The organism is Bradyrhizobium sp. 35 (assembly GCF_023073215.1).
Lineage (GTDB): Bacteria > Pseudomonadota > Alphaproteobacteria > Rhizobiales > Xanthobacteraceae > Bradyrhizobium > Bradyrhizobium canariense_D.
The window spans coordinates 682,880-782,502 of record NZ_JADPJC010000157.1 but is presented as its reverse complement, the minus strand read 5'-3'; the positions used below and the strand labels follow the sequence as shown (position 1 = coordinate 782,502).

The following is a 99,623-nucleotide window of genomic DNA, read 5'->3' as shown; positions in this document are numbered from 1 at the left end:
AAATTTCTCATTTAATGGCGGTCAATTTGGTTCCATTTGTAAGCCGACCGGGAACTGCTTTCGGTTTAAGCTTCACATGGATTTCGAATGCTTGCTCGCCGACCCCCGGGGCGCGGTAAAGCGAACGAGACTGCACGGGACGGCAGCACGAGATGCGAAGCTTCATGCGCGAGCATCGCAATGTCAGAAATCCCAGCCGAGGACTCCTCGCCGCCCTCCAGGGCACGTGCGTCGGCTACCGAGCGATAACCCAGCAGTTGGGTTGCGTCAGCGGTCTGGCTACGCGCCTCGCTCTAGGAGCGCGCCACCCTTGAGTCCCGCCGATGGTCTCACACTCTGGAACGTGGGCCCCCGGCGACAATGACGGCTGCCGCCCTCCATGAGGATGACCAGCATCACATTGAAAGCCAAATTCGCCGAAAGCCAAATTCGCCGCGTCACGGCGGGCGGACCTGGAGCGCGTCGGGTGCGTAAGTTAATAATCACGCGCGACGCATTGCGAGGCTGTTGCTTTCATGCCTCGTCTTCGCAGATAGGGCTGAGTTTGGCTCCAGTTGGCTCCCTGCGACTGTCGATCTACGCGAAGCAATGACCATCTCGCGGACGGAGTGCATCAGGGTAAAAGCCGTAAAATTCCGGGGTCGCCTCGCAAGGAGTGGCGCAAGAGCCTCCTTCTTCTTGATTTTCATGCATTAATCATTAAATGCGGCGTATAAATAAATAAATAGACTGGCGCTTTAATTTAAAATAGGCTCGATTTAATCGGGGAGTGGATGATCGTGACGCTTCTTGGCCACGGTGGTCGCTTCTGAAGTGGCGAATATTGCAAAATCAATAATTGCCAAACGTGGCGGCCAAGCACTGGCCACGATGGGCAAGGGGGATACCGCTAGATCTTTCGCGTAACTTGGCAGCAGTTGATGGAGCTGCGGTCGGCGGACCTATCGCCGTTCGAGCGAGCGCTACCAATTTGCGTGAATTGATTTTGCGGCGACGCTCTCTGCTCTGCATTGGCAGGCGAGGTTGCGAATGACGTGCACGCATTTTGTAGCAATGTTCACTCGGGCGCGGGAAATTTCGAATTCTTCTCCGTCAATTTTCGATTTTTCGATCCAGCCAAGTTTGCGGTTTGCAAACATGGCAGCTGTCGGGCGCTCGACCGTGCACACGACATTCGCTCGCAAGCTCGGAGCGGCTCTAGCCCTAAACAGGCTTGAGCGGCACGAAGCGCTGAGCAGGACGATAGGGATGCTGAGTAGCTCGGCATCTTTCTTCAGCAGCATAGGCAAGGCAACGGCCGATCATCCCCGCGCCATTGTGCAATTTGTGCCGGTCCGCGAATGCGGACGGCGCATCATCCAGAGGATTTAAGCTATGGCGACGCAGGCAACGGGCGGCGGCAGCACAGTTTCGTTCGGCAATACTCCGCAAGCCAACACGGACATTTTCTCGTTTGCGGAAGACGCCAGCAACATTCTCATCTTGAACGTGCTGGCAAATGATCTTGGGGGCGCGGCCAAGACGCTGTTCTCCCTGGACGATGGAATGAGCTCCTCCGCGTCCACCAAAAACTACGCACCAGCGGACTTACTGGTCAAAGATGTAGCGTACAGCAGCGATGCCGCCGGAATGGCCGCAACCGGTGACCGCAGCGCCCTCGGTGCACGCATCTGGATCGAAGCGGACGGCACCGTTCATTACGACAAGGGCGACATCAACGTTCAGCTTCAGGCGCTGGCGACCGGGCAAACGCTGACTGACACGTTCACCTACGCGATCCAGCTGGGCAATGGCACGCTCAGTTGGGCGACCGTGACACTCCAGTTCAATGGGGCAAACGACTCGGTCTTCATCACATCGAGTCCGCAGAGCGGCTCGGTGGTCGAAGACGCGAATGCCACACCCGATGTCTCGGATTCGCAGAGCGCGGCCGGCACTATCAGTTTCAACGACGCCGATCTCAACGACACGCATTCGGCCTCGTTCGCAGCAGCTTCTTCTAACACCACTTCACTCGGCACTTTCTCGCTCGACCCTGTCAACGAGGCGCCCAATGCCGCCAACGGCTCGGTGCAGTGGCACTATGCGCTTAACAATTCGGCCGCCCAGTATCTAGCCGCAGGTCAGAGCTTCACCGAGAGCTTCGTGGTGACCGTCAACGACGGCCACGGCTCGACGGCTACCCAGACGGTGACGGTGACCATCACCGGCACCAACGACAATGCGGTGATCACGGTTGGCGCCGGCAATAGCGCCAGCGGCGCGGTGACTGAGGACGCCCATCCGACCAGCGAGACGGCGAGCGGCACGCTGTCGTTCAGCGACGTCGACCTTTCCGACACCCACAGCGTCACCAGTGTGACTCCGTCGGCCGGGGCGCTCGGGATGCTGACGGCGTCGGTCACCACCGACGACTCGCACACCACCGGCACCGGCGGGGTGATCACCTGGAACTACTCGGTTGCCGACAGCGCGATCCAATATCTGGCGCAGGGCCAGACCAAGACCGAGACCTTCACGGTCCATCTGTTTGACGGCACCTCGACGGTCGACAAGATCGTCACCGTCACGATCACGGGCACCAACGACGCGCCGGTGATCACGAGCTCGGCGCAGGCCGGCTCGGTTCAGGAAGACACGACGCTGACGGCGACGGGTCAGGTGACGTCGAGCGACGTCGACCATGGCGCGACGGCGGCCTACAGCGGCGGCGCGACGGGGACGTATGGCAGCTTTGCGGTCAACGCCGCGACGGGTGTCTGGACCTACACGCTGGACAACGCCACCCACCAGGATCTGGCGGCGGGCGAGAGCCACACTGAAACCTTCACGGTTACCGTGACGGACGACAAGGGCGCGACCGCGACCCAGGACGTTGTGATCACGATCACGGGCACCAACGACGCGCCGGTGATCACGAGCTCGGCGCAGGCCGGCTCGGTTCAGGAAGACACGACGCTGACGGCGACGGGTCAGGTGACGTCGAGCGACGTCGACCATGGCGCGACGGCGGCCTACAGCGGCGGCGCGACGGGGACGTATGGCAGCTTTGCGGTCAACGCCGCGACGGGTGTCTGGACCTACACGCTGGACAACGCCACCCACCAGGATCTGGCGGCGGGCGAGAGCCACACTGAAACCTTCACGGTTACCGTGACGGACGACAAGGGCGCGACCGCGACCCAGGACGTTGTGATCACGATCACGGGCACCAACGACGCGCCGACGGTTACGGCGGGCGCGCAAAGCGTTCAGCTGGTCGAAAGTGGGGTTGGCACGGCGGGAACGGCGTCGGCCAGCATCACGCAGACCAAGGCCGATCCGGACACCGGCGACAGCGCGGTTTACGACAACACGGCGATGACCACCACGGGTGGCTGGGCGACCGGCGACGGCGGGGTGACCTACAGCAAGACCGGCATCTACGGCACGGCGACGCTGACCAGCGCGACCGGGCTGGTGAGCTACGCGCTCAACAACGCCGACCCCGACACCAATGCGTTGGCGGACGGCGCCAGCGTCAGTGACAACTTCACGGTCTACGTCAAGGACGGCAGCACTGGCACCGCCAGCACGGCGGTGAATTTCGCCATCACCGGCACCAACGACGCGCCGGTGGGCGTCGCTGGTCATACGCTGAACTACACGGAAAACCACGCCGCCACCGCGATCGACCCGGCGCTGACGGTGTCCGACGTCGACAACGCCAATCTCGTCTCGGCGACGGTGCAGATCACCGGCAATTACGTCAATGGCCAGGATGTGCTGGGCTTTACCAACCAGAACGGCATCACCGGATCGTTCAACGCGGCGACCGGGATGCTCACTTTGACCGGGTCATCCAGCGTCGCGAACTACCAGACCGCGCTGGACTCGGTGACCTACTTCAACACCAGCGACAACCCGTCGGGCCTGGCGCGCACTGTCACCATCATCACCAATGACGGGGCCGCCAACAGCGTGGCCGTGACCGACACCATCAATGTGACGCCGGTCAACGACGCGCCGGTGGGCGTCAACGACACCGGCTCGGCCACTGAGGCGGGCGGCACCAACAATGGCACCGCGGGCTCTAACGCTGCCGGCAATGTGCTGGCCAACGATACCGACGTCGACAACACCAACGCATCACTGGTGGTATCGGCGGTCCGCAACGGGGCGGTCGAAGGCTCCGGCTCGGTCGGCACGCTGGGCTCCGGCCTGGTGGGCGCACACGGCACGCTGACGCTCAACGCCAACGGCTCCTACACCTATCTTGTGAATGACAGCGACTCGGCAGTACAGGCGCTCAACAGCGGCCAGACCATTACCGACAGCTTCAATTATACTGTCAAGGACCCGGGCAATCTTACCGACACTGCGGTGCTCACGGTCACCATCAACGGCGCCAACGATGCGCCGGTGAATACGGTGCCCGGTACGCAGGAGGTGGTGCAAAATACCAACGTGACATTCAACGGCGCCAAACTCATCTCAATTTCCGACGTTGACGTAGGCGCTGGAACCGAGACGGTGACGCTGTCGGTCGCGCACGGCACGCTGACGCTGTCGGGTACCACCGGCCTCTCGTTCACCACCGGTGACGGTACGACCGACACCACCATGACCTTCTCCGGGACGGTGACGAACATCAACAACGCCTTAAATGGTCTTCTCTACAACCCTACTGACACGTTCGTCGGCGCCGATACTTTGACGATCACTACAACGGATCAGGGGGGATTGAGCGATAGCGACATCGTTACCATCAACGAGGAGAGCCCCAACCCGGGTACGCTGACGACGAGTTCGACCGACGTCATCTTCTACGCCAGCGGCACGAACACGCTAAATGGAACAAATTCGACCTTGAACGGTACAGATAACATCACAGGCGGAACCGGCACGGACACGCTTATCGTCACGGGTGGCGCCCCTGGACCATTCACATTTGGTAACGGTGTGGGAAACCTCTTTCTCACAAACTTTGAAGTTTTCAAATTAGTCGACACCAACAGCGGAAATCATACCGACAACGTAACATTCCTTTCGACTTTCCAAAATAATGGGACACTGACCGTCGATGCGACTGGTATCAGTGGCAATGGAAAGCTTAACTTGGATGCAAGCGCAGTCACGTCGGGAGGTTTTATCGTTATCGGCGGAGACAGTGATGACATTCTCAAGGCTGGCTCGGGCGACGACACTCTTACCGGCGGTTTTGGCAACGACACCCTTACCGGAGGCGCCGGCGCTGATAGGATGACCGGTGGAGGCGGTATCGACACGTTCATCGTCGACAGCACACAATCTCTCGGCACCGTTGGGGGCTCGGGAGATGTCGGTACAATTTCTGGCTATGACATAATCACCGATTTCGTTACGACCGGCGCCAATGACATCCTCAATCTGCCGGTCACCAACGTAACGGCCAATACCGCCGGCACTGACGGCGCTGACTCCACGTTGACCATTTCCGGTCAAACGGTGAAATCGCATGCCATCACGAGCGGCATCATCACATTCGATGACGCTAATGCCTTTGGGTCAGCACTGACCCTGACGTCTACCGCTAACGTCGCAGCGGTTGTGCAGTATCTCCACAACAACGACGTAGCGACTGGCACTGGCGCAGCGGTTGCGTTCGTGGCGAATATCGGAGGAACCGCTCATAGCTACGTTTTTGAGCAGGTCGGAATAGCTCAGAACGCCGCTAACGACATCTTGGTCGACCTTGTAGGGGTCACCTTGACTAACATCACCCAGGCCCATCTCGCTCCCGCTGGCATAGCCGGCGAAGCCATCAACCTTGGCCTGACAAATCCGGCGGATCACGTCGGCGCAGTGAGCGTGAGTATTACTGGTGTTCCTTCGGGGTGGACTCTGAGCGAAGGCACGGACAACGGGGATGGCACCTGGACCGTCCAGACCAATGACGTCTCGACACTCTCGATCACTGCCTCCGTCGGTTATGCAGGTGCGGTTTCGTTACATATGTCTCAGACCTGGAGCGACGGTAGCGGCGGTACCGGGCTCGCCATGGTTACCAACAACGTCGAAGCCTATGCGCCGGGATCGCCGATCTTCGCGCTCTCAGGCGACGACAACCTGACCGGCTCGAGCGGCCACGACATGTTCGTGTTCTCGCAGCCGATCGGTCATGACGTGATCTATAGCTTCGACGCCGCCTCGGATCAGATCGATCTGATCGGCTATGCCGAGTTCACAGGCTTTGGCGACATCCAGTCGCACATGGCCAACGACGCTGCCGGCAATGCGGTGATCACGCTCGCCGATGGTCAGTCGATCACGCTGAATGGCGTCGATGCCTCGTCGCTCACGGCAAGCGACTTTGTGTTCGATCAAGCGCCGGTCACGGAGAATGCCGGCCACATGGTGATCAGCGACGGTGCAATCCTGCCGCTCTCCGGCATCATCGACAATACCGGCACGATCGAGTTGAAATCTACCGGAAGCGGGACGGAGCTTGAGCTGATCGAACACGGCATCACGCTCCAAGGTCATGGGCAGGTCATTCTGTCCGACGATAGCGAGAACGTGATCACCGGAACGGTCTCCGACGTCACGCTGACGAACGTGGACAACACGATCTCCGGTGCCGGCCACCTCGGCGATGGGGTGATGGTGCTGGTCAATGAAGGCACGATCATCGCCACCGGCACCAATGCACTCGACATCGATACCGGAGCTAACGCCGTCACCAACCCCGGCACGCTCGAGGCAACCGGAACCGGTGGACTGGAGGTCCACAGCGACCTCATCAACACCGGCGTGTTGTGGGCCAATGGCGGCAACGTCACAATCGATGGCAATGTCAGCGGTAACGGAACGGCTCAGATTAGCGGTTCGGCCACACTCGAATTCGGAGCGGCCTCATCTGCGAATGTAGCGCTTGATGCCCAAGCGACCGGGACAATCGTGCTCCATGACTCCTTCGACTTTAGCGGGGTCGTGTCCGGATTTAACGGGGATGACCACCTGGATCTCCTCGATGTGGCATTCGGGGCCGGCACGACCGCGAGCTATGTCGCAAATCAGGCTGGTGCTGGAGGAACCCTGTCGGTGACCGACGGAGTCCATACCGCCAATATTACCCTGTTGGGCCAGTACGACCCCGCGGGCTTCCAAACCGAGGCAGACAAGAACACGGGAACGCTCATCAGCTACCACGACCATCTGGCCTGATGCGCTGCGGGGAAATGGGTCGCGGCGAATGTTGCGGCTCCGACTTTGGATTACGGTGTGATTTTGAAGAGGGGCGGATTTTCCGCTGATCTGTGTGAGTACTCCGTTCAAAAGACCCGACGAACTCCGGCGTTTGCTGCAAAGCTGCCGGGGCTATTTCGTCACTGCCGCGATCTTCAGCTTGGTGATCAATCTGCTTTACCTGGCCGGACCGCTCTACATGCTGCAGGTCTATGACCGGGTGATCGCAAGCGCCAGCGAGATCACGCTGCTGATGCTCACGATCGCGCTGTTGATGGCGTTGCTGGCGCTGGCAGGGCTGGATGCCGTACGCGCCCGCGTGCTGACCCGCGCCAGCATTCGCCTCGACCAGACGATCGCGGCGCGCGTGATGACGGCGATCATTCATCGCTCCGCTGGCGCCGGCGGCGCGCGCAGCCAGCTGCTGCGCGATTTCGACACCTTCCGCCAGTTCGTCACCGGCATGGGGATCCATGCGATCTTCGATCTGCCCTGGGCGCCGATCTACATTGCCGTGATTTTTGTGCTGCACCCGTTCCTGGGGGCGTTCGCATTGGGCTGCTCCATCCTGCTGATTCTTATGGCCCTGTTTAACGAGTGGCGGGTCAAGCTGCCGTTGACGGAGGCCGGCGAGGCGGCTTCCCGGAGCTATAGCTTTACCGAGATGAGCCTGCGCAATACCGAAGTGGTGCGGGCAATGGGCATGACCGAAGGGCTGCTGAGGCGTTGGGCCCGTGATCGCACCCGCATGCTTGAACGGCAGGTCTCTGCGAGCGATCGCGCCGCCACCATGCAGAGCATCATCCGTTTTCTGCGGCTTGCCATGCAGTCGATGATACTTGGCCTCGGCGCCTATCTCGTGATCGAGCGACTTGCAACCGTCGGCGCCATGTTCGCCGCGAGCATTCTGCTCGGAAGAGCCCTGCAGCCGGTAGAGCAGATCGTTGGATCCTGGCGCAATCTTGTATCTGCTCGTGGAGCATTCCTGCGCATCCGCGAGCTCTTGAAAGCCGATCCCCAACGGGAGGTCGGTTTGACGCTGCCGCGCCCGCAGGGCCGACTCTCGGTCGAGGGGCTCTCCTATGTGCCGCCGTTTGGTTCGAAGCCCATCCTGCGCGGGGTATCGTTCGCAATCGAGCCGGGCGAAGTACTGGGCATCATTGGTCCTTCGGGCGCCGGGAAATCCACGCTTTCGCGTCATCTGGTCGGTGTGCTTGCGCCATCTGCTGGCGCGGTGCGACTGGACGGGGCGGACGTCTCGAGCTGGATCAAGACGTCACTCGGCCAGCATATCGGTTATCTCCCCCAGGATATTGAGCTGTTTGCTGACACTGTTGCCGTCAACATCAGCCGATTCCAGGAGGGCGAAGACAGGGAGGTGATTCTGGCGGCGCGGATGGCGGACGTGCACGAGATGATCCTGCGCCTGCCGGATGGCTATGATACGCAGGTGGGAGAAGGCGGCGCCATACTCTCGGGCGGTTATCGTCAGCGTATTGGTCTTGCCCGCGCCATCTTCGCCAATCCGAGCCTTCTCGTGCTCGACGAGCCGAGCTCCAATCTCGACGCCGAAGGAGACGCCGCGCTCGCCGATTGCATTCTTCAACTCAAGAAGCGCGGCACGACGGTGGTGATTATCTCCCATCGGCCGGCCACCATCGGCGTGGCTGACAAGATCCTGGTGCTGCGTGAAGGCGTCGTCGAGATGTTCGGACCGCGCGCCGAGATCCTGGCCCGTCTGACGAGGCCCATACCGATCCACACGGTCCGCGAGACGACGGGTTAGGACATGGTCATGGCGCTGATGGAGTTTACAAGCCGGTCGAAACCACGCGCATTAGCGCCGAGCTCGACGACTGATCAACTCAGGGGCGGTGCACCGAGCGACTCGATTCGTCGCGTAGCACTCGCGGGATGGCTGATCATCGCCATCTTTTTCGGCGGATTCGGCACCTGGGCGCTGACGGCACCACTCAACGGCGCCGTGGTTGCAAATGCTATCGTAAAGGTCGACGGCAACCGCAAGAGCGTTCAGCACCTCGATGGCGGCATTGTCAGGGAACTGCATGTCCGAGAAGGGGAGCGGGTGCTGGCAGGCGACCTCCTGATCGTTTTGGACGATACGCAGGTCCGTGCCGAGTATGAGGTGCTCACACAACAATATGCCGTGCTTCGTGCAACGGAAGTACGGCTCCTGACGGAGCTCGATCATGGATCCGAGCTGGCCATGCCGGCCGATTTGAGGGCGCGCTCTGATGACCGCTACTTTAAGAGCGTATGGACCGGTCAGCTCAATCAGTTCGACAGTCGGCGAGCATCGCTTGACGGGCAACGAAGCGTCATTCGCGAGAAGATCAACCAGCTTGGGTCACAGATTGTGGGCGCCGAGGCACAGGTCAAGGCCTTCACCGATCAGATCAACTCGGTCCGCAACGAGGCAAAGGATCTTGCGCCGTTGGTCGAACGGGGCCTGATTGCGCGTCCGCGAATTCTCCAGCTGGAGCGGACGGCGTACGGTTTGGAAGGCCAGATTGCCGATACAAAAGCCGGTATCGCGAAGGCCCGACAGGCCATCGCCGAGCAAGAGCAGCAGATCGCCCAACTCGACAATGATCGGATGACAGATGTCACCAAGGACTTGCGTGACACGCAGGCCAGATTGCTCGAGGTCATTCCGAAGGCGTTGAGTGCAAAGTCGGTCCTGGGTCGCATGGAAATTCGGGCGCCCTATACCGGCCGGGTCGTGGGATTGACCGTGTTCGCCGTCGGCAGCGTCATCCAGCGCGGCGACAAGATCCTCGACATCGTACCGGCCGAGGACGCACTCACCATCGAAGCCCAGGTTGCGGTGGAGGACATCAGCGACGTACATCCCAATATGCGCGCCGAAGTCCATCTCACTGCCTACAAGCAGCGCATCGTCCCGATCATTCACGGCGACGTCATTCAGGTTTCGGCTGACCGCCTCACTGATCCCAAGACAAATGCGCCGTACTACACGGCCTTTGTCCGGATTGATCAGAGGGAGTTGGCGGACATGCCGAACATTCGCCTGTACCCTGGCATGCCGGCGACCGTTATGATCCCGACCGTCCAGCGAACCGCGTTTGATTACATCGTCGGGCCGCTCGCGATGTCATTCAATCAGTCGTTCCGGCAGAAGTAACCGGTCAAACAACGATGGACGAGGCAATCCAGTAGCGACGCCGAGCCGGACGACGAAGGATCAAATGGCCTCGTCCCGGAGGCCAACTTCGCTTGACGACGCAAATCGCTGCAAAAGCCAGAGGCCGAGGAGGTGCGGTGTGAGAGGCACGAGGCCATCAAGGCATTCATAGCGCTTACCGCACGGGCGATATCAACGGCTTACAGACGGCGCGCTAGGTCATCCGGCCGACCTCGCGAAATTTGATCCATGCACGCTGGTGTCGTCGCTGCATCCGCCGGACATATGCGAGTGGATTGAAAGGGTTGGATGCACTCCGACAGCTCATCGGCTTTGCATAAATATTGAATTTCCGAATAATCAAATTATACCGCTGGCCACCCGTAATAATCCGGTGATTCTTTAATGACTCTCAGCCAGCGCTCTGCCGAGGATTCCGATTGTTGGCCGGCTATCGTCTTTGTATTACGACGTTTTATCGATTTTTGGATTGTCACGACGGCGCGTTTTGCGGCGGTTAATTCAGGATGGCATTATATATTAAATATTGACGCTAATAAACATTTAATGGATAGTTTATCGCTGGCGGCCGGATATAATCCGCAGCCGCTGGAAGTTGCCGAGGTGTCTGCAAATTCATCTTGAAAGAAGGGATTCTTCCAATGTTGCAATATTACATCGAGACCAAGGAAGCGTTGAAGCGTCTGCGGACGGACCAGGATGGCGTGGTGTCATTCGAGTACATCATCGTCGCGGTTTGCATCGTTGGCGCAGTGGGTGCCGTGTTCGGTGGCGGAGCCGGTGGACAGATCGGGGCGGCGTTAACGACCGGGATCACCGCAATCACCACCGCTTTCACCACCGCGATCGCTGGTTGATACGGCCATCTTGGCGCCAGAGGGGGGCAATCCAAGCTGCCCCCCTCCCGCAGGAGTGCTCCCGCTAGTTTGCCTTCCACCTTTTTTGAACCGTGCATTTCATGAGTTGGATTGCTCCCACAGCCTCGACCCTGGAAATCCTGTTGTTGCTCTATGTCGCAACGATGGACGTTGCGACGCGCCTGATCCGAAACGAAATTTGTCTCGCGCTGGCGCTCCTCGGGATCGCCGGTCAGTTGCCTAGCCCGATTCAAGTCGCTGTGTCGCTGATCGCAGCCGCGATCCTCTTTCTGCTGCTTTTTGTCCTATACGCGCGCGGAGGAATTGGTGGCGGCGATGTCAAGCTGCTGGTTGCCCTGGCGGTTGGTCTCCCCCCGAGCGGCGTGATGCAGTTGCTAACGGTCACCGTGCTGGCCGGCGGCGTTCTTGCCTTGGGGCATCTGATGATGCGCCACCTGCCATATCCCAGGTTGGCACCCGCCGGATCGTCGCTCGTACGGCGGATCTACGCGATCGAGCGTTGGCGCCATTTGCGACACGCCCCGCTGCCTTACGGAGTTGCTATCGCATGTGGCGGTATCTGGACCATACTGAGCAAAGGATCGTGAAATGTCATCCGCGCTGCGTCTGTCGATCATCGTGGTGCTTTTGCTTGCAACCACAGCGTTCGGACTGATTGCCTATAGCATGAACCTGCCGAAGGCCACGCCTCCGGTCCCGGTACAGGTGACAGCGACGACCCTCGCGCCGGCGGCGCCGGCGACGGCCGGATACTTTATCGCGGTACGGCCGTTGCCGAGGGGGACGTTGGCCCGCGAAGAGGATTTCGCCGTGCGCGCGGTGCCGCCGGAGCGCGTTCCCCAGGGAGCTATCCTTGAAACCCCCGAGTCCAAGTCCGGACTTCCGGGGTCACTCATCCGCAACTTCGTCGAAGCGGGCAGTCTCATTACATTGCAGGATATCCTGCGTCCGCGGGATCGGGGTTTCCTCGCCAGTATCCTGGCGCCAGACAGCCGTGCCATCAGCATCAAGGTTGACGAGGAGGCCGGTGTCTCGGGCCTCATCAGGCCGGGCGATCACGTGGACGTCGTGTTGACCCAGGTTTTCGAGAAAGTCGATACCGCGCGTCGCGCCCTGAGCGAAACCGTTCTGCGCAATGTTCGAGTCATCGCGATTGATCAGGAGATCGTGCAGGGCGCGCGACCCATTAGCGGGATGGCAGGTAAGCAAACGCAGACTGTTTCACTGGAGCTTACGCAGGTCCAGGTCAAGAAAGTCACCGTCGCAAAGCAGCTCGGGACGCTCTCCTTGGCCGTACGCGCAGCAGTCGATCAGTGGGACAAGGCAGACACCGGCGCGATGTCGAGCTGTGATGTGTCGCCTGAACTTGCCCGCCAGTATGCAATTTCTGCACAGAGAACGGCAGTAGTCGTTCATTCAGGCGGTGAGGTCAAGCAATACACGGTCAGAAAGCAAGTGGAAGACGCTCTCGTCAGCTGCGATGGTGCATCGGATGCCGTAGGCCCGACTGCAACGGCGGTGGGTTACGATAACAGGTTGTCGGAGAAACGCTGATGAACATTGCCATAGCCACTCCGCCTGAAGAATCGACCTCAATCGTCACGCGTAACCGCATCGTCGGTTTCGTAAATGATGAGCTCAGCGCTGCGGCGTTGCGCAAGGGGCTCGAAGGCGCCAACCTCTCGATCAGGCGCGGCACGATCCGCAATGCCATACGGATGCTTGAAACCGACACCGACCTGTTTGCGCTGGTGGCAGACATCAGTGGCATCGATGATCCTTTTACTGAACTGGAAAGGCTGTCTGGCGTCTGTCCACCCGATGTCCGAGTAGCCGTGATCGGCGATAACAGGGAGATTACCTTCTACCGTGAGCTCCTGGAGCTCGGCTTGACGGAGTATCTGCCGCGGCCGCTCACGCGCGATATGGTGCTGGACAAGCTGCGCCCCAAGCTGCTCGGCGACGTGGCAGCCAACCACATCGATCGTGGCGGGCACGTGGTCTCGATCTGCGGGGCGCAGGGCGGCGCCGGCGCCACGAGCATCGCGATCAATCTGGCGCTGCAACTCGCCGAGACAACCAAGGCCAAAGTGGCGCTGCTTGATCTTCATTTGCAGGGCGGCGAGGCCGCCGTGATGCTGGGTGTTCGTCCCGGGCCGGGGCTGCGCATCGCTCTGGAAAATCCGATGCGGGCGGACACACTCTTCCTCGAGCGCGCGGCAATCGAAGTCAACGAAAGGGTTTGCTTGGTCTCGGCCGACGAGGACCTCGATGCGCAGCTCGAAATTACGGAAGCTGGCATACGACACGTGCTGGGTCTGCTGCGTCAACGGTTCAACTACATCGTCGTGGATGTACCCGTCCCGTTTCCGCCGTCGATCTATCCCGTGATTAAACTTTCCCGTCATGTGATGGTGCTGCTCGAATCCGAGGTGACCGGACTTCGCAATGCCCATGCGCTACGCGCCGCCGTGATCAACATCGCGGGCAAGGACCGGGTCTTTACCTTGCTCAACCGGGCCGGTCGTCCCGGGGGCCTGCCGAGGGCGGCGGTCGTCAAGGCGTTGGGTGCAGAGCCCGACATCGTCATTCCCGATCTCGGCAAGGGCATGACCGAGGCGCTCAATCTGGGCATTCCAGCTCTGAAGCACGTCAGAAAATTGCGGCGCCACCTGGCACCGATCGTACGGGAGATCAGCGGTGTCGCTGCTGAGCGGAGTGGCTGGTGGAGGAGGGTGCTCACAGCACATCTGCGATGAAAAAATTTGGTAGGCGTGAAGACGACGCACCAGCTCACATATCTTCATTGGCGACAAGCCTCCCTGCATCTGCGATGGGCTTGCCTTTGCCGCCGCTCAGCACGGCTGTATCCGCACCGAGCGTGCCGTCGCCCGCGCCAAGGCGCGACGAACCGCCGATCGACCAACCCATAATCCCGCCTTCGCTGCGCGAACGGGTAATTGAGCAGATCGAGCCATCGGTGGCCGCAACCGTCTCGCGGGAAGTTCTCCGGCGGCAGATTGAGGAGATCATCCATCAAATTGCCAACCAGGAACGGCTCGAGCTGTCGGGCCGTGAGCAGCTGCAGCTCGCAGACGAAATTGCCGACGACATGACGGGCTACGGGCCGCTCCGTCCGCTACTACTGGACCAATCGATCAACGATATCATGGTGAACGGTCCGAGTAATGTCTACGTGGAGCGAAACGGCAAGCTGGAACGAGTTGCGGTGCGATTCCGGGACAATGGTCACATTGCTTCCGTCGCTCAGAAGATTGCCGCGCAGGTTGGTCGGCGCGTCGACGAGTCCAGTCCGATGGTCGATTGTCGCCTGCTGGATGGCAGCCGGGTCAACATCATCCTCCCGCCGCTGGCGATCCATAGTCCGTGCATTTCCATCCGAAAATTTCCAAGCCGCCGTTTGGACATAGCCGGATTGATTGAAAACGGCTCAATGACCACGGCCATCGGACGTTTGCTGGAGATCGCCGCCCGCTCGCGGCTCAATGTTCTGGTCTCCGGCGGTACCGGATCCGGCAAGACGACGCTCCTGAACGCTATGAGCCAGTTCATCGATCACACCGAACGCATTGTCACGATCGAGGACGCGGCGGAGTTGCAGCTTCAGCAGCCGCACGTGATCAGCCTGGAGACCCGGCCCCCCAGCCTCGAGGGCACAGGGCAGGTGACACAGCGCGATTTGCTGGTGAATGCCCTGCGCATGCGTCCCGACCGGATCGTCGTTGGCGAGGTGCGCAGTGCCGAAGCATTCGACATGCTGCAGGCGATGAACACCGGCCATGATGGTTCGATCTCCACGGTACACGCGAACAGTACCCGGGATGCCCTGACCCGCATCGAAAACATGGTGCAGATGGGACAGGTCAATCTACCGTCGCGCGCCATTCGAAGTCAGATCGTCGCTGCGCTGGATCTCATTGTGCAGGTCGAACGCATGCGGGACGGACAGCGCCGCATCATTCAGATCAGCGAGGTGATCGGCCTTGAAGGGGAGGTGATCACCACCAATGACATCGCAGCCTTCGAGTATCAAGAGGAGGATGTGAACGGGCGGATATCGGGCAGCTATAAGTCCAACCTTGCAACTCCGAAGTTCAAAAGCCGTCTTGTCTATTTCGGGCTAGATGGTGCTTGGGCCGAGGCCATGAGGCAAGTATGATGCTGGAGTCCGTGATCGTCACTGTTCTGGCCCTCGCGATGTGTGCAGCAGCCATCTCGTTGTGGCTCGACGCTCGGGAAAGACGCATCAATCGCCAGTTGGCGATTGCTCTCCCAACGTCGCATCCGGCTAACCTACCATCCATTCGCCGCTTGGAGACCGGGTCCCAGGCTCAGTTTCTCAATCGGCTGTCCAATTACAATCCCGATATACCCTACGTGTTGCATCCGGCCTATGTGCTGCTCGCCGGTGCATTCGGAGCAGCAGCGATCCTTTATGCGAACAGCCAGCTGGGATATTCCCTGGTCTACGTGTCCATCGTCGCCGCAATCACGGCCATTATTGTGATACGAGGCCTGTTTGGATGGCAGAAACGTCGGTTCGCTCTTCAGCTTTTTCGACAGCTGCCTGACGCGATCCAGCTGGTGACAAGTACCGTGCGATCAGGCCTGCCTGTGCACGAGGCATTTCGGGCCCTCGCGCGCGATATGCCGCAGCCAACGGCTGGGCAGTTTGCCATCGTATGCAGCGAAGTGAATCTGGGTAGACCTCCAGAGGAAGCTGTCCAGGCTGTCTATCGGCGAACTCAGGTGGCGGAGTATGCGATCTTTGCGGTGACACTTGCCGTTCAGATGAAGTCCGGTGGCAGCCTGGCCGAGACCTTGCAGAACCTGGGAGACACTGTCAGGCAACGTGTTGCGCTGGCTGCTCGCGCCAAGGCACTGGCGGGAGAGGTGATCTTTTCCTCACGAGCGCTGACGGTCTCGCCATTGATTGCAGGTGGGGTCCTATACGCAGCCAATCCGCAAACCGTCGATCTGTTGTTCACCGATCCGGTCGGAAACAAGCTGCTGGTCTACGCAGTCGTTTCGGTGCTTGTTGGAGCCCTGGTGATAAGTTGGATGGTCAGAAGGGAAACAGCACTATGACCTCTGGTCTCAGTCTGGTGGCCCTCGCAGTCGTGGCTGGGACTGCGTCCTGCATGTTGATTATCCGCGAAATACACGTTCGTACATTGGACGCCCGGGTGTCGAACGCTGTGATGGGCGTTGCTGGCCAGTCTGCCCCCTTCCAGGATGTGACCGGTTGGTTTTCGTCACTCGGCATGCGGTATCGTCGCTTCTATGCTGAGGAAAATCTGGATCAGCTACGAACCATCCTTCAATCATCAGGTTTCAATCATCATCGAGCCTTGCCGACCTGGATCGGTGTCAAAGCCGTCAGCATGGCCCTCTGCCCGATCATCGCCGGGTGTGTCGCTCAGCTTTTCGGGAAGGCACTGCTGGATGTGCTGGTCTTCACACTTATTGGCGTGGCGATCGGCATTTTAGCGCCGCGATTGATACTGGCGGTGCTGAAGCGGCGGTTTGATGCCGCCATTCGACTGGGCACGCCGGATATGATCGATTTGCTGGTTGTGTGCAGCGAATCGGGAATGGGCCTGGAAAGCGGGCTGGCACGCGTAGCGCAAGAAATGCATGAGACCAATCCTGCTATAGCCCGGGTCATGAGCGGCCTTCTTGATGATCTCCGAATCCTGCCAAGGCGCAGCGACGCATTCGATAAACTGGGATCTACGTCGGATGGGCTCCGCCGGTTCGGACTCATGGTCGCCCAAAGCCTGCAATACGGAACGCCGGTGGGCCAGGCTCTGCGGAGTGTCGCTGTCGACCTCCGGCGCGAACGTATTACCAAGCTTGAAGAAAGAGCACACAAGTTGGGCGCCAAGCTGACTATTCCGATGGTGTTGTTCCTGCTTCCAGCCATGTTCGTCATTTTGGGAGGAAGTCCCATTCTGCACCTCGTGCGTGCGTTCGCCAGCTTCGGTAAGTAGCCATGAGCACGATTGCCCTGTCGAAAACCTCCTCTTACGATCGGACGATGCAACTGTTCGGCGGCATGTGGTTCATGTTGCTGGCGCTTGGCGTCGCCATCAAGATCGGATCGTCGGCTCATGATCCCTGGCCGTCGCTCCTGTCGAGTGTTTGCCTCGCTGTCTTCTACGTGCTCCTGGCGCTGTTGATCATCACGCGGCCTCCGGCGAAGGCGCAAGCGAACGGCCGTCTGCCAAGGATAGCGGCGTTCGTCGGTACCTACATGCCGTGGACGATCGCCTTCTTCGGCGAAACCGACAAGGCGTTACCAAACCTGGCGTCCACCGCGTGCGTGTTGATCGGCATGATCATGATGCTGGTCACCATCCGACATCTTGGCAGGTCGTTCAGTCTGGTGCCACAGGCGCGCAACGTGGTGCAAACGGGCCCGTATCGGTGGATCAAGCACCCGCTCTACCTTGCGGAGGAAATCGCCGTGTTGGGCGTGGTGCTGAGAAGCCCGACGCCGCTGACAGCGGCCTTGCTCGTCTTGCATATCGGCGTTCAGGTTTGCCGCATTTATTACGAAGAGGACCTGCTTCGTCGCAACTGCCCGGAATATTCCGGTTACGAAGCATCGCGCTGGAGAGTGGTCCCTTACGTTTGGTGAGTGCTGTTCCGGTCGGAGACCGGAAGGGTGAGTATCGGTGGAGGTCAACTCATGAGCCACAAGAAGTCGTTGATCGTGGATCAACGCGGCGCCGTCGGGCTTGAGGCCATGATCGTCTACATTTTCTTGGCGTCGTTCCTGCTTGTGCCGCTCGCCGACCTGGCTGCTGCGGGCTTCCAGTTTATCTCCGCATGGAGCGCATTGCGCTCCTTCGGGCAGTATGTGCAGTACGCTAATCCGCTCGCCCCTGACGGCACGGTGAGCTGGAAGACAGGGCTACAGACCACAGTCGCAGGTCATGCGATCAGCAACCTTCAGGTTTTGTGCGGCGACGCAGGGGCCACCTGTTCGCCGAGCAATCTTGCTTCTCCAAAGTACATTACATTTTCGACAACCGTCACTTTGGCCCCGCTTGGGGCACGCCCGCCTTTTGTGGGTTCGCTGCTGTGTCCGACCACCTGCACGTACACGCTGCGTCACTCAGAACGCTTCCAGTAGGGTGTTTCCATGCGTGATCTGCTCCGTTCCCAACGAGGTTCCGCCGCAGCAGCAACAGTCATCGCTCTCGTGCCGCTCATCGGAGTAGTCGCGATCGGGGCCGAGGCCGGATCGTGGTACGTCACCCGCCAGCACGCGCAGAACGCCGCGGACTCGGCGGCCTATTCGGGCGCATTGCGGCTTTCATGTACGATGGCGGGCGCGGCCTGCGAAACCCAGACAGTGGATTATCGCGGCAAGGAATTCGCGGCACAGAACGGGTTTTGCAACTACAGTCCCAACGACGCTACCGGCTATCCGGGGAGAAACTGTCCGACGAGCCTACCGACCAGAACCTCGCGGGCCGTGCAGATCGATATCGGCGATTACAATGCGGGCGCGTTCACAACGCCACCTGCAGGCACCGGCAATGCCGTTCGCGCCAGGGTCAGCCAGCAACAACCGGCGTACTTGGCGGCAGTGCTGGGTTTGACAACCGTCAACATCCCCGCCCAAGCGATTGCCATGGTTCAGCAGCCGACAAAGGCCTGCGTCCTGGCGCTTGGACCTGACTCAGGCGCGCTCAAGCTTGCTGGCAACCTCAGCAACAACGGAACCGGCTGCGCGCTGATGTCGGATAGCAGTATTCAACTTGCCAGCACTCCAACGTTCACCGGCTCGGGATGGGCAGTTTATGGTGTAAGTGGCTGCACCCCCACGGGCAGCTGCAGCAATGTCAGCGTGCCGCACAACTATTTCATGACGTACGCTAGCAATCCGCTCAGCAAACTGGACACCGCATCGTTTAACAGCAGGACGGGCAATACAAGTATGCCCTGCACCCTTCAGGCGGATGGGTGGAAGCATTGCGCGCCCAATAGCGCGGGGACTGGAGCTTACGGCAATTTCACGGTGCAGAATGGCGACAAGTACGTTTTGGATCCGGGAACATATTTCTTCTACAAAGCAAATATAAAGATGACCGGCGGACAACTGAAAGGCGCAGGCGTAACCCTCGTCTTGCTCGGAGACTCGCAGCTCACCATCAACGGGGGGACGGCTGATCTCTCCGCACCTGCCACTAACACCTTCTCCTCTGATCTAAATGGCGTCTTGATTGATGATCAGGCCCCGAGCAAGACCAGCAACAAGGTCACTATAAACGGCGGCGGCCAGGTTAGCCTGGGCGGGGCTATCTACTTTCCCAAGGTCGACGTTAGCTGGGCCGGTACGACTTCAAGTGCGAATACGACCTGTTCGCAAGTGATCGCCAAAACGATCGACATGAGCGGTGGCGGCTACCTCAGCACGCAAGGCTGTGCGCCGGCCACCATCATTTACACCCAAGTTGTCGCTTTGGTGCAATGATGAGAAAGCTCGACAATCGCGGTATCGCGCCCTTTGAATTCATCGTGGTGTTCGTGGCGCTTTTCACATTGATGTTCGTCATCTTCGATCTTGGGCGCTATGCCATCACGATGCAATCCTTGCGGACGCTTGCGAGTGCTGGCGCCCGTGCGGTCATGATCAGCTGCTATACGCCTGCCTTGCTTCAAAGCCCGCCGCAGTCGCCGGCCGGCTGCACCGGGGATCCCCTGTCCACCGCCGCCAAGAAGAACGCGGCTCCCTTCCTGTTTTTCGGAGGTCTGACGCCAACGCTGACCGTGGGGGCCAACAGCAACAGCTTGAGTGTTACAGCTTCCCAAGCAAAGTTTACGATGCTGATGCCCATATGGGGCACAGCGCTCAATGCGCCGAGCGCCTCCAACCAGATTCCCTTCTAGGGGCGAATATGGCAGCACGCCTGACATGTTTCGCCCGACAGCGCTACGTGGCCACGCCGTTCGGGCGTCCGCTTTTCGATCGGGATTAAGAAGTTGGTCGAGTTTGGTCAAACGCGCGGGTGCGGAATTTCACCAGAGGGATTTGCACTCGGCCAAGCGAATCTCCGAGCGTGCGACCGAATGTCCTTCGATAGCAAATGCCGCGACGCAAGCGCGCGCCAATTGCACTCGTGCGGCGGGATAGTTCCCCACAGCCAGTGGGAATGATGCGCGCTGGCAACATTGAAGAGTTTTCTTTCCGCTTGCGGCGGTGCGGTAAGTATCTCGTCTTGCAAGCTGCCTGCATCAGGGAGGATGATCTTGGAAACACGAAGTAACGAATTGTAGTGGGACAGATTGTAAGCTCTGCGACGTGGTGCGCAGAGGGGAAATGTTGAGGACGTCGAGCACGTAGATTTGCGGGAATCTTCGTGGATCGCAGTGGGGGACTCGGATGAGTGGCGATGGCGTTTCGGGTAACAAGGTCGGGAGGCTTCTCGCCTTCGGCGTGATGGGTCTGGGCGCGGCGCTCGCCTCGTCTGGGTTCGCTGACCGCGCGGCGGCTGCAGACCGGCGGGGCTCATCCGGCGGCGTCATCGTCAGCGAGATGAACGACGTCCAGCGGGTCAAGCTCGTCCTCAACAAGTCACGTACCTTCAAAGTCGACACGGCCTTTGCGACGATCGTGGCGGGCTCGTCTGACATCGTCGACGTGAAGTCGCTGAGCGATCACCTCATCTACGTGCAGGGCAAGCAGACCGGCACTACCAACGTCATCCTGTTCGACAGCTCGATGAAGCAGATCGGGATTCTCGACGTCGAGGTCGTGATCGATACCGGCAATCTGCAGCAGAACATCCGGACCAGCACCGGCGGGCAAGGTATCCGCGTGTCGGCTTCCGAGGGCCAGGTGGTGCTCAGCGGGGTCGCGGCCGACGCAGTTACGGCCGAGCGGGCCATGGCGATCGCCACCAGCACGGTCGCGAAAGGGGGGGTCGTCGTCAACGCGATGAGCGTCGCGGCCCCGCAACAGGTGATGCTCGAGGTGCGCTTCCTCGAGGTCAACCGAGAAGCCGGCCGCAACCTCGGTGTCAATCTTTATGCGGCCAATGCCAACGGCACGAACGTTGGTAACACCGGGCTGGGTCGTGTGACCGCCGCCGGTCGATCACCGATTGGTGGGATCAATACCGCCAACGGTCCTCTCGGTGCCGGGGGAGGGGATGTCGGCGCTCCCCCGACGGGTAGCCTTCCGGTACTAGGAACTCTGGGAACGCTCGCCGGTACAGCGGGGGGCATCGCGCCGGCCCCGTTCGGAAGCTTGTTGACCAGCATTGTCAGAACCAGCAGCGGCGGCTCGGTGGACCTATTGATCTCGGCGCTGGAAACCAAGGGGTTGGCACGCCGGCTGGCGGAGCCAAATCTGACCACGCTGTCCGGCGATGCCGCGCGCTTTCTTGCCGGCGGTGAGTTTCCGGTACCGATACCGACCCAGACAACAAACGGCTTTCCCACCATCACGATCGACTACAAGAAGTTCGGTGTTGAGCTCGCCTTCGTCCCCACTGTGCTCTCGCGCGGTGTGATCAATCTTCGGGTCGAGCCGTCGGTCAGCGAACTTGATTTCGCCAACGCGGTGACGATCCAGGGGACGACCGTTCCTGCGCTGACCCGTCGCGACGCGCGAACCACGGTGGAGTTGCGCGATGGCCAGAGCTTTGCCATCGCCGGCCTGTTGCAGACCCGCAATCGCCAGGACGTTTCGCAGTTACCTTGGATCGGTTCGGTGCCGGTGATTGGAAGCCTGTTCAGCAGCAAATCTTATCAGCAGGAAGAAACCGATCTGGTGATCATCGTGACGCCGCGCCTGGTCGCGCCGGCGGCGCCCGGTCAGCAATTGGCCTCGCCGCTCGACTCCCGCCTGCCGGCCAACGACGTCGATTTCTTCCTCAATGGTCAGATGGAAGTCCGCAAGCGTTACAATGACTACGTCAATTCCGGAGGCGAAGTGAAGGGACCGTATGGCCACATCATCGCGCCTGAAGTCCGGGCCCCCATCGTCGTCCCGGCCGCTAGTGCCGATCAGACGGTCGTCAAAACTCTAAACTAAAGGACGCGCGAGATGACGATCAGGCATCTGGTTCTGTTTGCGCCCATCCTGCTCGGGGGATGTTACGGCGTCGCCGGTCATGACGAGGTGGACCGCTACTTTCAGCGTTCCAACAGCATCACGATGACCGCCGGCGATGCCAAGCAGGTCAACGCCGTGACCCATACCATCCACCCATGGCCGCGATACGTGGGCGATCGCCGGATCGCGTATGACGCGCGACGTGTGGGCTCGGCCGTGACGCGCTACGGCAACCAGCAACAGCCGGTGGATCAGCTTCCCGATAACGGTGATCCGACGAAACTAATGGGCCAGCGCCCGCCCGTCACGCAGAATGTCAACGTAACTGGATTGGGAGCGGGAGCATCGTCGGGCATATCGGTGCCAGTCGGCGGGGCAGGGGGCAGGTAGCGGCTTTTGGTAGTTGAGTTCAGCGACGGGACATTGAGTGCGGTGCAGTGAGTCCGCTGGGCCGGGCGGGGGACAAAAAATTATGCGACGTGCCATTCTACTGCTGACCTGTTGCTGGCTGGCGCCAGGCCTTGCGGCATGTGACCAGACCACGAGGGTGGCTGCCGTCGTGGCTCCCGTAGACCCACCGGGTGGGGACCCGGTGCAGGAGCCGACCGACGTCAAGTACTACCCGTCGGACGAGCCTGTGCGGCTGGGGCTGGAGCATTACAATCGCGGCAGTTACGGGCTCTCACAGCGCTATTTCAAGGACGCCGTCGAGAAATCACCCAAGGACGTCACCGCCTGGATTGGTCTCGCAGCGAGCTACGACAAGCTGCGTCGTTTCGATCTGGCCGATCAGGCCTATGCGCAAGCGATCCGGCTGGGAGGCGAAACCGTTCAGATTCTGAATGACCAGGGATATTCGTACATGCTGCGCGGCAATCTGAATGCAGCGCGACGGAAATTCGAGAAGGCCTATTCACTCGACCCAGGTAATCCGGTCATCGCCAACAACCTCGAGCTTCTCAATGGCAGCCGGCGGTTCATTGAAAGACCACCAAACAACCAGCCATAAGCAATCGACCGGATACTGCGATCACGGCCAGTTCTCGTCAATTTGGCCCAATCACAGCATCAGCGTGACGGCTGCCGCTGCGGACGATGACAACAACGCCATTGCGAACGGTAAATCGTGCGCCGAGCAGTTTCCGCACCTTCTCCGTGATCGGAGAGGGAAACGGAACGGTGTCTCCCACGACGGGTTCGCCGACCTTGATCGTCGCAGTCGCGGAGCCTGCAACTGGTGCAGGCTTGATATAGTCTCGGATAAGCTGAATCTCTTCACGTGATAGGATGAGCGGAGCCTGGTCAGGACGGGTCTCCGACGGCGGCTTGGATGTTTCACTGCTTGCTTTTTCACGTATCTCATTGGTGCTTGCGATCTGATCGAGCCTGGCTACGCGTAGCTTGAGCGCGATGATGTCACGTTGCAGTGCTGCGATCTCCAATTTGCGCGCGTTGGCCTGCATGAAGACAATGATCGCGCAAACGCAGCCCACGACAAAGCCGACGCTCAGCAATGCGATCAACCACCGCTCAAAGTTTCCCATCGACCGTCCGGCCGTCCGGGGGAGTTGTTCGCGCTGGAGATGGCTCCGCCAGATGCGGCGTGCTCGGTGCATCCAGTCGGTAGAGCCCGTTACGCTTGCCGCCGGCCGGCCTGACCCAAAATGCGCGGGCGACGAGGCGGCTTCCTCTCGGGCCGGATCAACTAACGACGCCGTGTCGACTTGCTCAAGCTCTAGATCCTCGGGGACGCGATCCTCCGTAGTCAGATGAGCGGCAGGGTGGAAGGGATCCATCTGCTTATCGAGCCGGCCCATCTCCATTCTCCGTGGAGCCATCTATCAACTTCAGCAGTTCCGCCGACGCGGATAGAATAGGGTACCCGAAGATTGGATCAATCGGAACGAAAAAGGCGCCAGGCCGCGCCGTGAACCGTTCTGAGGATAGCTTCAGGAGATAGGGCACCAACAGATGCCAAGGTTCGCCCCGCGAATGCACGTTCCGACCACGCGGACCATAGACAGTGCAATGAGGCACCATGTCGTGCGACGAATGCCCAATTTCAGCTGGTTAAGCCCAGGGTGCGACCGGTACGTTATTGGTTGTTCTACCGCTGTGGCTGTCTCTTAATGAGCCGCTTTATCGGGTTCTTCAGACGCTTACGCCAAGGCGCTTGCATGCGTGATAGCGCGCGCCATGACTAAGCGAATCTGAAGGGCAGCTGCGTTGCTCGATCGATCGCTAGCTGCCCCCTTTTCATTTGGAAACACTAGCCAACCTACTGAAATTACTGGAGCGTGTTTCGACCATTTTTTCCAAATGCGCCTTGAAATCACTATATAATCGAGCAGGTTTTGATTCCGCCATTCGGAGGTTCGATCCCTCCCGCCCCAGCCAGCGCTTAGCTCTCGGCGCTTACTCGGTCGCTTCCATATGGTTTTGGTCCACGACCCGCAGCGTCCGTCGCACCATGCCCTCGACAATGACCGCCGATTCGCTTGGACGCAGATGGATCGCCGTGGACCTGAGCAGCCATGGCAACACCGCCTGCTCAAGCCGCTCTTCATATGCGTGGCGCATCATGTCGAATGCCATCAGGCCCGGACCCGCCAGGATGACATGGTGCGGCCGCAGCACGGATATCGTTGCTGCGACCGCCTCGGCGAGCGCGCGACCCGCCTGCAGGAATAGGTGCTCGAGACGCGGATCGCCGCCCAGCGCGCGCTCGCGCAACAGGGCCATCTGTCCCTCCGATGGCTGCTGCGAGTCTGCCGGCGGCAGATCGAGAAAGGTGCGGGCGTCGCGGTAGAGCGCGTAATCGGCAAGATAAGCCTCGATGCAGCCGCGCTGGCCGCAGCGGCATTGCGGCCCGTCCGGCGCCAGCTTGACATGGCCGATCTCGCTGCCGGCGCCCCAGCGTGCTTCACCATCGGCAACGACGCCCATCCCGATGCCGTGACCGACCATGATCGTGGCCGAGAGGCCTTGCGCCAATGCCGGTTCGGCGGCCGTGAGGGCGAGCGCGACCGCGACAGCGTCGTTCGCCATGACGACATCGACGCCGAACGCCTGACGTATCGGCGTCGCCAGATCGACTTCGGTGATCGACAGCGCGGGACTCCACAGTGTCGTGCCGGTGTCGACGTTCACGATGCCTTGCAGCGCAATCCCGATTCCCAACAGCCGATGGCGCGGCGTCGCCGCCGCATCGAGCAGCGCATTGATCTGCGCAATCACGAGATCGCGCAGCGCGCCTGCATCGAGCGCGCGCGTCGACAGTGCAAGTCGCGACTGCGCGACGCCGGAGCCCCGGAAATCCGCGATCAGCGTCTCGATCAGGTTCATGCGCACGGAGACCGCGGCGATGCGCCCGAACTCCGGATTCAGGGTCAGCAGCACGGCCGGCCGGCCGCGGCGGCGGCCATTCAGCCCGTCCGCATCTTCTTCCTCGCCGTCCTCGGACCACGGCGTTGCCGCCGTCTCGCTCTCACAGAGCAGCTCTTCTGCGATCAGCCGCGACGTCAGGCCGGAAACGGCCGGGAAGCTCAGCCCTGTACTCCGGGCGAGCGCCACGCGCGGCAGCGGCCCTTGGCGTCGCAAGACATCGACGAGACGGCCGCGGTTGGATTCACGGGCGGTGTTTGACACGCGTCTGGACGGCTCAATTTGGTCAACCATGCTGCCTCTTTAATTCATCAGGTAAATTTAATTGAGGGGATGGGATGCGTGTGTGACCGGAAAAGCACAATCGGATTCGGTTTTCAGCAGCCATATTTACTATTATCGTACCATCTGTACTATTTAGACTTGAAGAAGGGGCAAGTACATCCTGATCCGGCTGGTTTGCCCTGCGGCATTTGTTCGCGACGTAAATAAAAGATAGCGCATAAGCGCTGTGAAACCCCTGAACGGGGGTGACCCAAGGGAGGTGTACATGAACGAATCGCTGAAGAAACTAATGGTGTCGCTGTTTGCGACCGCAGCTGCGCTGGCCATCGCCACGGGGGCGGCGCAGGCCCAGCAGAAAAAGACCATCGCGCTGGTCACCAATGCCGCGGCCGATTTCTGGACGATCGCCGGCCGCGGGCTCGAAAAGGCTCAGAAGGAGCACCCGGAATACGACATCCAGTTGATCGTCACCAACGAAGCGACGGCGGCGGGCCAGCGGCGCGAGCTGGACGACCTGCTGGTGCGCGGCGTCGCCGGCATCTCCATCTCGGTCGACGATGCGCCGCACGCAACCGAAGAGCTCAACAAGGTTGCGGCCAAGACCGTGTTGATCACGACGGATAGCGACGCGCCGCAGAGCAAGCGTCTCGCCTATATCGGCACCGACAACGTCGCGGCCGGGCGCCAGGCAGGCGAGGAGATCAAGAAGGCGTTGCCGAACGGTGGCAAGATCGCGCTGTTCGTCGGCACGATGGACGCGGACAACGCCCGCGAGCGGGTGCAGGGTATCAAGGACGCGATCGCCGGCACCAAGGTCGAGCTGGTCGACGTGTTCACCGACCAGGTGGACTTCGCCAAGGCCAAGGCGAACATGGAGAACGTGCTGGTCAAATATCCCGACATCGCGCTTTTGTCCGGCCTCTGGAGCTACGAGACTCCGCTGATCTATGACGCAGTCAAGGCGGCTGGCAAGGCCGGCAAGGTGAAGATCGTCGGCTTCGACGAGGATCAGCGCACGCTGCGGGGAATATCCGACGGGACGATCGAGTCCACTGTCGTGCAGCAGCCGTACGAGTTCGGGTATCTCTCCGCCATCAACATCATCAAGACGCTGAACGGCGACAAGTCCTGGATTCCGGCTGATAGCAAGCTGATCGTGCCGACCCAGGTGGTCAGCAAGTCCAACGTTGCGGAGTTTACCGCTCATCTGAAGGAGCTGCTGAAGAAGTGACTTCAGCGTGCTTCACGGCCCGGCCGCCGCGGTGGCCGGGCTTTGGGCGGGAGGGAAGCGGAGAGATGGCAGAGACACTGCTGGAGCTCAGCGGGATCAGCAAGACCTATCCCGGGGTCAGGGCGCTCGACGACGTCAATCTGCGCGTCTATCGCGGCGAAGTGTTGGGTTTGATCGGCGAGAACGGCGCCGGCAAATCGACGCTGATGCGCGTGCTGGGTGGCGTGATCGCGCCGAGCGAAGGCGTGATCCGCATCGGCACCAGCGAGTATGCCCGAACCACGGTGACCGAGGCGACGCGGGCCGGCATCGCCTTCGTGCACCAGGAGCTGAACTTGTTCGAGAATCTCGACGTCGCAGCCAACGTGTTCATCGGGCGCGAGAAGCTGATGGGCGGGCCGCTGAAGCTGGTGGACAATGCCGAGATGCGTGCTCGGGTGACCCCGCTGCTGGAGCGGCTGGGTGCCGATTTCGCGCCGGATACGCTGGTCGAAGACCTCTCCATCGCCGAGCGGCAAATGGTGGAGATCGCCAAGGCGCTCTCGATCGACGCCCGCGTGATCATCATGGACGAGCCGACCTCCAGCCTGACGATCTCGGAGACCGAACGGCTGCTGGAGGTGATTGCCGATCTGAAGGCGCACGGCATTTCGGTGATCTATATCTCTCACCGGCTCGGAGAGATCATGACCTGCGCCGACCGCGTCGTGGTGCTGCGTGACGGTCGCACCGTGGGAGAACTGGCGCTGAACGAGCTAAGCCATGCCGCGATGATCCGGTTGATGATCGGTCGCGACCTCAAAGCGCTGCATACCCCGCCGAAACAGGCGCCGCAGCCGGGCGGCTGCGATATCGTCGGCGTCGTGACGTCAGCCTTTCCCGACCGGCAGGTTGATCTTTCCGTGCGGCATGGCGAGATCCTGGGACTGGCGGGGCTCGTGGGCGCTGGCCGCACTTCTCTTGCCCGCGCCGCCTTCGGCATTGACCCGCTGCTGGGCGGCGAGATCAGGATCGACAACGCACCGGTCGCTGTCGCATCGCCGCGCGACGCGATCAGCCAAGGCATCTATCTGGTGCCGGAGGACCGCAAGAAATCCGGGCTCGTGCTGGAGCTGCCGATCCGCGAGAACATGACGCTGGCGAGCCTGCTGGATCATGCGCGGATGTGGCTGGTCAGCGGCGCGGCCGAGCGCAAGGTCGCGAAACAGCAGGTGAGGCGCCTCTCCATCAAGGCGCCAAGCATCGATATGGAGGCCGTGACGCTCTCCGGCGGCAACCAGCAGAAGGTCGTGCTCGGCAAATGGCTGTCCATGCAGCCGCGCGTGATGTTCTTCGACGAGCCGACCCGCGGCATCGACGTCGGCGCCAAGGGCGAGATCTACGCGTTGATGCGCGAGCTTGCCGACCAGGGCGTCGCGATCGTGATGATCTCCTCGGACATGGAGGAGGTCATCGGCGTCTCCGACCGCGTGGCGGTCATGCATGAAGGCGGCGTCAGCGGCGTGCTCGAGCGGGAGCAGTTCAGCGAATACAACGTGTTGCGACTGGCCATGGGCCAGGCGCTGGAAACCGCGGAAGCGGCCGCGCCATGATCAGGAAAGAGCTCGGTCTGGCATTGCTGCTGGTGGTGATCGCCGCCATCACGGGCGCGATCAATCCCGCCTTCCTGTCGCTGGTGAACCTCTTGAACATGGCCAATCTGATCGGCCTCTTCGGTGTGTTCGCGCTCGGCGAGGGGCTCGTGATCATCACCGGCGGCATCGACCTGTCGCTCGGCTCGATGTTTGCGCTGCTCGGCGTCGTGTTCGTCGATCTTCTGACGACCTACCAGGTGCCGTGGCCCCTGGCGCTGCTGGCAGTGCTGCTGGGCGGGCTGGTGCTCGGCGGCATCCAGGGGTTCCTGATCACCCGCCTGAAGATGCAGCCCTTCATCGTGACGCTGTGTGGGTTGCTGATCTATCGCGGCGCCGCGCGCTATTACACGAGCGATTCGACCCGCGGCTTCGGTTACGGCGACGAGGCGGCGACACTGAGCAACATCGCCTCGGGCAATTTGGCGGGAATCCCGAACACCTTCATCCTCCTGATCATCCTTGCGCTGATCCTTGGCGTGCTGCTGCACCGCTCGGTCTACGGGCGCTGGCTTTATGCCGTCGGCAAGAACGAGGAGGCGGCACGCTTCTCGGGCATCAACACCAATATCGTGATCGCAACCGCCTATATCATCAGCGGCGGGCTCGCCGGAGTTTCGACGGTCTTGTTCGTGTTCTACACGAACTCGGTGTCGCCGAGCTCCTTCGGAAATTTCTACGAGCTCTACGCGATTGCGGCCGCCGTGCTGGGCGGGTGCAGCCTGCGCGGCGGCGAGGGTCCATTCTCGGTATCGTGCTGGGCACGGCGCTGCTGCAGGTGCTGCAGAACCTGGTGAATATCCTGGGCATCCCGAATTCGCTGAACTTCGCGGTGATGGGGACAGTCATTCTGATCGGCGTGTTGGCGGATCAGCAATTGCAGGCGCGACGGCGGCGCAAGCTGGCACTGGCCGGCGTCGCCCGCACTGCGCCGAAATCGACATTGGCGGAGCAAGTCCAGGGCACGTCACCGCGCGCCGCGGATGCATTGCCGGCGAGAACGGTTGATCGGGCATGACAGATCCACGCTCCAGTTGACACAAGGCTGCCTGGTCGGCGGCCGCTGGGGGAGGAGCGCGTTCCAGGCTCGAGGGCTTTGGGCAGGGGCGTGAGGCGAAACAAGTAAAGCCTGAGACGGCGGGAGGACGAGTAAAATGTTGCGCAGGTTTATGAACACCGCAGGGGTGTGCGGTGTGGGGATTGCTTTCTCATCGCTGTTTTGCGGTGGAGTGTATGCGGCCGACTTTTCGACGAAAGCTGCGCCTGTTCCTTATGCGGCTGACGATTTCTGGACGAGACCGTATCTGTTCGGCGATCTCGGCAGGACCAGGCTGAAGGAGCAGGGCATCGATATCGGCCTGACGCTCGGTAACGAATCGGTCGGCAATGTCTCCGGCGGAAGCAGGAATACCGCGGCCAACGCCGGCCAGTTGTGGTTCGGCGCGAAGCTGGACATGGGAAAACTCGCCGGCATCCCCGGCGGCACCGTCGGTCTCACGCTGGTCGACCGCTTCGGCAAAAATCTGAATACCGAAGCGGACATTCCCGCCCTGCAGCTGACCAACGAAGTGTTCGGCCGCGGCAATATTCTGCGCCTGACGCAGCTCTATTACTCGCAGAAGCTTTTCGATGACCGCCTTGAACTCAAGGGCGGCCGTCTTCCGGTCGGCTCCGACTTCTTCTTCGGCCTGTGCGAGTTCATCAACCTGACCTTCTGCGGCGGTCAGCCCGGCAACATCCAGGGCGGCTACATCTACAATTGGCCGGTGAGCCAGTGGGCCGGTGTCGTCCACTATAAGATCGCGCCGGAATTCACGGTGTCGGTCGGTGTCTACGATGCCAATCCGGGTTACCTGACGACGTCAGACCCGGGCGTCTACTTCTTGCCCGGCATTCCCGCCTCGAACCCCGCCAGTGGCGTGATGGTGCCGGTGGAGTTGGTCTGGACGCCGAAGGGGCCCTTGACCGGGACTTGGAGACTTGGCGGCTGGTACGACAGCGCCTCGTCCATTGATGGCGGTCTTCCGGGTGTTATCGGCACCATCCCGGGCGTCGGTGGTGTGCCCGATCAAAATATCAGCGATCAACGCGGCCGCTTCGGCGTCTACGAATCGATCCTGCAACGATTGACCGTTGACGGCCCGGGTGCGGTAGGCTGGTACACCTTCCTCAATACCACCGTCGCCGATCACCGGACCTCGTACCAGGATTACCAGATCGCCCTCGGGTTCAGGCATACCGGAACGTTCTCCTGGCGTCCCCAGGACGAAGTCGGCTTCGCGGTCGGCACGACGCACGTGAACACGGCTGCCCTCAGTCCGAACGCCGGCGGCAACGAAGTGCCGCTTGAAGTCTGGTACGGATGGCAGGCGACCGGCTGGCTGAACCTCAAGTTCGACGCTCAGTATGTCATCAATCCCGGTGGGCGCGGCTATAACGCGGCGGGCGTGAAGACCGACAACGCCGTGGTTCTTGGCATGCGCACCGAGGTCCACTTCTGACGGGACGCTCACCCGTCTGATGCGAAAGGTGGGGCATGCCCGTCCCACCGGAGCGCACGCAACGTGTGGCGGCTCCACTCAGCGGAGCCGCCCGGGACTTGGTTATCACCTATCCCTCGTATTGATCCGGTCCCATCGCCCAAGACGCCTGATCGTGACCGAACGCGTAATTGCGGTTGTTGATCGCCGGATTGCGATTGACCATCGGCCGCATGAACATCGGGTGGGTGGCGCTGCGCACCTCGTGCTCGACCGTGAACAGCGGCTTGCCGCTGTCGAGATCGACGATGTCGCAGAAGCGGTACTGGTACTGATTGTCCTCGCGCGAGATCAAATCGCGCGCCAGCAGCTTGCGGTAAGGGCCGGAAAAATCGGTGATGTACATCTGCACATGGTGGCCGTCATAGTCGCCTTGCGGCCGATCGGTCTCGCGAAACAACAGATGCTGGTCGCGGCCGGTCTTCACGGCGGCAACCGTACCGTCGCCGTTCCGTAACTCGGATGGCATGCCCATGATCTCGGGGTAGAAGGCGCAGATGCGAGCGGCCGATCCCACCGGCACGTCGAACTCGACATAGGGAACGCCGAGCGCGACACGGCCGAAGCGCGCGGCGTCGGGCTCGTAGCAGCGCAGGCGGTTGCCCCACGGACAAATCGCCTCGACATGGTCGTTATGCTCGGCGAAGGCGACCGCGGTGCCCTCGAGCTTTTTGGCGACCGACGCCAATCGCGCCAGCAGCGCCTCGCGGCCCGCGATGACGAGTCCGACATGACCGCGCAGCACCTGCGGCCGGCCGCTCGGCAAATGAAACTGGCTCCGTCCGGCGTTGATCCACATGTTGGTGTCGGACACCATCAGATACGGATCGCGGGTGAGCCCGAGACCTGCGACATAGAACAGCGTGGCGAGGCGCTGGTCCGGGACCTGGATGTTGACGTGCTCGAAATGGATCGCGTTGCCGAGATCTTCTTTGGATCGATCGAATTGTTGCGGCATGGACGGGGCTCTGATGGGGGAGGGACAGGTCCATACTAGAGCACAATTTCCGCCAGTCGAAATGATTCGCCGATCACATCTCGAGGGTGGGGCATGGCGTCCATTGCCACCTTGCCGCAAATGCCAATCCCTGTAAGCTGACAAAAAGCACAAAGGAAAGAGATCGATGGGAGGGGTTCTGGCGGGCGTCCGCGTTCTTGATTTCGGGCGCTATATCGCGGGGCCCTATTGCGCGACCTTGCTGGCCGAATTCGGCGCCGAGGTCATTCGCGTGGAGAAGCGCGACGGCAGCGAGGATCGTTTCGTGGCGCCGGTCGGCGAAACTGGCGAAGGCGCGCTGTTTCTTCAAGTCAACCGCAACAAGAAGTGCCTCACGCTCGATCCGATGAAGCCGGAAGGACAGGAGGTGATGCGCCGCCTGATTGCGACCGCGGACGTGGTCGTCGCCAATTTGCCGCCGCAGACCTTGCGCGCGATGAAGCTCGACTACGATTCGCTCAAGGCGATCAAGCCGGACATCATCCTGACGACGGCCACCGCGTTTGGCGGGCCGGGGCCATGGTCCGACCGTGTCGGCTTCGATGGTGTCGGCCAGGTCATGTCGGGCTCGGTGTACATGACGGGCGCCGGCGATCCACCCTACCGGGCCGCGGTCAACTGGGTCGATTTCGGGACCGCGCTACATTGCGCGTTCGGCACGCTCGCCGCACTGATCGAGCGCGGCAAATCCGGGCGCGGGCAGATCGTCGAGGGCGCGTTGCTCGCAACCGCCTTGTCCTTCACCAACGCGACGCTGATCGAGCAGGCCGTCATCAACGTCAATCGCGTGCCGACAGGCAATCTCGGCCAGACCGCGGCGCCCGCCGACATCTACCGCGCCAGGGACGGCTGGGTGCTGTGCCAGGTCACGGGGCATCCGCTGTTCAAGCGCTGGGCGAAACTGATGGGCGAGGAGGAGGTCTGGCTGAACGATCCGCGCTTTGCCGACGACATCAGCCGCGGCAACAATGGCCCTGTCATCAGCGAGCGCATGGCGCGCTGGTGCGCCGAGCGCACCACGCAGGAAGCCGTCGACACCCTGGGCAAGGCCATGATTCCGACCGGCCCCGTGCTGAGCCCGCAGCAGGCGCTGGATCATCCGCACGTCCGCGCCGCCGGATTCATGCAGGACGTCGACTATCCAGGTCTGCCGAAGCCCGCACCGGTGGCACGCGCCGCCGTCCGCCTGTCGGAAACGCCCGGCGAAATCGCGATTCGCGCGCCCACGCTCGGCGAGCATACCGATCTTATCCTGACCGAGCTCGGCTACGACAAGGCCGCGATCGCGGCGCTCCGGCAAGGCGGCATCGTCTAGCGGTGAACAACGGCACCTGCACGGCGGCTTGCCGTCGTGATCGCCGCGCTTTGCCGCACGTTGAGCAATTGCTTCAACGCCTGTGCATCGGCCGGCGCTGCGCTCTTCTGGTCGTTGTCGAAATAGACGTAGACGTCGCAGCCCTGCCGCTTCCAGGATTTGATGCGCCGCGCCCATTGCGCCAGCGTGGGTTTCGTATAGTGCCCGTGATAGCGCCCGCTGGGCCCGTGCCCGCGCACATAGACGAAATCCGCCGTGCGCTTCCATGGCGCGGGCGCGTCGTGATGATCGGACAGGCACAGCGAGATGTTCTCGTCGGCCAGCATCCGCAAGATGCGCGGCTGATACCAGCTCGGATGACGGAATTCGAAACTGTAACGCCGCTTCCGCGACAACAGCTTGAAGAAGCCGGCGAGGCGGTCCGCGTCGGCCTCGAATTGCGGCGGGAGCTGGAACAGGATCGGGCCGGCCTTGCCGCCGAGCCGTGAGATGCGATCCTCCAGCAGTTCGAGGCTGTTCACCGAGCGATCCGACAGGCGCTTCCAGTGCGTGATGAATTTCGAGGCCTTCCAGGCAAAGACGAAATCGCGGCCGGTCTGCTCCCGCCAACCCTCGACGGCCTCCGGCGTCGGGGTGCGGTAGAACACCCCGTTCAGCTCGGTGGTGTCGAACTGTCCGGCGTAGTAGCTCAGCTGCTGCTTCAGCGTCACGCCCTTGGGAAAGAACGGGCCTCGCCAGGAGGCGTAATGCCAGCCGGAAGTTCCGATCAGAACGCGCGCCATGTTCGACGTGTCCATCCATTGCGATTTGCCGGATGGGAACGTCCGTGCGGCCGATACGTTGCTCGTGAGCTTGATCAACGCAGGACCGGAACCGATGTACGCGCTGTTCGAAGGCAACAAGCAGATCGGCGATCCCTTTCCGACGGAGAAGGAGGTGTGGGAAGCCGCCTTGATCGAGGGGCTGGTAACCGACGTACCGGTCGCGGACGAGGAGGGCGGCCGCCTTCTGCCCGCCGGCTATCACGTCGCGCAGGTCGAGGAGACGTTCGAGCCGAAGCCCGGCTGGAAGTTGCCGCGCGAGATCTCGTGAGCGGGCCTAGTTCGAGGCCAGCGCCGCCTTGGCGACTTCCGCCATCCAGCTCGATGCCACCGGCAGGATCGCGTCGTTGAAATCATAGCGCGGGCCGTGCAGCTCGGCGCCATCCCGCAATTCGCCGTTGCCGATCCAGACGAAGGCGCCCGGACGCCGCGAGAGATAGTGGGCAAAATCCTCGCCGGCCATGCTGGGCGCGAGGTCGCGCCGCAACTCGGCCCGTACCTTGTCCGCCGCGAGGCGCGCGAGATCCGCTTCTGCCGGCGTGTTGATGACCACGCCGACGCCAATGACGATCTCGGGCGTGACCTTGACGCCGAAGCTCGTGGCAATCCCGGCGCAGATCTGTTCGATCCGCGCCAAAACGGTGTCCTTCACCGCATCGCGATGGTAACGCAGCGTGCCGCCGATCGAGACGCGTCCGGCGATTTGGTTGCGTGCCGTGCCGCCTTCGAGCGTGCAGAGCGAGAGCACGGCGGTGTCGAGCGGATCGACGCTGCGCGAGACGATCGATTGCAGCGCCACGATCAAATGGCCGGCCGCCATCACCGGATCGCGCGTCAGATGCGGCATGCCGGCGTGACCGGCATGGCCATCGATGGTGATGGTGATGCGCCCGCCGGAGGCCATGACGACGCCGTCATGGACCGCGATGGTGCCGGCGGCGAGCCCCGGCCAGTTGTGAAAGCCGAACACCCGTTGCATCGGAAAGCGGTCGAACAGCCCGGCCGCGACCATCGCGCGCGAGCCGCCATAACCTTCCTCGGCCGGCTGGAAGATGAAATCGACCGTCCCGCTCCAGCTGGTGTCGGCGGCGAGCAGCGCGGCCGCGCCGAGCAGCGAAGCGGTATGCCCGTCATGGCCGCAGGCATGCATCACACCGGGGTTTTGCGAAGCGTAAGCTAGCCCCGTATCTTCGGTGATCGGCAGCGCATCCATGTCGGCGCGCAGGCCGACGCGGCCCTGGGCGTGGCCGCGCGTCAGGGTCGCGACGATGCCGTGACCGCCGATGTTGGCCTCGAAGGAAATGCCGAGCTCGGTGAGCTTGCCCTGCACGAAGGCCGCGGTGGCTTTCTCCTGGAGCGACAGTTCGGGATGCGCATGCAAATGCCGGCGCCACGCGGTCAGTTTCTGGTGCAGCTCGGGGGTCAAGGCGGGAATCTCTCGGCTTGTGTGTCGGCGTCGACACCATAGCCGAATAACCGCAGCTTGCATCAAGCCTCAGCGAATGCCTCGCGTGCAGCAACGCGCTCCGTCTACGCCGACAGCTTCGCCAGCCCGTCCCAATCGAAGCTGATGCCGTGGCCGATACGGTCTGGCGCGAGCGCAAGCCCGTCCTGCAGCACCAGTGGATGCTCGATAAATTTGTCGAGCCCAAAACCGTGCGCCTCCAGATACGACCGGTTCGGGCAGGCCGCGAGCAGGTGCACGGTGACGTCATGCGCGCCATGGCTGGTGACGGGCAGGTTGAACGCCTCCGACAGCCGCGCGATCTTCATGAAGGCGGAGACGCCGCCGCAATTGGTGACGTCAGGCTCGGGATAGGACACCGCGCCCGCGACGATGTAGTTCTTGAACTCCCAAAGCGAACGTAAATTCTCGCCCGCCGCGATCGGCACGCCGCCGGCCTGCATGATGCGAGTGTGGCCCGCGACGTCGTCGGGAATGATCGGCTCCTCGAGCCAGGTGAGGTCATACGGTTGGAACGCGCGGGCGGCGCGGATCGCGTCCTCGACCGTCCATTTCATGTTGGCATCCACCATCAACGGAAAGCCGTCACCGAGATGCTGTCGCATCGCCGCGACCCGCGCCACATCCGATTTGAGATCGGGGCGGCCGGCCTTCATCTTGATGGCGCGAAAGCCCTTGCTGAGATTGCCGTCAGTCTGCGCGAGCAGTGCTTCGACGGAGAGATCGAGATCGATGCCGCCCGCATAACACGGCACGCGCGCGTCGAATCCGCCGAGCAACTGATACAGCGGCAATTGCGCGCGCCGCGCCTTCAAATCCCACAGCGCGATGTCGAGTGCCGAGAGCGCCAGCACCGCTGGCCCGCCGCGCCCGCCATAATGCAGTGCCCACCAGACCTGGTGCCAGATCGCCTCGGTATCATCGGCCTCGCGGCCTTCGACGAGCGGCGGGATCTCGCGCTTGAGGATGTCGGCGACGGCGCCGCCATTGCGTCCGACCGTGTAAGTGTAGCCGACCCCCTCGGCGCCATCGGCATCCCGGATGCGGCAGGTGATCAGCTCGAACGCCGCCATGTCGCCATGCATCGAGTCCGACAGCGTGACGGGAAGGGGAATCCGGTAGAATCCGGTCTCGATGGTCGAAATGCGCGGCATGCGGCCTCCCTGCGTTTTCTTTGCAGGCTAGGCCGACGCGCACCGCCCGGCAAGCGCGCGCCATGCAAGGCAGCTCACCGCATCGTCGCGAGCTGCACGGCCAGCGCGCAGGCGCGGTCGTATTCGTCGAGATTGATCCACTCGTCGATCGTGTGCACCTCGTTCTGGCCGGCGCCGAAGGTCACGGTCGGAACGCCGTGGCGGACCATCCAGTTGGCATCGAGGCCGCCATTGGCGGTGCGCACGTTCGGGGTGCCGCCGACGGCGGACACGGCCTCCACCGCGCGTCTGACGACAGGAAGGTTGTCCTTCATGCGGAACGGGAAATAGTCGGTCTCGGCCTTGAACTTGACCTTGCCGGACTTTCCTTGCGCGTTGGTGACTTTCTTGGCCGCCTTCTCGAACGCGGCCTTGTAGGCTTTCGTGATCTCCTTGAAGAACTTTCCGTCATGGCTGCGGCTTTCGCCGCGCACATGCACGTAGTCGGTGACGACGTTGGTGGCGTCGCCCGCAGGCCGCCCTTCGCCGCCGGTGACGGGGCCGACATTGCTGGTGCCTTGCTGCTTGCGCTTGACCACCTTGCCGAACCAGCCGCCGGCCTTCACATCGGCGAGCGCAAGCGCGAGGATCATGGTCGAGGAGATGCCGCGCTCCGGCGCGACGCCGGCATGCGAGGCGCGGCCGAAGATTTCCACGGTCCAGCGGTCGGCACCGACCGCGCCGATGACGACGTTGGAAGCCGAGCCGCCGTCATAGTTGAAGGCCATCACCGGCGAGCCGAGTTCGTCCAGCTTGACGTGGCGCGCGCCATAGAGCCCGCTCTCCTCGCGCACGCAGAACAGCAGCGTGATCGGCGGATGATCGAGTTGCTGCTTTTCGAGCTCGGCCGCCAGCGTCACCAGCACGCCGCAGCCGCAGCGATTGTCGCCGCCGAGCGCGGTCTTCGCATCATTGACGATCTTGCGACCCGACTTTTTCGGCTTGGCGCCGGCGCATAGCGGCACGGTATCCATGTGGGTCATGAACATGATGCGCGGCTGGTTGTGCAGCGCGCCGCGGCCGGGCAGGTCGACGATGAGGTTGCCGGTCTCGGTCGGCACCGGAATGCGGGTATTGGCGTCGTCGAGCCGGATCGCTTTCGCCGGCACGCCGCTCTCCTTCAGCGCAGCCGTGAGCTCACGCCCGATCGCGGCCTCCTGTCCGGTGACGCCCTCGACGGCGAGAAAGCGCAAGAGGCGGTCGGTGGCGGCTTTGGTGTCGACAGGCATGAGATGTCCCCTTGATGCAGGGCTCTACTCTATCGTCGGTCTTGGCGAGGTATAGACCAAAAAGATCAGCGCGCCGATGCCAAGCATGGCTGCCATGAAAAGCAGCACCGCCGGCAACCCTGCAAACGCCGCCACCGCACCGGTGATCGATTGCATCAGCGCCGCGCCGAGGAAGAAGGCGAGGTTGATCGCCGCGAGCGCCTTGCCCGCAACTTGGGCGTCGACCAGCTGCCGCGACATGCCGAACAGCAGCGGCTGTGCGGAAGTGGCAAGCCCGATGAGCACGAACAGCACGAGGTCGTATTGCGGCGGCATCACCGCAACACCAGACAACACGGAAATGGCATAGCGCGGGGCCCCTAACGCCATCAGCGCCAGCAGCAACGCCCCGACGAGGTGCGTTCCCGCCACCAGCGCGCGGCGGCGTCCCAGCCTGCGGTCGATCATGCCGATGACAAGCGGACCTGCGATCATGGCCAGCGTGAACGCGCCGAGCTGGTTGCCGGCCTCGACCCGCGACAATCCCTTGACCTGCATCAGCCACGGTCCGCCCCACAGGCCGCGCAGCACCAGCGAGGTCGCAAGCGACACCAGCGCCAGCGCGATCAGGCCGCGCAAGGGCCGCGACAGTCCGAGCCTGAGCACCTCGATCATCTGCGACAGCGGCGAGGACTCGTCCTTGTGCTCGGCCGGCTGGCTCGGCACCAGCAGGAACACCGCGAGCGCCACGGCGATGCCGCCGAGCGCCGAGATCCAGAACCCGGCGCGCCAGCCGCAAGTGTCGACCACGAAGGCGAGCGGACTCGACGACAACAGCATGCCGATATTGCCGATCGAGAGGATCGCGCCCGACCACAGCCCAAAGCGCGCGGCCGACAATTGCTTGGCCGCCAACGTCATCGGGCACATCAGCATGCCGGAGGTGGCAATGCCCAGCAGCCCCTGCCCGACGGCGAAGCTTTCGGGTCCCGTTGCGAACCCCGACGCGATGGCGCCGACCACGGTTCCCGCGAGCAGGCTCAGCGACACCGGCCGCACGCCAAAGCGGTCCATCGCCGCACCGACCGGGATCTGCGCGGCCGCAAACGCGAACGGGTAGACCGAGGTGAGGCTCGCCAGCGCTTGCGGTTCGATGCCGAAATCCGCCGCCATCAGGTCGAGGCTGACCGCCGGAATGGTGCGCAGCAAGGTCGAGAGCATGTGCCCGCAGGCCAGCGCAAGCAGCGCAAAGATCAGCGCGCGGGTGGCTCCCGCGTCGTGGGTGGCGGCGGTGGTCATGGGCGTTGCGTCCCGGCAAGGTTTCGGGTGGGGTTACATGATTGACGGGTGCATGCCAACATCGGGACCGCCATGGCCGCAATGTCGTGGATGCACAAGGCAACGGACGCGCAAGATCCTAAACGTGCAAGGCTAGTGACATCATGTATCTCGGCATCGACCTCGGCACCTCCGCCGTCAAAATCGTTCTGGTCGACGACGCGCAGCGCGTGGTGGCGAGCCGCAGCCGGTCACTGACGGTCTCCTCGCCGCGTCCCGGCCATTGCGAGCAGGACCCGGCACAGTGGATCGAGGCGACGTTCGCGACGCTGGACGCGCTGAAGGCGGATCACGCGCGCGAGCTGGCCGAGGTCGAGGGCATCGGCCTGTCCGGCCAGATGCACGGCGCGACGCTGCTCGACGCCAGCCACAGGCCGTTGCGGCCCTGCATTCTCTGGAATGACGGACGGTCCTTTGCGGAATGCGCCGAGCTGGAGCGGCGCTGGCCCGCCTTGCGGACCACGACAGGCAACAAGGCGATGCCGGGATTCACCGCGCCAAAATTGCTGTGGGTCGCCAGGCACGAACCGGAGATCTTCGCGGCGACAAAACTCGTGCTGCAACCAAAAGCCTATCTGCGCCTGGTGCTGACCGGCGAGGCGATCGAGGATGTCTCGGACGCCTCGGGTTCGCTGTGGCTCGATGTTAGCAGCCGCGATTGGTCGGATGAAGGACTCGCCGCGACCGCGCTATCGCGCCGGCAGATGCCCCGTCTGGTCGAGGGCTGCGCGCCGGCTGCACGGCTGCGGAGCGAGTTGGCGCAGCGCTGGGGCATGACCGGGCGGCCGATGATCGCGGGCGGGGCCGGCGACAATCCGGCGGGAGCCATCGGCATCGGCGCCATCAATCCCGGGGCAGCCTTCATTTCGCTCGGAACCTCCGGCGCATTGCTGGTGCCGACCGAGACGATCGCGGCCAATCCGGAGCGGGTCGTGCACACGTTCTGTCACGCCGTCCCCGACAGGTGGATTCAAGCCGGCGCGATCCTCTCGGCGGCATCGTGCCTGGCCTGGATCGCGCGGCTGTTGGGGATCCCTGAGACTGAGCTGCTGGCGCCGCTCGGGTTGCGCCCGCGGGCGCCGTCGCCGGTCAGCTTCCTGCCGTACCTCTCCGGCGAACGCACCCCGCACGATGACCCGACGTGCGCGGCATGCTCGATGGGATCAGTCACGCCACCGATCGTGACGCGATCGTGCAAGCCGTGCTCGAAGGCGTCGCCTTCGCGCTTGCGGATTGCCGGGACGTGCTGGCCGAGACCGGATTGGTGATCGCGGAGGCGGATGTCATCGGCGGCGGCTCACGGTCGCGGTTCTGGCTTTCGGTGCTGGCCAATGTCCTGAACGTGCCGGTGCATCGCTTTGCCGACGGCGAGACGGGCGCGGCGTTCGGTGCGGCGCGGCTTGGCCGCCTCGCCGTCACCGGTGAGGCGATCGACGCCGTCTGCACCGCGCCACAGCGCGTCGAGACCTTCGAGCCCGACGGCGCGCTTGCGCAGGCCTATGCCGAGCGGCTGCCGCAATGGCGCCGCCTGTACCGGCCGCGGCGCTGATCGCGATACGCGATGATGTGGCGAAGAAAAGGCATCACGCGCGGGATCGGTTCCGTCTGCAAAAGATAAAAGCAGCGCCGGACCGTTGGTCGGTATGCCGGAGGTATTGCCCTGCGCCACAACCTTTTGTTTAATGCTTGCGCGCGCGCCAGGGACCAACGAGACGCGGGTGAGATTGCGATGCCGCCGTCGGCGCATCGGGGAGGTGTGATGAGCGAGCCCATCCTCGAGATGCGCCGGGTCTCTAAATCGTTCTTCAGCATCAAGGCGCTGCGCGACGTCGACCTCACCGTCTACGCGGGCGAAATCCACGCTTTGATGGGCGAGAACGGCGCCGGCAAATCCACCCTGATGAAGATCCTGTCGGGCGCCTACCGGCCGGACCCGGGCAGCGAAATCCGCATCGACGGCCAGCCCGTGCAGATCAGCGGTCCGCTCGGCGGCCGCGCAGCCGGCATCGCGATCATCTATCAGGAACTCTCGCTCGCCCCCAACCTGAGCGTTGCGGAGAATATCTATCTCGGTCGCGAGGTCTCCCGCGGCGGCTTGCTGGCGCGCGAGGCGATGCAGGCCGGCGTCGGTCCGATCCTGGCGCGGCTCGGCGCGGATTTCACGCCGCAGACGCAGGTCGCCAATCTCTCGATGGGCCAGCGCCAACTGGTCGAGATCGCGCGCGCGCTGCACGCCCGCTCCAGGATCCTGATCATGGACGAGCCGACCACCGCGTTGTCGGCCGGTGAGAGCGAAAGGCTGTTCGCGCTGATCCGCCAGCTGCGCGCCGAAGGTCTCGCCATCATCTACATCTCGCATCGCATGGACGAGGTCTATGCGCTCGGCGACCGCGTCACGGTGCTGCGCGACGGCACGCTGGTCGGCTCGCTCGACAAGGCAGACATCCGTGCCGACACCATCGTCCGGATGATGGTGGGACGCGACGTCTCGTCCTTCTACAAGAAGGAGCATGATCCCAGGAACGATCCCAACGCGCGCTCGGGAGCTCCCGTGCTTGCGGCTGTCGATATCGCCGACGGCAGGCGCGTCAAGGGATGTTCGCTGACGGTGCATGCGGGCGAGGTGGTAGGGCTTGCCGGCCTGGTCGGCGCCGGCCGCACCGAGCTTGCGCACCTCATCATCGGCGCCGCGCCCATGATCTCCGGCCATGTCGAGATCGACGGGCGCGCGGCCTCCATCCGCACGCCCGGTGAGGCGCTGGACGCCGGCATTGCCTACCTCACCGAGGATAGGAAGGCGCTCGGCCTGTTCCTCGACATGTCCTGCCTCGACAACATCAATCTCGCGGTGCTCGGCCGCGATGCGAAATTCGGCGGCATTCTCGACCGCGACAAGGCCCGTGACCGCGCCAAGCGCGCGTTCGCGGGGCTCGGCATCCGCGCTGCGAATGTCGGTGTTCCCGCCGGCGGGCTCTCCGGCGGCAACCAGCAGAAAGTGCTGCTGTCGCGGCTGCTCGCGATCGGCCCGAAGATCCTGATCCTCGACGAGCCGACGCGCGGCGTCGACGTCGGCGCCAAGTCAGAGATCTATTCGATCATCGACAATCTCGCGAAGTCGGGCACCGCGGTTCTCGTCATCTCGTCCGACCTGCCCGAGATCATCGGCATCTGCGACCGCGTCATCGTGATGCGTGCAGGACATATCGCCGGGCAGATCCGGCGCGACGCGACATCGCCGCTCAATCAGGAGGAGATCATGGCCCTCGCCACCGGAACGGAGCAGCTCGATGCCTGAGAACGGCGCTTCCGCCAACACCGCCCCCGCCAAAGCCGTCCCCGTCGCGCCCGGTCTTGCCGCCGCGCAGGAGACGAAGCGGCAGCGGACGCGGATGATCATTCGCGCGGTCGGCATGCTGCCGGTGCTGCTGCTCTTGTGCATCGGCTTTCACGTGCTGTCGGACGGCCGCTTCTTCACCGGCCAGAACATCGGCATCGTGGTGCAGCAGTCCGCGGTCAATACCGTGCTGGCCGCAGGCATGACCTTCGTCATCCTCACCGGCGGCATCGACCTGTCGGTCGGCTCCATCTTGGCGGCGGCGGCGATGGCCGGGCTGATCATCTCCAAATTTCCCGATCTTGGGGCGCTGTGGTTGCCGGCCGCGGTGCTCACCGGCACCGTCTTCGGCATTCTCAACGGCGGCTTGATCGCGCTGTTGCGCCTGCCGCCCTTCATCGTCACGCTGGGATCGTTGACCGCCGTGCGCGGCGCGGCGCGCCTGCTCGGCGCCGACACCACGGTGTTCAATCCGTCGATCCCCTATGCCTTCATCGGCAACGGTGCTCTGACCCTCATTCCCGGCGTATTGTCGATTCCCTGGCTCTGGGTGATCGCGTTGCTGGTCATCCTGGTGTCGTGGCTGGTGCTCAAGCGCACCGTGCTCGGGGTGCACATCTACGCGGTCGGCGGCAATGAGAGCGCGGCGCGGCTCGCCGGCATCAAGGTCTGGGCCGTGTTGATTTTCGTCTACGGCGTGTCCGGCCTGCTCGCGGGCCTCGGCGGCGCGATGCAGGCAGCGCGCCTCTACGCCGCCAATGGCCTGCAGCTCGGCCAGTCCTATGAACTCGACGCCATCACCGCCGTGATCCTGGGCGGCACCTCCTTTGTCGGCGGCATCGGCTCGATCTGGGGAACGCTGGTCGGCGCGCTGATCATTGCCGTGTTGTCGAACGGCCTGATCCTGATCGGCGTGTCCGACGTCTGGCAATATGTGATCAAGGGTCTGGTCATCATCGGCGCGGTGGCGCTGGACCGCTATCGGCTGCAGGGCTCGGCTCGGACTTGAGAGCATGATCCGAAAAAGTGCGAAGCGGTTTTTCGAAAGGATCATGCTCAAACAAGGAGCATGAAAATGCAGCCGGCACCGCGCCGTCATGTTCATTCCGTCACGGCAACTGGTCGCCGCGCCGGAGCTTCAAACAGACCAGGGAGGAAGCCAATGTTGAAGTCGATCTCGCTTGCCGGCGCCGCGATGGCGCTCGTCCTGAGCTCCGCGCCGTCCTACGCCAAGGAGCTTAAGTCGATCGGCATTTCGCTGGGCTCGCTCGGCAATCCATTCTTCGTCGCGTTGTCGAAGGGCGCCGAGTTCGAGGCCAAGAAGACCAACCCCAACGTGAAGATCACGACGGTGGGCTTCGAATATGATCTCGGCAAGCAGGTCACCCAGATCGACAATTTCATCGCCGCCGGCGTCGACCTGATCCTGCTCAACCCTGGCGATCCCAAGGCGATCGGACCAGCGATCAAGAAGGCGCAGGCCGCCGGCATCGTCGTCGTTGCCGTCGACACCGCGGCCGAAGGCGCCGACGCCACGGTGACCACCAACAATGTCCAGGCCGGCGAGATCTCCTGCCAGTACATCGTCGACAAGCTGGGAGGCAAGGGCGACGTGATCATCGAGAACGGCCCGCAGGTCTCCGCGGTGATCGATCGCGTGGTCGGCTGCAAGAACGTGCTCGGCAAGAATCCCGGCATCAAGGTCCTGTCCAGCGACCAGGACGGCAAGGGCTCGCGCGAAGGCGGCCTCACGGTGGCGCAGGGCTATCTGACCCGCTTCGCCAAGATCGACGCCATCTTCGCCATCAACGACCCGCAGGCGATCGGAACCGACCTCGCCGCGCGCCAGCAGCAGCGCACCGGCATCGTCATCACCGCGGTCGACGGCGCCCCCGACATCGAAGCGGCCCTCAAGGACCCGCAGGCGACGCAGATTCAGGCCTCCGCCTCGCAGGACCCGTTCTTCATGGCCCGCCGCGCCGTGCAAGTCGGCGTCAGCATTCTCAACGGCCAGAAGCCGGCGTCCACGGTCGAGCTGCTGCCGTCGAAACTCGTGACGCGCGACAATGTCGGCGAGTACAAAGGCTGGACCTCGGATCGGTCGCAGTAGCGGGCGAGAGGCGGCCGGCGCCGGATGCGGCGCTGGTCGGCTCGCGTGGCACCAGCGGAAGATGTGGCAGCGATCCCTGCAGGATGGCCCCGTTCGCATATCACCAAAGCGGCCTGCGGAACCCGCAGGAGGTCCGGGTCTCCTTGGCGGCGCCGCGCATGCGGAAGGCGGTTTGCCAGCATTTTCGCGCGTAACTTAACGTATACTTTAGAGTCCACTGCCTATTGGAGGTTGCAGAGGATTCCCGATGACCTTGAGCCCTTCTTCCGCCGCCACAACGTTGGGTCGCCTAGCCCGGGACGAGCGCGGCAATATCGCCGTCATCTTCGCCATCGCCTTGTTGCCGGTCTTGTCATTCGTCGGCGCTGCGATCGACTACAGCCGCGCCGCCCACGCCCGCACCGCGATGCAGGGTGCGCTCGATTCGGCCGCGCTGATGGTCGCCAAGAACCTGTCCGATGGGAAGATCACGGCTGACCAGGTTCCGACCGCTGGCGCCGCTTACTTCGCCGCACTCTATACCCACACCGGCAGCCAGAACGTCAAGGCGTCCGCCACCTACACCGCCAACAATGGCGGCAAGGGATCGACGGTGACGATGGCGGCGTCGGGCGAAATCAAGAGCCAGTTCATGCAGATTGCCGGCTTTCCAACCCTCGACTTCAGCGTCGGCTCGACCTCGACCTGGGGGAACAACCTGCTGCGCATCGCGCTGGTGCTCGACAACACCGGTTCCATGGGGGCACCAAGATCAGCAACCTGAAGACCGCATCCAAGAACCTTGTCGACAAGCTCGGGGCGCTGGCGAAGACCCCGGGCGATGTCATGTTCTCCGTGATTCCGTTCGCGAGCGCCGTCAACGTCGGCATCGACAAGGTCTCGGCCACGTGGCTGCGCTGGGATCTATGGGACCCCAGGTCGGAGGATTCCTCCAGCAACTCCTATTGCAGCAGCGGACGGAGCTCCTGGTACACGATGGCGATGTGCAAGGGGCATGGCTACACCTGGAGCCATTCCGTAGGCTCGCCTTCAACTTCGAACTGGAACGGCTGTGTGACCGACCGCGATCAGAGCTACGACGTCTCCGACGCATTGCCATCGGCGCTGACAACGCAATTTGTCGCCGACCAAGACCCGTACTGCCCGGCCAAATTGCTGGCGCTGACCAGCACAGCCAGCACCGTCAAGAGCACCATCGACGCGATGTCGGCGAACGGCGGCACCAATCAGACCATCGGGCTGCACTGGGGCTGGCTGTCGCTGCTGCAGCAAGCGCCGCTGAACGCGCCGGCCGAGGACGTCAACAACGTGTACCAGCACGTGATCATCCTGTTCACCGACGGCCAGAACACGGTCAATCGGTGGAACGGCGACGGGTCCATGACCTCGTCCTCGACTGAACGCGGCAAGATCGACACGCGAATGGAGGCTCTGTGCACCGCCGTCAAGGCCAAGAACACGACCATCTACACGGTCCAGCTCGACGACGGCACCGGGGTGTCGCCCGTGCTTCCCAAATGTGCGAGCGGCTCGGCAAACTTCTTCATGCTGAGCAACCCCAGCGAAATCGACGCCGCCTTCACCCAGATCGGCACATCCATTTCCAAGCTGCGCGTTTCGAAGTAGCCCCACATATCCATTTTGCTTGATATTGGCCCGGGGAAGCAAAGGCTGAAACAGCAGGCAGAGCCCGCCAAGGGCGAAATCGCATCCTCACGTGAGCGCCAACGCGCGTCACATGTTGGCTCGGCGGCTGACCTTCGCGCGAGCGATCGTGACGTCCAGTTCGCGAGCTAGACCGGACCGTCTCTCATGCAAGAGCGGAATCGCAGTTTGACCCGAAGCGGACGTGAGCTCCCTCGGAGCCTACGGTCAGCCGATGATTCAATGCGAACACGCGTAGTCAGATTTGATGAGCAGTGCGGAACCCATCGAGCCCAGCACGCTGAAATTGTACAAGCAAGATTAAGCAATCTTTAGATGAGCACCAGATATTGATACTCCAGGAGGGGTCACGGATCCCAAACGATGCGATAGATGGACAGAGTGATGCGAAATGAAGGCTTTGTCTTTGCGGTCCTCAATGCTTATCGGTTCAGCGAGATTCTGCGCTTGTGGATCGCAATTGCGATTGTTGCAGCCGTTGACCTCGTATGGCTTCGCGCCGCTGGGATGACGATGGCTATCGATCCGACGCAAGCGATTGCGTTCTGTGCTGCTGCTCTTCTCTCCTTTGTTTACACGAGGTTGAGGCCGGATCGGCGTATCGCTGAGCTTGCCACGGCTTTGGCTCAGATCATTGCCTTTACGGTCGTGGGCGCGATCCTGAGTTATCTAACCATCACGGCAAAGTTTCCGTTGGTCGATTCCCAGCTGGCCGGTGTCGACACCCTGCTGAGACTGAATTGGCTGGCTTTCTTTGAGTGGGTTGAGGTCAGACCAATTATCAAAGCGGTCCTCGCAGTCGCGTATCACAGCTGTATGCTGCAGGTCGCCATCTTGTTGGTGTGGCTGAGTGCGTGCGGGCGATTTGAAAGGATGCGAGAGTTTGTTTGGCTGTTCGTAACATCGCTCCTCGTGATTCTTCCGATCTCATGGAGACTGCCGGCAGCGAGCGCATGGGTCTACTTTGGCGTCGTCGAACGCGTCGACGCGTATCATTTGATCGATTTCAACGCACTCCGAAGCGGCGAGATGACACGCATTTCGTTGACGCACGTGAATGGTCTGATCACATTTCCTTCGTTCCACGCTGCGCTGGCCACAATACTTATATACGTCAGCCGAGGCGTGAAGATGCTTTTCCCACTATACCTTGTCTTGAACTTGCTGATGCTTGCTGCAACACCTACTGTAGGCGGCCACTATTTCATCGATATCATCGCCGGTGCGGGCATCGTTCTCTGCCTCGCTTGCCTTCGACAGCTTCGCTGGGGCGTTTTGTTTGCGCGATGGAACACCTCGCCATCGCACGCGGCCGGATAGTCATCCACGCTCTGCAAGCGACAGAGCGATTTGTCTTGGCAGAGGTCATCAAACGACAAACAGATTGAAGTTCGCTTGTGGCCCGAAGGCGAAGGTCGCCATCGCCTGCGGTACACCGGAGCGGGGGCCAGCCGACATCGAGAACACGCGGGCAAACTGACCCGGAACGGACATCGCCAGGGTCTGGTCGATGTCGCCGGCGCGCCCGGTGTAGTGGCACCCCCATCCGGCCCGAAACTGATCTATCGCAGCGCCCGGCGTGGACCGCTTTGACCAACCATCGACATTGCATTGCCGAGAATTTTGGCTTTAGGCTTGGGCAACGTGTCAGGAGTTGCGCGCATGGGCGGGGACACAGGTAGCCTTTTCTTGTCGGGGGGCGGCGAGATGGGCGCTCTCACAAGAGCGTTTGACTGGTCAAAAACATCGCTCGGCTCGCCGGAAGCGTGGCCGCAAAGTCTTCGGGTCACGGTGCGGCTCGTTCTTACCTCACGCCACCCGATGTTCATTTGGTGGGGACCGGACCTCATCCAGTTCTATAACGATGCGTATCGCGAAACGATGGGTCCCGAGCGGCATCCGAGCGCCTTGGGCGCGGGCGGCCGTGAATGCTGGGATGAAATATGGGACATCATTGGTCCCCAGATTGAATACGTCATGGCAGGTAAGGGGGCGACGTGGCATGAGGATCAATTGGTGCCTGTAACCCGCCACGGTCGGCGCGAGGATGTCTGGTGGACGTACAGCTTCGGTCCAATTGACCTTGAAGATAAAGTCGGCGGCGTACTCGTTGTCTGTAAAGACGTCACCTCCGAGCACATGGCAAGGGAAGCCCTGAGGCTTATCAACGAAGAGCTAAAGCACCGGTTCAAGAACACCTTTGCTGTGCTTGGTGCTGTTGCCAGCCAAACATTTCGTGACGTATCGAGCCGCGCCGATCTTGAAAAGTATAAGGCACGACTTGCCGCGTTCGGACGAGCACACGCCTTGCTGACTGCGGCGAATTGGGCTGCTGCCCCACTTCGAGATGTCGTCAACACGGCCCTGAGCCCTTACAGAACAGGCGAAGGCCGGATTACGACGTCCGGTCCTCCGCTTGTTCTCAGATCGCAACAGGCTCTCGCCCTTTCCCTAGCGGTTCACGAGCTCGCCACCAATGCAGTAAAGTATGGCGCTCTGAGCGTGACAGGCGGCCGGGTGTCCATCGTGTGGTCAACCGAAGATCAGGCGGGTGATCAAAAATTCGTCTTCGTCTGGCAAGAATTCGGCGGTCCATCTGTGTCGGAGCCCGCCGATAAAGGCTTCGGTTCGCAACTCATTTCGGGGGCGCTGGAATACGACTTCAGAGGGTCGGTTGCGGTGTCCTATGAATCGACCGGACTCACTTGCCGCCTCACGGCTCCGCTCGAAAATCTGGAAATGTCACCACAATAGTGGGAGCTTTTACCCGACCCATGTTGACTGCCGCGAGGACGAGGAGCCCCTCACGGGCCCGCCGTCATGTCGTGTCCTGTCCCGTAGCTGACCTGCCGCGCGCAGCCGGTGGAGGACCGCTTGTGACCCATTGGAGACGTCCGCCGTATCAGCCCGGCGCTCATTTTTCGATGTGCCGCGACCCGTCCCAGTCGTTCGGAGGTGGTTCTGCTTTGAAGCTTCCGATGCGCTCGATTAGGGCCCTTGCAGGCCCGTCGTCGGGCATCGCTTCAAGCGACGCATTGAACGCAGCAAGCGCATCATCCCATCGCCGGTTGCGATAGTTCGAGAGCCCTTCCAGATACTTGTCCCGCAATACCAGTTGTTGTGGCGTGACATCAGCTCGGCTTCCGAGGATTTCAAAAACGGCCTCGAAACGAGTTTGACCCGCCACCACAATGCGATCGATCTCCCGCGCCTCAAGTGAAGTGCCCACGGCAGCAATAGTTCTTTCGGAAACGAGATTGCGGGTGCCGTACACCTTGTTCGCGCCTTCCAGCCGCGAGGCGAGGTTCACCACATCGCCCATGACGGTGTAGCTCATCATCACGTCGGAGCCGATGCTGCCGACCAGCGCCTCGCCGGTCGCGATCCCGATCCTTAGATCGCATTGCTTCATTGGAGTTGCGCGAACGCCAAGTAGCTCAGGAATCTCCTCGCGCAATTTTCCGATACGTTCGATCATTTCCAGGGAGGCGAGGCATGCAAGGCGGGCATGATCGGCCTCGTCGACGAAAGGTGGGCCCCAATAAGCCATGATGCCGTCGCCGATATACTTGTCGATGATCCCTCGGTTGTTCTGGATTGGTTCGGACATGACCGAAAGGCAGTGGTTCATGACCTTGACGAGACCTTGCGCGGTCACGCCTTCGCTAAGGCTGGTGAAGCCCTTCAAGTCGCAGAACAACACAGTCATCACCCGGCGCTGGCCTTCGGCGGCCGCCAAATTTGGGTGATCGATCAGCCTTCAACGACGCGCGGATCGATGTATTTTCCGAATGTTTCCTTGATCGTTGGTTGTTGCGCAAATGCACAATCATTCGATTGAAGGCGGCAGCCAGTTGTCCGATTTCGTCAGTCGCCCTTACATCGATTGATTGATCGAGCTGACCCGCTTCCACCGCGCGGGCACCTTCAAGCAATAGTCGGACAGAGCGAATGATGCCGCCGCTGACCAGATTGGCGAAGATCAATCGACGATCGCGGCAAGCAGCGTCACGATGGCCGAGGTCAGCGCCACCTGGGTCTTTTACGACCTCACTTTTGCGATAGCCCCCTCGCTGACGGTCAGCATACTCAATCGAATAGCACTGACCTTCTCATCCAGTCGTCGCGAACAGCGTCTGCTCGCGCAAGGCTGCGTCTCGCCGCTGGAAAGTCTCTCGCCTCAAGGTGTTAAAGTAGCTCTCTGGTCTCCTGCTTCAGCTGGCGGCGAGTATCGTCCAGATTTTCAATCCGGTTGTCGATGCGCGCCAGGGCTGCGTTGTCCGATGGTGTACTTGTGTCTTCAATGATCGAATTGATCAGTGTCCGCGCGGCTTGCGCTTCGCTTTCGACCTCGGCTCCCTTCTCGTTGTAGAGCTCCAAGCGGGCTCTATATCCGAGCACATCGGGCGGCTCCTGCATCTTCGCGATCACCATGCGGCGGAGCCCGAGGCCTCGTTCGAGCGATAGAGTATTGATCCGTGTCAGACGGGGCGTTGATAGGTGCGTAACGTGCAGAGAGCTCATCAAGCAGGTAGCCGACTCGCCTGACCATCGCGATCGATAGGACCGACGTCACGAGCATGAGGATGATCAGTCCGACAGCGATTGCTACAATTCGCTGCCGGATTGACTGCTTGATCGTCGATCCGGAGAATTTTTTCAGTCCGTTAAGAGCGAGGATCCGTTGTCTCGTGCTCCGTAGAGGCATATCCGACGTACTCACAGTCGAGCTTCCTTTCGGTCAGCCCCGTCAGGCGGTCCAACTCCATTCATTCTTCAGTCAGGCTGAAATCGAAAGTTTCGGCAGGCGGGTCTTGGTGAACAGCCCCGAACTGGCTCAGCGGCAACCTTATCGTCACCGAAGAGGAGTAAAGGTCTGTGAGTTCGAGTTTGAGCTGTTGGCCGGCTTCCATTTGAGCCGCCACCGTTGGTTCAATTCCACGTGCTGCGATGCAGATGTTGGTGAGACACCAGGTGAAAGGAACCTGGACAGGACTGCCTTGATCTACCGTCACCTTGACTCCCTGCTGCAGATTTGCCCCTTGCGGAACGAACAGCTGCAGGCGAGCGGGACCGTCAGCTCGTTCGATCAGATCGACACGGGCCACGATCTGATCGAGATCGTCCGTGGCGGTTGACGTCGATCGGCATATGTTGGTTCGATCGGATGAGGCGAAACAAAGCTTTTTCCAGGTTGAGAAATGGATGTTCTCAGGCAGCCGCAATCGTGGCGGCTTCGACGGAGGCTCCCGCTGGGCAGAAGGGCCGTTGACTGGCTGCCCAAGCGGCGGAGCGGTCGCTGAATGCTTCTCCAGAAATTGCGATACCAAGGGCGACCAGATCGGCACCGCGTCGGCGAAATCGATCATGAAGTGCCCGTCGGTCCCAAAGGACGGGAGCATACGATAATCGGCATTTCCGCCCGCTTCGACAAAGGCCTGATGCATCCTCATCGTCAATTCCGGACCGAAGTAGCTGTCGTTTTCCGCGTAGATCCAAAGCATCGGTACGCGTGCGGTGCGGCCGAATTCGCTGGTGGCGGCAACGAGCTTGTCGGGAGCACAATTGTTGTTGGGTTTGCCGTCAACTCGGCCTCCGCGTCCCGCTGCAAAGGTAATGATGGCCTGAACTGATGACGGGTTTAGGCTCCCAAGAGCAATCGAGCCCCATCCGCCGCCCGACTGGCCAACGACGATGACCTTACCCGGCTGGATCATCTTCTTCTTGCTCATGTAGTCGATGACCCACTCGTTCAGAGTGGCGATGGCGAGCCCGGGACCACGGAAGTTTGGGTTGTCGCAGCTACCGACGTGGGCAAAGACGGCTCCGTAGAGACCCTGATCTTTATCATCGAGACTGCTGGCCCCGTACCTGACGGGCGAGATGACCACATAACCGCGACGTGCAAACCAACGTGCCGCGTCCCGATACTCGATCGCCGGAAACATCGTCCGCTGGTTGGCTTCCAGCGAAATTCCATGGTTCATAACCACTAGCGGAAACGGACCATCTCCGACCGGCCGTACCAGGAAGGCAAGCACCGGCAGTGGAAACGGCAGCGCCCAAATTTCCTCTTGGATTACTTGTCCCGCAGTTCGGTCATCTGCCGCGGCTGGGGAATGGACTGCCGAGGGGAAAGCCAGCAAAAGAAGAATGGCCAGCAAGTGCTTCAGCATCTTCTTTCTCCGACGATCTGGTCTGGGTCTGACGCTAGGTCTCGGAGGCAGGAATCCGTTGATTTGGATCAAAGCGACCAACCGCAAGTTCCCGACGTCGTGCGGCTTAGTGGCCTAGCAAAAAAAGCGTCGTCGGAAACTCGGATGAGCGTGCACCGCCTTTCATGCGGCTCCTGGCTTTTTGACGGCCTTAGGGCCTGTTTCGAGCTTTAACCCCGCCGCCGCTATCGTCGTTGGTCTGCTTGTGGGCCTGAAGGCGAAGTATCCGGCACGCCGGCAGCTAGGGCCATAGCGGACATCGAGAATACGCGGGCAAATCGGTGCGAATGACCCGAAGCGGAGCACCTTGAAAGTGAGGTCAAGTCATGAATCCGGGCATGAAGCATCGGACGCGCGGATGGCCGTCTATGTAATGCCTCCAGACCATTGTACGGCCGAAGCGGTTTGGTTCTGTGACAACCGCACCGTCAGGTACGAGCACCCATTCGCCGTCGATGAGGACGCGGTAACGGCCCCGACTGGACTCCCAATCGGCATCGGACACTATGTATCCGTCGGCATCAGTACAGCACTTTCCAAATTCGCTCTGCAAGCTTTCAAACCAAGACTTCAGCGCAGAGTGGTCGTATCGGCCATCGTCGCGTGCAAGGACCGGCGTCAGTAGCAACGCTGAACCCAGCAACGATGCCGCAAGTTTCGCTGGAAACATCTGTTTGCCTCCGCGATATTCGCCGGCCGATCCGCTGGCTTGGTGCGGCTTAGGCTGGCAACCCGGTAACTAAATCCGTTGCAACTGCCGCTGACGATCGCTCGATGCTGTGATGGGACAGTTCATTCCCATCCCCACTGAGGTGAGTCCGGAAATTCGAGCGAAGGTTCAAATACGACAACGCTTCAACTAAAGGTCAGTGCAGCTGCTTCTTTGGCCTAGCCTGCCCTTAGCCGACCTCTGGGATGGCGCCGAGCTTGTCCGCTCATGACGGCGTAGCCGACCAAAGCCCTCACAGACTTAAGGAAATGACCCACGGTGCATGAGTCTGCACGGCATCTGTTGCGGATCTCCACAACCGCGTTCGTCAACGACGATTGCGATCTAGGGTGCGTCGCCTTTATGGCCTATTCGGCAACTCGCGACAGCTCCGCAAGGAGCTTCAACGCATCATTCAGCACGGCCCGATCCTGCGCTCGTTCAGCGGCCGCATCACCCGTGAATTCGCCATGCGTCCGCGCATTCTGATTTCCCTTCGGCGCGCCTGATCTCCGTGCGCCGCCGTGCATGCGGCAGCGAGACTTGCCGTGCACTGCAGGCGCGCGGCAGGCGAGGCCGCTGCGCGTCCCGGCGCCGCAGCGCGGGCTCGTCCACATCGCGCCGGTGTTGCGGATGTGATCGCCGCTCATGCATTGCTGCCCTGTCTGGATTCGGCCCGTTCGTATTCGCCGGCCTCACGCGGCGGGACCAGTCCTGCGGCTGCCGCAGCGTGCGGCTCCGCGACGATCATGCTGGCGTGCTGGGTCACGTTGCCCACGATCGCCCTGCCGCCGTCCTGCACCGACAAGTTCCGGACCGTGATCGCGCGCTCGCCGTTGTTGCGGTGGCGGCTGAGTGCCTCGATCTGGCTTGCGAAGGTGCGGGCCAGCCGGGTCAGCGCGCGTGTGAGGCTCTCCTGCTGCGGAATGTCGTCGGTGAGGGCGAGGCGGCAGGCAGAACGCATCGTTGCGGCGTGAACGGACACCATCTGCACTGCGAGCATGGCCTCGATCGAGTCCTTCGGCGCGATGCTCTTCACCAGCGAGATCATGAAGGCGAGATTGGCTTCATCGGGCTTCCGTCCGGTCACGCTGGCCTTCACCAATTGCTTGAGGAGACCATGCAGCGCGTCGCGGTCGGCGGCACCGAGCGCCTCGGCCAGCAGCCGTTCGCCGGCCTGGGGGTCGGCATGGCGGATCGCAATCCCCCGCTTGTAGAGCTTGATCCGCGGGCTCGCGTCGGGGCCGCTGCGATCGTTTGCCGCAACCGGCAGCGTGCTGTGGCGTTTGGCAGATGTCGTCATGTGCTGTGTCCTTTGCCCGCGCGGGCTCACTGCGCGCGACATCGATCGCTCGGCTTGCGCGCCTGTGGGATTTTCGGGATGTTGATGAAGGGCTTACGCGCAATCGCCGCGCGACGCCCCATGGTCGGGCGGCGTGGACGCTGACGATTGTTGCGATGATGCCATTCTGCCGGTGTTTTGCCCGACGTGTCAAACGAAGATTGCGAAGCGCGCAATCCTCGTTCGTGCAAATCCTCGTTCGTCCAAGTTCTTGATCTCGCAAGCGTCGGCTACTGTGCATGGGGTTGTTTTTGCGTTTTTTGTTTCGAACCGGCTCCGACCTGCCGCGCGACGGAATGCCGGCCCGCAAACGCGATTGCGAAATCCGCCGCGGCCGCTCATCATGATTCGCGAATGCGCCGCGACCTGCAAAAGCGGCGAGAACTTCTGGGGAGAGAACGAATGCAACGAACGCTTCGCCTGCTGGCGATCGTCGCCGGATTGTGCGTGACGACGGAGGCCTTCGCGCAAAAATATCCGGTGCGGCCGGTCAAGATCATGGTCGGCTTCAGCGCGGGCGGCCCGGTCGACGTCGTCGCGCGCATCGTCGCCGATCGGATGAGCAACAAGCTCGGACAAGCTTTCGTGGTCGAGAACCGCGCCGGCGCCAACGGCATGATCGCGGCCGAAGGCGTCGCGCGTGCGGAAGGCGACGGCTACACGATGCTGGCCTGCAACTCCTCCACCATCACGCTCAACAAGACGCTGTTCAAGGATATCCGCTACGACCCGGAAAAGGACTTCGCGCCGCTCACCACCGTCGTGTCGGCGCCGCTCGTGCTGGTGGTCAATCCGGAGAATTCCAAGACGGCCAACATCAACACCGTCGCGGATCTCGTCGCCGCGGCAAAGGCTGCGCCCGGCGCGCTTGCCTACGGCTCGGGCGGCAACGGCAACCTTGCCCATCTCGCCATGGAGCTGCTCAGCGAGAGGGCCGGCGTCAAGATGATCCACGTGCCCTATCGCGGTGGTGCTGCGTCCGAGGTCGGTATCCTCGCGCAGGAGGTCCTGGCAGTGTTCGATCCCTTGTCCGCCGTGCCGCTGGTGAAGGCCGGCAAGCTGCGCGCGCTCGCGGTGTCCTCCGCCGAGCGGCTGCCGGCGTTGCCTGATGTGCCGACCGTCGCGGAAGCCGGCTATCCCGGCTTCGACATCTCGTTCTGGGTCGGCTTCTTCATGCCGAAGGCAACCCCCGCGCCGACGCTCGAGATGCTGCACCGGGAGATCGTCGCCGCAGCCAACGATCCGCTGTTACGGGAGCGGCTGGAGACGCAGGGCGTCGTCAGCGTGCTGAGTTCGGCCGACTACGCCGCCAAGATCGCGAAGGAGATCAAGGAACTCGCCGAAGTGGTGGCGGCGGCGAACATCAAGGCGGAGTAGGGCGTCTGCTTGGCGTGCTGCCGGCCACCTCAGCCAGCCGCTCGAGCAGCGGGCGCTGTCCTGCGTTGATCTTCTCGTGCGCTGCTGCGAGCGTGAACCATTCGGCACGATCGACCTCCGGGAAGGTCTGACGTTTGCCGCTGCGTGGCGGCCATTCCATCTCGAATGTGTTGCTGCGAATGCTGCGCAAATCGACGTCGAACTCGGCCGCGAACGCGGTGACGATCTTGCCGCCGCGCTGCCTGACCTGGCCAAGCGAAGTCAGCGGCGTGGACAGCTCAAGCCCAAGCTCCTCGGCAAACTCCCGTCGCGCGGCGGTTTCTGCGTCTTCGTCTGCGTACTCGCCCTTCGGAATCGACCATGCCCCGAGGTCCTTGTTGCGCCAGAACGGTCCTCCGGGATGAACGAGCAGAACCTCGAGCTCCCCACGTTTGCGATAGGCAATGATCCCGGCGCTTTTCGATGGCATCGCAGGTTCCGTTCAGGCGGCGCATTCGGCCGGGAAAAAGTGGAACAGACGCTTTTAGCGCAGGTTAATAGCCAACGCTTTGACCGAACAAGGGAGTGAACCATGATCCGCCTGTTGGCAACGACCGCCTTAGGGCTGGTGCTGGCGAACGCCGCCTTTGCGCAATCGCCAAGCAGCAACACCAAGTCTGAGCAAACGCCGCAATCCCAGTCCAATTCCGCAGCTCCGTCCAACACGTCGCCGTCTGGCGCGGCACAAACACAGCAGTCGCGATCGCAGCCGCAGCAATCATCAACGCCCGGAGCGTCGACACAGAATACCCAGGCGACCACTCCGTCTTCCGGATCGGCCAATTCCGGCTCCGGGACCAACGCCACCAACAGCGCGGACACGTCCTCGCGGCCGCCCAGTGGTACGGCAAACTCCAACGCGGCCGGTAACCAGCCCGCCTCGCAGCAGAGCGCCAATCCGCCGGCGGCGAACTCGAACCAGACGCAGGATCGCTCCAACCCTCCGTCGAACAATACCAATCAGGCGCAGCAGGCGCCTGGTTCATCTGGTACCAACCAGGCCCAGCAATCGCCAAACACGCCGAGCAGCAATCAGGCGCAAGACCAGCGGACCGGTGCCAATTCACAGGCCGCCGCCCGCACTGACGTCAACCTCAACAAGCAGCAGGAGACCAAGATCAGCGCGTCCATCTCGCATCTCAACGTGCGGCCGCTGACCAGCGTCAATTTCTCGCTCAACGTCGGCACGGTGGTGCCGCGCGATGTCCAGCTATCGACGCTGCCACCCGATGTGGTCGAGATCGTGCCGCAATATCGCGGCTACAGCTTTGCGCTGGTGAAGGATGAAATCGTCGTGGTCGATCCGGCGACATACAAGATCGTAACCGTGCTGCCGTACTCGGGACAATCCACCGCGACAACGACGACCACGCGTGAGCGCAGCGCCAGCAAGTTTTCGGATCGCGATCGCGAAGTGATCCGCAAGCATGCGAAGACCCGCACCGAGGGACGGAGCGAACGACAGACCACCGGCAGCACCGCGCGGTCCGAAATCCATGTTGGTGACCGCGTTCCCGAGAGTGTCGAGGTCGAGGAATTCCCGAGCACCGTCTATCGGGACGCGCCCGACCTGCGCGAGTACCGCTACATCCACCGCGATACGCGGACCTATGTCGTCGAGCCCCGCGAACGCCGCATCATCGAGGAGATCGACTAGTTCGCGGCCACTGGAAGCCGCTCCATCGAGCGGCTTCCGGATTTGCGCATCAGCCCGAAGATCGTTCGCGCGCTGCAAAACGGATGGCGCGGGCCTTCGCGCTCTTTCCCGCCGCACGCGCGGCGATCATGCTGCGTGCCTTGCCGTGGGTGTTCTTCCGGATCAGAGACGCGAGCCGCTTGCGTGCGTGGCTGGCGGTCAATCGCGCCGCCAGTTGCTCGGCCTTGCGAATGATGGTGGCGACCGAGGGCGTCAGGTTCACCGGAACCCAGGCGACGTCCTTCGTCTTGGACAGGCTGCCGATGCCCTCGCAGGGTGCTTCGCGCGGCAGGTCGATCCGGATCGCGAGGGCTTCCGCGCGTTCGGTCCAGTCCTCGGCCCTGGTGCCGGTGATGATGCGGACATAGTCGCGTGTCTCACGCGGCAGCTCGCTCTCTTTGGCGAGCCATTTCTGGATTCGGCCGGGACCTGCGTTGTAGGCGGCTGCGGCAAGGCCGAGATTGCCGAAATCGTCGCGCAGCTTGCGCAGGAACTTGGCCGATGCCGGCAGCGCCTTCATCGCATCGAACGGATCATCTAGCCCGACCTCCGCTGCCGTTTCCGGCATGAACTGCGCGACGCCCTGCGCGCCGGCCTGGCTGACCTCGTTGGACTTGAAGCGGCTCTCCTGCCAGATCAAACGCGCGAAGAACGGCACGGGAATGCCGCTGGCTTCGGCAGCTCCGCGAAGCGCGTGGCAGAAGCGTTCCGTCGGCGAAACCGGCGCCTGCGCGACGGGTTCGACCGTATCCGGCGGCTCGGGGGTCTCCTCATAGGCCGCACGCGCATTGGCGAGCTCGAGGGCCTGCACGCTTGCAAGGAACAGCTCGACCACCGGAACAAGTGACGAGGCCTGAGTGTTTTGAAGAACGGCGTGATCGAAAGCTGATGGTTGGCGGGACGCCGACGGATCGAAGTCGCACATCAGAATCATGAACGCGGCGCACGCCGCGACGACAAATCGCATTGCTGGAGCAACCTCGAACTGTGGGTGAACGGCCAGCGATGCGCCGGCGATAAGGAGTTATTAACCGAGCGATTGCGGCAAAGCTGCGGTCTCGTCGGTTCCCACGGTGTTACTACGGTGTTCCGCGGGAAACTCTCTTCTCCGCGATTTTGCGGGGTGGGCGAATTGGGACGAGCGAGATGATGCGGTGGATGCTTGGCGCGGTGATTTCGCTGGCGGCGATCTCTTCGGCGCTTGCGCGCAATCTCGATGCGGCAGCGGTAAACGATGCTGCGCGTCCCGCAAAGCAACCTGCTAGCGACAAGCTCAACGCCGCGATCGTGAAGCTTCAGATTCTGCTCGACCGTGCGCGGTTCTCGCCCGGGGAGATCGACGGCAAGCTCGGAGAGAACGCGCAGAAGGCACTGAAAGCATTCGCCGAGCAGAACGGCGTTGCATCGGATAAAACGATCGCGCCCGAGCTTTGGGACAAGTTGAACGCCGCGAGCGAAGGCGCCGTCCTCGTCGAATACAAGATCACGGACGCGGATGTGAAGGGCCCGTTTCTGAAGGAGCTGCCCGGCAAGCTTGATGACATGAAGCCGCTGAAGGCGCTGAGCTACACCAGCCCGCTCGAAGGGCTTGCCGAGAAATTCCACATGAGCGCCGATCTGCTCAAGGCGCTCAACCCGGCCTTCGACAAGGTGGGAGCGACCATCGTCGTTGCAAACGTTCCGGCGCGGCGAGAGCTTCCGAACATCGCGCGGCTCGACGTCGACAAAAGGAACGGGACGCTGAAAGCATTCGACCAGGGCGCCACCCTGATCGCGTTCTATCCCGCGTCAATCGGAAGTCCGGATCGTCCGACGCCGAGCGGTACGCTCAAGGTCACCAGCACCCACGAGAATCCGGTTTATCACTACAACCCTGACTACAAGTTCAGAAGCGTCAAATCGAAACAGCCGTTCGATGTTCAGCCGGGCCCGAACAATCCGGTGGGAGCATACTGGATCGGCTTGTCCGCACAGGGGTACGGCATCCACGGAACGGCGGAGCCCGACAGGGTCAGCAAGTCCGCGTCGCATGGCTGCGTCAGGTTGACCAATCGGGACGTGCGCGCGCTGGGCGAGCACGTCAAGCGCGGCACACCGGTGGTCTTTCTGGATGCGCCGACGGACTCCTCGTCCGAGCAGCGGCGGAAGTCCGGCGGTAGGCGCGCCTCGAACTAGTCTTTGGGAAAGTCCTTGCGCATCGCGATTTCGGCGGCATCACCGGGCGACAGCACGGTCTGGTCGAACGCTGCTTGCCCTCGTCATGATATCGTAGAGCGAGATGCCCTTGATGGCTTGCCCATGAGCTCGCGGACGCAGTCGGCGAGCGTGCCGTTGTAGACGGGATAGGGCGGACCTCGATCCTTTTGCCTCTGGCCCTTCAGCGACGGTCACTTCTTCAGTTCGGCCGGCGCGTCATAGGCGACCGGCGATATCTCTTTGAACATGCGCTTGGCCCTGAAGGCGCGGGTAGCCCCGAAGCCTGGGGCCGCCCTGTAGACGCTCGTTGAAGAATTAGTTCAAATCAGCCGGCAACAAAAGCGAGCAGGGTGCCGTTCGCCTTGGCCGGCGGCACGCAGATCGCAGGTCCGCTGCGCACGGCTGCCGAACCAAGCGCCTTGTCGGTGGCAGCGAGATCGCCGCTGACAAGCACCAGGGCAGCGCCACCGCGTTCGGAAAGACCCGCGAGCGGCACGCCGGGATAACGTTTGCCGAGCTGCTCCAGCGTCAAGTAAACGAATTCGGCACGATCGCCACCGGAGGGCACGGTCACTGCGCCGTCGGCTTCAGCCTTCGGCTCGCGGTCGATCAGCTGTCCCAGATCCGCGGCTTCCTTCGCGGGCTCGGGCGTCGCGATCAATGTCTGCTTGATCCGCTTGGCCGCATTGGCGTGCTTCATCAGCTCGGGAATCCACACCGTCTCTGGCGTCTTGTGCTGGCAGGCAAAAATGCGCACGCCGCCGGGCGCTTCTGCGGTCGGCCACATGAAGGTGCGGAATTTCGCCGCCGAGATCGTGCCATCAGGCAGCGTCACGGGCCGTTCGAAATCGGTCGGGCCGATCGGCTCCAGGCCACGCGCGCGGATTTCCTCCGCGCCGGCGGTGGAATCGACCGCTGTGAAGGCGATGCGCTCGATGCCTTCGCCGCGCTGGTCGAGGAAGGCACGCGCCGGCGCGTTGTGCTCGGTCGCCGCGAGCACGCCGAGCAGCTCCATATAATCCGGGTCGAACATGATCGTGTAGTTGCCGGTGCCCATATGTGCGCTGTGGGTGCCGCGCGGCGAGATGGTGAAGCCGAGCTGCCGGTAGTTTTCGGCGGCTTTGTCGAGGTCCTGCACCATGACCACGGCGTGGTCGATACCGATGACGTTCTTGAGGGCCACTGTTCTTTCCCCGAGTGCAAACTGACTGGACCGCCGTCGGCGGCCGCAAATCCTGTCTACGCCGGATAGGCGGTCAAGTCATTTTCAAATCGGTGGGACATGCGGAAATTTCATTCCGTGAAGCGCGATATCTGACACTTGATGGCGTCAGCGCGCCTGCTCGATATAGGCGGCGAGGATGGCGCGCTCCTCGCTGGTCATTTCGGTGATGTTGCCCGGCGGCATTGCATTGGACCAGGCGGCGACGCGGCCGATCAGGCGGATGTTGCGATGGATGTGCTCGGGCGCGTCCAGCAATATGCCCTTCGGCGCGGTGACGATGCCGGCCCAGACCGGTTCGGCGGCGTGGCACATGCTGCAGCGGGACATCACGATCTCCTCGACATTGGCAAGCGTCGGCTGCGCCGACAGCGCGCTTGTCTTGACCTCGCGCGGGCCGGCCGCCGAGAGGAACAGGATCGCGATCACGCCGACCGCTGCGACGCCCCACACCCACCACGGCGATTTGCGCCCGGCGTGCCGCTCGTTGAAGAAATGGCGGATCACGGGGCCGAGCGCCAGGATGATTGCGACGATGATCCAGTTGAAGCGGGTGGCATAGAGCAGGGGATAGTGGTTGCTGATCATCAACACGACGACAGGCAGCGTCAGATAGTTGTTGTGGACCGAGCGCTCCTTGCTGGTCTTGCCGAGCTTCGGATCGGGCGCCTGCCCTGCGAGAAGGGCGGCTACGATCTTCTTCTGGTTCGGGATGATCAGCGCGAAGACGTTGGCAACCATGATGGTGCCGATGATCGCCCCGATCTGGTTGAAGGCACCGCGCCCGCTCAGCACGTGGGTGAAAGCATAGGTCAACGCGACCAGGAACAGATAGCCGCCGATCGCGAAGGGCAGCTCGCGCTGCGCCAGCCCGGTACGGCAGGCGCCTTCATAGAGCAGCCACGCCAGCGCGAGGCTGCAGAGGCTGAACAGGCCGGCCTGGAATGGCGTGAGATCGAGGATCGACTTGTCGACCAGGAACAAATCGGCCTCGAGATAATACACCACCACCATCAGCGCGAAGCCGGACAGCCAAGTGGTGTAGGCCTCCCATTTGAACCAGGTCAGCTCGTCCGGCATCTGCGCGGGCGCGACCAGATATTTCATGATCCGGTAGAAGCCGCCGCCATGGACCTGCCAGGCCTCGCCCTGGACGCCCTCCGGCAGCTTGCTGTCAGGCCTGAGGCTGAGGTCGAGGGCGATGAAATAGAAGGAACTGCCGATCCAGGCAATCGCGGCGACCACGTGCAGCCAGCGGAGCAGCAGGCTCGCCCATTCCGATATGATGGATCCCCACATGATCACCCCAACGGATGCGACTCCAATGCCGCAGCTTCATGACCGCTACCGGCGGTGCCGCCCTTACAATGTGTCGCACCGATCAGCCGCATTTTCCAGTACGATGGGCTGCGGCTGATGCACATCGTGCGGGCATGAGCTGACGTGGGATTCGGCAGGCATTTGACCTGTCGCAGAACGTTTGCGCGTCGATCGGCGTTGATGCGCAATACGTGAAGGCCGGGAGGAAACGATTTGAAGAACAGGATTTCATTCGCGGCGATGTCCGCGGGATGGCTGGCCGCGGTCGCGACCTGCGCACAGGCTGAGGCGGTGCTGCAAGGCAAGGACGCCTACGGCGATTGGCAGGCCGACAAGCCCGGCACGGTCAGGTTGATCCGGCCGCAGGATCTGGTCAGGCCCGGCGCCACGCGGTCGGTTGCGAGTTCGTCGCGCGTGGTGCCGCGCCCGTCGGAGGGGGCGCTTCAGGTTCCGGCCGGCTTCAAGATCGAGCTGTTCGCCGAGGGCCTGCGCGCCCCGCGCATCGTGCGCGTGGCGCCGAACGGCGATGTCTTCGTCGCCGAGACGCGCGCGGGCAACATCCGCGTGTTGCGCGCCGGCGATGGCGGCAAGGCCGCGACCAACGAGGTCTTCGCTGCCGGAATGAGGCAGCCGTTCGGCATCGCCTTCTTCCCGAACGGCGACAATCCGCAATGGGTCTACGTCGCCAACACCGACAGCGTCGTCCGCTTTCCCTATCAGGCCGGCGATCTCAAGGCGCGCGGCAAGGCGGAGACGATCGTGGCAAGCCCGCCCCATGACGGCGGTCATTCCACCCGCGACATCGTCTTTACGCCCGACAACAAGCGCATGCTGGTGTCGGTCGGCTCGCTCAGCAACGTCGCCGAGGGCATGGGCACGCCGCCAGGTGGCCTGGAAGCCTGGTCGAAGGCGCAACCGCTCGGCGCAGCCTGGGCGAGCGAAACCGAGCGCGCGACCGTGCTCGCCTTTACCCCCGAGGGCAAGGAGCGGAAGATCTACGCCACCGGCATCCGCAACTGTGTCGGTCTTGCGATCCAGCCGCAGACCGGGCTGCCCTGGTGCTCGACCAACGAGCGCGACGGGCTTGGCGACGATCTCGTGCCTGACTATGTGACGAGCGTGAAGGAGGGCGCGTTCTACGGCTGGCCGTGGTTCTATATCGGCGGCAACGAAGACCCGCGTCACGCCGGAGCGCGGCCGGACCTCAAGGACAAGGTGACGGTACCCGATGTGCTGGTGCAGCCGCACTCGGCCTCGCTCGGCATGACCTTCTATCAGGGCGCGCAGTTTCCGTCCGAATACCAGGGCGATGCTTTCGCGGCCGAGCACGGCTCCTGGAACCGGTCGAAGCGCACCGGCTACAAGGTGATCCGCATCCGGATGAAGGACGGCAAGCCGACCGGCGAGTACGAAGATTTCGTCACGGGGTTTGTGGTGAGCGATACCGAGGTGTGGGGGCGGCCGGTCGGAGTTGCCGTGGCGAAGGACGGATCGCTGCTGGTGTCGGAGGACGGCAACGGGACGATCTGGCGGGTGACAAGCGTGCCGCGATGAAGGTGTACCCTCGCCCCTTGCGGGAGAGGGTGGCTCGCCGCGCAGCGGCGGGACGAGTGAGGTTCTATCGGCGAACTCCTCTGCGTGTGCGGAGAGAAACCCCTCATCCGGCGCTTCGCGCCACCTTCTCCCGCAAGGGGAGAAGGAAGAGCAGCGTGCTTAGGATGTCTACCCCCGTCTCACACTCGCTCCGCCATCCACCGGCAACGTCACACCGGTGATGAAATTCGCCTCGTCCGAGGCCAGGAACAGCGCGGCATTCGCGACGTCCCACCCCGTGCCCATCTTCTTGCGCAGCGGCACCTTGCTGTCGCGCTCGGCTTCGACTTCGGCGCGGGTCTTGTGCCATTCGCGGGCCCGGGTGTCGACGGCCATCGGCGTGTTCATCAGGCCCGGCAGGATGACGTTGGCGCGGATGCCGTATTCCGCATTCTGGTAGGCGAGCTGTTCGGTGAAGGCGATCATCGCCGATTTCGTCGCCTTGTAGGCGACGTAAGGGTAGGTGGTGATCGCCGCCATCGAGGAGATGTTGATGATCACGCCGCTTCCTTGCGCGCGCATGATCGGGATCACCTCTTTCGCCGCCAGAATGCAGCTCTTCAGATTGATCGCGACGACGCGGTCGAACGCCTCCTCGGTGATTTGCAGCAGCTCGGCGTCGCCGCCGGACAGGCTGACGCCCACATTGTTGTGCAGCACGTCGATCCGGCCCCAGCGCGCCTGTGCCTCCGCGACCATTGCCTTGATGTCGGCAGACTTTGTGACGTCGGCCCTGAACGCCGCTGCCGTGCCATGCTGCGCGGCGATCATGGCGGCGGTTTCCTGCGCTGATTCCAGATGATGATCGACGCACAACACCTTGGCGCCCTCGCGCGCGAAGGTCAGCGCCGTGGCGCGGCCGTTGCCCATGCCTTCGCCCGGGCTCTGCCCGGCGCCCACAACGACCGCAACCTTGTCCTTCAAGCGCATGTTAGTTCACTCCCGGAATCGGGTACTGCTGGAGTACCTCTTTGTAATATGGCTCGTTGTCGATCTTCATGGTGGCGAGCACACGCACCACGCCGCAATAGAAGGCGATGGTCAGCACGAGGTCGACCATATGTTCGTCCGAGAGGTGCTGCTTGATCTCTGCAAAGGTCCCGTCCGAGATCGCGAGTTCGCGTACCATCTCGCGGGCACCTTTCAGGATCGCCTTGGCCTGTGGCTCGAGCGTCGAGGGCTTGCTCTCGGTCTCAGCCATCAGGCCGGCGATGTCATCATCGGTGACGCCGAACTCCCTGCCGATCTTCACGTGATGAGTGAACTCGTATTCCGACTTCTCCATCCAGCCGACCTGGAGGATCGCAAGCTCCCGCAGGCGCGGATCGAGCTTGCTCTTGAAGCGGATGTAGCCGCCGATGCCGTTGAAGGCGCGCGCCATATCCGGCGAATTGATCAGCAGCTTGTGCAGATTGGTGTTGTGCTTGAGCATGTCGCGATATTCGGGCGCGACCTGGTCGGCCTCGAGATAGGGCAGGCGAGCCATCCCTGATGTTCCTTTCAGTGTTCTTGTGATTCACGTTCGGGGGCTTGTAGCGTCACGCCGCCGTCGACCACCAGCACCTGGCCGGTGATGTAGCGCGCAAAATTGCTGAGCAGGAATTTGACGGCATGGCCGACGTCCCAGCCGGTGCCTTCCGTTTTCAGCAAGGATGCCTTTTCCCGCTGGACGCGAGCCTGCTCACTCATGCCGCGGGCATAGACCATCGGCGTGTACATCGGCCCGGGACAGATGCAGTTGACGCGGATGTTCTCGCGGCCGTGATCGACCGCCATCGCGCGGGTGAGACCGATGATGGCGGCCTTCGAGGTCGTATAGCTCGTGAGCCCGCGTGGCCGCAGCGCCGAGATCGAGGAGATGTTGACGATCGCACCGCCCTGCGCGGTCCGGATCATCGCAGGGATCGCGTGCTTGGAGAGCAGGAACATGCTCTCGACATTGACCTGCATGACGCGGCGATATTGCTCGGGCGCTTCGTCGACCACGCTGCCGCGGCTCCCGATGCCGACATTGTTGTCGAGGAAATCGAGCCGGCCCCAGCGGTCGAGCGCGGCTTCGACCAGTGTCTTGCAATCGCTCTCCCTGGTGACGTCACCGCCATGCGCCGCGGCCGTGCCGCCTTCGGCTGCGATCATCTCCACGGTGCGTTCGGCGAGCTTGAGATCGCGATCGGCCACCAGCACTTTGGCGCCGGCGCGAGCCAGTAGAATTGCGGCGGCGCGGCCGTTGCCTATGCCGTCGCCCGCAGCGCCCCCGCCGCTGACCAGCGCCACCTTGCCGGCGAGACCGGGATCGTCCTCGGGCCCCTGCATGTCGTTTCATCCCAAATATTTTCGTGCAGTCTAGCAATCGCGCGGAGCGGCGAGAAGGGCCGGCTCCCGCTTTCATGTCATTGACATCGCATGGAATTGCATGCCGCCGCGCGAGAAGGGCGAACGATCGACCCGCGCCGTTAGGAACCGACCTCACGCAATCGCGTTTGTTGCGGAGCCTTTCCCGCGCTAGGCTCTGTCCCGGGGCTTCCCAAACGCCAGTGGCTTGCCGATGAATCTGCTCGATCCACAAGGGCCTGTGGCTGCGGCCAACAGCACCATCCTGGTCGATTCCGTCTTCATCATGCTCGCGATCGTGGTGCCGACCATTTTCGCGATTTTGGCCTTTGCGTTCTGGTTTCGCGCCTCGAATCCCAAAGCAAAGTTTCAGCCCGACTTCGTCTATTCCGGGCGCGTCGAGATGGTGGTGTGGGCGATCCCCGCGCTCACCGTGATCCTGCTCGGCGGCGTCGCCTGGATCGGCTCGCACCAGCTCGATCCCGCGGCGCCCGTGCCCGGCACCGGCAGCCCGGTTCGCATCCAGGCCGTCTCGCTCGATTGGAAATGGCTCTTCATCTATCCGGACCAGCGCATCGCCACCGTCAATACGCTGACGGTGCCGGCAGGCGCCGAGCTGAATTTCCAGCTGACGTCCTCGAGCGTGATGAACACCTTCTTCATCCCGCAGCTCGGCAGCATGATCTACACCATGAACGGCATGGTGACGAAGCTGAACCTACGCGCCGACAACGAAGGCAAGCTGCAGGGACTGTCGGCGCATTTTTCCGGCGACGGATTTCCGGACATGATGTTCGACGTCAACGTGGTCTCGCCGCTCGCCTTTCCGGACTGGGTCGCGACCACGGCGAAGAGCGATGCCGTCCTCAATGAGGACAGCTACAAGAAGTTGATGCAGCAGGGCATCGAAAAAGGCAGGCCAAGCTACAGGCTCGACGATCCCCGACTGTTCGACCTGATCGCGACCCAGCACATTCCGCCAGGACCCGGTCCGGAGCTCGCATCCGAAGCAGGCCGGTCGCACAGTGGAGGCGATGATGCTCGGTAAGCTCGATTGGTCGGCCATTCCGTTCGATCAGCCGATACCGCTGATCGCAGGCGCCGTGGTGTTGGTCGGGATTCTCGGCGTGCTGGCCTGGGTCGTGGTGAAGGGGCATCTGCCCTATCTCTGGCACGAGTGGATCACCAGCGTCGACCACAAGCGGATCGGCGTGATGTACATCCTGCTGGCCTCGGTGATGCTGCTGCGCGGCGGCAGCGACGCCATCATGATGCGGATTCAGCAGGCGGTCGCCTACCAGTCGCAAGGCTATCTGCCGCCGGAGCACTACAACCAGATATTCTCCGCGCACGGCACCATCATGATCTTTTTCGTGGCGATGCCGTTCGTGATCGGACTGATGAATCTCATCGTGCCGCTCCAGCTTGGCGTACGAGATGTCGCTTTCCCGACGCTCAATTCGGTCGGCTTCTGGCTGACCGCGACCGGTGCGCTGCTGGTCAATCTCTCGCTCGTGATCGGCGAGTTCGCCCGCACCGGCTGGCTCGCCTTTCCGCCGCTGTCGGAACTGTCCTACTCGCCGGGCGTCGGCGTCGATTATTACGCATGGTCGCTGCAGATCTCCGGCGTCGGCACGTTGGTGGCCGGCATCAATCTCGTGACGACGGTGCTGAAGCTGCGCACCAAAGGCATGAACTATCTGCGCATGCCGATGTTCTGCTGGACCACACTGGCCTCGAACCTCCTGATCGTCGCGGCTTTCCCGATTTTGACCGCCACCCTCGCGATGCTGCTGCTCGACCGCTATCTCGGCTTCCACTTCTTTACCAATGAGGCCGGCGGGAATGTCATGATGTTCATGAACCTGATCTGGGCCTGGGGGCATCCCGAGGTCTACATCCTAGTTCTGCCGGCCTTCGGCATCTTCTCCGAGGTGGTCTCGACCTTCTCCGGCAAGGCGCTGTTTGGCTATCGCTCGATGGTGCTGGCGACCATGGCGATCTGCGTCATCTCCTTCATGGTCTGGCTGCATCACTTCTTCACGATGGGAGCGGGTCCCGACGTCAACGCTATCTTCGGCATTGCCAGCATGATCATCGCGATACCGACGGGAGTGAAGATCTACAACTGGCTGTTCACGATGTATGGCGGACGCATCCGCTTCGAGACGCCGATGCTGTGGTCGATAGGCTTCATGGTCACCTTCATCATCGGCGGATTGACGGGCGTGCTGGTCGCGGTGCCGCCGGCCGATTTCATTCTCCACAACAGCATGTTTCTGGTCGCGCACTTCCACAACGTCATCATCGGCGGCGTGCTGTTCGGCGCCTTCGCCGGCTTCGAGTACTGGTTCCCGAAGGCGTTCGGCTTTCGCCTCAACGACCGCTGGGGCAAGCTCGCATTCTGGTTCACTTTCCTCGGCTTCTACGTCACCTTCATCCCGCTCTACGTCGCCGGCATGCTGGGCATGACGCGGCGCATGCAGCACTATGACGTCGCGGCGTGGCGGCCATGGATGCTGGTTGCAGCGGTCGGCATGGCCGTGCTGACGATCGGCGTGATCTGCCAGATCGTGCAGCTCGTGGTCAGCATCCGCAACCGCGAGGCCCTGCGCGACCGCACTGGCGATCCCTGGGACGGCCGCTCGCTGGAATGGGCGACGTCGTCGCCGCCACCCGTTTTCAACTTCGCTTTCAATCCCGATGTGCGCGGCGAGGATGCCTATTGGGACATGAAGGCTCATGCCAAGCAGCAATCGCTCGATCATGATGCGCCCGAGTATCATGACATCGAGATGCCCAGGAACTCGCCGACCGGGTTCGTCTGCGCGTTCTTCGCCACCGTCATGGGCTTTGCGCTGATCTGGCACATCTGGTGGATGGTGATTTTGGGCGGTATCGGTGCGTTCGCGACATTCGTCGTGTTCGCCTGGCGCGACCATGACGAATACGTCATTCCGGCCGAGGAGGTCGCGGCGATAGACCGCGTCAACCTCGAGGAGCGGCGCAGCCTCGTCAGCATGGCGGGGACAGTCTGATGTCAATGACCGCGACCGCCGGCCGAGCGCACGCCGATCCCCATCACATCGGCCTCGTTATCGAGCATCCCGGGCCGGCGCCGAAGCGCATCGTGACCGCCTATGGCTTCTGGATCTTCCTGCTCTCCGACATCGTGATGTTCTCCTGCTTCTTTGCGGCCTACGCGGTGCTGGCCGACCAGACCGCCGGCGGCCCGAAGGGTTCGGAGATATTCGAGCCGCGAAACGTCGCGATCGAGACGGTCTGCCTGCTGCTGTCAAGCTTCACGTGTGGCATGGCGAGCATCGCGGCCGATGTGCGCAACCGGCTGTGGTTCTATCTCGGGATGGCCGTGACGTGTTTGCTCGGCCTCATCTTTCTGGTCATTGAGTTTCGCGAATTCGCTGATCTCGTTGCCCGCGGCTATGGCCCATCGCGCAGCGCTTTCCTGACCTCGTTCTTCTCCCTCGTCGGCTGCCATGGCCTCCACGTCTCCGCCGGCATATTGTGGCTGCTCACCATGATGGCCCAGGTCTTCGCAAAAGGTTTTCGTGCCGACGTGCTGCGCCGGATGATGTGCTTTGCGCTGTTCTGGCACGCGCTCGACATCGTCTGGGTCGGAGTTTTCTCCGTCGTCTATTTGCTTGGGAGTGGCGTATGAGCGATCAGACGCATATGCCGGCCGGCCATGATCTTGCGCCGGGCGATGAGGAGCAACACAGTGTCGGGACGCGCATCCTCGGCTACGTGGTCGGTCTTGTTCTCGCGTTGCTGCTGACGGCGACGTCGTTCTTAATCGCGGGCACGGATCTGGTCTGGCAGCCTTCGATTCCCGTCGCGCTGATCGTGCTGGCGATCGCGCAAATGGGCGTGCATCTCGTGTTCTTCCTGCACATCACCACCGGCCCCGATAATACCAACAACGTGCTGGCGCTCGCCTTCGGGCTGCTGGTGGTGTTCCTGGTGGTCGGTGGCACCGTCTGGATCATGGCGCATCTGAACGCGAACATGCCGGCCATGGATCAGATCATGCCGATGCGCCGCTAGCGCATTGTGCAAAAAAGAAGAGCCGCTTGTTGTGACAAGCGGCCCAAGCTAGGGAGGAAACGCCCGAGCAAAGCAATCGGGCCGGAGCCGGATTGCCGCTAAAGAAACGCTCGCGCAAAGCGCTCGCGTACGCTTACAAATGCAGCAACTCCCGATAGAGTTCAATTCCGGATGAATACTGTCTTCGGCTGCCGCTCACGGCTGCGTGATGAGCTTCGCTATTTTGGCCGCCGGCAATTGTAGGCCTTGCGGAAGCCCGCAGCCTGGGCGTCGTCCTCCGAGCAGAACCAGCGGTCCGGCTTGGTGGTCGCGGGGTAGCTCGGGCAGCCCCGTAAATGGTAGATGCCGATATTGCCGGTCACGCGCGCGCGCACCGCAAGCTTGCCCTTGATGCCACAGCTCGGCGGCATCGTCAGATCCTCGGGAAACAACACCGCGCGAATCTCCTTGTCGCGGTCGGCGCGGCAGGCGGCGCCCAGGAGCGCGCCGTCCTTCTTGCCGGTGCGGAATTCTTGCGGTGCAACAAAGCAGCCCTTCCAAATTCCGGCCGAGGTTGATTTCGCATCGGCCGCGGCCGACTTGACGTTCGCCTTGACCGGCTCGCGGGCGATGGCATAGCCCAGCTTGACGAGCTGCTCGTTCAAGCTGGTCTTGTCGCCTTCGGCCGTGCAGATCGCGCGGTGCCGCTTGCCAAAACTCTTTTCCGGTCCGACATCGTCGCAACGCACCGATCGCTTGCCAATCAGCTTGGCGAGCTGGTCGCGGGCCTCGACCCCGCAGGTCCAGGGATCGGCGTGGTCGTCGATGCAGACCTGGTCCAGCTCGGGTGCGTCGACGCCGTCGAGTCGGTAGGTGACGTCGCCGAGCTGGATGGCGTTGCCGTCGCGGACCGTCGCGGCGGCGGTCAGCGCCGAGGCGGGGCCGGAGGTGCCCAGAAATCCGGACAGGGCGAGAAAGCAAACGAACGCAAAAGCGCGGGCGTTGGCAAAGGATTTTCGGAAGGACATAAGGTCTCGCTATCGATGGCTCGTGCGCCTTGTTCCTAGCATCCGGATGTGGCGATACCAATGGTCTGCGCCCCGCGAAGTGCGACATTGGGGCCTCGTGGCTTTACTCGGCCGCAGCTCTGATCCTATCGTTCGCCGGCCTCGTGGAGCGGAGGCCGAATCGCCCGGGAAGCGGCGAAGGGAGGAAAAATTTGTGATGAATGACCCTGTGGACGTCCTGATCATCGGCGCCGGCGCTTCAGGCGCGGCGGTGGCATGGTCGCTGGCCGAGACCAAGATGCATATTCTCTGCCTGGAGCAGGGCGGCTGGATGAACCCGGCGGAATATCCCAGCACGGGCCGGGACTGGGAGGCCAAATTCTACGGCGAGTGGTCGTCAAGCCCCAACGTCCGCGGCCGGCCCGAGGACTATCCGATCAACGACGACAATTCGCCGATCAAGGTCGTCAACTACAATGCGGTCGGTGGCTCGACGGTGATGTACACCGCGCACTGGCCGCGGCTGCATCCCTCCGATTTCATGGTGAGGACGCTCGACGGCGTCGCCGACGACTGGCCGATCGATTACGACGCGCTGACCCCGTTCTTCGAAGAGAACGACCGGATGATGGGCACGTCTGGCCTGTCGGGCGACCCGCTCTCGCCGCTGACGCATCCGCCGATGCCGCCACAGCCGATGGGATTGTCGGGTGCGATCATCGGCAAGACCATGAACAAGCTTGGCTGGCACTGGTGGCCGTCGGATACGACGGTCGCGACCATGGACTACGAGGGCCGCGCGCGCTGCATCAATCTCGGCCATTGCACGCCGGCCTGCGCGCAAGGCGCCAAATCCTCGACCGACATCACCTATTGGCCGCATGCGGTCCGCGCCGGTGTCGAGCTGCGTACGCACTGCCGTGTGCGCGAGATTACCACCGACGAGAGCGGCATGGCCACCGGCGTGGTCTATTACGACAAGGACGGCGTCGAGCAGTTTCAGCCGGCGCATGTCGTTATCGTCGCCTGCAACGGAGTCGGCACGCCGCGGCTGCTGCTGAATTCGGCATCGAACCGCTTTCCGAACGGGCTTGCCAATTCGTCCGGCCTCGTCGGCAAGAACCTGATGTTCCATCCCTATGCGCAGATCTACGGCTATGTGAAGGAGCCGACCGATAGCAACCGCGCGCCGCCGACCTGCCTGTGGAGCAAGGAATGGTATGACACGGACCTGTCGCGCGGCTTCGTGCGCGGCTATGGCGTTCAGTTCGTGCGCGGCGCGGGGCCGGTGTTCGAGGCTATCGTGAGCGAGCAGAAGGGCATTCTGCCGTGGGGCGCCGATCATCACCGCGTCTTCCGCAAGCTCAACGGCCACCGGATCGGGTTTTCCGCGATCTGCGAGGACCTGCCGGAGGAGCATAACCAGGTCACGCTCGATCCGGTCTTGAAGGACAGCCACGGCATTCCCGCGCCGAAGATCGACTACACGATCAGCGAGAACAGCCGGAAGATGATGGAGCATGCGCTGGCGCGCGGGCGGGAGATTCTCGAAACCGCGGGGGCGAGCGACATCTGCGTCAACTCGCCGATCCCGTGGGGCGGCTGGCACCTGCTCGGCTCGGCACGCATGGGCACCGACCCCGAACGCTCCGTCGTCAACGAATGGGGCCGCTCGCACGATGTGAAGAACCTCTTCATCGTTGACGGCAGCATCTTCGTCACCTCAGGAGGCGTGAACCCAACGTCCACCATCCAGGCCCTCGCGCTCTACATCGCCGACCAGATGAAGCAGCGCCTCGCCAATCTCTTCGACTGAGGCCATCATGTCCGCAGACAACCAACTGACACGCGCCCAGCGCGACGACCTCCGAGCCATCGCCGCGATGATCGTTCCCGCCAGCGAAGAGTACAAGGTGCCCGGCGCCGACGATCCCGCGATCCAGGCTGACATGCTGGCGACGTTGGGACGGGACAGCAAACTGGTGGTGGCGGCGCTCGACCATCTGGCGCGGCTTGCTGGCCAACCGTTGGCCGAGCTCGATGCTGCCAGGCGCGATGCGGTGGCGCAGGAGTTTCGCAGGCATGGCGGCCCGGCTGCCGCGACGCTCGTCCGTGTGGTGCTGCAATGCTACTACCGCGACGACCGTGTGCTGGGCTCGCTCGGGATCGAGCCGCGCGCACCTTTTCCCAAGGGCCATGTGCTGCCGGATGGCGACTGGTCGCTGCTCGACCCGGTCAAGGCAAGGGCCGGCACGCTGCGACGGGCGCCCTAGCCACCTGGGCAGTCCAGCCTTGCGCCTTGGACGGGTCCCTTGCGCCTCACGGAGCAGGCCACCATCTGTGTGAGCCCCAAGGACTGTTGCCATGTTGGATTTTACCTCAGATATCGCCGATGACGGATCGTCATCGCGAGCGACAGCGGCTGTCCCGGGCAACGACCGGGCCCTGCTGGACGCCTATTCCAATGCCGTGATCGACGTGACCGACCGCGTTGGTCCCGCCGTCGTGCGCGTCGAGACCGGGCCAAAGGTGCCGAACGGCCGCGAGCGCGGCGGGCTCGGCTCGGGCATCGTGATCTCGCCGGACGGGCTCGTTCTCACCAATAGCCACGTGGTCGGCTCGTCGAAGGAGATCCGGCTGCGCGACGTCGAGGGCCATGTCGGCGACGCCCGGGTGCTCGGCGTCGATCCCGACACTGATCTTGCGCTGCTTCGCGCCAATGGCGTGAGGAACTTGCCCTATGCGGCGCTCGGCAACTCCAAGACCTTGCGGCGGGGCCAGCTCGTGATCGCGATCGGCAATCCGCTCGGCTTTGAATCGACCGTCACCGCCGGCGTGGTCTCGGCGCTCGGGCGTTCGATCCGCTCGGTCAGTGGCCGCACCATCGAGGACGTGATCCAGACCGACGCTGCGCTCAACCCCGGCAATTCCGGTGGCCCGCTGGTATCGTCGAATGCCGAGGTGATCGGCATCAACACCGCCATCATTAACGGCGCGCAAGGCATCTGCTTCGCGGTCGCCAGCAACACCGCGCAATTCGTGCTGTCGGAGATCATCCGCCACGGCTATGTCCGTCGCGCCTATATCGGCGTGGCCGGCCAGACCGCGCCGATCCCGCGGCGGCACGCGTTGCTGGCGGGTGTCGAGAACAAGATGGGCGCGCTGCTGGCGCAGATCGAGCCGGACGGGCCGGCGGCGAAGGCGGGCCTGTTGTCCGGCGATGTCGTCATCGGCCTCGACGGCGTCGAGATCAACGGCGTCGACGATCTGATCCGTGTGCTCGACCGCGACCGGATCGGCCGGCGGCTCGCCATGGACGTCCTGCGGCTCGGCCGTCTGCGGGCGATCGATATCGACCCGGTCGAGCGCAAGCCGGCCCGCTAGCGTGTGGGCGCCTAAGCGGGGTATGACGGTGTCATGCCTCGCTTCGGGAACCCCGCCGCATGATGCCGGCGCATGAGACCTACGATGTCATCGTCGTCGGCGCCGGTGCCGGTGGCATGACGGCCGCGGCCGTCGCCGCCGCCGAAGGCCTGCGCGTGTTGGTGATCGAGAAGACCGCTTTCGTCGGCGGCACCACCGCGTGGTCCGATGGCACGGTCTGGATTCCCGCCAATGCCAAGATGGAAGAGGCGGGGCTCTCCGATAGCGTAACGGACGCCGTGCAATATTTGTCGAGCACAGTGCCGGAGCCCGCCAATGCGGGCCTCCGCGCCGCTTTCCTCGCGCGCGGACCGGAGGCGGTCACCTATCTCGAAGCCAACACGCAAGTGCGGCTCCAGCCGGTGGAAGCGTGTCCGGACTATTATCCGGAGCGATTGGGCGCGACGCCGGGCGGGCGCGTGCTCGAGCCGGTCGTCTTCGACGGCACGCGGCTGGGGGCCGCATTCGCGCGGCTGCGCGCGCCGGTGCCGGAGTTCACGCTGTTCGGCGGGATGATGGTCAACCGCCTCGACATCCCGCATTTGCACCGGGCCGGAAGATCGCTGCGCTCGACTCTTCGCGCGGCGCGGCTGGTTTCGGAGCATGCGTGGCAGCGGCTGCGCGGCCCGCGCGGCACGACGCTGCAGCTTGGCAACGCACTCGCCGCACGGCTGTATGCCTCGCTGCTGGCCCGGCAGGTCGAGATCCTCTTCAGTGCGGACGTCGAAGGCCTGTCCACGCAGGGCGAGCGGGTCGGCGGGGTAATTATCCGTCATGGCTCGCGCGATCGCCTGATCGCCGCGCGGCGCGGTGTGGTGCTGGCGACCGGCGGCTTTTCGCACGACGCAACCTTGCGCAAGCGCTTCTTCCCACCCGCTGCCGGATTCATCTCGGCGACCCACCCGTCCGCCACGGGTGACGGGCTCCGCCTCGCGACTGTAACCGGCGCAGCGCTCAACACGGATGCGACGAGCCCGGCCTATTGGGTGCCGGCCTCGCTGTTCCGGCGTGCCGATGGAAGCCGTGGTGTTTTCCCGCATACAGCGACCGACCGCGCCAAGCCCGGCGTGATCGCGGTCAATGCGGCCGGCCGGCGCTTCGCCAACGAGGCGCTGTCCTACCACGAGTTCGTGCTCGCGATGCTGCGTGACGGTGACGGCGAATCGGACCGGCCGTTCTATCTGATCTGCGACCGTCCGTTCCTGTGGAGTTACGGCCTAGGCCGCATCATGCCGTTCACCCGCAATATCAGACGCTATGTGGCGAGCGGCGAGTTGGTCGAGGCCGCTGATATCGCGCAGGTCGCAGCGAAGATCGGCATCAAGCCGTCGATACTCGCGGCGACGATCGCAAACTACAATTCCGATGCGAAGGACGGCCGCGATCCCGAGTTCGGTCGCGGCAGCACCATCTCTCAGCGACACCTTGGTGATATCAGCCACAAGCCGAACCCTTGCGTCGCGCCCATCCTCTACGCGCCGTTCTTTGCGATGCGGATTTATCCGGCCGATCTCGGCACGGCGATCGGCATGAAGGTGGATGCCCAGGCGCGCGTATTGCGCGAGGACGGCACGCCGGTTGCGGGCCTCTACGCCTGCGGCAACGACATGGGCTCGATCATGAACGGCAATTGTCCCGGGCCGGGGATCGCGTTGGGACCGGCACTGACGTTCGGGTACATCGCAGGAAGGCATCTGGCGGAGGGGAGTGTGGCCGGGGCGAGTGCGGCCACAGCGTTGGTCTAGCCATTTCCACCGCTGTCATGCCCCGCGACCCGGCTACGCCAAGGCTTCGCCGAGGTCGAAGTCTGGGCGCGCCGAAGCTTTAGCGTAGGCGGCAGGCGGGACATCCAGTACGCCGCAGCCCATCGGACTAATCACAACCGCCTCGGAGTACTGGATCGCCCGCCTTTGCGGGCGATGACACCGAGAATGTAGCGCCAGTCTTCCGCTACTCCGCAGCCGCAGCAAAGCGGCTGTTCTCCAGTTCTGCTTCCAGCCGCGCCTTCTCCGCCGCCGCCAGTTTGATGTTGGCTTCCTTGACATGCCCGAAGCCGCGGATCGTCTCCGGCAGCCGCGCGAGCCTCGTCAGCAGCGGGATCTGCTCCGCTTTCAGCCCGGCGATGCGCTGATCGATCATGTCGAAATAATCCGCGACCAGCTTCCGCTCGGTGCGGCGCTCCTCGGTGCGGCCGAACGGGTCGAACGCGCCGCCACGCAGGAACTTCAGCCCGGCGAGGAGGCGGAAGGCGTGAATCATCCAGCCGCCGAATTCCTTCTTCTGGAGGTGTCCCGTCGTCTTGTCGCGCTGCGCGAAGATCGGCGGGGCCAGATAGAACTTCAGCTTGAAGTCGCCGTCGAATTTCTCCGAGACTTTCTTGGAGAAGCTGCCATCGGTGTAAAGCCGCGCGACTTCGTATTCGTCCTTATAGGACATCAGCTTGAACAGGTTTTTCGCGACAGCCTCGGTCAGCTCCGTGCTAGCAGGCGAGGTTGCTGCTTCCGCCTTGCGCACCTTGGCGACGGCGGCGAGGTAGCGATCGGCGTAGGCCCTGTCCTGATAGCCGGTCAAAAACTCCGCGCGCGTTGCGATGATGTCGTCGAGCGACTTTGTCGGCGCGGAGGTTCGGCTCCTGAATTGCAGCACGCTCCGCACCCGCGACATGTCGTGGGCGGCGAGGCGTCCCCAGGTGAAGGCGAGCTTGTTCATTTCGATCGCGGCGCCGTTGATCTCGATGGCGCGAAGCAGCGCTTCCAGCGACAGCGGGATTGCGCCCTTCTGGAAGGCGAAGCCGAGCATGAAGGGATTTGTCGCGATCGAATCGCCCATCAGTGCCGAGGCAATGCCGGTGGCATCGATGATGTCGAGGTTCTTGTCGCCGACGGCGTCGCGCAGCACGGTCTGCATCGTCCCCATCTCGAAATCGAGGTCGGGGTTTTGCACGAAGCTCGCGGTCGGCTGCAGGTCGGCGTTGATATACGCTTTCGTCGTTCCGCGCTCGGCGCGACTGAGCGCGGAGGGACCGGCCGAGACGATCATGTCGCAGCCGAGGATGACGTCGGCGCCGCCCGTCGTGATCCGGACCGCGGAGATGTCTTCCGGCTTCGCGGCGATGCGCACATGGCTCATCACCGCGCCGTTCTTCTGCGACAGGCCGGTGAAGTCCAGCGCCGAGCAGCCGCGGCCGTCGACATGGGCGGCCATGCCGAGCAGCGCGCCGATGGTGATGACGCCGGTGCCGCCGATGCCGGTGACGAGGATGTTGTAGGATGCGTCCAGCTCACGCGCGGGTGGCAGCGGCAGGTCGGCAAACAACTGGCCTGAATCCACCGCCGAGGTCTTGATCCGCTTGAGCGTGCCGCCGTGCACGGTGACGAAGCTCGGGCAAAAACCCTCGACGCAGGAGAAGTCCTTGTTGCAGTTCGACTGGTCGATCTGGCGCTTGCGGCCGAACTCGGTCTCCAGCGGCTGCACCGAGACGCAGTTCGACGCTTGCGAGCAATCGCCGCAACCTTCGCAGACGAGCTCGTTGATGAAAGCGCGCTTGGCGGGATCCGGATAGAGCCCGCGCTTGCGGCGGCGGCGCTTTTCCGCGGCGCAGGTCTGGTCGTAGATCACGACCGTAAGACCCTGGATGTCGCGCAGCTCGCGCTGCACGGCGTCGAGCTCGCGGCGATGATGGACGGTCGCGCCTTGCGGGAAGTAGTTGGTGTCAGGGTATTTGGTCGGATCGTCCGAGACGATCGCGAGCCGCTTGACGCCCTCGGCCCAGACCTGATGCGCGATCTGGGCGACGTTGAAGCCGCCCTCGGCCGGCTGGCCGCCGGTCATCGCGACGGCGTCGTTGTAGAGGATCTTGTAGGTGATGCTGATGCCGGCGGCCGATGCCGCGCGAAGGGCGAGCAGCCCGGAATGGGTGTAGGTGCCGTCGCCGAGATTCTGGAAAATGTGCTGCTCGGTCGTGAAGGGCGCTTGTCCTATCCAGTTCACGCCCTCGGCGCCCATATGCGAGATCAGATCGGTGCGGCGCGTCGGCATGCTCAGAGCCATGCCGTGGCAACCGATGCCGGCCATGGCTCGGCTTCCCTCGGGCACGCGCGTGGAGGTGTTGTGCGGGCAACCCGAGCAGAAGAACGGCGTGCGCGCGAGCTTGATTTGCCCGGAGGCCGGAACAGGAGTGTCGAAGGCCTCGAGCCGGGCGAGGCGCTGCTCCAGCACTGGGCTGTGGTGGCCGAGCTTGCGCAGCCGCGCCACCAGTGCGGATGCAACGATGGTCGGCGTCAGCTCGCCCTCGCTCGGCAATAGCGGCGCGCCGCGTTCGTCGCGCTTCCCGGTAACGGTTGGGCGCCTGGACGCATCGATATTGTAGAGGATGCGCATCAGCTGGTCTTCGATGAAACCGCGCTTCTCCTCGACCACCAGCACGTCCTGAAGCCCTTCGGCGAAGCGCTTGGCCCCGCTTTCTTCCAGCGGCCAGGTCATCGCGACCTTGTAGATGCGCAGGCCAAGGTCCTCCGCGTCCTTGTCGGAAATGCCCAGATCGGCCAGCGCCTGCCGCAGATCAAGATAAGCCTTACCGGTCGCGACGATGCCGAGCCGTGCCGGCCTGGAGTCGAGCACGATGCGGTCGAGCTGGTTGGCGCGCGCAAAGGCCTGCACCGCCGCCATCTTCGGGCCGAACAGGCGCCTCTCTGCGTCCAGCGGCGGATCGGGCCAGCGGATGTTGAGGCCGCCGGGCGGCATCTCGAAATCGTCGGGGAGCTTAATCTGGATGCGTTCGGGATCACTGTAGATCGACGCCGAACTCTCCACGGTTTCGCTGATCGCCTTGAAGCCGACCCAGCAGCCGGAGAAGCGCGACAGCGCAAAACCGTAAAGGCCGAGGTCGAGATAATCCTGCAGCGTCGCCGGGTTGATCACGGGGATCAGCGCCGCTGCGAAGACCTGCTCGCTCTGGTGTGCCAGTGTCGAGGATTGGCAGCCATGGTCGTCGCCGGCAAGCGCGAGTACGCCGCCATTCAGCGAGGTGCCGGCGGCATTCGCATGCTTGAGCGCGTCAACCGAGCGATCGACGCCGGGCCCCTTGCCGTACCAGATGCCGAACACGCCATCGACCTTGGCGCCGGGAAACAGGCCGACCTGCTGGCTGCCCCAGACGGCGGTCGCCGCTAGGTCCTCATTAAGGCCGGGGACGAAGGCAATGTCGTGCTGCTGGAGGTATGACTTCGCGCGCCACAGCGCGTGGTCGTACATGCCGAGCGGGGAGCCCCGATAGCCCGAGATGAAGCCGCCGGTGTTGAGGCCCTGAAGTCGATCGCGTTCGCGCTGCAACATGGGCAACCGGACCAGCGCCTGCGTGCCGGACAGGAAGATCCGCTTCGATTCGAGCCGGTATTTGTCGTCCAGCTCGACCTGCATCAGCGTCATTTCGGAAGTCCTCGTCTCTTGGTCGGCTCTTATTCGACTTGGGGTTTGCGCTGCGGGAGGGAGGAGCGGCTGCGCGACGCGAATTGTGACAGTCAAGGGCATGCACAGGCGAAGTCAATATCGCTGGCCGCATCCGTGGCGCTCCTGCTAGTCATGGCTTGCTTGCGGAGGACACCATGACGGCACAAGTGTTCGATACCGAGATCACGGAGACCGACGGCGCTCTGATCGGGCCGTGGCGTCAGCCGCGTCAGATGCTGCAATCCCAAACCTACGACGCGCACGCCTCGATCCACGACGACGCCACCGCGCAGAAGCTCGGCTTCAAGGGCGGCACCATCGAGGGCCCGACCCATTTCAGCCAGTTTGCTCCGCTCGGCGCGCGTTTGTGGGGACAGGTCTGGTTCGAGAGCGGCTGTCTCTCCGCGCATTACCGCAGCGTCTGTTACGAAGGCGAGGAGGTGCAGGCGATCCTGTCGAAGCCGCTGCCCGGCACCAGCCAGTGCCAGATCCAGATGGTCAAACGTGACGGCACCGAGGTGCTGCGTGGCACGGCCTCGGTCGGAGAACCGCAGGCCGCAACCGCGCTGGAGGCGCGTCTTGGCGAACTCAACCCGCTCACTGATCCCGTGATCCTGCGCGACGTGAAGGTGGCGCAGACGAGCCGGCGCCAGGCGGTGCGGATGGCGTTCGACCAGATCATGGGCGAGCTCTATCCGTTCTCGCTGCGGCAGAAGCTCGCCGTCATCACCGAGACCTCGCCGTATTATTCAGGCGCCGGCAATCCTTCTGCGAATCCGTGGGGCAGGGCGATCATCCCGATGGAGATGCTGAGCGTGCTGTTCCAGTACCGCTCCAAGGACGATCCTCTCCCGGCCAAGGGCCCGGCCGTCGGCCTGTTCGCCGACCAGGAGATCAGGCTGGTGAAGGGCCCGCTGTTTGTGGACGAGGACTACGAAGTCGAGCGCGAGGTCGTCGCGCTCTCCGGCAGCCGACGCACCGAGAGCGCCTGGGTGAAGACGCGCGTGTTCGACAAGACGAATTCGGTGGTGGCGACCATGCTGCTGAACATGGCGACGCTGAAGGATTCTTACGCGCCGTATGAGGAAGAATATCGACGGCTGTACGGAGATACTGCCCGGTAGAAGCGAGCTTCGTTGTCGCTCATCCTTTGGGCAAATGCACGTCGCAAAAGCCGCCGCACAGCGAATAAGCAGACCCCGGCTTTCCTCATAACATTCTGACGGCGCAGGAAATTTTCCCGCGCTGTCCGCCCGATTGCCATTGTACACAATGGCACGGCGCTTGCAGAACTCCGGGCAACGAGAGTTCTCGCGGGGGCCTTGAGTCATGTTGAACTCAACCAAGCCGACATTGGGTGTCATCATCGCCGAACCGGAGCCGGTCAAGCTCGACTGGTCGGCTACCGCGCTCCTCATCATCGACATGCAGCGCGACTTCATGGAGCCTGGCGGCTTCGGCGAGACGCTCGGCAACGACGTCAGCCAGCTCGCGCGCGCGGTGAAGCCGATCGGTGCGGTGCTGAAGGCCGCGCGGGAGACCGGCATGCTGGTGATCCACACGCGCGAGGGCCATCTGCCCGATCTCTCCGACGCGCCGCCGGCGAAAGTCGAGCGCGGCGCGCCATCGCTTCGCATCGGGGACCCCGGTCCTATGGGCCGCATTCTCATTCGCGGCGAGGCGGGCCACGACATCATCCCGGAGCTCTATCCGCTCGACAGCGAGATCGTGATCGACAAGCCCGGCAAGGGCGCGTTCTACGCCACCGAGCTCACCGACGTGCTGGAGAAATACGGCATCGAGAATCTGCTGGTGTGCGGCGTCACCACCGAGGTGTGCGTCAACACCACCGTGCGCGAGGCCAATGACCGCGGCTATCGCTGCATCGTCATCTCGGACGGCTGCGCATCCTACTTCCCCGAATTTCACGAGATGGGCTTGAAGATGATCAAGGCCCAGGGCGGCATCTTCGGCTGGGTTGCAAGCTCAGCCGCGGTTCTGGAGGCGATGAAGATTTCCACATCAGCGTAGGGGCATCACGATGAGCACAGGCACGACAGGGACGGCCGGCACCTCCGAGTTCAAGCCAGCACTATGGACACCGGGCGACTGGAACGCGTTTTTCGGCTTCGGCACCAACATCCTCGTCAACATGCTGGTGCTCACAGGCCTCTTGCGCTTCGTGCTGAAGATGCCCGACTCACTGGTGTTCGGCCGCATCCTTCCCGCACTCGGGTTGATGATGTGCCTTTCCACCTTCTACTACGCGTTCCTCGCCTATCGTCTGGCACAGAAGACCGGCCGCAACGACGTCTGTGCGTTACCGTCAGGCGTCAGCGTACCGCACATGTTCATCGTCACCTTCGTGATCATGCTGCCGATCACGATAAAGACCGGCGATCCGCTCAAGGGCTGGTCGGCGGGCCTGGTCTGGGTGTTCTTCCAGAGCTTCATCCTGATGATCGGCGGCTTCATCGCGCCGTTCATTCGAAAAATCACGCCGCGCGCGGCGCTGCTCGGTACGCTCGCCGGCGTATCCGTCACCTTCATCTCGATGCGGCCGGCGCTCGAAATGTACATGACGCCGCAGATCGGCCTGGTCTGCTTCGCCATCATTCTGGTGAGCTGGTTCGGTGGCGTGAAATATTGGCGCGGCATTCCCGCCGGTCTCGTCGCGATCGCGGTGGGCATGGTCATCGCATGGGGTTCGAACCTGTTCGGCCTCGGTCTCGGTGGACTGAGCGTCAAAGGCGTCGGTGATGCCTTTGCCAATTTCGGCTTCTCGGTGCCGATCCCGGCGGTAGGCTACGTCTTCTCCGGTTTCGAATTCCTCGGAATCATTCTGGTTACCGCCATTCCGTTCGGCATCTATGATCTCGTCGAGGCCATGGACAATGTCGAGAGCGCGGAGGCCGCCGGCGACGAATATCCGACCACGCGCGTGCTCACCGCCGACGGAATCGTCAGCCTGATTGGCTGCCTGATGGGCAATCCCTTCATCAACGCCGTCTATATCGGCCATCCCGGCTGGAAGGCGATGGGCGGCCGCATTGGTTACTCGGCTGCGACCGGCATCATGGTGGTGGTGCTGGCTTGGTTCGGCATCATCTCGGTGCTGCTGGCGCTGGTCCCGGTCGTCGCGATCTCGCCCATCCTGCTCTATATCGGCATGCTGATCGGCGCGCAGGCGTTCCAGACCACGCCGGTCAAGCACGCGCCCGCGATCGTGCTGGCGCTGACGCCGCATCTGGCCGCCTGGGCCAAGCTCCAGATCGACACCATGCTGGGCTCGACCATGAACGCGGCTGCGACCGTCGGCGGAATGGCCGCCGACAAGGCCGACGCGGTCAAGGCTGCGGCGATCGCAGCACTGCCTCAGCAGGGCGTGTTCTATCACGGACTCGAAGTGATGGGCGGCGGCTCCATCCTCGGCGGCCTGATCCTGGGTGCGATCGGTGTCTTCATCATCGAGCGCGACTTCGAGAAGGCCTCGGCGTTTGCGCTGGTTGGTGCGATCCTGACCTACTTCGGCTTCATGCACGGCGAAGCCGTCGGCATCGGCGGCGGCTTTGGCGTCACGCCCGCGGTCGCGTTCGCCTATGCCGTGATGGCCGCCGGTTTGTTCGCGGCCAGCCGGCTCGGCGCGAGCGAGTCCTACATGCCGCACGCGGACATGCACGCGGCACCGGCGGAGTAGCTACCCGCCCTTGACGGCACCCGCGGTGAGCCCGGCGACGATCTGTCGCTGGGCGAACACCGTGAGCAGCAGCACCGGAAGGGTGACGATCAGCGCGGCGGCCGCGAGCGGCCCCCAGCTCAATTGGTCGAACGAGATCATGTTGTAGACCGCGACTGGCAAGGTGCGTGTCTCGCGTCCGGCCAGCACGATGCCAAAGACAAAGTTGTTCCAGGAGAAGATCACGGCGAGAATGAAAGCGACCGCGATGCCAGGCTTGGCGATCGGCAGCGCGACATGGCGGAAGACCTGCCAGCGCGTGGCGCCGTCGATGAGGGCTGCTTCTTCCAGCTCCATTGGCGTCGTCTCGAAATAGCCGATCATAATCCAGATCACGATCGGCACCGTGACCACGAGGTGGATGATGATCTGCGGCACCAGCGTGCCGAGCAGTCCCAGCCACTGGAACATGAGAAACAGCGGGATCAGATAGGACAGGCCCGGCGTGATGCGGGCGATCAGGATCACGATCGCGGATTTATGCGCGGCCATGCGTGCGATGCCGTAGCCGGCGGGAACGCCGACGAGCAGGGCAAGCAGCGTCGCACTGCCGGTGACGATCAGGCTGTTGATGAAATAGGTCAGAAAGCGGTTGGAGGCGAGCACGTCGGCATAGTTTTTCCAGGCGACATGCTCGGGAAAGAACACCGGCGGGTATGCGGCGTTGTCGATCTCGAATTTGAGCGACAGCGACAGCATCCAGAGAAAGAACAGGATCGCCGGCGACACGATGAGGAACACCGAGAACCACAGGCCGATCTTGCCGATGATTTGCCTTGGACTCATGTGCCGCTCGCGATCTCGGTCCACAGCATGCGTTGGCGTGCATAAAGCATCACCGCCGCGAGCAGAACGATCAGCAGGAAGAACACGACCGCGATCGCCGAGCCGTAGCCGAGGTCGTAATAGGAGAAGGCGACGCTGTAGAGATAGATGTTGATCGTCTCCGACGCCGATCCCGGACCGCCCTGCGTGATCGCGAAAATGATGTCGAAGCTCTTCACGGCATCGATCATGCGGATCATGCCGGCGATGAACAGGAACGGCATGATCAGCGGCAGGGTGATGAAGCGGAACACCTGCCAGATGCTGGCGCCGTCGATCTGTGCACTTTCGTAAGGCTCGGTCGGGATCGCTGCCAGGCCGCCGAGTACGATCAGCATGACCAGCGGCGTCCATTGCCAGGTCTCGACCAGCACCAGCGAGGGAATGACGGTCGCGGGATGGAATACCCAGAGCTGCGCGGGGATTCCGACCAGTGACAGCAGATAGTTCAGTACGCCGAGCTGCGGGTGGAACATCATGGTCCAGACCAGCGCGATCGCCACCGGCGTCGCCATCATCGGCATGATGAAGACGCCGCGCAGAAAGCCGCGGCCAGGGAATTTCTGGTGAAACACTACGGCCGCAAACGTGCCGAGCACGAGCGGCAGCAGCACGGACAGTATGGTGTAGACCAGTGTGTGCCCGACGGCCTCGATGAAGCGGGGATCGCTCGTCAGCCGCAGATAATTGGACAAGCCAACGAAGGTGGTCGAGGAGCCGACCTTCCACTCGTTCAGGCTCATCCAGATCGTGAAGACCCACGGAAAGATGATGATCGCGATCACGACGACCAGCGCCGGGACCACGAACGGCCAGTAGGACGGCGGCCGCAACTCCTTCTCCGGCGCGGCATCAGACTGTGCCGCGCCCGGAGTCGATTGTGTCAACGCACTCACGCCTTCTCGCTACGCTCCAGGATCGGCCGGTACTGATCGTTGGCCTTCTTCAGCTCGGCGGCAGGATCGGCGCCGGACAAGGTCGCAGTGACCGCGGCGCCGACGATATCGCGGAATTCGGCGACGGGAATAACGACGGGCAGGCCCAGCTTGCTGATCTTGCCGGAATCGATCACCGATTGCAGCCATTCCTTGGTCTTGACGCCCTTCTGGACCTCGGGATCGCCAAGGATGGAGTTGCGGAACGGCACGCCGCCGCCGGCCTGCAGCAGCCGCGCGCCCTGGGTTTTCGAGACCACCCATTGGCAGAGCAGATAGGCGGCTTCCTTGTTCTTGCTCGCAGCGGCAACGCCGATGCCGTCGCCATAGGTCGAGGAATATTGGCCCTTGGGGCCGGCGGGCACGACGGTGTAGCCGACCTTGCCGACGACGCGCGAGGCGGCCGGGTCTTCCAACGGCGGCGCCCAGCCGACGCCGTCGATCCACATCGCGGATCGGCCTTGCGTGAACGAGGCCATCGACTCCATCCAGTTGAAGCCGGCGACGCCTGGAGGTGCCGATTTCGTCAGGAGCGTCTGATAGAGCTTGGTCGCCGCAATGGCTTCCGGACCGTCCGTCAGGATGTTGCCCTTGGCGTCGAGGAATTCCCCGCCATAGTTGAGGAAGAAGTTGCTCCACATCGCCATGTTGGCGTTGCGTAAGCCGCGCCCGACAAAGCCGTAGATCCCTTCCTTGGTATCGGTGAGCTTCTCGGCCGCCGCAGCCATCTCGTCGAGGGTCTTGGGAACGGTGACGCCCTTCTTCTCGAACAGCTCCTTGTTGTAGTAGAGGATGAAATAATCGACCGACCACGGCAGCGACAGCATCTGGCCCTTGTCGTTCCTGGCGTATTGCAGGCCGGCTGCCGAGAAGTCGCCCTCGACGAGATCGGCCGCGGTGAGCGCCGGGTCCTTCATGAAGGGCGTCAAGTCGGCGAGCCAGCCGGCCTTCTCGAATTGCCGCTTCTGCACATGGTAGCTGAGATGGACGACGTCGAAGCTCGGCCGTCCCGAGGTGAACTCGATCACCACCTTTTGGCGCTGCTGCTGCTCGGGAATCTGCTCCGCTTCGACCTGGATGCCGGTGAGTTCGGTGAACTCCTTCACGTATTTTTGCAGGTTGTCGCCGCGGGGCCCCTTGGCGAGGATCACCTCGAGCTTGGTCCCCGCGTATTTCTTCCAGTTCACCTCGGCACGCGCCGGCAATCCCGTCAGGCTGAGCGCGCCAGCTGCGGCAGTGCCCGTCAAGAGCGTACGACGCGAGATTTTGTGGTTGACCACTTGAGGTCCCTCCCTGTGACTCAATTTGGGCGGATACTAGCGGCCGTTCTGCTTCTGCCTAGTCCTAATCTGCGGAATTCAGGGCCGCACGGCCGGCGTCTCCATCGGCAAGCCATGCGCTCGCGACATCAGATAGAGTTCGAGCGCGACCAACTCGGGCGCGCCGAAATCATAGGCCTGGGCGCGGACACCCGTCATGCAACTGCGTAGCCGCCGCTCCAGCGATCCCAGCGTCTGCCATTCCAGGCGATAAAGCGGATAGCCGGTCGGCTGTCCTTGCGTGACCGGCGCGCCGGCAAGCCGCTTGTTGAAATTGTCGTCGTGGCAATTGGTGCAGGCAAGATTGAGCTGGCCTTCGCGCTGCATGAAGAGGGCGCGGCCCTGTTTGACGAATGGCTTCAGTTGCGGATCGTCGCCCGCGGTGATCGCGGTGCCGCGCGATTGGTGCGCGACGAAGGCGGACAGGGCCAGCAAATCGCGGCTCTCGTAGGGGAGCGGCCTCGCCTGCTGATGATTGCTGCGGCACAGATTGATGCGCTGGTCGAGCGTGACGGGGCGCGCCAGCGCCTTGTCGAAGGCCGGATAGCGCGCCGCGACGCCTTTCATGCTGCCGCGTGCATCGCCATGGCAATCCACGCAGGCCTTGTCGGCGCTGCCGGTCCTCTTCGTCCATAACGCCTCGCCGTCGAGCACGAACAGCATGCCGGGATTTGAGGTGTCGTCATCCTGCATCGCGCGCGTGTCGGGCCCCATGAACGAATAGCCGGAGCGGCGCGCGTCCGGCGGAATCTCGCCGGCGAGCAGGGCAGGGGCCGTGGCGAGGAACGCCGCGGCCGATATCGCGCGCCAAAAACTCATTCGACCGTGATCGACGCCGATGCGCTGGACAAATAGCCGTTGTCGCCGATCCATTCGAACTCGAACTTGCCGCTCTCCTTCGCGACCGTGAAGAACGACAGATAGGGATTGGCCGCGATCGCGGGGAAGAGATCGGCGCGAAAAATCTCGGTACCGTTGTAGCGGCACGTGAAGCTCGTGATGATGTCGCGCGGCACCAGCGCGCCGTCCGCCGTATGGCGGAAGCCGGTTTCCATGATGTGCGAGGTCAACGTGCGGATCTCGACGATTTCGCCGCGTCTGGCTTTCGCGGGAACGTTGATGAGCGCGGCCATCAGTTCATCTCCTCGGTGCAGGCGGCCAGCGTCACGACGATTTCCGTCGTGACCTGCCAGAACGTGTCGTCGGAAAGACGCGCGATCGCCACCACCTTCTGGGTATCCGCGAGCCGAATCCGGGTCGAGATCTGGGCGCGGCCGGAGGAGGGGCCGAGATGGAAGTTGCCGATGTTCGGCTGCGGGTTCTTCTCGTTGAAGACGTGGATGCTCTTGACGTAGTCGTCCGCCGTCATCGGGCTCGCGACGCTCACGGTCAGCGGCACCGTGTTGCCGTTCTCGACCAGCGGCGGAATGTCGAGCTTCACCTTGCCGGAGCGTACAGGTGCTTCGCCGACGACGTTGCGGATCGCGGCGGTGAGCATCGCCGGTGTCGCCTCGAGCGGCCGCAGCGTGACGATCGGGAGCGTCCCGGCGACCGTCACGCTTCCAGCAAGGTTCAGGAATTGTCGTCGCGTGGTCGGCATGAACAGTCCTAGTCCCGAAGCGTTGCAAGGAAAGCCACGATGTCCTCGATCTCGGCGGCGGACAAGATCGGTTTGCTGACGAAGTTTCGCCCGACCCGCACGAGGTGATCGGTGCGATAATAGGACGGCATGATGGTCTTTGGGTTGAAGCGCGCCGCATCGACCAGTCGAAGCCGCAACTGGCTCACCGTCCAGCGGTTCCCCGCACCCGAGAGGTCAGGCGCGAGGTCGCCCTGGAACCGGGTCTCCGGGAAGGGGCCGGAATGGCACAGGATGCAGGTCGTCGTGCGCGCGAGCACCAGCGCGCGCCCGCGCGCGGCATCGCCGGGCGCGCCGGTGAGCGATTCCGCGATGCCGTCGCCGGCGACGTTGTAGTGCCGGAGCTCCTCGGCCCCTGCATGGCAGGCGAAGGCGCAACTGGCGGCGATCAGCGCTGCGATATGGACCGATGTTCTAGCCAAAGGTGTCCGCCGTGATGGCTCGAAACCAGCGCTCGGCTTCAGTCGCCTCGCGGGCGCGCAATTCGCGCGGCGCATCGGCCGGGCTGGTCGCTCCGCCCTCGACCTCGGCGAAGATGTCGCCCCTGGGCTGGTAATTGCCCGCGAGTGAAAAGCCGTAGCCGGGTGCGACAATGTTGTAGCACACGCCTGTCAGTCGCGGCGTTTCTGGTGCGCGGCCGGCAAGGAGGTTCACGATCGCGGAAGCGCAGGCCTTGCCCTGTGCGCTTGCCGCGGATGCCGATTTGGGAATGCCCCCGCCGAGGCAGGCATCGCCGATGACGTGGATGTTCGGGACAAGTTTCGATTCGAAGGTAACGGGATCGATCGGGCACCAGCCGGTGGCATCCGCCGCGCCCGCGACCTCAGCGATGCGTCCGGCACGCTGCGGCGGGATGACGTTGGCGACGTCGGGGGTGTAATTGCCGAATTCGGTGACGATGGTCCTGGTCGCAGGATCGACCGAGGTCACGCGGCCGCCTTGCGACAGAGCGATGCGTTCGATCATGTCCCCGTAAAGCTCCTTCCACGCCTTCTCGAACAGCCGCTGCTGGGAGAAAGTGTCCTTGGCATCGAGAATCAAGACCTTTGAGCGCGGCTTCGTCGTTTTCAGGTAATGCGCGATCAGGCTGGCTCGCTCGTAAGGCGCCGGCGGACAGCGCGAGGGATTGGCGGGGATGGCAATGGCGACAGTGCCGCCGTCCGGCATGGCCTCCAGCTGCCCACGCAGCAATAGCGTCTGCGCACCGGCCTTCCAGGCATGCGGCATCTTTTCTGATGTGGCGTCGTCGTAGCCGGGCAGAGCCTCGAAATGGAAGTCGATGCCGGGAGAGAGGACGAGACGATCATAGGGCAGCGCAACGCCATCGGCCGTCACGACGCTGCGCAGCTGCGGCTCGATTGTGGTTACGGCTTGGCTGATCACCGTGACGCCTTCGGCGGCGACCTTGTCATAGCCAAACTGCTGCACGTCGATCTCGCGCAGACCCGCGATCACCTCGTTGCTGAACGGGCAGGAAGTGAAGACGGTACTGGGTTCGATCAGGATGACTTGCAAGTTTGCCTGCGCGCGCTTCAGCGCGCGGGCGCACGCCGCACCACCGAAGCCGCCGCCGACCACGACGACGCGGCCCGCCGATTGCGCGCGCAGGATCGTAGGGGCGGCGAATGATGTGGCCGCAGCGGCGATGCCGAGGACGGCATCCCGCCGTGTCACCGGCGCATTCATGAGTCTTGTCCGGAAAGTGTGCCGCGGCGGCGATTGCGGCCGCCGCGGCGTTTCTCAGGCGAAGGTGATGTTCTGGTCGCGCAGCGGCACCGAACGGATGCGTTTGCCCGTCGCCGCGAAGTACGCATTGAGCACCGCCGGCGCCGCGACGCCGATGGTCGGCTCGCCGACACCGCCCCAGAACCCGCCGCTCGGCACCATCACCGACTCCACCTTCGGCATCTCGTTGATGCGCATCGAATTGTAGGTGTCGAAGTTGGTCTGCTCGATCTTGCCGTCCTTGACGGTGCAGCCGCCGTAGAACAGCGCGGAGAGGCCATAGACGAAGGACCCCGCGATCTGCCGCTCCACCTGGGCCGGATTGACGACGTAGCCGGGATCGGTGGAGGCGACGATGCGATGCACCTTGATCTTGTTGCCGTCGGTCACCGAGATTTCGGCAGCGCCGGCGACATAGCTGCCATAGCCCATCACCTGCGCGATGCCGCGATAGATGCCCTGTGGCGCCGGAGTGCTCCAGCCGATCTTCTCGGCTACGGCATTGAGCACCGCCAGATGCTTGGGGTGATTGCCCATCAGCTTGCGGCGGAATTCGAGCGGGTCCTGGCCTGCGGCCTGGGCCAGCTCGTCCATGAAGCATTCCATGTAGATCGCGTTGTGATTGACGTTGACGCCGCGCCAGAAGCCCGGCGGAACGTGCGGGTTGCGCATCGCATGCTCGACCAGGAGGTTCGGCACGGAGTAACCGAACGCGGCTTCGCCGGACTGGGCGACGCCCTGGAATGCGGCCGGATCCATGCCGTTCTGCAGCGCTTCGGGGCGGAGCGAGAACAGGATCGATTGCCCGGACAGGCGGTAGTGCAGCGCGACCAGATTGTTGTCGGCATCGAACGCGCCGGTCATCTTGCACTGGGTGATCGGGTGATATCTGCCGTGCGCCATGTCCTCTTCGCGCGACCACAACAGCTTGATCGGCGTGCCCGGCATCTCCTTGGCGATCAAGACGGCCTGGCGGACATAGTCGGTCTGGCCGCGCCGGCCGAAGCCGCCGCCCGGCATCACCTTGTGCACGTCGCACTTCTCCGCCGGCAGGCCCGACGCTTCCAACGTGGCCGCGAAGGCTGCCTCGCCATTCTGCGTGCCGCACCAGACCTCGCATTTGTCCGCCGTGTAGAGCGCCGTGGCGTTCATTGGCTCCATGGTGGCGTGGTTCTGGTAGGGATAGCTGTAGACGGCCTCGATTTTTTTGGCGGCACCGGCAATCGCCGCCTTCGCGTCGCCGTTCTTGTTGCCGACATAGGCCGGCTGCCCGTTATCGAGGCCCTCGGTCAGCCATTTCGCGATCGACTCGCTCGAGACCTTGGCGTTGTCGCCCTCGTCCCAGACGATCGGCAGCGCCTCCAGTGCGGTCTTGGCGTGCCACCAGGTGTCGGCAACGACGGCGACCGCGGTGTCGCCGACCTTGACGACCTTCTTGACGCCTTTCATGCCGGTGATCTTGGCTTCGTCATAGCTTTTCAGCTTGCCGCCGAACACCGGGCAATCCTTGATCGCGGCGTTCAGCATGCCCGGCAGCTTGACATCGATGCCGTAGACCATGGTGCCGGTGGTCTTCTCGGCGGTGTCCAGCCGCTTCACGCCCTTGCCGATCAGCTTCCAGTCCTTGGGGTCCTTCAGCTTGACCTCGGCCGGCGGCGTCAGCTTGGCCGCGGCCTCGGCGACCTTGCCGTAGGTCGTGGTCTTGCCGGACGGCGTGTGGGTAATGACGCTGTTGGCGGCCGTGCATTCGGACGCCGGCACTTTCCACGCCTCGGCGGCGGCCTGGATCAGCATCACGCGTGCGGTGGCACCGCCCTTGCGGACATAGTCTTGCGAAGAGCGGATGCCGCGGCTGCCGCCGGTCGAGAAATCGCCCCAGACGCGCTTGCGGGCGACGCTCTGGCCCGGTGTCGGATATTCGGTCGAGACCTTCGACCAGTCGCATTCGAGTTCCTCGGCGACGAGCTGGGCAAGGCCGGTGAGGGAGCCCTGGCCCATTTCGGAGCGGGCGATGCGGATGACGACGGTGTCGTCGGGCCTGACCACGACCCAGGCGCCGATCTCCGGGGAGCCGTCGGCCGCGCGGACCACGGCGGGACCGCCGAAGGGGATATCGAGGCCGATTGCGAGACCTGCGCCGACCGCGGCGGTGCCGATGACGAAGGCACGGCGGTTCATCCTGGGAGAGACATGCTTGTTCATGTGGCGGCTCCTTACGCGCTTGCGATCGTGTGGATCGCTTCGCGCACCTGCTGGAAGGTGCCGCAGCGGCAGATATTGGTGATGGCCTCGTCGATGTCGGCGTCGGTCGGCTTCGGCTTCTCGCTCAGCAGCGCCGCCACCGCCATGATCATGCCGCTCTGGCAATAGCCGCATTGCGGAACGTCCTGGGCAATCCAGGCTTCCTGCACCTTGTGCAGCGCGTTGCCGGAGGCGAGCCCTTCGATGGTCGTGATCTTCTTGCCTGCGGCTTCGCCGACCGAAACCCCGCAGGAGCGGGTGGCGACGCCGTCGATGTGAACGGTGCAGGCGCCGCATTGTGCAATGCCGCAGCCATATTTGGTGCCGGTGAGGCCGGCATTCTCGCGGATCGCCCAGAGCAGGGGCGTATCCGGCTCGACGTCGAGCGTGAAGGTTTTTCCGTTGATTGTTAGGTTTGCCATCGCAGTCCCCTGATTGGCCCAATCCACCGACTGGACTCAGCGGCGCAATGTGTCCGGCAAATTGGAAACGTTCAAATCAATAGTCCGAGGGGTAACCGGCGGGGATTCCTTCCCCGGGCGCCCGCGGCACGGCTTGGAGCGACGTCTACTGGCTTCCGCGCCGACGCCCCCGGAACCGAGAGCGACAGTTTGTCCCTTTTGGCAGGGTGCAAGTCGAGAATGCTCTGCTACAGTGGAATCAGCCAAAAAGGGGTTCCATGAACGTACCGCAGCCTTGCAAAGTCCTGATGCTCTATCCGCTGTTCTCGGCAGAGTCCTTCTGGAGCTTTGGCGAATCCTGCAAAGTGTTGGGTGTGAAGCGGCCCGCGGCCCCTTTGGGGCTGATCACCGTTGCCGCGATGCTGCCCGAGAGCTGGACGGTCCGGCTGATCGATTGCAACACGGAATCCTTCAGCGACGAGGATCTTTCCTGGGCCGACGTCGTCTTCACCGGCGGAATGATGCCGCAGCAGGCCGACACGCTGCGCCTGATCGAAATTTGCCGTGCCGCGGGCAAGCCGGTGGTCGTGGGCGGTCCCGATCCCACCTCGAGCCCCCATATCTATGAGAGGGCCGACTTCCAGGTGCTCGGAGAGGCCGAAAGCGTTCTCCACGAATTCGTCGCGGCCTGGGACAGTGGCGCACGCTCCGGCGTCTTCATTGCGCCGAAATTCCAGGCCGACGTCACCAAGACGCCGGTTCCGCGCTTCGATCTGCTGAAGTTCGAGGACTACCTTTATCTCGGTGTGCAGTATTCCCGCGGCTGCCCGTTCACCTGCGAGTTCTGCGATATCATCGAGCTCTATGGCCGGGTGCCGCGAACCAAGACGAACGAGCAAATGCTGGTCGAGCTCGACAGGCTCTATGCCATGGGCTACCGCGGCCATCTCGACTTCGTCGACGACAATTTCATCGGCAACAAGAAGTCGTTGCGGCTGTTCCTGCCCCAGCTGGCCGAATGGCAACGTGCTCACGGCTATCCCTTTGAATTGTCGACTGAGGCCTCGGTCAATCTGGCCGACGATCCCGAGCTCCTGAACCTGATGGGCCAGGCGAATTTCTTCGCCATCTTCGTCGGTATCGAAAGTCCGGATCCGGCGACGCTGGTCGCCATGCGGAAGAAGCAGAACACGCGGCGCAACATCGCCGAGAGCATCCACAAGATCTACGCCGCGGGCATGCTCGTCACCGCGGGTTTCATCGTCGGCTTCGACAATGAGAAGCTCTCGATGGCGGATGCCATGATCGACTTCATCGAAGAGGCGGCGATCCCGGTCAGCATGGTCGGCCTGCTCTATGCCTTGCCGAACACGCAGCTGACGCGCCGCCTGGAGCGCGAAGGGCGGTTGCATCCGGGCCACGACCTGGCGCCGACCATCGGCGCGGATCAGTGCACCGCCGGGATCAACTTCGATCCGGTGCGTCCATTGCGCGACATTCTGACGGACTACAAGCGCGTGCTGGAGCACATCTACAGCCCGGCCGCCTATGCAAGGCGTATCGACCGACTGATGACGCTGCTCGACCGCTCTCGCCAGCGCCAGGAGCTCGCGGAAGGCGATATCCGTGCCCGGATCGGCGCGATGGAAACGGTGCACAAGGTGGTCACAGCCCTTCCCGAGGCGCGCGGGCCGCTGTGGCAGACCTTCATGAACTGCGCCAAGCGCGACACAACATCGGCGCGGATCGCCGTGCAGATGATCGCTGCCTATGCGCATCTCGGGCCGTTCTCGCGCAAGGTCATCGCTGCCATCGATGAGCGCCTCGCTGCGCTCGACGAGGAGACTGTCATTCCGGCCGCGACAGTCGAGGTGACGGCGGCCCGACATCTGGCTTGACCGTCTGCTCCACCGCCAGCCGCAAAAAGCTCATCACGCTGCCGAGTACGGCGAAGCCGGCGCCGAGTGCCAATGCCACGACTGCGCCGTCGTGACCGGCCAGCGAGAAGCAGAGCGCGGCCAGCGCCGCCCCTGTCGTCTGCCCCGTCAGGCGCGCGGTGGCGACGATGCCGGAGGCGCTGCCGCTGCGATGCGGCGGCGCGCTCGACATCACCGCTTTCATGTTCGGCGCCTGGAAGAAGCCGAATCCCATGCCGCAGATCACCATCCGCCAGATAATGTCGGGAATCGCAGGATTGGCCGGCAGCATCGCCAGCAGCGCCATGCCGAGGCCGAGCAGCACGAGCCCGATGCCGCCGAGCAATCCGACCGCGTGCCGGTCGGAGAGGCGCCCGGCGATCGGCGCCATGATGCCGACCACCAGCGGCCATGGCGTCATGAAGAAGCCGGTCTCGACCTGCGAACGCCCCAGCACGTCTTCGAAATAGAACGGCAGCGAGACGAAGGCGAGGCCCTGCACCGCGAACGAGCACACGGCCGTCGCGGCCGACAGCGCGAACATTGGCCGGCTGAACAGGTCGATCGGCAGCATCGGCGCCGGATGGTCGGCATGGCGGCGCGTCAGGATGAAGCCGAGCACCAGGGCCGTGACCAGCTCGATGCCCACGACAACCGGTGAGAGATTGTGCGCGGCACTGCCGATGCCCGTGATGAACAGCCCGAGACAGGCCGACGCCAAGGCCGCGCCGAGAAAGTCAAAGCCGTGATCGGCGCGCGGCGTCTTCGGCAGCATCGCAAATCCGATGCCGATCGCGACGAGGCCGAACGGGATGTTGACGGCGAACAGCCATGGCCACGGGCCGAGCGCGAGGATAGCGGAAGCGATCGAGGGACCAAAGGTGAAGGCGGTCGCGACCACCAGCGCGTTGTGGCCGAAGCCGCGGCCGAGCATCCGGCCGGGATAGACGAAGCGCACCAGCGCCGTGTTGACGCTCATGATGCCGCTCGCACCTAACCCTTGCAGCGTGCGCGCAACCAGCAGGCTCTCCAGCGACCAGGCCACCGCGCAGAACAGCGAGGCGATGGTGAACAGGATCAGGCCGCCGAGATAGATGCGCTGGTGCCCGACGATCTCGCCGAGTGCTCCCAACGGCAGCAACGTCGCCACCAGCGCGATCTGGTAGACGTTGACCACCCAGACCGATTGCTCCGGGCTCACATGCAGGTCGCCGGCAATGGCGGGCAGCGCGATGTTGGCGATCGCGGTGTCGAGCGACGCCATCGCCAGCGCGGTGAAGATCGCGGCAATGGCCCAGCGCCGCTGTGCGGCTGGAAGGCCGTCGGAAATGGTGTGGTCGGGCTCGCGCGCGCCGGCGGGTAACGTGATTGTCATTGCGTTAGCGCGTTGCTCCGGCGGCCGGCTCCAGGGGACTCGGCATGTACTACGGCGCGGCCGCCTTCCACAGGCATATGCTTGCATGCTGTGTATGCGCGAAGGCTGGGCGATGAACCTGCGCGCCGGCGTATGATCGCGCGAACTGCTGCAATGTCAGGGGACCGCCATGCACATCGTCGTTTTGCCCGGTGACGGCATCGGGCCCGAGATCACGGCCGCGACATCAGGCGTGTTGCGCGCGGCCTCCGAACGCTTCCAGCTCAATCTGCAGCTGGAGGAGCACGCGGTCGGGCATGCGAGCCTCAAACAATTTGGCACGACGGTGCGCCCCGAGCTGCTCGACATCGTCCGCGCCGCCGACGGCCTGATCCTCGGGCCGACCGCGACCTTCGACTTCAAGGACGAGGCCCATGGCGAGATCAACCCGTCGCGATATTTTCGCAAGAACCTCGACCTCTACGCCAATGTCAGGCCCGCACGCACCTATGCGGGGCGGTCCGGCCGGGTGGGCGATTTCGACCTCGTCGTGGTGCGCGAGAACACAGAAGGGTTTTACGCCGACCGCAACATGGAGCAGGGCAATGGCGAGATGCTGGTCACGCCTGACGTCGTGATCTCGCTGCGCCGGATCACGCGCCTGTGCTGCGAGCGCATCGCGCACGCGGCGTGCCGGCTGGCGATGAAGCGGCGCAAGCATCTCACCATCGTGCACAAGGCCAATGTGCTCAAGCTCGGTGACGGCATGTTCCTCGAGATCTGCCGCGAGACGGCGAAGGCCTATCCCGGCCTTGGGATCGACGACATCCTCATCGACGCCATGATGGCGCATGTGGTGCGCAACCCCGACCGCTTCGACGTCATCGTCGCCACCAACATGTTTGGCGACATCCTGTCCGATCTCACCGCCGAACTCTCCGGCAGCCTCGGTCTCGGCGGCTCGCTCAATGTCGGCGACAGCTTCGCCATGGCGCAGGCCGCGCATGGCTCGGCGCCTGACATAGCCGGACAGGATGTTGCCAATCCAGTCTCGCTGATCCTGTCCACGGCCCTGCTGCTCGGATGGCACGGCGAGAATAGCGGCGCGGTGCGCTACGAGGAAGCCGCACGTGCGATCGAGGCGGCGGTGGCAAAAGCGATCGGCGAGGGCAGGGCAACGCGCGATGTCGGCGGAAAGCTCGGCACGATCGCCGCGGGGGCGGCGATTGCGGAAATCCTGCAGGCCGGGTGAGTGGTTATGCGGGGCCTTGTTTTTTTTAAGGGCTCAAAACAAAAAAGCGCGAAAACAACCCCATGCACAGTAGAAGGCCCCTTGATTAATAAGGGATTTCCGAACCGCGCAGCGGCGGCATTCGCCGCTGCCATGACGTTGACCCGTCGGGCAAAACACTGGCAAAATGCGATCGTGGCGGAGATCGCGGCGTGAATGCATCGGTGGTGGCTGCGGGCAATTTCAGTGAGCTGACCTATGAAGTCTGAGAGGGGTGGCATCAATCTCGCGGCCAAACCAAGCGGAACGGGGTGCGTGGAATGCTCGGCTGCGGGCGGGTGGTGGTTTCACCTTCGCAGATGTGTCGAATGCGGTCACATCGGCTGCTGTGATGCGTCACCAAATCAGCACGCAACGAAACACAGCGCGGCGACAGGTCATCCGATCATCACGAGCTTCGAGCCGGGCGAACGATGGTTTTACGACTATCGCACGGGAGAGGCTTTCGCCGGCCCGAAGCTTCAAGGTCCTCACGCGCATCCGTTGGATCAGCCGGTGCCCGGACCGGACGGCGCGGTGCCTCCGGACTGGCAAACGCTGCTGCATGAGTAAGGCGGTAGGCCGTAGGATGGGTAGAGCACTTGCGAAACCCATCAGGTTCACGTCGTATGCTGTCGATGGGTTTCGCTGCGCTCTACCCATCCTACGAAGTCCAATCGGTTCTAGAACTGATACCTCCGCAACCCCCCATCCACCGGGATCACCGTGCCCGTGATGTAGCGCGCCACGGGTGATGCCAGGAACACCGCGAGCGCGGCGAGGTCTTCCGGCTCGCCCCAATAGCCGACCGGGATCTCTTCTTCCGCGAAGCGCTCGCGATAATCAGGCGCGTAGTTGCGGCGGATCTGTTCGCTCATGATGCGGCCGGGCGGGATGCAGTTGATGGTGATGCCGTGCTCGCCGATCTCGCGCGACAGGCCTTTGGCCCAGGCGTGCACGGCGGCTTTGGCGGCAAACGCGGCGTTGAGGCCTTCCGGCTCGGACTTGCCGGTGATGTTGACGATGCGGCCCCATTTGCGCTCGATCATCTGCGGCAGCAGCGCATGCGCGATGCGGCGGTAGCTGGTGAAATTCAGCGCGATCGCCTCGTCCCATTGGCTGTCAGGCGCATCGACGGGGAGGGGGCGGCTTCCGCCGGCATTGTTGATCAGGATGTCGACATGGCCGAGCTCTTTGAGCGCGAACGCCGAAATCTTCTCGGCCGCGTCCTTGGCCATCACGTCCTGCTCGAATGGCGTGATCAGACCGGAGCCGACTTCCGTTACCAGCTCGGCGAGCAGGTCGGTGCGCCGTGCCACGCCGACGACGCGCACGCCTTCGGCAGCCAAGCCCTTGGCGATGGCACGGCCGATGCCGACGCTCGCTCCGGTGACCACGGCGGTTTTCGATTTGAGCC

The 99,623-nt window shown here is 62.9% G+C and carries 84 protein-coding genes and 2 pseudogenes (1 of these 86 cut by a window edge); 50 read left to right on the top strand and 36 right to left on the bottom strand.

What is annotated here, in order from left to right; genetic code table 11:
• The first annotated feature begins 1,374 nt into the window (after window positions 1-1,374).
• The 18 genes from IVB36_RS35880 (at window position 1,375) to IVB36_RS35795 (ending at window position 23,375) form a co-directional block, all read left to right on the top strand.
• Entirely contained in the window at window positions 1,375-7,185 is a 5,811-nt protein-coding gene (locus tag IVB36_RS35880; RefSeq protein WP_247394725.1) for a VCBS domain-containing protein, read from the top strand.
• Window positions 7,186-7,318: 133 nt separating this feature from the next.
• On the top strand, window positions 7,319-8,992 hold the full coding sequence (locus IVB36_RS35875; protein ID WP_247394723.1) for a type I secretion system permease/ATPase: 1,674 nt from the start codon (window positions 7,319-7,321) through the stop codon (window positions 8,990-8,992).
• Window positions 8,993-9,001: 9 nt separating this feature from the next.
• Entirely contained in the window at window positions 9,002-10,372 is a 1,371-nt protein-coding gene (locus IVB36_RS35870) for an HlyD family type I secretion periplasmic adaptor subunit (RefSeq protein WP_247394721.1), read from the top strand.
• 405 nt (window positions 10,373-10,777) lie between these two features.
• Window positions 10,778-11,017: a hypothetical protein gene (locus tag IVB36_RS35865; RefSeq protein ID WP_247394719.1), complete on the top strand. Its 240-nt coding sequence runs from the start codon at window positions 10,778-10,780 to the stop codon at window positions 11,015-11,017.
• Window positions 11,018-11,034: 17 nt separating this feature from the next.
• Window positions 11,035-11,250: a hypothetical protein gene (locus tag IVB36_RS35860; RefSeq protein WP_018458240.1), complete on the top strand. Its 216-nt coding sequence runs from the start codon at window positions 11,035-11,037 to the stop codon at window positions 11,248-11,250.
• A gap of 101 nt (window positions 11,251-11,351) precedes the next feature.
• Entirely contained in the window at window positions 11,352-11,858 is a 507-nt protein-coding gene (locus IVB36_RS35855; RefSeq protein WP_162496568.1) for an A24 family peptidase, read from the top strand.
• A 1-nt stretch (window position 11,859) separates the two neighbouring features.
• Window positions 11,860-12,825 (top strand): Flp pilus assembly protein CpaB, encoded by a 966-nt coding sequence (gene cpaB / locus IVB36_RS35850; RefSeq protein WP_018458242.1) that lies wholly within the window; start codon window positions 11,860-11,862, stop codon window positions 12,823-12,825.
• Window positions 12,825-14,030: a Flp pilus assembly protein, ATPase CpaE gene (locus IVB36_RS35845; RefSeq protein ID WP_018458243.1), complete on the top strand. Its 1,206-nt coding sequence runs from the start codon at window positions 12,825-12,827 to the stop codon at window positions 14,028-14,030. The genes cpaB and IVB36_RS35845 overlap by 1 nt, the downstream gene beginning before the upstream one ends.
• The gene (locus tag IVB36_RS35840; protein ID WP_247394716.1) at window positions 14,027-15,451 is read left to right on the top strand and encodes a CpaF family protein; all 1,425 of its coding nucleotides are present in this window, start codon (window positions 14,027-14,029) and stop codon (window positions 15,449-15,451) included. Before IVB36_RS35845 ends, IVB36_RS35840 begins: the two co-directional genes overlap by 4 nt.
• On the top strand, window positions 15,448-16,380 hold the full coding sequence (locus IVB36_RS35835) for a type II secretion system F family protein (protein WP_018458246.1): 933 nt from the start codon (window positions 15,448-15,450) through the stop codon (window positions 16,378-16,380). The genes IVB36_RS35840 and IVB36_RS35835 overlap by 4 nt, the downstream gene beginning before the upstream one ends.
• The gene (locus IVB36_RS35830; RefSeq protein ID WP_247394713.1) at window positions 16,377-17,285 is read left to right on the top strand and encodes a type II secretion system F family protein; all 909 of its coding nucleotides are present in this window, start codon (window positions 16,377-16,379) and stop codon (window positions 17,283-17,285) included. Before IVB36_RS35835 ends, IVB36_RS35830 begins: the two co-directional genes overlap by 4 nt.
• 2 nt (window positions 17,286-17,287) lie before the next feature.
• Complete coding sequence (locus tag IVB36_RS35825; protein WP_018458248.1) at window positions 17,288-17,935, top strand: methyltransferase; 648 nt, start codon at window positions 17,288-17,290, stop codon at window positions 17,933-17,935.
• Window positions 17,936-17,986: 51 nt separating this feature from the next.
• Window positions 17,987-18,433 (top strand): hypothetical protein, encoded by a 447-nt coding sequence (locus tag IVB36_RS35820; RefSeq protein WP_051113041.1) that lies wholly within the window; start codon window positions 17,987-17,989, stop codon window positions 18,431-18,433.
• Window positions 18,434-18,442: 9 nt separating this feature from the next.
• Window positions 18,443-19,780 (top strand): TadE/TadG family type IV pilus assembly protein, encoded by a 1,338-nt coding sequence (locus IVB36_RS35815; protein ID WP_247394712.1) that lies wholly within the window; start codon window positions 18,443-18,445, stop codon window positions 19,778-19,780.
• Window positions 19,777-20,196, top strand: coding sequence for a TadE family protein (locus tag IVB36_RS35810; RefSeq protein ID WP_018458251.1), 420 nt, complete (start codon window positions 19,777-19,779; stop codon window positions 20,194-20,196). Before IVB36_RS35815 ends, IVB36_RS35810 begins: the two co-directional genes overlap by 4 nt.
• 493 nt (window positions 20,197-20,689) lie before the next feature.
• Window positions 20,690-22,345: a type II and III secretion system protein family protein gene (locus tag IVB36_RS35805; RefSeq protein ID WP_018458252.1), complete on the top strand. Its 1,656-nt coding sequence runs from the start codon at window positions 20,690-20,692 to the stop codon at window positions 22,343-22,345.
• A 12-nt stretch (window positions 22,346-22,357) separates the two neighbouring features.
• Entirely contained in the window at window positions 22,358-22,756 is a 399-nt protein-coding gene (locus IVB36_RS35800; protein ID WP_018458253.1) for a hypothetical protein, read from the top strand.
• A 202-nt stretch (window positions 22,757-22,958) separates the two neighbouring features.
• A complete protein-coding gene (locus IVB36_RS35795) occupies window positions 22,959-23,375 on the top strand; it encodes a tetratricopeptide repeat protein (RefSeq protein WP_018458254.1) in 417 nt (138 codons plus the stop codon).
• Window positions 23,376-23,412: 37 nt separating this feature from the next.
• Here the strand turns inward: IVB36_RS35795 and IVB36_RS35790 are convergent, their stop codons facing one another.
• Together IVB36_RS35790 and IVB36_RS35785 are read right to left on the bottom strand one after the other, a co-directional pair.
• Window positions 23,413-24,183 carry a hypothetical protein gene (locus IVB36_RS35790; protein WP_247394710.1) on the bottom strand — a complete coding sequence of 257 codons (771 nt, stop codon included), beginning with the start codon at window positions 24,181-24,183 and terminating at the stop codon, window positions 23,413-23,415.
• A gap of 598 nt (window positions 24,184-24,781) precedes the next feature.
• Complete coding sequence (locus IVB36_RS35785) at window positions 24,782-26,044, bottom strand: ROK family protein (protein WP_247394708.1); 1,263 nt, start codon at window positions 26,042-26,044, stop codon at window positions 24,782-24,784.
• A gap of 256 nt (window positions 26,045-26,300) precedes the next feature.
• Between IVB36_RS35785 and IVB36_RS35780 the strand changes: the two genes are divergently transcribed.
• The 4 genes and pseudogenes from IVB36_RS35780 to IVB36_RS35765 all read left to right on the top strand — a co-directional run bounded on the left by IVB36_RS35780 (window position 26,301) and on the right by IVB36_RS35765 (window position 31,398).
• Window positions 26,301-27,266 carry a sugar-binding protein gene (locus IVB36_RS35780; RefSeq protein ID WP_085352214.1) on the top strand — a complete coding sequence of 322 codons (966 nt, stop codon included), beginning with the start codon at window positions 26,301-26,303 and terminating at the stop codon, window positions 27,264-27,266.
• A gap of 65 nt (window positions 27,267-27,331) precedes the next feature.
• The gene (locus IVB36_RS35775; protein WP_247394706.1) at window positions 27,332-28,858 is read left to right on the top strand and encodes a sugar ABC transporter ATP-binding protein; all 1,527 of its coding nucleotides are present in this window, start codon (window positions 27,332-27,334) and stop codon (window positions 28,856-28,858) included.
• Window positions 28,855-29,915 (top strand): annotated as a pseudogene (locus tag IVB36_RS35770) (ABC transporter permease). Before IVB36_RS35775 ends, IVB36_RS35770 begins: the two are co-directional and overlap by 4 nt.
• A gap of 136 nt (window positions 29,916-30,051) precedes the next feature.
• Entirely contained in the window at window positions 30,052-31,398 is a 1,347-nt protein-coding gene (locus IVB36_RS35765; protein ID WP_204510525.1) for a carbohydrate porin, read from the top strand.
• A 109-nt stretch (window positions 31,399-31,507) separates the two neighbouring features.
• On the opposite strand, the gene IVB36_RS35760 is transcribed toward IVB36_RS35765, so the two are convergent.
• On the bottom strand, window positions 31,508-32,395 hold the full coding sequence (locus IVB36_RS35760; RefSeq protein WP_247394704.1) for a hypothetical protein: 888 nt from the start codon (window positions 32,393-32,395) through the stop codon (window positions 31,508-31,510).
• Window positions 32,396-32,561: 166 nt separating this feature from the next.
• Between IVB36_RS35760 and IVB36_RS35755 the strand changes: the two genes are divergently transcribed.
• Window positions 32,562-33,749, top strand: a complete 1,188-nt coding sequence (locus tag IVB36_RS35755) for a CoA transferase (RefSeq protein WP_247394703.1) — start codon at window positions 32,562-32,564, stop codon at window positions 33,747-33,749.
• On the opposite strand, the gene IVB36_RS35750 is transcribed toward IVB36_RS35755, so the two are convergent.
• Complete coding sequence (locus IVB36_RS35750; RefSeq protein ID WP_018458264.1) at window positions 33,746-34,531, bottom strand: DUF72 domain-containing protein; 786 nt, start codon at window positions 34,529-34,531, stop codon at window positions 33,746-33,748. The genes IVB36_RS35755 and IVB36_RS35750 overlap by 4 nt on opposite strands.
• Between IVB36_RS35750 and IVB36_RS35745 the strand changes: the two genes are divergently transcribed.
• Complete coding sequence (locus IVB36_RS35745; protein ID WP_018458265.1) at window positions 34,530-34,841, top strand: hypothetical protein; 312 nt, start codon at window positions 34,530-34,532, stop codon at window positions 34,839-34,841. The genes IVB36_RS35750 and IVB36_RS35745 overlap by 2 nt on opposite strands.
• A 6-nt stretch (window positions 34,842-34,847) precedes the next feature.
• Here the strand turns inward: IVB36_RS35745 and IVB36_RS35740 are convergent, their stop codons facing one another.
• From IVB36_RS35740 to IVB36_RS35725, 4 genes are all read right to left on the bottom strand, one after another.
• Entirely contained in the window at window positions 34,848-35,996 is a 1,149-nt protein-coding gene (locus IVB36_RS35740) for an amidohydrolase (protein WP_247394701.1), read from the bottom strand.
• Between the two features lie 104 nt (window positions 35,997-36,100).
• On the bottom strand, window positions 36,101-37,189 hold the full coding sequence (locus IVB36_RS35735; RefSeq protein ID WP_247394699.1) for a mandelate racemase/muconate lactonizing enzyme family protein: 1,089 nt from the start codon (window positions 37,187-37,189) through the stop codon (window positions 36,101-36,103).
• Window positions 37,190-37,263: 74 nt separating this feature from the next.
• On the bottom strand, window positions 37,264-38,457 hold the full coding sequence (locus IVB36_RS35730) for a M20/M25/M40 family metallo-hydrolase (protein WP_204510528.1): 1,194 nt from the start codon (window positions 38,455-38,457) through the stop codon (window positions 37,264-37,266).
• A 24-nt stretch (window positions 38,458-38,481) separates the two neighbouring features.
• On the bottom strand, window positions 38,482-39,735 hold the full coding sequence (locus IVB36_RS35725; RefSeq protein ID WP_247394695.1) for an MFS transporter: 1,254 nt from the start codon (window positions 39,733-39,735) through the stop codon (window positions 38,482-38,484).
• 143 nt (window positions 39,736-39,878) lie between these two features.
• Here IVB36_RS35725 and xylB point away from each other — a divergent pair.
• The 8 genes and pseudogenes from xylB to IVB36_RS35685 all read left to right on the top strand — a co-directional run bounded on the left by xylB (window position 39,879) and on the right by IVB36_RS35685 (window position 49,637).
• Window positions 39,879-41,323, top strand: a pseudogene (gene xylB, locus IVB36_RS35720) (xylulokinase).
• 210 nt (window positions 41,324-41,533) lie between these two features.
• Complete coding sequence (locus IVB36_RS35715; protein ID WP_085362213.1) at window positions 41,534-43,069, top strand: sugar ABC transporter ATP-binding protein; 1,536 nt, start codon at window positions 41,534-41,536, stop codon at window positions 43,067-43,069.
• Window positions 43,062-44,117: a ribose ABC transporter permease gene (locus IVB36_RS35710; protein ID WP_018458272.1), complete on the top strand. Its 1,056-nt coding sequence runs from the start codon at window positions 43,062-43,064 to the stop codon at window positions 44,115-44,117. The genes IVB36_RS35715 and IVB36_RS35710 overlap by 8 nt, the downstream gene beginning before the upstream one ends.
• Window positions 44,118-44,270: 153 nt before the next feature.
• Entirely contained in the window at window positions 44,271-45,218 is a 948-nt protein-coding gene (locus IVB36_RS35705; protein WP_018458273.1) for an ABC transporter substrate-binding protein, read from the top strand.
• 247 nt (window positions 45,219-45,465) lie between these two features.
• On the top strand, window positions 45,466-45,981 hold the full coding sequence (locus tag IVB36_RS35700; protein ID WP_247394693.1) for a TadE/TadG family type IV pilus assembly protein: 516 nt from the start codon (window positions 45,466-45,468) through the stop codon (window positions 45,979-45,981).
• A 62-nt stretch (window positions 45,982-46,043) separates the two neighbouring features.
• Window positions 46,044-46,844, top strand: a complete 801-nt coding sequence (locus tag IVB36_RS35695) for a hypothetical protein (protein WP_051113040.1) — start codon at window positions 46,044-46,046, stop codon at window positions 46,842-46,844.
• 411 nt (window positions 46,845-47,255) lie between these two features.
• Window positions 47,256-48,203, top strand: coding sequence for a phosphatase PAP2 family protein (locus tag IVB36_RS35690; protein WP_247394692.1), 948 nt, complete (start codon window positions 47,256-47,258; stop codon window positions 48,201-48,203).
• Window positions 48,204-48,590: 387 nt separating this feature from the next.
• On the top strand, window positions 48,591-49,637 hold the full coding sequence (locus tag IVB36_RS35685) for a PAS domain-containing sensor histidine kinase (protein WP_240544099.1): 1,047 nt from the start codon (window positions 48,591-48,593) through the stop codon (window positions 49,635-49,637).
• Window positions 49,638-49,797: 160 nt separating this feature from the next.
• On the opposite strand, the gene IVB36_RS40640 is transcribed toward IVB36_RS35685, so the two are convergent.
• The 7 genes from IVB36_RS40640 to IVB36_RS35655 all read right to left on the bottom strand — a co-directional run bounded on the left by IVB36_RS40640 (window position 49,798) and on the right by IVB36_RS35655 (window position 55,110).
• On the bottom strand, window positions 49,798-50,592 hold the full coding sequence (locus tag IVB36_RS40640; RefSeq protein ID WP_346731076.1) for an adenylate/guanylate cyclase domain-containing protein: 795 nt from the start codon (window positions 50,590-50,592) through the stop codon (window positions 49,798-49,800).
• A complete protein-coding gene (locus IVB36_RS40635) occupies window positions 50,549-50,869 on the bottom strand; it encodes a HAMP domain-containing protein (protein WP_346731075.1) in 321 nt (106 codons plus the stop codon). The genes IVB36_RS40640 and IVB36_RS40635 overlap by 44 nt, the downstream gene beginning before the upstream one ends.
• 202 nt (window positions 50,870-51,071) lie before the next feature.
• Window positions 51,072-51,317 carry a hypothetical protein gene (locus IVB36_RS40630; RefSeq protein ID WP_346731074.1) on the bottom strand — a complete coding sequence of 82 codons (246 nt, stop codon included), beginning with the start codon at window positions 51,315-51,317 and terminating at the stop codon, window positions 51,072-51,074.
• A 335-nt stretch (window positions 51,318-51,652) separates the two neighbouring features.
• The gene (locus IVB36_RS40625) at window positions 51,653-53,059 is read right to left on the bottom strand and encodes an invasion associated locus B family protein (RefSeq protein WP_345947098.1); all 1,407 of its coding nucleotides are present in this window, start codon (window positions 53,057-53,059) and stop codon (window positions 51,653-51,655) included.
• Between the two features lie 358 nt (window positions 53,060-53,417).
• The gene (locus tag IVB36_RS35665; protein ID WP_231188750.1) at window positions 53,418-53,768 is read right to left on the bottom strand and encodes a hypothetical protein; all 351 of its coding nucleotides are present in this window, start codon (window positions 53,766-53,768) and stop codon (window positions 53,418-53,420) included.
• Window positions 53,769-54,175: 407 nt separating this feature from the next.
• On the bottom strand, window positions 54,176-54,457 hold the full coding sequence (locus tag IVB36_RS35660; protein WP_204510536.1) for an HGGxSTG domain-containing protein: 282 nt from the start codon (window positions 54,455-54,457) through the stop codon (window positions 54,176-54,178).
• Complete coding sequence (locus IVB36_RS35655) at window positions 54,454-55,110, bottom strand: hypothetical protein (protein ID WP_247394644.1); 657 nt, start codon at window positions 55,108-55,110, stop codon at window positions 54,454-54,456. Before IVB36_RS35655 ends, IVB36_RS35660 begins: the two co-directional genes overlap by 4 nt.
• A 441-nt stretch (window positions 55,111-55,551) precedes the next feature.
• Between IVB36_RS35655 and IVB36_RS35650 the strand changes: the two genes are divergently transcribed.
• Window positions 55,552-56,526: a tripartite tricarboxylate transporter substrate binding protein gene (locus IVB36_RS35650; RefSeq protein WP_247394641.1), complete on the top strand. Its 975-nt coding sequence runs from the start codon at window positions 55,552-55,554 to the stop codon at window positions 56,524-56,526.
• On the opposite strand, the gene IVB36_RS35645 is transcribed toward IVB36_RS35650, so the two are convergent.
• Complete coding sequence (locus IVB36_RS35645; RefSeq protein WP_247394639.1) at window positions 56,513-56,995, bottom strand: NUDIX domain-containing protein; 483 nt, start codon at window positions 56,993-56,995, stop codon at window positions 56,513-56,515. The genes IVB36_RS35650 and IVB36_RS35645 overlap by 14 nt on opposite strands.
• Window positions 56,996-57,097: 102 nt before the next feature.
• Here IVB36_RS35645 and IVB36_RS35640 point away from each other — a divergent pair, with 102 nt between their 5' ends.
• Window positions 57,098-58,222 carry a DUF1236 domain-containing protein gene (locus IVB36_RS35640; protein ID WP_018457184.1) on the top strand — a complete coding sequence of 375 codons (1,125 nt, stop codon included), beginning with the start codon at window positions 57,098-57,100 and terminating at the stop codon, window positions 58,220-58,222.
• Window positions 58,223-58,271: 49 nt separating this feature from the next.
• Here the strand turns inward: IVB36_RS35640 and IVB36_RS35635 are convergent, their stop codons facing one another.
• Window positions 58,272-59,228, bottom strand: a complete 957-nt coding sequence (locus IVB36_RS35635; RefSeq protein ID WP_018457183.1) for a lytic transglycosylase domain-containing protein — start codon at window positions 59,226-59,228, stop codon at window positions 58,272-58,274.
• Between the two features lie 179 nt (window positions 59,229-59,407).
• Here IVB36_RS35635 and IVB36_RS35630 point away from each other — a divergent pair, with 179 nt between their 5' ends.
• A complete protein-coding gene (locus IVB36_RS35630; RefSeq protein WP_247394636.1) occupies window positions 59,408-60,436 on the top strand; it encodes a L,D-transpeptidase in 1,029 nt (342 codons plus the stop codon).
• Between the two features lie 346 nt (window positions 60,437-60,782).
• On the opposite strand, the gene IVB36_RS35625 is transcribed toward IVB36_RS35630, so the two are convergent.
• Both IVB36_RS35625 and IVB36_RS35620 read right to left on the bottom strand, forming a co-directional pair.
• On the bottom strand, window positions 60,783-61,640 hold the full coding sequence (locus tag IVB36_RS35625; RefSeq protein ID WP_085362223.1) for a VOC family protein: 858 nt from the start codon (window positions 61,638-61,640) through the stop codon (window positions 60,783-60,785).
• 147 nt (window positions 61,641-61,787) lie between these two features.
• On the bottom strand, window positions 61,788-62,978 hold the full coding sequence (locus IVB36_RS35620; RefSeq protein ID WP_085362224.1) for a urate hydroxylase PuuD: 1,191 nt from the start codon (window positions 62,976-62,978) through the stop codon (window positions 61,788-61,790).
• A 234-nt stretch (window positions 62,979-63,212) separates the two neighbouring features.
• Here IVB36_RS35620 and IVB36_RS35615 point away from each other — a divergent pair, with 234 nt between their 5' ends.
• Complete coding sequence (locus IVB36_RS35615) at window positions 63,213-64,553, top strand: sorbosone dehydrogenase family protein (RefSeq protein ID WP_247394689.1); 1,341 nt, start codon at window positions 63,213-63,215, stop codon at window positions 64,551-64,553.
• A gap of 168 nt (window positions 64,554-64,721) precedes the next feature.
• On the opposite strand, the gene IVB36_RS35610 is transcribed toward IVB36_RS35615, so the two are convergent.
• Genes IVB36_RS35610 through IVB36_RS35600 form a run of 3 tightly spaced genes read right to left on the bottom strand, consistent with a single transcriptional unit; the run spans window position 64,722 to window position 66,905 of the window.
• On the bottom strand, window positions 64,722-65,522 hold the full coding sequence (locus IVB36_RS35610; protein WP_085352069.1) for an SDR family NAD(P)-dependent oxidoreductase: 801 nt from the start codon (window positions 65,520-65,522) through the stop codon (window positions 64,722-64,724).
• A 1-nt stretch (window position 65,523) separates the two neighbouring features.
• Window positions 65,524-66,078: a carboxymuconolactone decarboxylase family protein gene (locus IVB36_RS35605; protein ID WP_247394633.1), complete on the bottom strand. Its 555-nt coding sequence runs from the start codon at window positions 66,076-66,078 to the stop codon at window positions 65,524-65,526.
• Window positions 66,079-66,092: 14 nt separating this feature from the next.
• Window positions 66,093-66,905: an SDR family oxidoreductase gene (locus tag IVB36_RS35600; protein ID WP_085352071.1), complete on the bottom strand. Its 813-nt coding sequence runs from the start codon at window positions 66,903-66,905 to the stop codon at window positions 66,093-66,095.
• A 232-nt stretch (window positions 66,906-67,137) separates the two neighbouring features.
• Between IVB36_RS35600 and IVB36_RS35595 the strand changes: the two genes are divergently transcribed.
• From IVB36_RS35595 to cyoD, 4 genes are read left to right on the top strand one after another with little or no spacing between them, the layout of a single operon-like run.
• Window positions 67,138-67,971 (top strand): cytochrome ubiquinol oxidase subunit II, encoded by an 834-nt coding sequence (locus IVB36_RS35595; protein ID WP_247394631.1) that lies wholly within the window; start codon window positions 67,138-67,140, stop codon window positions 67,969-67,971.
• Entirely contained in the window at window positions 67,961-69,961 is a 2,001-nt protein-coding gene (gene cyoB / locus IVB36_RS35590) for a cytochrome o ubiquinol oxidase subunit I (protein WP_085362444.1), read from the top strand. Before IVB36_RS35595 ends, cyoB begins: the two co-directional genes overlap by 11 nt.
• Complete coding sequence (locus tag IVB36_RS35585) at window positions 69,961-70,602, top strand: cytochrome (ubi)quinol oxidase subunit III (RefSeq protein ID WP_018457173.1); 642 nt, start codon at window positions 69,961-69,963, stop codon at window positions 70,600-70,602. The genes cyoB and IVB36_RS35585 overlap by 1 nt, the downstream gene beginning before the upstream one ends.
• On the top strand, window positions 70,599-70,988 hold the full coding sequence (gene cyoD / locus IVB36_RS35580; RefSeq protein ID WP_247394629.1) for a cytochrome o ubiquinol oxidase subunit IV: 390 nt from the start codon (window positions 70,599-70,601) through the stop codon (window positions 70,986-70,988). Before IVB36_RS35585 ends, cyoD begins: the two co-directional genes overlap by 4 nt.
• 218 nt (window positions 70,989-71,206) lie before the next feature.
• Here cyoD and IVB36_RS35575 read toward each other — a convergent pair whose 3' ends face one another.
• Window positions 71,207-71,995, bottom strand: a complete 789-nt coding sequence (locus tag IVB36_RS35575) for a thermonuclease family protein (RefSeq protein WP_247394626.1) — start codon at window positions 71,993-71,995, stop codon at window positions 71,207-71,209.
• A gap of 196 nt (window positions 71,996-72,191) precedes the next feature.
• Here IVB36_RS35575 and IVB36_RS35570 point away from each other — a divergent pair, with 196 nt between their 5' ends.
• The 4 genes from IVB36_RS35570 to IVB36_RS35555 all read left to right on the top strand — a co-directional run bounded on the left by IVB36_RS35570 (window position 72,192) and on the right by IVB36_RS35555 (window position 77,142).
• The gene (locus tag IVB36_RS35570; RefSeq protein WP_247394624.1) at window positions 72,192-73,790 is read left to right on the top strand and encodes a GMC family oxidoreductase; all 1,599 of its coding nucleotides are present in this window, start codon (window positions 72,192-72,194) and stop codon (window positions 73,788-73,790) included.
• Window positions 73,791-73,797: 7 nt separating this feature from the next.
• Window positions 73,798-74,247, top strand: coding sequence for a hypothetical protein (locus tag IVB36_RS35565; protein ID WP_018457169.1), 450 nt, complete (start codon window positions 73,798-73,800; stop codon window positions 74,245-74,247).
• Window positions 74,248-74,338: 91 nt separating this feature from the next.
• Window positions 74,339-75,358, top strand: a complete 1,020-nt coding sequence (locus tag IVB36_RS35560; RefSeq protein ID WP_085352074.1) for a trypsin-like peptidase domain-containing protein — start codon at window positions 74,339-74,341, stop codon at window positions 75,356-75,358.
• Window positions 75,359-75,417: 59 nt separating this feature from the next.
• Window positions 75,418-77,142: an FAD-dependent oxidoreductase gene (locus IVB36_RS35555; RefSeq protein ID WP_247394621.1), complete on the top strand. Its 1,725-nt coding sequence runs from the start codon at window positions 75,418-75,420 to the stop codon at window positions 77,140-77,142.
• 205 nt (window positions 77,143-77,347) lie between these two features.
• On the opposite strand, the gene IVB36_RS35550 is transcribed toward IVB36_RS35555, so the two are convergent.
• A complete protein-coding gene (locus IVB36_RS35550; protein WP_247363501.1) occupies window positions 77,348-80,824 on the bottom strand; it encodes an indolepyruvate ferredoxin oxidoreductase family protein in 3,477 nt (1,158 codons plus the stop codon).
• A gap of 176 nt (window positions 80,825-81,000) precedes the next feature.
• Here IVB36_RS35550 and IVB36_RS35545 point away from each other — a divergent pair, with 176 nt between their 5' ends.
• The 3 genes from IVB36_RS35545 to IVB36_RS35535 all read left to right on the top strand — a co-directional run bounded on the left by IVB36_RS35545 (window position 81,001) and on the right by IVB36_RS35535 (window position 84,542).
• Window positions 81,001-81,969, top strand: coding sequence for a hypothetical protein (locus tag IVB36_RS35545; protein WP_026233316.1), 969 nt, complete (start codon window positions 81,001-81,003; stop codon window positions 81,967-81,969).
• A gap of 205 nt (window positions 81,970-82,174) precedes the next feature.
• On the top strand, window positions 82,175-82,876 hold the full coding sequence (locus IVB36_RS35540; protein WP_018457164.1) for an isochorismatase family cysteine hydrolase: 702 nt from the start codon (window positions 82,175-82,177) through the stop codon (window positions 82,874-82,876).
• Between the two features lie 10 nt (window positions 82,877-82,886).
• On the top strand, window positions 82,887-84,542 hold the full coding sequence (locus IVB36_RS35535; protein WP_247394620.1) for a regulator: 1,656 nt from the start codon (window positions 82,887-82,889) through the stop codon (window positions 84,540-84,542).
• Here the strand turns inward: IVB36_RS35535 and IVB36_RS35530 are convergent, their stop codons facing one another.
• From IVB36_RS35530 to IVB36_RS35485, 10 genes are all read right to left on the bottom strand, one after another.
• On the bottom strand, window positions 84,543-85,367 hold the full coding sequence (locus IVB36_RS35530; RefSeq protein WP_204510551.1) for a carbohydrate ABC transporter permease: 825 nt from the start codon (window positions 85,365-85,367) through the stop codon (window positions 84,543-84,545).
• A complete protein-coding gene (locus IVB36_RS35525) occupies window positions 85,364-86,302 on the bottom strand; it encodes a sugar ABC transporter permease (RefSeq protein WP_027516623.1) in 939 nt (312 codons plus the stop codon). Before IVB36_RS35525 ends, IVB36_RS35530 begins: the two co-directional genes overlap by 4 nt.
• Window positions 86,299-87,621, bottom strand: a complete 1,323-nt coding sequence (locus IVB36_RS35520; RefSeq protein ID WP_204510553.1) for a sugar ABC transporter substrate-binding protein — start codon at window positions 87,619-87,621, stop codon at window positions 86,299-86,301. The genes IVB36_RS35525 and IVB36_RS35520 overlap by 4 nt, the downstream gene beginning before the upstream one ends.
• Before the next feature lie 78 nt (window positions 87,622-87,699).
• Window positions 87,700-88,479, bottom strand: a complete 780-nt coding sequence (gene soxA, locus IVB36_RS35515) for a sulfur oxidation c-type cytochrome SoxA (RefSeq protein WP_247394616.1) — start codon at window positions 88,477-88,479, stop codon at window positions 87,700-87,702.
• Entirely contained in the window at window positions 88,476-88,793 is a 318-nt protein-coding gene (gene soxZ / locus IVB36_RS35510; RefSeq protein ID WP_018457158.1) for a thiosulfate oxidation carrier complex protein SoxZ, read from the bottom strand. Before soxZ ends, soxA begins: the two co-directional genes overlap by 4 nt.
• Window positions 88,793-89,260, bottom strand: coding sequence for a SoxY-related AACIE arm protein (locus IVB36_RS35505; protein ID WP_026233314.1), 468 nt, complete (start codon window positions 89,258-89,260; stop codon window positions 88,793-88,795). The genes soxZ and IVB36_RS35505 overlap by 1 nt, the downstream gene beginning before the upstream one ends.
• Window positions 89,261-89,268: 8 nt before the next feature.
• Window positions 89,269-89,721, bottom strand: coding sequence for a sulfur oxidation c-type cytochrome SoxX (gene soxX, locus IVB36_RS35500; protein ID WP_247394613.1), 453 nt, complete (start codon window positions 89,719-89,721; stop codon window positions 89,269-89,271).
• Window positions 89,714-90,985 (bottom strand): NAD(P)/FAD-dependent oxidoreductase, encoded by a 1,272-nt coding sequence (locus IVB36_RS35495; RefSeq protein ID WP_018457155.1) that lies wholly within the window; start codon window positions 90,983-90,985, stop codon window positions 89,714-89,716. Before IVB36_RS35495 ends, soxX begins: the two co-directional genes overlap by 8 nt.
• A gap of 54 nt (window positions 90,986-91,039) precedes the next feature.
• Complete coding sequence (locus tag IVB36_RS35490; protein ID WP_085352085.1) at window positions 91,040-93,226, bottom strand: molybdopterin cofactor-binding domain-containing protein; 2,187 nt, start codon at window positions 93,224-93,226, stop codon at window positions 91,040-91,042.
• 11 nt (window positions 93,227-93,237) lie between these two features.
• Window positions 93,238-93,687 (bottom strand): (2Fe-2S)-binding protein, encoded by a 450-nt coding sequence (locus tag IVB36_RS35485; protein ID WP_007594050.1) that lies wholly within the window; start codon window positions 93,685-93,687, stop codon window positions 93,238-93,240.
• A gap of 257 nt (window positions 93,688-93,944) precedes the next feature.
• On the opposite strand from IVB36_RS35485, the gene IVB36_RS35480 reads away from it, so the two are divergent.
• A complete protein-coding gene (locus IVB36_RS35480) occupies window positions 93,945-95,564 on the top strand; it encodes a B12-binding domain-containing radical SAM protein (RefSeq protein ID WP_018457153.1) in 1,620 nt (539 codons plus the stop codon).
• Here the strand turns inward: IVB36_RS35480 and IVB36_RS35475 are convergent.
• On the bottom strand, window positions 95,515-96,957 hold the full coding sequence (locus IVB36_RS35475) for an MFS transporter (RefSeq protein ID WP_247394581.1): 1,443 nt from the start codon (window positions 96,955-96,957) through the stop codon (window positions 95,515-95,517). The two genes, IVB36_RS35480 and IVB36_RS35475, sit on opposite strands and share 50 nt — an antisense overlap.
• A 169-nt stretch (window positions 96,958-97,126) precedes the next feature.
• On the opposite strand from IVB36_RS35475, the gene IVB36_RS35470 reads away from it, so the two are divergent.
• Together IVB36_RS35470 and IVB36_RS35465 are read left to right on the top strand one after the other, a co-directional pair.
• Complete coding sequence (locus IVB36_RS35470; RefSeq protein WP_204510560.1) at window positions 97,127-98,188, top strand: isocitrate/isopropylmalate family dehydrogenase; 1,062 nt, start codon at window positions 97,127-97,129, stop codon at window positions 98,186-98,188.
• 237 nt (window positions 98,189-98,425) lie between these two features.
• Window positions 98,426-98,779: a UBP-type zinc finger domain-containing protein gene (locus IVB36_RS35465; protein WP_081747934.1), complete on the top strand. Its 354-nt coding sequence runs from the start codon at window positions 98,426-98,428 to the stop codon at window positions 98,777-98,779.
• 110 nt (window positions 98,780-98,889) lie between these two features.
• On the opposite strand, the gene IVB36_RS35460 is transcribed toward IVB36_RS35465, so the two are convergent.
• Window positions 98,890-99,623, bottom strand: partial view of an SDR family oxidoreductase gene (locus tag IVB36_RS35460; protein WP_085352088.1) — the 3' portion only. Its footprint extends 10 nt past the window's final position; 734 of the gene's 744 nt are visible here — the last part of the coding sequence; its start codon lies off the right edge, out of view — the gene reads right to left on this strand; its stop codon occupies window positions 98,890-98,892.

Coding starts and splice junctions, on each gene's coding strand:
- soxZ (WP_018457158.1), bottom strand. CDS start 88,793: ATGGCCGCGCTCATCAACGTTCCCGCGAAAGCCAGACGCGGCGAAATC.
- IVB36_RS35750 (WP_018458264.1), bottom strand. CDS start 34,531: ATGGCGCGCGTTCTGATCGGAACTTCCGGCTGGCATTACGCCTCCTGG.
- IVB36_RS35830 (WP_247394713.1), top strand. CDS start 16,377: ATGACCTCTGGTCTCAGTCTGGTGGCCCTCGCAGTCGTGGCTGGGACT.
- IVB36_RS35660 (WP_204510536.1), bottom strand. CDS start 54,457: ATGAGCGGCGATCACATCCGCAACACCGGCGCGATGTGGACGAGCCCG.
- IVB36_RS35780 (WP_085352214.1), top strand. CDS start 26,301: ATGAACGAATCGCTGAAGAAACTAATGGTGTCGCTGTTTGCGACCGCA.
- IVB36_RS35710 (WP_018458272.1), top strand. CDS start 43,062: ATGCCTGAGAACGGCGCTTCCGCCAACACCGCCCCCGCCAAAGCCGTC.
- IVB36_RS35880 (WP_247394725.1), top strand. CDS start 1,375: ATGGCGACGCAGGCAACGGGCGGCGGCAGCACAGTTTCGTTCGGCAAT.
- IVB36_RS35635 (WP_018457183.1), bottom strand. CDS start 59,228: ATGCGATTTGTCGTCGCGGCGTGCGCCGCGTTCATGATTCTGATGTGC.
- IVB36_RS35755 (WP_247394703.1), top strand. CDS start 32,562: ATGGGAGGGGTTCTGGCGGGCGTCCGCGTTCTTGATTTCGGGCGCTAT.
- IVB36_RS35785 (WP_247394708.1), bottom strand. CDS start 26,044: ATGGTTGACCAAATTGAGCCGTCCAGACGCGTGTCAAACACCGCCCGT.
- IVB36_RS35730 (WP_204510528.1), bottom strand. CDS start 38,457: ATGCCTGTCGACACCAAAGCCGCCACCGACCGCCTCTTGCGCTTTCTC.
- cyoB (WP_085362444.1), top strand. CDS start 67,961: ATGCTCGGTAAGCTCGATTGGTCGGCCATTCCGTTCGATCAGCCGATA.
- IVB36_RS35865 (WP_247394719.1), top strand. CDS start 10,778: ATGACTCTCAGCCAGCGCTCTGCCGAGGATTCCGATTGTTGGCCGGCT.
- IVB36_RS35585 (WP_018457173.1), top strand. CDS start 69,961: ATGTCAATGACCGCGACCGCCGGCCGAGCGCACGCCGATCCCCATCAC.
- IVB36_RS35650 (WP_247394641.1), top strand. CDS start 55,552: ATGCAACGAACGCTTCGCCTGCTGGCGATCGTCGCCGGATTGTGCGTG.
- IVB36_RS35690 (WP_247394692.1), top strand. CDS start 47,256: ATGGACAGAGTGATGCGAAATGAAGGCTTTGTCTTTGCGGTCCTCAAT.
- IVB36_RS35735 (WP_247394699.1), bottom strand. CDS start 37,189: ATGCCGCGCATTTCGACCATCGAGACCGGATTCTACCGGATTCCCCTT.
- IVB36_RS35495 (WP_018457155.1), bottom strand. CDS start 90,985: ATGAATGCGCCGGTGACACGGCGGGATGCCGTCCTCGGCATCGCCGCT.
- IVB36_RS35540 (WP_018457164.1), top strand. CDS start 82,175: ATGTTGAACTCAACCAAGCCGACATTGGGTGTCATCATCGCCGAACCG.
- IVB36_RS40640 (WP_346731076.1), bottom strand. CDS start 50,592: ATGACTGTGTTGTTCTGCGACTTGAAGGGCTTCACCAGCCTTAGCGAA.
- IVB36_RS35565 (WP_018457169.1), top strand. CDS start 73,798: ATGTCCGCAGACAACCAACTGACACGCGCCCAGCGCGACGACCTCCGA.
- IVB36_RS35815 (WP_247394712.1), top strand. CDS start 18,443: ATGCGTGATCTGCTCCGTTCCCAACGAGGTTCCGCCGCAGCAGCAACA.
- IVB36_RS35825 (WP_018458248.1), top strand. CDS start 17,288: ATGAGCACGATTGCCCTGTCGAAAACCTCCTCTTACGATCGGACGATG.
- IVB36_RS35550 (WP_247363501.1), bottom strand. CDS start 80,824: ATGACGCTGATGCAGGTCGAGCTGGACGACAAATACCGGCTCGAATCG.
- IVB36_RS40630 (WP_346731074.1), bottom strand. CDS start 51,317: ATGGTGATCGCGAAGATGCAGGAGCCGCCCGATGTGCTCGGATATAGA.
- IVB36_RS35805 (WP_018458252.1), top strand. CDS start 20,690: ATGAGTGGCGATGGCGTTTCGGGTAACAAGGTCGGGAGGCTTCTCGCC.
- IVB36_RS35860 (WP_018458240.1), top strand. CDS start 11,035: ATGTTGCAATATTACATCGAGACCAAGGAAGCGTTGAAGCGTCTGCGG.
- IVB36_RS35620 (WP_085362224.1), bottom strand. CDS start 62,978: ATGTGGGGATCCATCATATCGGAATGGGCGAGCCTGCTGCTCCGCTGG.
- IVB36_RS35470 (WP_204510560.1), top strand. CDS start 97,127: ATGCACATCGTCGTTTTGCCCGGTGACGGCATCGGGCCCGAGATCACG.
- IVB36_RS35845 (WP_018458243.1), top strand. CDS start 12,825: ATGAACATTGCCATAGCCACTCCGCCTGAAGAATCGACCTCAATCGTC.
- IVB36_RS35545 (WP_026233316.1), top strand. CDS start 81,001: ATGACGGCACAAGTGTTCGATACCGAGATCACGGAGACCGACGGCGCT.
- IVB36_RS35810 (WP_018458251.1), top strand. CDS start 19,777: ATGATGAGAAAGCTCGACAATCGCGGTATCGCGCCCTTTGAATTCATC.
- soxA (WP_247394616.1), bottom strand. CDS start 88,479: ATGAGTTTTTGGCGCGCGATATCGGCCGCGGCGTTCCTCGCCACGGCC.
- IVB36_RS35640 (WP_018457184.1), top strand. CDS start 57,098: ATGATCCGCCTGTTGGCAACGACCGCCTTAGGGCTGGTGCTGGCGAAC.
- IVB36_RS35725 (WP_247394695.1), bottom strand. CDS start 39,735: ATGACCACCGCCGCCACCCACGACGCGGGAGCCACCCGCGCGCTGATC.
- IVB36_RS35655 (WP_247394644.1), bottom strand. CDS start 55,110: ATGACGACATCTGCCAAACGCCACAGCACGCTGCCGGTTGCGGCAAAC.
- IVB36_RS35745 (WP_018458265.1), top strand. CDS start 34,530: ATGTTCGACGTGTCCATCCATTGCGATTTGCCGGATGGGAACGTCCGT.
- IVB36_RS35475 (WP_247394581.1), bottom strand. CDS start 96,957: ATGACAATCACGTTACCCGCCGGCGCGCGCGAGCCCGACCACACCATT.
- cpaB (WP_018458242.1), top strand. CDS start 11,860: ATGTCATCCGCGCTGCGTCTGTCGATCATCGTGGTGCTTTTGCTTGCA.
- IVB36_RS35820 (WP_051113041.1), top strand. CDS start 17,987: ATGAGCCACAAGAAGTCGTTGATCGTGGATCAACGCGGCGCCGTCGGG.
- IVB36_RS35605 (WP_247394633.1), bottom strand. CDS start 66,078: ATGGCTCGCCTGCCCTATCTCGAGGCCGACCAGGTCGCGCCCGAATAT.
- IVB36_RS35700 (WP_247394693.1), top strand. CDS start 45,466: ATGACCTTGAGCCCTTCTTCCGCCGCCACAACGTTGGGTCGCCTAGCC.
- IVB36_RS35490 (WP_085352085.1), bottom strand. CDS start 93,226: ATGAACAAGCATGTCTCTCCCAGGATGAACCGCCGTGCCTTCGTCATC.
- IVB36_RS35575 (WP_247394626.1), bottom strand. CDS start 71,995: ATGTCCTTCCGAAAATCCTTTGCCAACGCCCGCGCTTTTGCGTTCGTT.
- IVB36_RS35685 (WP_240544099.1), top strand. CDS start 48,591: ATGGGCGCTCTCACAAGAGCGTTTGACTGGTCAAAAACATCGCTCGGC.
- IVB36_RS35505 (WP_026233314.1), bottom strand. CDS start 89,260: ATGCCGACCACGCGACGACAATTCCTGAACCTTGCTGGAAGCGTGACG.
- IVB36_RS35485 (WP_007594050.1), bottom strand. CDS start 93,687: ATGGCAAACCTAACAATCAACGGAAAAACCTTCACGCTCGACGTCGAG.
- IVB36_RS35570 (WP_247394624.1), top strand. CDS start 72,192: ATGAATGACCCTGTGGACGTCCTGATCATCGGCGCCGGCGCTTCAGGC.
- IVB36_RS35870 (WP_247394721.1), top strand. CDS start 9,002: ATGGCGCTGATGGAGTTTACAAGCCGGTCGAAACCACGCGCATTAGCG.
- IVB36_RS35535 (WP_247394620.1), top strand. CDS start 82,887: ATGAGCACAGGCACGACAGGGACGGCCGGCACCTCCGAGTTCAAGCCA.
- IVB36_RS35760 (WP_247394704.1), bottom strand. CDS start 32,395: ATGCCGCAACAATTCGATCGATCCAAAGAAGATCTCGGCAACGCGATC.
- IVB36_RS35600 (WP_085352071.1), bottom strand. CDS start 66,905: ATGCAGGGGCCCGAGGACGATCCCGGTCTCGCCGGCAAGGTGGCGCTG.
- IVB36_RS35705 (WP_018458273.1), top strand. CDS start 44,271: ATGTTGAAGTCGATCTCGCTTGCCGGCGCCGCGATGGCGCTCGTCCTG.
- IVB36_RS35645 (WP_247394639.1), bottom strand. CDS start 56,995: ATGCCATCGAAAAGCGCCGGGATCATTGCCTATCGCAAACGTGGGGAG.
- IVB36_RS35665 (WP_231188750.1), bottom strand. CDS start 53,768: ATGTTTCCAGCGAAACTTGCGGCATCGTTGCTGGGTTCAGCGTTGCTA.
- IVB36_RS35480 (WP_018457153.1), top strand. CDS start 93,945: ATGAACGTACCGCAGCCTTGCAAAGTCCTGATGCTCTATCCGCTGTTC.
- IVB36_RS35835 (WP_018458246.1), top strand. CDS start 15,448: ATGATGCTGGAGTCCGTGATCGTCACTGTTCTGGCCCTCGCGATGTGT.
- IVB36_RS35560 (WP_085352074.1), top strand. CDS start 74,339: ATGTTGGATTTTACCTCAGATATCGCCGATGACGGATCGTCATCGCGA.
- IVB36_RS35775 (WP_247394706.1), top strand. CDS start 27,332: ATGGCAGAGACACTGCTGGAGCTCAGCGGGATCAGCAAGACCTATCCC.
- IVB36_RS35790 (WP_247394710.1), bottom strand. CDS start 24,183: ATGGGCCGGCTCGATAAGCAGATGGATCCCTTCCACCCTGCCGCTCAT.
- IVB36_RS35695 (WP_051113040.1), top strand. CDS start 46,044: ATGTTCTCCGTGATTCCGTTCGCGAGCGCCGTCAACGTCGGCATCGAC.
- IVB36_RS35800 (WP_018458253.1), top strand. CDS start 22,358: ATGACGATCAGGCATCTGGTTCTGTTTGCGCCCATCCTGCTCGGGGGA.
- IVB36_RS35610 (WP_085352069.1), bottom strand. CDS start 65,522: ATGCGCTTGAAGGACAAGGTTGCGGTCGTTGTGGGCGCCGGGCAGAGC.
- IVB36_RS35630 (WP_247394636.1), top strand. CDS start 59,408: ATGATGCGGTGGATGCTTGGCGCGGTGATTTCGCTGGCGGCGATCTCT.
- IVB36_RS35840 (WP_247394716.1), top strand. CDS start 14,027: ATGAAAAAATTTGGTAGGCGTGAAGACGACGCACCAGCTCACATATCT.
- IVB36_RS35855 (WP_162496568.1), top strand. CDS start 11,352: ATGAGTTGGATTGCTCCCACAGCCTCGACCCTGGAAATCCTGTTGTTG.
- IVB36_RS35715 (WP_085362213.1), top strand. CDS start 41,534: ATGAGCGAGCCCATCCTCGAGATGCGCCGGGTCTCTAAATCGTTCTTC.
- IVB36_RS35465 (WP_081747934.1), top strand. CDS start 98,426: ATGAAGTCTGAGAGGGGTGGCATCAATCTCGCGGCCAAACCAAGCGGA.
- IVB36_RS35765 (WP_204510525.1), top strand. CDS start 30,052: ATGTTGCGCAGGTTTATGAACACCGCAGGGGTGTGCGGTGTGGGGATT.
- IVB36_RS35595 (WP_247394631.1), top strand. CDS start 67,138: ATGAATCTGCTCGATCCACAAGGGCCTGTGGCTGCGGCCAACAGCACC.
- IVB36_RS35555 (WP_247394621.1), top strand. CDS start 75,418: ATGATGCCGGCGCATGAGACCTACGATGTCATCGTCGTCGGCGCCGGT.
- cyoD (WP_247394629.1), top strand. CDS start 70,599: ATGAGCGATCAGACGCATATGCCGGCCGGCCATGATCTTGCGCCGGGC.
- IVB36_RS35530 (WP_204510551.1), bottom strand. CDS start 85,367: ATGAGTCCAAGGCAAATCATCGGCAAGATCGGCCTGTGGTTCTCGGTG.
- IVB36_RS40625 (WP_345947098.1), bottom strand. CDS start 53,059: ATGCTGAAGCACTTGCTGGCCATTCTTCTTTTGCTGGCTTTCCCCTCG.